Annotated in this window: 107 protein-coding genes, 1 tRNA gene, 3 pseudogenes and 1 riboswitch (1 of these 112 cut by a window edge); of the genes and pseudogenes, 52 read left to right on the forward strand and 59 right to left on the reverse strand. The window is 62.8% G+C overall.

Annotated features, from left to right (window positions below):
* Positions 1-26: 26 nt before the first annotated feature.
* Complete coding sequence (locus tag G7009_RS14815) at positions 27-764, reverse strand: DUF2076 domain-containing protein (protein ID WP_181130828.1); 738 nt, start codon at positions 762-764, stop codon at positions 27-29.
* Positions 765-928: 164 nt separating this feature from the next.
* Between G7009_RS14815 and G7009_RS14820 the strand changes: the two genes are divergently transcribed.
* The 3 genes from G7009_RS14820 (at position 929) to G7009_RS14830 (ending at position 3441) form a co-directional block, all read left to right on the forward strand.
* Entirely contained in the window at positions 929-1585 is a 657-nt protein-coding gene (locus G7009_RS14820) for a YciC family protein (protein WP_181130829.1), read from the forward strand.
* A 61-nt stretch (positions 1586-1646) separates the two neighbouring features.
* Complete coding sequence (locus G7009_RS14825) at positions 1647-2723, forward strand: endonuclease/exonuclease/phosphatase family protein (RefSeq protein WP_181130830.1); 1077 nt, start codon at positions 1647-1649, stop codon at positions 2721-2723.
* A gap of 217 nt (positions 2724-2940) precedes the next feature.
* Positions 2941-3441 (forward strand): hypothetical protein, encoded by a 501-nt coding sequence (locus tag G7009_RS14830; RefSeq protein ID WP_181130831.1) that lies wholly within the window; start codon positions 2941-2943, stop codon positions 3439-3441.
* Positions 3442-3465: 24 nt separating this feature from the next.
* Here the strand turns inward: G7009_RS14830 and hrpB are convergent, their stop codons facing one another.
* A complete protein-coding gene (hrpB, locus tag G7009_RS14835) occupies positions 3466-5994 on the reverse strand; it encodes an ATP-dependent helicase HrpB (RefSeq protein WP_181130832.1) in 2529 nt (842 codons plus the stop codon).
* A 117-nt stretch (positions 5995-6111) separates the two neighbouring features.
* On the opposite strand from hrpB, the gene G7009_RS14840 reads away from it, so the two are divergent.
* On the forward strand, positions 6112-6531 hold the full coding sequence (locus G7009_RS14840; RefSeq protein WP_181130833.1) for a polyribonucleotide nucleotidyltransferase: 420 nt from the start codon (positions 6112-6114) through the stop codon (positions 6529-6531).
* A 22-nt stretch (positions 6532-6553) separates the two neighbouring features.
* Complete coding sequence (locus G7009_RS14845) at positions 6554-7423, forward strand: cation diffusion facilitator family transporter (RefSeq protein WP_181130834.1); 870 nt, start codon at positions 6554-6556, stop codon at positions 7421-7423.
* A 69-nt stretch (positions 7424-7492) separates the two neighbouring features.
* On the opposite strand, the gene G7009_RS14850 is transcribed toward G7009_RS14845, so the two are convergent.
* The gene (locus G7009_RS14850) at positions 7493-8320 is read right to left on the reverse strand and encodes a DUF6515 family protein (protein WP_181130835.1); all 828 of its coding nucleotides are present in this window, start codon (positions 8318-8320) and stop codon (positions 7493-7495) included.
* Between the two features lie 393 nt (positions 8321-8713).
* Here G7009_RS14850 and G7009_RS14855 point away from each other — a divergent pair, with 393 nt between their 5' ends.
* Entirely contained in the window at positions 8714-9190 is a 477-nt protein-coding gene (locus tag G7009_RS14855) for an Lrp/AsnC family transcriptional regulator (RefSeq protein ID WP_029611921.1), read from the forward strand.
* A gap of 58 nt (positions 9191-9248) precedes the next feature.
* Positions 9249-9452 (forward strand): DUF2788 domain-containing protein, encoded by a 204-nt coding sequence (locus G7009_RS14860; RefSeq protein WP_181130836.1) that lies wholly within the window; start codon positions 9249-9251, stop codon positions 9450-9452.
* Here the strand turns inward: G7009_RS14860 and G7009_RS14865 are convergent.
* The 4 genes from G7009_RS14865 to G7009_RS14880 all read right to left on the reverse strand — a co-directional run bounded on the left by G7009_RS14865 (position 9449) and on the right by G7009_RS14880 (position 15363).
* On the reverse strand, positions 9449-10078 hold the full coding sequence (locus tag G7009_RS14865) for a pseudouridine synthase (RefSeq protein WP_258197948.1): 630 nt from the start codon (positions 10076-10078) through the stop codon (positions 9449-9451). The two genes, G7009_RS14860 and G7009_RS14865, sit on opposite strands and share 4 nt — an antisense overlap.
* A gap of 6 nt (positions 10079-10084) precedes the next feature.
* Positions 10085-11548, reverse strand: coding sequence for an AMP nucleosidase (gene amn, locus G7009_RS14870; protein ID WP_181130837.1), 1464 nt, complete (start codon positions 11546-11548; stop codon positions 10085-10087).
* Between the two features lie 67 nt (positions 11549-11615).
* Positions 11616-13268, reverse strand: coding sequence for an acyl-CoA dehydrogenase family protein (locus tag G7009_RS14875; RefSeq protein ID WP_181130838.1), 1653 nt, complete (start codon positions 13266-13268; stop codon positions 11616-11618).
* Between the two features lie 127 nt (positions 13269-13395).
* Positions 13396-15363, reverse strand: a complete 1968-nt coding sequence (locus tag G7009_RS14880) for a sensor histidine kinase (RefSeq protein ID WP_181130839.1) — start codon at positions 15361-15363, stop codon at positions 13396-13398.
* A gap of 267 nt (positions 15364-15630) precedes the next feature.
* On the opposite strand from G7009_RS14880, the gene G7009_RS14885 reads away from it, so the two are divergent.
* From G7009_RS14885 to G7009_RS14900, 4 genes are all read left to right on the forward strand, one after another.
* On the forward strand, positions 15631-16428 hold the full coding sequence (locus tag G7009_RS14885; RefSeq protein WP_181130840.1) for a hydroxymethylpyrimidine/phosphomethylpyrimidine kinase: 798 nt from the start codon (positions 15631-15633) through the stop codon (positions 16426-16428).
* Between the two features lie 21 nt (positions 16429-16449).
* Positions 16450-17070, forward strand: a complete 621-nt coding sequence (gene thiE, locus G7009_RS14890; protein ID WP_181130841.1) for a thiamine phosphate synthase — start codon at positions 16450-16452, stop codon at positions 17068-17070.
* A gap of 19 nt (positions 17071-17089) precedes the next feature.
* Positions 17090-18391 (forward strand): glutamate-1-semialdehyde 2,1-aminomutase, encoded by a 1302-nt coding sequence (gene hemL / locus G7009_RS14895; RefSeq protein WP_181130842.1) that lies wholly within the window; start codon positions 17090-17092, stop codon positions 18389-18391.
* Between the two features lie 612 nt (positions 18392-19003).
* On the forward strand, positions 19004-19555 hold the full coding sequence (locus G7009_RS14900) for a tetratricopeptide repeat protein (protein ID WP_181130843.1): 552 nt from the start codon (positions 19004-19006) through the stop codon (positions 19553-19555).
* Between the two features lie 161 nt (positions 19556-19716).
* On the opposite strand, the gene G7009_RS14905 is transcribed toward G7009_RS14900, so the two are convergent.
* Positions 19717-20043 (reverse strand): DUF1820 family protein, encoded by a 327-nt coding sequence (locus G7009_RS14905; RefSeq protein WP_181130957.1) that lies wholly within the window; start codon positions 20041-20043, stop codon positions 19717-19719.
* A gap of 241 nt (positions 20044-20284) precedes the next feature.
* Here G7009_RS14905 and G7009_RS14910 point away from each other — a divergent pair, with 241 nt between their 5' ends.
* Genes G7009_RS14910 through lnt form a run of 4 tightly spaced genes read left to right on the forward strand, consistent with a single transcriptional unit; the run spans position 20285 to position 24141 of the window.
* On the forward strand, positions 20285-21283 hold the full coding sequence (locus G7009_RS14910) for a PhoH family protein (RefSeq protein WP_181130844.1): 999 nt from the start codon (positions 20285-20287) through the stop codon (positions 21281-21283).
* Positions 21276-21770 (forward strand): rRNA maturation RNase YbeY, encoded by a 495-nt coding sequence (ybeY, locus tag G7009_RS14915; protein ID WP_181130845.1) that lies wholly within the window; start codon positions 21276-21278, stop codon positions 21768-21770. Before G7009_RS14910 ends, ybeY begins: the two co-directional genes overlap by 8 nt.
* 5 nt (positions 21771-21775) lie before the next feature.
* Positions 21776-22621, forward strand: a complete 846-nt coding sequence (locus G7009_RS14920; protein WP_181130846.1) for an HlyC/CorC family transporter — start codon at positions 21776-21778, stop codon at positions 22619-22621.
* Between the two features lie 2 nt (positions 22622-22623).
* Positions 22624-24141 carry an apolipoprotein N-acyltransferase gene (lnt, locus tag G7009_RS14925; protein WP_181130847.1) on the forward strand — a complete coding sequence of 506 codons (1518 nt, stop codon included), beginning with the start codon at positions 22624-22626 and terminating at the stop codon, positions 24139-24141.
* Positions 24142-24170: 29 nt separating this feature from the next.
* On the opposite strand, the gene G7009_RS14930 is transcribed toward lnt, so the two are convergent.
* Both G7009_RS14930 and G7009_RS14935 read right to left on the reverse strand, forming a co-directional pair.
* Complete coding sequence (locus tag G7009_RS14930) at positions 24171-24938, reverse strand: YdcF family protein (RefSeq protein WP_181130848.1); 768 nt, start codon at positions 24936-24938, stop codon at positions 24171-24173.
* A gap of 128 nt (positions 24939-25066) precedes the next feature.
* A complete protein-coding gene (locus G7009_RS14935; protein WP_181130849.1) occupies positions 25067-25384 on the reverse strand; it encodes a hypothetical protein in 318 nt (105 codons plus the stop codon).
* 236 nt (positions 25385-25620) lie between these two features.
* Here G7009_RS14935 and leuS point away from each other — a divergent pair, with 236 nt between their 5' ends.
* The 5 genes from leuS (at position 25621) to G7009_RS14960 (ending at position 31647) form a co-directional block, all read left to right on the forward strand.
* Positions 25621-28227, forward strand: coding sequence for a leucine--tRNA ligase (gene leuS / locus G7009_RS14940; protein WP_181130850.1), 2607 nt, complete (start codon positions 25621-25623; stop codon positions 28225-28227).
* 61 nt (positions 28228-28288) lie between these two features.
* The gene (locus tag G7009_RS14945) at positions 28289-28894 is read left to right on the forward strand and encodes an LPS-assembly lipoprotein LptE (protein WP_181130851.1); all 606 of its coding nucleotides are present in this window, start codon (positions 28289-28291) and stop codon (positions 28892-28894) included.
* Positions 28895-28929: 35 nt separating this feature from the next.
* On the forward strand, positions 28930-29967 hold the full coding sequence (holA, locus tag G7009_RS14950; protein ID WP_181130852.1) for a DNA polymerase III subunit delta: 1038 nt from the start codon (positions 28930-28932) through the stop codon (positions 29965-29967).
* A 128-nt stretch (positions 29968-30095) separates the two neighbouring features.
* Positions 30096-30260 (forward strand): alternative ribosome rescue factor ArfA, encoded by a 165-nt coding sequence (arfA, locus tag G7009_RS14955; protein WP_181130853.1) that lies wholly within the window; start codon positions 30096-30098, stop codon positions 30258-30260.
* A gap of 61 nt (positions 30261-30321) precedes the next feature.
* Positions 30322-31647 (forward strand): lytic murein transglycosylase, encoded by a 1326-nt coding sequence (locus tag G7009_RS14960; RefSeq protein ID WP_181130854.1) that lies wholly within the window; start codon positions 30322-30324, stop codon positions 31645-31647.
* 476 nt (positions 31648-32123) lie between these two features.
* On the opposite strand, the gene G7009_RS14965 is transcribed toward G7009_RS14960, so the two are convergent.
* The 13 genes from G7009_RS14965 to G7009_RS15025 all read right to left on the reverse strand — a co-directional run bounded on the left by G7009_RS14965 (position 32124) and on the right by G7009_RS15025 (position 44438).
* The gene (locus G7009_RS14965; RefSeq protein WP_181130855.1) at positions 32124-33065 is read right to left on the reverse strand and encodes a S66 peptidase family protein; all 942 of its coding nucleotides are present in this window, start codon (positions 33063-33065) and stop codon (positions 32124-32126) included.
* A gap of 111 nt (positions 33066-33176) precedes the next feature.
* Positions 33177-34196, reverse strand: a complete 1020-nt coding sequence (lipA, locus tag G7009_RS14970) for a lipoyl synthase (RefSeq protein WP_258197949.1) — start codon at positions 34194-34196, stop codon at positions 33177-33179.
* Positions 34197-34198: 2 nt separating this feature from the next.
* Complete coding sequence (gene lipB / locus G7009_RS14975) at positions 34199-34846, reverse strand: lipoyl(octanoyl) transferase LipB (protein WP_181130856.1); 648 nt, start codon at positions 34844-34846, stop codon at positions 34199-34201.
* Positions 34846-35121, reverse strand: a complete 276-nt coding sequence (locus G7009_RS14980; RefSeq protein ID WP_181130857.1) for a DUF493 domain-containing protein — start codon at positions 35119-35121, stop codon at positions 34846-34848. Before G7009_RS14980 ends, lipB begins: the two co-directional genes overlap by 1 nt.
* Before the next feature lie 70 nt (positions 35122-35191).
* On the reverse strand, positions 35192-36352 hold the full coding sequence (locus tag G7009_RS14985) for a D-alanyl-D-alanine carboxypeptidase family protein (RefSeq protein WP_181130858.1): 1161 nt from the start codon (positions 36350-36352) through the stop codon (positions 35192-35194).
* A 131-nt stretch (positions 36353-36483) separates the two neighbouring features.
* Complete coding sequence (locus G7009_RS14990) at positions 36484-37488, reverse strand: septal ring lytic transglycosylase RlpA family protein (RefSeq protein WP_181130859.1); 1005 nt, start codon at positions 37486-37488, stop codon at positions 36484-36486.
* The gene (gene mltB, locus G7009_RS14995; protein WP_181130860.1) at positions 37488-38498 is read right to left on the reverse strand and encodes a lytic murein transglycosylase B; all 1011 of its coding nucleotides are present in this window, start codon (positions 38496-38498) and stop codon (positions 37488-37490) included. The genes G7009_RS14990 and mltB overlap by 1 nt, the downstream gene beginning before the upstream one ends.
* Before the next feature lie 17 nt (positions 38499-38515).
* Entirely contained in the window at positions 38516-39619 is a 1104-nt protein-coding gene (rodA, locus tag G7009_RS15000; RefSeq protein ID WP_181130959.1) for a rod shape-determining protein RodA, read from the reverse strand.
* 38 nt (positions 39620-39657) lie between these two features.
* Positions 39658-41547: a penicillin-binding protein 2 gene (gene mrdA / locus G7009_RS15005; RefSeq protein WP_181130861.1), complete on the reverse strand. Its 1890-nt coding sequence runs from the start codon at positions 41545-41547 to the stop codon at positions 39658-39660.
* Between the two features lie 17 nt (positions 41548-41564).
* A complete protein-coding gene (rlmH, locus tag G7009_RS15010; protein ID WP_181130862.1) occupies positions 41565-42032 on the reverse strand; it encodes a 23S rRNA (pseudouridine(1915)-N(3))-methyltransferase RlmH in 468 nt (155 codons plus the stop codon).
* 9 nt (positions 42033-42041) lie between these two features.
* Entirely contained in the window at positions 42042-42461 is a 420-nt protein-coding gene (gene rsfS / locus G7009_RS15015; protein ID WP_181130863.1) for a ribosome silencing factor, read from the reverse strand.
* A gap of 44 nt (positions 42462-42505) precedes the next feature.
* Positions 42506-43198 carry a nicotinate-nucleotide adenylyltransferase gene (gene nadD, locus G7009_RS15020; RefSeq protein WP_181130864.1) on the reverse strand — a complete coding sequence of 231 codons (693 nt, stop codon included), beginning with the start codon at positions 43196-43198 and terminating at the stop codon, positions 42506-42508.
* The gene (locus G7009_RS15025; protein WP_181130865.1) at positions 43167-44438 is read right to left on the reverse strand and encodes a glutamate-5-semialdehyde dehydrogenase; all 1272 of its coding nucleotides are present in this window, start codon (positions 44436-44438) and stop codon (positions 43167-43169) included. The genes nadD and G7009_RS15025 overlap by 32 nt, the downstream gene beginning before the upstream one ends.
* Before the next feature lie 259 nt (positions 44439-44697).
* Here G7009_RS15025 and G7009_RS15030 point away from each other — a divergent pair, with 259 nt between their 5' ends.
* Together G7009_RS15030 and G7009_RS15035 are read left to right on the forward strand one after the other, a co-directional pair.
* A complete protein-coding gene (locus G7009_RS15030) occupies positions 44698-45390 on the forward strand; it encodes a DNA-3-methyladenine glycosylase (RefSeq protein WP_181130960.1) in 693 nt (230 codons plus the stop codon).
* Positions 45391-45394: 4 nt separating this feature from the next.
* On the forward strand, positions 45395-46711 hold the full coding sequence (locus G7009_RS15035) for a bifunctional DedA family/phosphatase PAP2 family protein (RefSeq protein ID WP_181130866.1): 1317 nt from the start codon (positions 45395-45397) through the stop codon (positions 46709-46711).
* Here the strand turns inward: G7009_RS15035 and G7009_RS15040 are convergent, their stop codons facing one another.
* The 3 genes from G7009_RS15040 to G7009_RS15050 are packed head-to-tail and all read right to left on the reverse strand — an operon-like array spanning position 46712 to position 48387.
* Positions 46712-47302, reverse strand: a complete 591-nt coding sequence (locus G7009_RS15040) for an LON peptidase substrate-binding domain-containing protein (RefSeq protein ID WP_181130867.1) — start codon at positions 47300-47302, stop codon at positions 46712-46714.
* Between the two features lie 9 nt (positions 47303-47311).
* On the reverse strand, positions 47312-48022 hold the full coding sequence (locus G7009_RS15045) for an LrgB family protein (RefSeq protein ID WP_181130961.1): 711 nt from the start codon (positions 48020-48022) through the stop codon (positions 47312-47314).
* Positions 48023-48024: 2 nt separating this feature from the next.
* Entirely contained in the window at positions 48025-48387 is a 363-nt protein-coding gene (locus G7009_RS15050) for a CidA/LrgA family protein (protein ID WP_181130868.1), read from the reverse strand.
* A gap of 147 nt (positions 48388-48534) precedes the next feature.
* Here G7009_RS15050 and G7009_RS15055 point away from each other — a divergent pair, with 147 nt between their 5' ends.
* Positions 48535-50262 carry a C13 family peptidase gene (locus G7009_RS15055; protein ID WP_181130869.1) on the forward strand — a complete coding sequence of 576 codons (1728 nt, stop codon included), beginning with the start codon at positions 48535-48537 and terminating at the stop codon, positions 50260-50262.
* Between the two features lie 33 nt (positions 50263-50295).
* On the forward strand, positions 50296-50937 hold the full coding sequence (locus G7009_RS15060) for an oxidoreductase (RefSeq protein ID WP_181130870.1): 642 nt from the start codon (positions 50296-50298) through the stop codon (positions 50935-50937).
* 370 nt (positions 50938-51307) lie between these two features.
* Here the strand turns inward: G7009_RS15060 and G7009_RS15065 are convergent, their stop codons facing one another.
* The 4 genes from G7009_RS15065 to G7009_RS15080 form a co-directional block, all read right to left on the reverse strand.
* On the reverse strand, positions 51308-51595 hold the full coding sequence (locus tag G7009_RS15065; RefSeq protein ID WP_181130871.1) for a YceK/YidQ family lipoprotein: 288 nt from the start codon (positions 51593-51595) through the stop codon (positions 51308-51310).
* Positions 51592-52221 carry a flavin prenyltransferase UbiX gene (gene ubiX / locus G7009_RS15070; protein WP_181130872.1) on the reverse strand — a complete coding sequence of 210 codons (630 nt, stop codon included), beginning with the start codon at positions 52219-52221 and terminating at the stop codon, positions 51592-51594. Before ubiX ends, G7009_RS15065 begins: the two co-directional genes overlap by 4 nt.
* Positions 52218-53567, reverse strand: a complete 1350-nt coding sequence (gene mpl, locus G7009_RS15075) for a UDP-N-acetylmuramate:L-alanyl-gamma-D-glutamyl-meso-diaminopimelate ligase (protein ID WP_181130873.1) — start codon at positions 53565-53567, stop codon at positions 52218-52220. Before mpl ends, ubiX begins: the two co-directional genes overlap by 4 nt.
* 66 nt (positions 53568-53633) lie before the next feature.
* On the reverse strand, positions 53634-55601 hold the full coding sequence (locus G7009_RS15080) for a sigma-54-dependent Fis family transcriptional regulator (RefSeq protein WP_181130874.1): 1968 nt from the start codon (positions 55599-55601) through the stop codon (positions 53634-53636).
* A gap of 265 nt (positions 55602-55866) precedes the next feature.
* Here G7009_RS15080 and exaC point away from each other — a divergent pair, with 265 nt between their 5' ends.
* From exaC to G7009_RS15125, 9 genes are all read left to right on the forward strand, one after another.
* A complete protein-coding gene (gene exaC, locus G7009_RS15085) occupies positions 55867-57387 on the forward strand; it encodes an acetaldehyde dehydrogenase ExaC (RefSeq protein WP_181130875.1) in 1521 nt (506 codons plus the stop codon).
* A 111-nt stretch (positions 57388-57498) separates the two neighbouring features.
* Positions 57499-58947: an ethanolamine permease gene (eat, locus tag G7009_RS15090; RefSeq protein ID WP_181130876.1), complete on the forward strand. Its 1449-nt coding sequence runs from the start codon at positions 57499-57501 to the stop codon at positions 58945-58947.
* 49 nt (positions 58948-58996) lie between these two features.
* Positions 58997-60391: an ethanolamine ammonia-lyase subunit EutB gene (locus tag G7009_RS15095; protein WP_181130877.1), complete on the forward strand. Its 1395-nt coding sequence runs from the start codon at positions 58997-58999 to the stop codon at positions 60389-60391.
* A gap of 9 nt (positions 60392-60400) precedes the next feature.
* Positions 60401-61219 (forward strand): ethanolamine ammonia-lyase subunit EutC, encoded by an 819-nt coding sequence (eutC, locus tag G7009_RS15100; RefSeq protein ID WP_181130878.1) that lies wholly within the window; start codon positions 60401-60403, stop codon positions 61217-61219.
* Positions 61220-61320: 101 nt separating this feature from the next.
* Positions 61321-61779, forward strand: a complete 459-nt coding sequence (locus G7009_RS15105; RefSeq protein ID WP_181130879.1) for a GNAT family N-acetyltransferase — start codon at positions 61321-61323, stop codon at positions 61777-61779.
* A gap of 253 nt (positions 61780-62032) precedes the next feature.
* Positions 62033-62680, forward strand: a complete 648-nt coding sequence (locus G7009_RS15110) for a DedA family protein (RefSeq protein WP_181130880.1) — start codon at positions 62033-62035, stop codon at positions 62678-62680.
* Positions 62681-62688: 8 nt separating this feature from the next.
* Entirely contained in the window at positions 62689-63516 is an 828-nt protein-coding gene (locus G7009_RS15115) for a M90 family metallopeptidase (protein WP_181130881.1), read from the forward strand.
* A 94-nt stretch (positions 63517-63610) separates the two neighbouring features.
* Positions 63611-64138 (forward strand): inorganic diphosphatase, encoded by a 528-nt coding sequence (gene ppa / locus G7009_RS15120; RefSeq protein ID WP_181130882.1) that lies wholly within the window; start codon positions 63611-63613, stop codon positions 64136-64138.
* A 1208-nt stretch (positions 64139-65346) separates the two neighbouring features.
* A complete protein-coding gene (locus tag G7009_RS15125) occupies positions 65347-66057 on the forward strand; it encodes a LexA family transcriptional regulator (protein WP_181130883.1) in 711 nt (236 codons plus the stop codon).
* 306 nt (positions 66058-66363) lie between these two features.
* Here the strand turns inward: G7009_RS15125 and G7009_RS15130 are convergent.
* Both G7009_RS15130 and G7009_RS15135 read right to left on the reverse strand, forming a co-directional pair.
* Positions 66364-66510, reverse strand: a pseudogene (locus G7009_RS15130) (PDDEXK nuclease domain-containing protein); the annotation flags it as partial.
* A 106-nt stretch (positions 66511-66616) separates the two neighbouring features.
* A complete protein-coding gene (locus G7009_RS15135; protein ID WP_181130885.1) occupies positions 66617-67822 on the reverse strand; it encodes an RtcB family protein in 1206 nt (401 codons plus the stop codon).
* Positions 67823-67928: 106 nt separating this feature from the next.
* Positions 67929-68072: riboswitch (FMN riboswitch) on the forward strand.
* 79 nt (positions 68073-68151) lie between these two features.
* Here G7009_RS15135 and ribB point away from each other — a divergent pair.
* From ribB to G7009_RS15160, 5 genes are all read left to right on the forward strand, one after another.
* On the forward strand, positions 68152-68802 hold the full coding sequence (gene ribB / locus G7009_RS15140; RefSeq protein ID WP_181130886.1) for a 3,4-dihydroxy-2-butanone-4-phosphate synthase: 651 nt from the start codon (positions 68152-68154) through the stop codon (positions 68800-68802).
* 194 nt (positions 68803-68996) lie between these two features.
* On the forward strand, positions 68997-69239 hold the full coding sequence (locus tag G7009_RS15145) for an exodeoxyribonuclease VII small subunit (RefSeq protein WP_181130887.1): 243 nt from the start codon (positions 68997-68999) through the stop codon (positions 69237-69239).
* Positions 69236-70123, forward strand: a complete 888-nt coding sequence (gene ispA / locus G7009_RS15150; protein ID WP_181130888.1) for a (2E,6E)-farnesyl diphosphate synthase — start codon at positions 69236-69238, stop codon at positions 70121-70123. Before G7009_RS15145 ends, ispA begins: the two co-directional genes overlap by 4 nt.
* A 241-nt stretch (positions 70124-70364) precedes the next feature.
* On the forward strand, positions 70365-72260 hold the full coding sequence (gene dxs / locus G7009_RS15155) for a 1-deoxy-D-xylulose-5-phosphate synthase (protein WP_181130889.1): 1896 nt from the start codon (positions 70365-70367) through the stop codon (positions 72258-72260).
* Between the two features lie 90 nt (positions 72261-72350).
* A complete protein-coding gene (locus G7009_RS15160) occupies positions 72351-74228 on the forward strand; it encodes a TonB-dependent receptor domain-containing protein (protein WP_181130890.1) in 1878 nt (625 codons plus the stop codon).
* On the opposite strand, the gene G7009_RS15165 is transcribed toward G7009_RS15160, so the two are convergent.
* The 12 genes from G7009_RS15165 to nrdR form a co-directional block, all read right to left on the reverse strand.
* On the reverse strand, positions 74206-75015 hold the full coding sequence (locus G7009_RS15165; RefSeq protein WP_181130891.1) for a cobalamin-binding protein: 810 nt from the start codon (positions 75013-75015) through the stop codon (positions 74206-74208). The two genes, G7009_RS15160 and G7009_RS15165, sit on opposite strands and share 23 nt — an antisense overlap.
* On the reverse strand, positions 75015-75434 hold the full coding sequence (locus tag G7009_RS15170; RefSeq protein ID WP_181130892.1) for an MFS transporter: 420 nt from the start codon (positions 75432-75434) through the stop codon (positions 75015-75017). Before G7009_RS15170 ends, G7009_RS15165 begins: the two co-directional genes overlap by 1 nt.
* Positions 75431-76048 carry a GTP cyclohydrolase II gene (gene ribA / locus G7009_RS15175; protein WP_181130893.1) on the reverse strand — a complete coding sequence of 206 codons (618 nt, stop codon included), beginning with the start codon at positions 76046-76048 and terminating at the stop codon, positions 75431-75433. The genes G7009_RS15170 and ribA overlap by 4 nt, the downstream gene beginning before the upstream one ends.
* Positions 76049-76240: 192 nt before the next feature.
* The gene (locus G7009_RS15180) at positions 76241-76984 is read right to left on the reverse strand and encodes a substrate-binding periplasmic protein (RefSeq protein WP_181130894.1); all 744 of its coding nucleotides are present in this window, start codon (positions 76982-76984) and stop codon (positions 76241-76243) included.
* Positions 76985-76998: 14 nt separating this feature from the next.
* Positions 76999-77502: a phosphatidylglycerophosphatase A family protein gene (locus G7009_RS15185; protein ID WP_181130895.1), complete on the reverse strand. Its 504-nt coding sequence runs from the start codon at positions 77500-77502 to the stop codon at positions 76999-77001.
* Complete coding sequence (gene thiL / locus G7009_RS15190; protein ID WP_181130896.1) at positions 77499-78464, reverse strand: thiamine-phosphate kinase; 966 nt, start codon at positions 78462-78464, stop codon at positions 77499-77501. Before thiL ends, G7009_RS15185 begins: the two co-directional genes overlap by 4 nt.
* Before the next feature lie 18 nt (positions 78465-78482).
* The gene (gene nusB / locus G7009_RS15195; protein WP_181130897.1) at positions 78483-78983 is read right to left on the reverse strand and encodes a transcription antitermination factor NusB; all 501 of its coding nucleotides are present in this window, start codon (positions 78981-78983) and stop codon (positions 78483-78485) included.
* Positions 78980-79456 (reverse strand): 6,7-dimethyl-8-ribityllumazine synthase, encoded by a 477-nt coding sequence (gene ribH / locus G7009_RS15200; protein WP_181130898.1) that lies wholly within the window; start codon positions 79454-79456, stop codon positions 78980-78982. The genes nusB and ribH overlap by 4 nt, the downstream gene beginning before the upstream one ends.
* Before the next feature lie 91 nt (positions 79457-79547).
* Entirely contained in the window at positions 79548-80639 is a 1092-nt protein-coding gene (gene ribBA, locus G7009_RS15205; RefSeq protein ID WP_181130899.1) for a bifunctional 3,4-dihydroxy-2-butanone-4-phosphate synthase/GTP cyclohydrolase II, read from the reverse strand.
* Positions 80640-80657: 18 nt separating this feature from the next.
* Positions 80658-81323, reverse strand: a complete 666-nt coding sequence (locus G7009_RS15210) for a riboflavin synthase (RefSeq protein ID WP_181130900.1) — start codon at positions 81321-81323, stop codon at positions 80658-80660.
* A gap of 42 nt (positions 81324-81365) precedes the next feature.
* Positions 81366-82496 (reverse strand): bifunctional diaminohydroxyphosphoribosylaminopyrimidine deaminase/5-amino-6-(5-phosphoribosylamino)uracil reductase RibD, encoded by a 1131-nt coding sequence (gene ribD / locus G7009_RS15215; protein WP_181130901.1) that lies wholly within the window; start codon positions 82494-82496, stop codon positions 81366-81368.
* A 2-nt stretch (positions 82497-82498) separates the two neighbouring features.
* Positions 82499-82963, reverse strand: coding sequence for a transcriptional regulator NrdR (nrdR, locus tag G7009_RS15220; protein ID WP_181130902.1), 465 nt, complete (start codon positions 82961-82963; stop codon positions 82499-82501).
* 105 nt (positions 82964-83068) lie between these two features.
* Here nrdR and G7009_RS15225 point away from each other — a divergent pair, with 105 nt between their 5' ends.
* From G7009_RS15225 to trxA, 3 genes are read left to right on the forward strand one after another with little or no spacing between them, the layout of a single operon-like run.
* Entirely contained in the window at positions 83069-83521 is a 453-nt protein-coding gene (locus G7009_RS15225; RefSeq protein ID WP_181130903.1) for a YbaY family lipoprotein, read from the forward strand.
* A complete protein-coding gene (locus G7009_RS15230; RefSeq protein WP_181130904.1) occupies positions 83522-84181 on the forward strand; it encodes a class I SAM-dependent methyltransferase in 660 nt (219 codons plus the stop codon).
* A gap of 32 nt (positions 84182-84213) precedes the next feature.
* Positions 84214-85101, forward strand: a complete 888-nt coding sequence (gene trxA / locus G7009_RS15235) for a thioredoxin (RefSeq protein WP_181130905.1) — start codon at positions 84214-84216, stop codon at positions 85099-85101.
* 37 nt (positions 85102-85138) lie between these two features.
* Here the strand turns inward: trxA and G7009_RS15240 are convergent, their stop codons facing one another.
* Positions 85139-85483: a hypothetical protein gene (locus G7009_RS15240; protein ID WP_181130906.1), complete on the reverse strand. Its 345-nt coding sequence runs from the start codon at positions 85481-85483 to the stop codon at positions 85139-85141.
* A gap of 130 nt (positions 85484-85613) precedes the next feature.
* On the opposite strand from G7009_RS15240, the gene G7009_RS15245 reads away from it, so the two are divergent.
* The 5 genes from G7009_RS15245 (at position 85614) to G7009_RS15265 (ending at position 89495) form a co-directional block, all read left to right on the forward strand.
* Complete coding sequence (locus G7009_RS15245) at positions 85614-86195, forward strand: DUF2796 domain-containing protein (RefSeq protein WP_181130907.1); 582 nt, start codon at positions 85614-85616, stop codon at positions 86193-86195.
* A gap of 1 nt (position 86196) precedes the next feature.
* The gene (locus tag G7009_RS15250; RefSeq protein ID WP_181130908.1) at positions 86197-86904 is read left to right on the forward strand and encodes an ABC transporter ATP-binding protein; all 708 of its coding nucleotides are present in this window, start codon (positions 86197-86199) and stop codon (positions 86902-86904) included.
* Positions 86904-88169 carry an ABC transporter permease gene (locus tag G7009_RS15255; protein WP_181130909.1) on the forward strand — a complete coding sequence of 422 codons (1266 nt, stop codon included), beginning with the start codon at positions 86904-86906 and terminating at the stop codon, positions 88167-88169. Before G7009_RS15250 ends, G7009_RS15255 begins: the two co-directional genes overlap by 1 nt.
* A 9-nt stretch (positions 88170-88178) precedes the next feature.
* Positions 88179-88703 carry a DUF3299 domain-containing protein gene (locus tag G7009_RS15260; protein ID WP_181130910.1) on the forward strand — a complete coding sequence of 175 codons (525 nt, stop codon included), beginning with the start codon at positions 88179-88181 and terminating at the stop codon, positions 88701-88703.
* Between the two features lie 108 nt (positions 88704-88811).
* Complete coding sequence (locus G7009_RS15265) at positions 88812-89495, forward strand: OmpW/AlkL family protein (protein WP_181130911.1); 684 nt, start codon at positions 88812-88814, stop codon at positions 89493-89495.
* Positions 89496-89563: 68 nt separating this feature from the next.
* Here the strand turns inward: G7009_RS15265 and G7009_RS15270 are convergent, their stop codons facing one another.
* Together G7009_RS15270 and G7009_RS15275 are read right to left on the reverse strand one after the other, a co-directional pair.
* Positions 89564-90499 (reverse strand): NAD-dependent epimerase/dehydratase family protein, encoded by a 936-nt coding sequence (locus tag G7009_RS15270; RefSeq protein ID WP_181130912.1) that lies wholly within the window; start codon positions 90497-90499, stop codon positions 89564-89566.
* Entirely contained in the window at positions 90492-91376 is an 885-nt protein-coding gene (locus tag G7009_RS15275) for a sugar nucleotide-binding protein (RefSeq protein ID WP_181130913.1), read from the reverse strand. The genes G7009_RS15270 and G7009_RS15275 overlap by 8 nt, the downstream gene beginning before the upstream one ends.
* Positions 91377-91864: 488 nt before the next feature.
* Here G7009_RS15275 and G7009_RS15280 point away from each other — a divergent pair.
* Both G7009_RS15280 and G7009_RS15285 read left to right on the forward strand, forming a co-directional pair.
* Positions 91865-92538, forward strand: a pseudogene (locus G7009_RS15280) (TSUP family transporter); the annotation flags it as partial.
* A 9-nt stretch (positions 92539-92547) separates the two neighbouring features.
* Positions 92548-93387, forward strand: a complete 840-nt coding sequence (locus G7009_RS15285) for an alpha/beta hydrolase (protein WP_181130914.1) — start codon at positions 92548-92550, stop codon at positions 93385-93387.
* 6 nt (positions 93388-93393) lie between these two features.
* Here the strand turns inward: G7009_RS15285 and G7009_RS15290 are convergent, their stop codons facing one another.
* Positions 93394-94206, reverse strand: a complete 813-nt coding sequence (locus G7009_RS15290; protein WP_181130915.1) for a helix-turn-helix domain-containing protein — start codon at positions 94204-94206, stop codon at positions 93394-93396.
* Positions 94207-94380: 174 nt separating this feature from the next.
* On the opposite strand from G7009_RS15290, the gene G7009_RS15295 reads away from it, so the two are divergent.
* Positions 94381-95823 (forward strand): alanine/glycine:cation symporter family protein, encoded by a 1443-nt coding sequence (locus tag G7009_RS15295; RefSeq protein WP_181130916.1) that lies wholly within the window; start codon positions 94381-94383, stop codon positions 95821-95823.
* A gap of 70 nt (positions 95824-95893) precedes the next feature.
* Positions 95894-96883, forward strand: coding sequence for an asparaginase (locus G7009_RS15300; protein WP_181130917.1), 990 nt, complete (start codon positions 95894-95896; stop codon positions 96881-96883).
* A gap of 98 nt (positions 96884-96981) precedes the next feature.
* Here G7009_RS15300 and G7009_RS15305 read toward each other — a convergent pair.
* The 7 genes from G7009_RS15305 to fdnG all read right to left on the reverse strand — a co-directional run bounded on the left by G7009_RS15305 (position 96982) and on the right by fdnG (position 106150).
* Positions 96982-97077, reverse strand: a tRNA-Sec gene (locus tag G7009_RS15305).
* Between the two features lie 6 nt (positions 97078-97083).
* Positions 97084-99003, reverse strand: coding sequence for a selenocysteine-specific translation elongation factor (selB, locus tag G7009_RS15310; RefSeq protein WP_181130962.1), 1920 nt, complete (start codon positions 99001-99003; stop codon positions 97084-97086).
* The gene (selA, locus tag G7009_RS15315; RefSeq protein WP_181130918.1) at positions 99000-100427 is read right to left on the reverse strand and encodes an L-seryl-tRNA(Sec) selenium transferase; all 1428 of its coding nucleotides are present in this window, start codon (positions 100425-100427) and stop codon (positions 99000-99002) included. Before selA ends, selB begins: the two co-directional genes overlap by 4 nt.
* Before the next feature lie 123 nt (positions 100428-100550).
* Positions 100551-101477, reverse strand: a complete 927-nt coding sequence (fdhE, locus tag G7009_RS15320; protein WP_181130919.1) for a formate dehydrogenase accessory protein FdhE — start codon at positions 101475-101477, stop codon at positions 100551-100553.
* Between the two features lie 4 nt (positions 101478-101481).
* Positions 101482-102138: a formate dehydrogenase subunit gamma gene (locus G7009_RS15325; protein ID WP_181130920.1), complete on the reverse strand. Its 657-nt coding sequence runs from the start codon at positions 102136-102138 to the stop codon at positions 101482-101484.
* Complete coding sequence (fdxH, locus tag G7009_RS15330; protein ID WP_181130921.1) at positions 102135-103085, reverse strand: formate dehydrogenase subunit beta; 951 nt, start codon at positions 103083-103085, stop codon at positions 102135-102137. Before fdxH ends, G7009_RS15325 begins: the two co-directional genes overlap by 4 nt.
* Complete coding sequence (gene fdnG, locus G7009_RS15335; RefSeq protein WP_181130922.1) at positions 103085-106150, reverse strand: formate dehydrogenase-N subunit alpha; 3066 nt, start codon at positions 106148-106150, stop codon at positions 103085-103087. The genes fdxH and fdnG overlap by 1 nt, the downstream gene beginning before the upstream one ends.
* Before the next feature lie 325 nt (positions 106151-106475).
* Here fdnG and G7009_RS15340 point away from each other — a divergent pair.
* Positions 106476-107693, forward strand: a pseudogene (locus tag G7009_RS15340) (MFS transporter).
* Positions 107694-107832: 139 nt separating this feature from the next.
* On the opposite strand, the gene G7009_RS15345 reads toward G7009_RS15340, so the two are convergent.
* Together G7009_RS15345 and G7009_RS15350 are read right to left on the reverse strand one after the other, a co-directional pair.
* A complete protein-coding gene (locus tag G7009_RS15345) occupies positions 107833-108393 on the reverse strand; it encodes a single-stranded DNA-binding protein (protein WP_181130923.1) in 561 nt (186 codons plus the stop codon).
* A 9-nt stretch (positions 108394-108402) separates the two neighbouring features.
* A complete protein-coding gene (locus G7009_RS15350) occupies positions 108403-109797 on the reverse strand; it encodes an MFS transporter (protein WP_181130924.1) in 1395 nt (464 codons plus the stop codon).
* Positions 109798-109926: 129 nt separating this feature from the next.
* Between G7009_RS15350 and uvrA the strand changes: the two genes are divergently transcribed.
* A complete protein-coding gene (uvrA, locus tag G7009_RS15355; protein WP_181130925.1) occupies positions 109927-112761 on the forward strand; it encodes an excinuclease ABC subunit UvrA in 2835 nt (944 codons plus the stop codon).
* A 61-nt stretch (positions 112762-112822) separates the two neighbouring features.
* On the opposite strand, the gene bfr is transcribed toward uvrA, so the two are convergent.
* Together bfr and G7009_RS15365 are read right to left on the reverse strand one after the other, a co-directional pair.
* Positions 112823-113287: a bacterioferritin gene (gene bfr / locus G7009_RS15360; RefSeq protein WP_181130926.1), complete on the reverse strand. Its 465-nt coding sequence runs from the start codon at positions 113285-113287 to the stop codon at positions 112823-112825.
* 154 nt (positions 113288-113441) lie between these two features.
* Positions 113442-114286, reverse strand: the 3' portion of a protein-coding gene (locus G7009_RS15365) for a catalase (RefSeq protein WP_181130927.1). The gene runs 598 nt beyond the window's last position; the window shows 845 of its 1443 coding nt (coding positions 599-1443); the start codon falls outside the window, past its right edge; the stop codon is at positions 113442-113444.

Genomic DNA, 114286 nt, shown 5'->3' on the forward strand with positions numbered 1-114286 from the left:
CCAGCCAGGGCGGTGGGTGGCACGTGTCAGACGAAGGTGTCGTCGTCCGAGAAGAAGCCGCCCTCATCGCTGTCGTAGTCGGTATCGGCGAAGCCGCCCTGGTCCTGTCCATGATCGGTGTTGTCGGCGACCTGGTGCTGGGCGCCATCGTCCTGCCAGCCACCCTGGTCGCTGGCTGCCGCCGGCTCTTCCTTGATGGCCTCGACCACTTCTTCGGGGCGATCATGGAACATGCTGCTGATACCTTGCGCCAGCAGCACGCCCCCGGCAACGCCGGCCGCCGTCTGCAAGGCACCACTCATGAACCCGCCGCCACCTGCGCGCGCGGCGGCCGGAGCCGCGTTGAAGCCCGATCGTTGCGGCTGGCCATAAGGACGGGCCGGTTCGCGCCAGCCACCGCCCGACGCGGGGGGCGGCGCAACCGAACGTTCGGGCTGCGGCGCTGGCGGACGGCTACCCGCACCGAACAGGCTCGACAGGAAGCCGCCACCGTTGCCCGGATTCGTTGCCGACGACGCAGCCTGAGCCTGGGCTCGCGCCTGCTTGAGTTCGGCCTCAAGCTGCTTGTTCTGTTCATCCATGCGCTTGAGGGCGGCCTCCTGCACGAGGATGGCCTGGGCCATGTAGTAAGGTGCCGCGGGCTGCTGCCGGACATGCTCCTCGATGCGCGACTGAGCCTGCGCGTCACGCGGCTGGCTCGGATCCTCAGCCTGCTTGATCCTGCCAAACAGGCCGTCGATCAGGGTTTGTTCTTCAGTGTTCATGGCTAACCTCATGCAAGAATCGACAAGCGGCGGTACATCGGATTGCTTCAAAGATGGGGACGCAGCGCTCTGATTCAATCACTGGGCATGTGAAACTTTCTTCAGCATGCCCCGCGTGTGGGCTAAAGTTACGCCCTGCTTTTTCTTCCATGCGATGTCGACCGATGAATCCGTTTAGCGTTCTGCGAGACTCTCTGTATTTCTTCCGCCGCCACCTGCTGGCAATCGCCCAGCTGTGCTTGCCCCTGGTGGTCCTCGAGGCCCTGTGCACGCAGTTGCTGTTGCGCCAGATGGGCGAGCAGGCACTGCCGACCTATGGCCTGCTCGTCAGCCTGTTGTTCTACCCCCTGTACAGCGCGGCGCTGATTCTTTACCTCGATACCCGCAGCAATGGCCAGCTCACGGCCAAACGTGACCTGTTCGCCCGCGCCGTGCAGTTATGGCCGGCCTTGGCGCTGCTGATCCTCGTGAGTTCCTTGCTGATCATGGCTGGCCTGGCGCTGTTCGTCCTGCCGGGGATCTGGGTGATGATCAACCTGGTATTCGCCGAATACCTGCTGGTGCTGCGCGGTTTGCCGATGCTGGAGTCGATGCGCGAAAGCGCGCGGATGACCACCGGCCACTTCATGCAGATCCTGGTTTGCGTGCTGGCGGTGCTGGCGCCGATCTGGCTGCTCGATGGGTTGTTCCTGTCGCTGTTCCCCGAACCACAACCGGCGCTGGAGCTGGCCCTCGACAGCCTAGGCAGTTTCCTGCAGCTGTTCAGCAGTGTCGTGCTCTACCGCCTGTTCACGCTGCTGGAGGCGCAGGCAGGGGCTTGAGCTGGCCTGTCGGTCGACGGCTCGGTTATGCTGCGCCGACCCGCACCGACAAGCCGAGCCGATGACCCGACTACTGCGCAACGTCCTGCTGTTTCTCCTGCTACTGTTCGCCCTGCTCTGGCTGCTCGCCAAGTACCTGGGCTGGCAGCCCGCCCCGCGCGAGCCCGTCACCGCCAGTTGTCGCAGCCAGGCTGCGGCGCTGGTACCGGGGCAGCCGCTCAAGGTGATGACCTGGAATATCCAGTACCTGGCCGGCAAGCGCTATGTCTTCTGGCACGACCAGGCTCGTGGCGCCGATACGCGTCCCAGCGCGCAAGACCTGGCCTTCAACCTCGACGAAGTGACGCGGGTGATTCGTGCCGAACAGCCGGATGTCGTGCTGCTACAGGAAGTGGACAAAGGCGCCAAAGCCACCGACCAGCAAGACCAACTGGCGCTGCTGCGCGAGCGTCTGGCCGATCTGTATCCCTGCGCCGCGCAGGCTTATGACTGGAAAGCCGACTTTGTTCCCGATCGGCATATCCTGGGCAGTGTCGGGCGCACCCTGGCCACTCTCAGTCGCTATCCCATCGGCAAGGCCGAGCGCCTGCAGTTGCCCAACGCCGCCGACAACACCTTCACCCGCTTGCTGGAAGGCCAACCAGCCCTGTTGGTCAGCTACCTGCCCATGGGCGATAGCGGGCGTCTCGCTGTGCTCAATACTCGATTGTCGGCCTACCGACCTGGCAGCGATCTGCAGCGTCGACAGGTCGAGCATGTGGCCAAGGTACTCGATCGCCTGGAGAGCCAAGGCACGCCGTGGATCATCGGCGGCGACTTCAATCTCCTGCCTCTGGGTCAGCATCGCCGCCTGCCTGCCGCGCAGCGCAATGCCTACTCCGCCGACAGCGACCTGCACCTGCTATGGGACAAGTACCCGATGATCCCCGATAACGCCGAGGCCAGCGGTGCCGAACGTAGCGCCTGGCTCACCCACTTCCCTAACGATCCCGGTATCGCTGCCCCTGATCGCACCCTGGACTACCTGCTGCACAGCCCACGGCTGCAGCGCCTGGACGCGAAGGTATTGCAGCAGGATGCCTTGCAGATCTCGGATCATCTGCCGGTCAGTGCACGGTTGGTGTTGCCGGCACGGTAGCCAAGGCCGCCTGAACGGCAATGGACGGACCACGGGGTGATAACGGAGATGCCCGCGGTCCACCAGTGCTCAAGTTCAATGGGCAAGCCCGCTCTCCTGCGCTTGCTTGGCAACGCGTGCATCAAGGAAACGCTTCTTTCTCCCACCCTGGTATCCAGAGACTTAGGGTGCGTGGCTTGTGTCGTCGACACATTCCCTAAGACGAAATGGAGTTCCTATGACTGACAAACCCGATGATGCCCAATGGGGAGACATCAATGATTCTTTCCTGGGGCAGATCTACCTGGTGCGAGATGAGCAGTGCATTCCGCTGCGCCTGAGCCGCGCCGATGACCGATTCACCTGGACCGGCGTGGAGAGCCATGACTGGTTGCAAGCCGGAGGCCAGGAAGCCTCCCCAGTCTTCAAGTTCGTTTTCCATTCGAGGACAGATGACCGCATTCATGTCCATGTACTGGGCACTGGCAGTCACAGCGGCAAGAAACTGGGTATCAGCCGTAATGGTTACCTGGGCCTCTACCGCGTCGCCGAGGTCGTCGATCACCTCAAGCTCGAGCCGCTGAATTGGGAGCAAGACCTGCTCCGCTGCCGGCTGAGAGATCATCTGGGACATCAGGTCAAGGCCGAGCCTGACCATGACAATCGTAAAGTAAGGGATGCCGTCTTTCTGACCACTGGCGAAGGCGCCGTGCATGACTATGTCATACGGCGGGTCTGAAAAGACGACTCACTGACGCCGGCCTCATCCTTTCCTCGGTTTGGCCCGCGCGGTGGCTTCCGCCACCAGCGGGTCATCCGGCCAATAGTGCTTGGGATACCGTCCCTTGAGATCTTTCTTCACCTCGGCGTAGGTCGTTCGCCAGAAATTGGCCAGGTCCTGTGTCACCTGCACCGGGCGACGAGCGGGTGACAACAAGTGTAATTTGACCTGCAACCGGCCCTGGGCGATGCGCGGTGTATCCGCCAAGCCGAAAAGCTCCTGCAGGCGCACGGCCAGGATGGGAGGCGTTTCGCTGTAGTCCAGGCGAATGTTCGAGCCGGAAGGCACGCCCAGGTGCACGGGCGCCTGCTCCTCCAGGCGTTGGGGAAGTGGCCAGGGCAGCAGATTGCGCAGCAGCGATGAGAGATCCAGTTGGGCGAAATGACTCAGGCGCGAAACCTTGCCCAGGTAAGGCTGCAACCAGTTTTCAAGCGAGACGAGCAAGGCGGTGTCGCTCAGATCGGGCCATTCGCTTTGACCGTTTCGTTCCAGGTCCAATTGACGCAACAGAGATACTCGCGCCTGCCATTGGCGCAGTTCCGGCGTCCAGGGCAGCAGCGCAAGTCCCTTGCGCCGCACCAGGCCCACCAATGCGCGCGCGCGGGCATCTTCGTCAAGGCCGGGCAATGGCTCGCGGCTGAGCACCAGTTCGCCAACCTTGCGCTGACGCTCGGCGCGAAGCACCTGTTCGCGGTCATCCCAATCAAGAATGTCCAAGGTCTCGACCTGTTCGGCCAATACCCCATCGAACAGGGTCGGATCGAAGTCGGCCGCGAGGTAGATACGTTCCTCGCGCTGCCCATGGCGACTGCCCAGGTCAGCGATCACCAACCAAGGGTGTTTCATCAAGGCATCGGCTACACCGAACAGCGCGGCGCGGCCATTGGCCAGGCGATATTCCGCGCCACCCTCACGTCGTTGCTGGGCGACACGATCAGGGTAGGCCAGAGCCAGCAAGGCCCCAAGCCAACGAGGATGATCCGGATCGGCGACCGGGGAGCCCGCCTTGCCACGCAGTTGGGCGCGGTACTGGCGTGCCAGTTGCCGCGCTCGCTGAACCCCGCCCTGACTGCCACGCGACGCCCGGATCTCGCCACCCAACAGCGCCAGGCGGCTGTGCAGGTCGGCGCCCTGCCCCCTGAGAATATCGCGCTCCCCCAGCAGCGCGGCGACATCGCAGGCCATTTCCGCCAAGCCCAGCGAATGGCCGCGTAGCAGCAAGTGCGCGATACGTGGGTGGGCAGGTAATTGCGCCATGGCTTGACCATGATCGTTCAAGCTGTCGCGAGTGCCTGGCTTGCAGGCGCCCAGCCGGACAAGCAGGTCCTGAGCCTGGGCATAAGCCGCTGCAGGTGGCTGGTCGAGCCAGCGCAACTGATCCGGCGCGACCCCCCAACGTGCCAGTTGCAAGGCCAGGCCGGCAAGATCGGCCTGAAGGATCTCGGCGCTGCCGTGTGCCGCCAGTTGTTCATGCTGGGCCTCGGACCAGAGGCGATAGCACACGCCCGGCTCCAATCGACCGGCCCGACCTGCTCGTTGGGTGGCGCTGGCTCGGGAGATACGCTGGGTGTCCAGGCGGGTCATGCCGCTGCCTGGGTCGAACCGCGGCACCCGCGCCAGCCCCGCGTCGATGACCACGCGCACGCCATCGATGGTCAGACTGGTTTCGGCGATGTTGGTGGCCAGCACGATCTTGCGCTGCCCCACGGGCGCGGGCTCGATGGCGGCGCGCTGGGCGTTCAGGTCAAGCTCGCCGTGAAGCGGGCAGAGCAGGATGTCCCCGCGTTCGCCCAGCACCTCTTGCAAGGACTGATGCACCCTGCGGATCTCGGCCTGCCCCGGCAGAAAGACCAGCAAGCTGCCGTCTTCATCGGTCACCGCCTGCACGACGGTGTCCACTACACGCGGCTCGATGAACTCGCCTGGCTGGAAGGGACGCCCCCAGTGTGTCTGCACTGGGTGCATGCGCCCTTGGCTGCTGACTATCGGTGCCTCGTCGAGCAGACGCGACAGCCGCTCGCCTTCCAGGGTCGCGGACATCAGCAGAATCTTCAGCGGCGGATCGTCGCGCAACAGTTCACGGCCGTTGAGACTCAGGGCCAGTGCCAGGTCAGCATCGAGACTCCGCTCGTGGAACTCGTCGAAAATGAGCAGTCCTACCCCGTCCAGCGCCGGGTCGGCCTGCAGACGACGGGTGAGAATGCCTTCGGTGACGACTTCGATGCGCGTATTCGGACCAATCTTGCTGTCCAGGCGAATGCGGTAGCCGACAGTCTCGCCTACCTTTTCGCCCAGTTCGCTCGCCAATCGTTCCGCTGCCGCGCGCGCGGCCAAGCGGCGGGGTTCGAGCATGATGATGCGCTGCCCGGCCAGCCAGGGCTCGTCGAGCAGGGCCAACGGCACGCGCGTGGTCTTGCCGGCACCGGGCGGCGCTTCGAGCACGGCTTCGTGGCGTTCTTTCAAGGCCTGGCGCAAGGCAGGCAATACGGCATCGATCGGTAGTGAAATCATGGTGGTCCTCGGGCAGGCCGACGAGTATAACGGCGAACCTGGCGTCTCTTGCCATGGTCCTAGTAGTGGATGCAGGCTCATGACCTGTACCGTTGCGCTTTCATTCCGGAGATTCACATGCGTATCCCTTCCCGTGTCATCGGTAGTGCTCTGGTCGCTACCCTGCTGACCCAGCTGACGGCCTGCGGCACCTTGTTCTACCCCGATCGCCGTGGGCAGATCGAAGGTCGGATCGACCCGGTGGTCGCCGCTCTCGATGCCATCGGCATCCTGTTCTATGTCATCCCTGGGTTGATCGCATTCGGCATAGACTTCGCCACTGGCGCGATCTACTACCCCGGTGGCGCCACCGCGCAGGTCGCGCCGGAAAAGCTCAAGCAAGCCATTACCGCCGACGGCCAGGTCGACAAGGCCAAGCTTCAGGCCATTCTGGAAAGCGAGCTGGGCCAACGCCTGCCGTTGAACGATCCACGCCTGATCCAGCATCGCGGCAGCGTCGAGCAACTGGCTGCCTACGGTCTGGCGCCAGCGGCCTGATCGCCATGAAGACAGTGGCAGCATGAACCCGACAGCCGAGCACCAACGGCTCCTGCGTCTGGCGACGCGGGCTTCGCTTGCCGTCGCCAGCATTCTGGTGGTGAGCAAGGCCATCGGCTGGTGGCTCAGTGGTTCGGTAAGCCTGCTGGCGGGGCTGACCGATTCGGCCCTGGACGCGGTCGCGTCATTGCTCAACCTGCTGGCGGTACATTACGCGCTACGTCCGGCTGACGACGATCACCGGTTTGGCCATGGCAAGGCCGAGGCAATGGCGGGAATGGCCCAAGCCCTGTTCATCGGGGCCAGCGCGGCATTGATCGGTGTGCAGGCGTTCGGGCGCCTGCAGTCGCCGCAACCACTGGGCGACACGGGCGTCGGTATTGCGGTGATGCTGCTGTCGCTGGGGCTGACCGTGGCCTTGCTGGCCTTCCAGCGCAAGGTCATCCGCGCAACCGGCTCCACGGCGGTACGCGCCGACTCCCTGCATTACCGCTCCGACCTGCTGCTCAACGGCAGCATTCTGCTCGCTCTGCTACTGGCACGCATGGGCTGGCCGCAGCTGGATGCCCTGTTTGGCCTGGGCATCGCGTTCTACATCCTCTGGAGCGCCTTGCAGATCGCCCGGGAAAGTACAGCGATCCTGATGGACCAGGAACTGCCGGTGGATATCGGCCAGCAGATGCTCGAGGTCGTCTGTGCGATCCCCGGGGTAAAGGGCGCGCATGACCTGCGTACCCGCGTATCGGGAAGCCATTGGTTCGTTCAGGTGCATCTGGAACTGCCGGGAGACCTGCCACTTCATGATGCCCACGCCTTGTGCGTGCAAGCGTCCGCCGCCATTCGCCAACGGTATCCGCGGGCGGATGTGATAGTGCATGCCGATCCGGTCTGAGCGGATCATGTCGATCTGCAGATCGCACGGCTGCAACCCTTTCGACCGCATGCTTGCGCTCGCCGAGGTTCAGTTCACGCTGTAGCCTCGCCCGCTCAGGCACGCGCCCAATGCTCGCCGGTAAGTGTCGGCGACATTGGGCGGTGGCGCGTGGGATGCCGCGGCAGGGTCGAATCCTGACTGATCTACGGCCCAGCGATGGCACTGGTAGCGATCTTCGTCCTGCTGCTGCGGGAGTTGTCCGTACAAGGGATAGGCGATCAGGTCGTAGCCGCCTGCTGCCTGAGATGCAGGAGCCGGCGCAAGGGTCGGGGGATTGACCACGACGTACTCGCCGGTATCCGACAGGTATTGGTAGTAGGTGTCCGCCGCCAGGAAGAACAGCGCGCCGCCCACCCAGACCTCCTGCGCATAACTGGGCAGGGAAGTGACGCGTACCCCATAGGGTGGGCGTATTACCACATAGCCGCTACTGTGGGGACGATACCAATAACCGTCCGAATAGAAGTATTCCTCGCCTCGATAGGGGACTTTCCAGTAGCGATCCGGGAAACGGTCGATGGTATGCCCAGGACGATACTGCGGTCCGCTCCCCCAGCCGCTGCCATGCCCATCGGGACGCCCGGCCCAATCGCCGCCCGGGCGCTGCCCCGCCCCCCCGGCCTGCCAGTGGCGACTGTCACCGGAGCGCCGCGGTATGTCCTGGTAATGCCCTTGGCGCGGTGCCTGGGTCTGGCGGACTTCGTCACGCGAGTTCAGCGGCGAGCTACCTGCGCCGTTGGGATCCCGTGGGGCATGCCGGTCATGGCCGTCACCGGGCCCCTGGGCCGCGGCAGCCAGACCGATTCCCATGCACAGTAAACCGATTCCCGCCAACCGCCAGACGCGCATACCCATGGTGCCCTCTCGACAAAACTGCCTCTATACGACTGGCAGTCTATCGCGAGCCTTGCCCGTACAGATGAAATCCAGGCATGAAAAAAGGGAGGCCTCAGGGCCTCCCTTCAAGAATTTGTTGTCCGTGCTCGACACTTGTGATGTCGGCTCACCTCACGCCATCTCGTGGATGGTGTGTAGCCCGGGGGCCTGCGGATCCTGTGGGATCGCTGGCCGCGACGGCCCGTATGGGGCGGTCGCCGTGGACTGATGTCCGGGCAGTGATTCTGTTGATAACGATAGAGGATCGCGTGCGGCAGGGGATTGCGAAGATTGCTCTGATAAATAGTACTTGCGCAATTTTTAACTCAAGATCGATAATTCGCCGCAATCCGAACAGAAAAGGCCTCCTTCATGAGCAAGCTTGACCGCTACGACCTGAGCATCCTTGCCGAATTGCAGCGCGATGCACGCATTTCCAACCAGGAATTGGCCGAACGCATCGGCCTGTCGCCTTCGCCGTGCTCGCGTCGGGTCAAGCAACTGGAAGACGATGGCTATATTTCCCGCCAGGTCGCGCTGCTCGATCGCAAGAAGCTCGGCCTGAGTCTCACGGCCTATGTATTGATCGGCATGGACCGACATACCCCGGAACGTTTCGAGACATTCGAAGCCGCCATCCGCAGCTTGCCGCAGGTACTCGAGTGCAGCCTGGTGACGGGAATGGATGCGGACTACCAGCTCAAGGTGGTGGTCCCGGACATGGACCACTACCAGAAATTGCTGCTGGGCAGCCTGACCCGCATCGAAGGCGTCACCAGCGTGCGCTCGAGTTTCGTGCTCAACCAGGTGCTGGCCAGCACCGAGATGCCGTTGACGCATCTGCGTTAACCGGCACCCGGCCCTACCTATCTATACTGTCGCGCTTGAACCTGCCTGGAGCATGTAGATGGATCCTGCCGTATTCGAAGAATGGATGATGATCATCCTGGTTACCGTGCTGATCGGATTCATGGGTTTCATCGTCTGGGACCTGGCGAAGAAGTCCAAGGCAGGCCGTTTCGGCACCCTGATCCTGTTCTTCGTCCTTGGCCTGGGCGTACTGGCCTTCATCATCAAGACCGTGGTCGTCGGAATGATCGAAGGCGTCTAGAGTCGTGCCGGCACCTCGCGCCAGGCACCTTGCTCCAGCCCCTCCAGCGTCCAGTCGCCGATGCGCACCCGCACCAGGCGCAGGGTGGGCAAACCGACCGCGGCGGTCATGCGCCGGACCTGACGGTTGCGTCCTTCGCGGATCACCAGTTCCAGCCAACTGGTCGGTACGCTCTTGCGAAACCGCACCGGGGGGTTACGCGGCCACAGGCTCGGCTCATCCAGCTGGCGCGCCTCGGCGGGTAACGTCGGGCCGTCATTGAGCTCGACGCCGTCACGCAGGCGTTGCAGCTGTTCAGCGCTGGGCTCGCCTTCGACCTGTACCCAATAGGTCTTGGGCAACTTGTGCCGAGGGTCGGCGATGCGCGCCTGCAGGCGCCCGTCATTGGTGAGCAAGAGCAGCCCTTCGCTGTCCCGATCCAGACGTCCGGCCGGGTAGATGCCAGGAATATCGAGGTAATCCTTCAAGGTCGCACGCCCTTCCCCATCACTGAACTGGGTCAGGACATCGAAAGGCTTGTTGAACAGGATCAGACGGGGCTCGGTCGGCGGCGCCTTGGGCGGGCGACGCGGACCGGCAGGCCGCACCGAGGGACGGCGCGGCTTGGAACGTGGGGGCAAGGGCATGCGACCTCAGCGGAACGGCGGCTCATCGAAGCTGCGCAGTTTACGCGAGTGCAGCGAATTGAGCTCGGTACGCAGCAGGTCGAGCGCGGCGATGCCGATCTTGAGGTGCTGGCTGACGGCGCGGTTGTAGAAGGCATTGGCCGAGCCGGGCAACTTGATCTCGCTGTGCAGTGGCTTGTCCGAGACGCAGAGCAAGGTGCCATAGGGCACTCGCAGACGATAGCCCTGGGCGGCGATGGTGCCGCTTTCCATGTCCACCGCCACCGCGCGGGAGAGGTTGATCAACGGCCGCTCCTGAGCCCAGCGCAGTTCCCAGTTACGATCGTCGTAGGTCAACACGGTGCCGGTGCGCAGACGCTTCTTGAGCTCGTCGCCACGTTCGCCGGTAACCTGGGCCGCCGCCTCCTGCAAGGCCATCTGCACTTCCGCCAGGGCCGGGATCGGAATGTTCGGCGGCACCACGCGGTCGAGGATACCGTCACGGCGCATATAGGCATGCGCCAGCACGTAGTCACCGATGGTCTGCGACTGCCGCAGCCCGCCACAGTGGCCGATCATCAGCCAGCAATGCGGACGCAGCACGGCAAGGTGGTCGGTGATGTTCTTGGCGTTGGACGGCCCGACGCCGATGTTGACCAGGGTGACTCCGTCACCATCGGCGGCGATCAGGTGATAGGCCGGCATCTGGTAGCGGTGCCAGATCACGCTGGCGACCAAGGCCTGGGCTTCCCCATCGTCCATGCCGTTTTCGATGATCACGTTGCCGGGCAGGATCATGCGCACGAACCGTGGGTCCTGGCGCAGCTGTTCCAGACCATGGGCGATGAACTGGTCGACATAGCGGTGGTAGTTGGTCAGCAGGATCCACGGTTGCACGTGGCGCCAGTCGCTGCCGGTGTAGTGCACCAGCCGGCGCAGGGAGAAATCCACGCGCGCCGCGTCGAACAGCGCCAGCGGCAAGGTTTCGGCGTTGCCCCAGTCGTACAGGCCATCGGCGATACCGTCGGTGGCCGCCGACAGGTCGGTGCTGGGGAACACGCGCGCCAGCGCGGCGGCGGTGATGCCGGTGCCCGCCAGTTCGTCACCTTGCTCGACCACGTAGGGGTAAGGGATGTTCTGGTCGCTGACACCGACTTCGACGGTAACGGTGAAGTCGTCCATCAGCGGGCGCAGCTGGTCCAGCAAGTAGCTGCGAAACGCCGCGGGCTGGGTCACGGTGACACTGTAGGTACCCGCCACCTGGACCTTGGCATAGGCACGGGTGATGGTTGGCGCTTCGCCATGGCAGTAGTAGGTCAGGCGCAGGGCCGGGTAGCGGAACATCGCACGCTCGTCGGCGTCCGGCTCGGTGCGATCAATGAGGTAGCGCTTGAGCGCCTGGCTGAGGGCCCCGGTAGCCTGTTCATGCAGGGCCGCCAGGCGGTCGACGGCCTGCTCGGGAGTATCAACAACTACAAAGGCTTGGCTCACACTGTACTTCCTGTCTGAACATGCATGCGTCCATCTTGCCTACATTCGTCGGTAAAGACATCCCCTGTCACATCGGCCAGACCGGCGTCGAGCGAGCGATCAGCGCTTGCACGTCGATACCGCGAGGCAGCGCGCCATAGGTGCGACCGCTGCCGCCCAGTCGGCTGGCGAGGAACGCATCGCTCACCACGCTATTGCCCGCTTCGAGCAGCAGCTTGGCTTGCACCGCCAAGGCGATGTCTTCGGTAATCTGCCGGGCGCGGTACTGGATGTCGGCGGTGTCGGCGAGGGCATCCTTGAGGTGGCCGATATGCGCGGCCAGGCGCGGATCGCCATGGCCATCGCCCAGTTCGCTGAACAAGGCGTCAAGCACGCCGGGCTCCTTGGACAACGCTCGCAACACGTCCAGGCACTGCACGTTTCCCGAGCCCTCCCAGGTCGAATTGACCGGTGCCTCGCGGTACAGGCGCGGCAAGATGCTGTCCTCCACGTACCCCGCACCGCCCAGGCACTCGGCGGCCTCGTTGATCATGGCCGGAGCACGCTTGCAGATCCAGTACTTGCCCACTGCCGTCACCAGCCGCGCGAACCGCGCTTGCTGGGGATCGGCCAACTGGTCCAGGGCCTGCCCCATGCGTAGGCTTAGCGCCAGCGCCGCCTCGCTTTCGAGCGCCAGATCGGCCAGCACGTTCTGCATCAGGGGTTGCTCCGCCAGCACGCGCCCGCCGACCTTGCGATGAGCACAATGGTGCGCGGCCTGGGTCAGCGCCTGGCGCATGAGCGCACTGGAACCCACCATGCAATCGAAGCGGGTCATGGCCACCATTTCGATGATGGTCGGCACGCCCCTGCCCTCCTCGCCGATCATCCAGGCCAAGGCACCACGGAACTCCACCTCGCTGGAGGCGTTGGAGCAATTGCCGAGCTTGTCTTTCAGGCGTTGGATGTAGAACGGATTGCGGCTGTCGTCCGGGCGATGCCGGGGTAGCAGGAAGCAACTGAGCCCGTGTTCGGTCTGGGCCAGTGTCAGGAAGGCATCGCACATGGGCGCGGAGCAGAACCACTTGTGACCGACCAGCTCGTAGGCCTGGCCGGGCCCCGGGCTGCCGACAGGGTAGGCGCGGGTGGTGTTGGCGCGCACATCGGTACCGCCCTGCTTTTCGGTCATTGCCATGCCCAGGGTGACCCCGGCCTTGTGCCGGTCACCGACATTGCGCGGGTCGTATTCACATGCGAGCACCTTGGGCAACCAGTAGCGCGCCAGCTCCGGTTGCAACCGCAGCGTCGGCACCGCCGCGAAGGTCATGGTCAAGGGGCAGCCACTGCCTGCCTCGGCCTGACTGTGCAGATAAGTCATGGAGGCACGCGCCACATGGGCACCAGGGCGCGGGTCGGTCCAGGGCAGCGAAGGCAGACCGTGCTCGATCGCCGTACGCATCAGCTCGTGGTAGGCGGGATGGAACTCCACCAGATCGACCCGATGCCCATAACGATCATGACTGCTGAACTGCGGCTTGTGCCGATTGGCGAGGAAACCGGCGGCCATCAAGGGGCCTCCGGCCAAGGCGCCGTAGGCATCGATACGCGCTTGGGCCCAGCCTGCGTCGAAGCGCCGCGACCACTCCTGCAGAGGCTGGTCGAGGCGGTACAGGTTGGCGCCGTCCAGCGATGGCGGCTGGTTGGTGACCTCGTGGGTTTCAGCGTATTGGTGCAGGTTCATCGAAGGCGAACTCCTGGATCCGGCCATGCCTGAAGATCCAGTGAAGCATCCCTGCCCTGCGACTCAAAGTGACAAAAATGCCTAAGAAGTGGCCTGTGTGGCCACTAGAAGCGTTTTGGTCCGCCCATCAGTGGTAGGACGGGACATGCGCCTGAGCAAGGGCCAGGGTCAGGCGCAGCTCGAAGCGGCTACCAAGGCCGCAGGTCGACTCATGCGACAACTTGGCGCCAATCAGCTCGCCCATCTGCCTGCAGATCGACAAGCCGATGCCCAGGCCACCATAGCGACGGGTCATGGAGCCATCGACCTGGAAGAAACGCTGATACAGGACGGCCTGGTCCAGGTCTTCGAAACCGATACCGCTGTCACTGACGGTGACGGTCAGGACCATGCTGTCAGGCCCGAGGCGTCGCCCGCGCACCTGCAGCAAGACGCCGCCCTGATGGGTGAACTTCAGGCCATTGTCCACCAGGCAGGCCAGACAGCGGGCGAGCTTTTGCGCATCGCCGACCAGGCCGTCAGGAAGCTCGGCCGGTATGTCCAGACTGAGGTAGAGACCTTTGCCCTGGGCCTGCCCGGCATAACCCGCGCGTACCTCCTGGAGCAATCGACGCAGGCTGAAGGGCACAGGATGGGCACGCACGCGGCCCGCCTGCAGCTCGGAAAGAATGAGGATGTCATCGACCATCGCCATCATGTCCTGTGCCGCACCGGTCGCGGTGCGGTGGTACTGGCCAAGTTCGGCGCCCATTGGCAAGGTCTGCATCAGCTCCAGCGAACCGAGCACGCCGCTCATCGGCGTGCGCAGTTCATGGGTGACAGTGGCAAGGAATTCATCCTTGAGACGATTGCTCTTGACCAACTGCTGGTTGAGTACTTCCAGGGTGCGGCCGTTTTCACGCAGGGTCCTGGCCTGTTCCTCGCGCATGCTCTTGATACGGTCTGCCAATGCCAGTGCGAGCAAGGCGACTTCCAGCGCCGAGCCGAGCTGGCTGGCGTACATGGTCAGGAAGACATTAGGCAGGTAACCCAGCACCATCAGGGTATTGACCAGTCCACCCAGGAGAAAGGCCGTCCAGGCAACGATGAAATAGCGCGCGACGCGCAGGCCTCGCGACCAGGCGTAGAGTCCGGCGGCGAAGATGCTGACGGTGAACAACAGCGCCAACACCGTGGCCATGCGCAACGCAACGCCATAGGGCATGCTCACGGCCAACAGCATCACCAGCACACCGCCTGCCATGAGCACCTGCAGAAGACAGTCGAAGCCTCGACCGAGGCGGGCCATCTGCAAGAAATGGCGGGCGAACTGACAGCCGAAGAACCCTGCGGCGCCGATGAACAACGGCGTGGCGGCATTTGCCCACCAGGGGCTGTCCGGCCAGAAGTAAGCCACGCCAGCGCCGTTGACCGATACCTGATAAAGGCCGAACGAGGCGATATAGAGGATGTAGTAGAGGTAACTGATGTCACGCACGCTGATATAGATGACCAGGTTGTACACCAGCATCACCAGCAACACCCCATAGATGATCCCCAGTACATACAGCCGCGTGGGCTGTTGCTCCAGGTAGGCCTCGGCCGACCACAGGGTCAGCGGGGCCTGGATCGATCCTTGACTGTGCAGGCGCAGGTACACCGTGGTGGACTGCCCCGGCCGCAGCGGCACTTCGAAAAGGTAGTTGTCCTGCCTTATCTGCCGGGAGGCATAGGGCAAGGCATCGCCCGTGCGCTGTACCAGGCGGTAGCCACCTTGCTGGTCGGGGAGAAAGAGTTCGAGGTGATCGAGCGGCGGATAAGCCAGCTCCAGTAGCCACTGGCGCGTTGGGGTGGCAAGGGTGGCGTTATAGGAAAGATCGACCTTCAGCCAGAACACCGACGTGGAATAACCAGCGTTGAGCACCGGTTGGTCGTGTGGGCGAAAGCGACTGGCAAACCTCGGCGCGCTGACCTGGCTGATACTTGCGGTACCGTCCGGATCTTCGTAGACCTGCATGACCTTGCCCAAGGGCAGGCTACGGGTGGCATCGTCGATCTCGACAGCCCCGACGAGCATGGGCAACCAGCCCAGCACAATCATCAGCAAATAGTGCATACAGCCCCAGCGTGGTCTGTCCGTTCGTGTCGTGTTGGTCTCCTCTCCCTTTGAGACAACGAAATCCGGCAGGACCCGTTCATTGAAATTGTCCAAGCACTCTAGCATAGCTTCCCCGCGCTGCCAGCAATGGCTACCCGCTTACGCCTAGACAGCTCTAGAACGAGGCTTTCAGCGGCATTTCGAGGCAGCTTCAGGCCTCTCTATCAACGCAAGCCCCACGTCGGACAACCCAGCGAAAAGTGTTTGATGGTAAGCTCGCGCACCATGAATACCTACAGCTCACGCCCCGTTGTCCTCTGTCTATCCGGCCACGACCCCAGTGGCGGCGCCGGCCTGCAGGCAGATATAGAAGCCCTGATCGCTCAAGGCTGTCACGCCGCGCCTGCCGTGACTGCCCTGACCGTCCAGGATACCGTCAATGTGTCCGATTTTCGGGTGCTCGACCGCGAGTGGGTGCTGGCGCAGGCCAATGCCGTCCTCACCGACTCCACCGTCGCGGCTGTCAAGCTGGGCATGCTGGGTTCGATCGAGATGGTCGATACCATCGCCGAGCTGCTGGCCGCGTACCCGCACCTGCCGGTGGTCTGCGATCCGGTCCTGCGCGCCGGTGGCGGCGGTCGGCTGGGCAAGGACGAAGTCGGCTACGCCCTGCGTGAGCGTCTGTTGCCGTTGGCGACCATCGCGACGCCGAACCTGCCCGAAGCGCGCATCCTGGCAGGGCTGCCCGAAGGTACCGCGGACCAGTGCGCCGAACAGCTCCTGCCATTCTGCCGGAACCTGCTGATCACCGGCGGCCATGGCGACGAGGAGGAAATCCACAATCGCCTGTACAGCCGTGACGGCCAGAGCCAGACCTGGATCTGCCAACGCCTGCCGGGTAGCTATCACGGATCGGGTTGCACCCTGGCCAGCGCACTGGCCGGACGACTGGCACTCGGCGAGCAGCTGCAGAGCGCGGTACGCAGCGCGCTGGACTATACCTGGCGAACGCTGCGCGACGCCGAACAACTGGGCAGGGGTCAGTTCGTCCCACGTCGCCTGCCCTTGGATTTCTGCTCCTGACTCCCCTACACGAGGCTTGAAATGAAGCTACGCGGCCTGTATGCCATTACCGACAGCCAACTGCTCGCCGGCCGTTTCCTGTCCTATGTCGAGGCGGCGCTGGAAGGCGGCGTCTGCCTTCTCCAGTACCGGGACAAGAGTGATGACCAGGCCCGCCGTCTGCGCGAGGCCGAGACCTTGATGAAATTGTGCGAGCGCTATGACACGCGGCTAATCATCAATGACGATGCCGAACTGGCCGCGCGCCTGGGCGTGGGCGTTCACCTGGGCCAGACCGATGGCCCGCTGACGCCGGCGCGTGCCTTGCTGGGCCGCGAGGCCATCATCGGCTCTACCTGCCATGCCCAGCTCGAACTGGCGGAGCAGGCCGCGCGTGAAGGTGCCAGCTACGTCGCTTTTGGTCGATTCTTCAACTCCGTCACCAAACCAGGCGCAATGGCTGCCGACCCTGGGCTGCTGAAAGAGGCCCGCGCTCGGATCAAACTGCCGATTGCGGTGATTGGCGGCATCACCCTCGACAATGCCGCCCCGCTGGTGGCCCATGGCGCCGACCTGCTGGCCGTGATCCATGGCCTGTTCGGCGCCGACAGCACGCATGAAGTCACCCGCCGCGCGCGCGCCTTCAACGCCTTGTTCGCTTAATGATTTGAGAGATAGCACCATGTCCAGTACCGAGACCCGTTCCGAATCCCTGTTCGCCAAGGCCCAGAAACACATCCCCGGTGGCGTGAACTCGCCCGTGCGTGCCTTCCGTAGCGTCGGCGGCACGCCGCTGTTCTTCAAGCATGCCGAAGGGGCTTATGTCGTCGACGAGGACGACAAGCGCTATGTCGACTATGTTGGCTCCTGGGGTCCGATGATCTTGGGTCACAGCCATCCCGAGGTGCTTGACTCGGTCCGCAAGCAGCTGGACCACGGCCTGTCCTACGGCGCCCCTACCGCCATGGAAACCGAAATGGCCGACCTGGTCTGCTCCCTGGTGCCCTCGATGGAGATGGTGCGCATGGTCAGCTCGGGCACCGAAGCGACCATGAGCGCCATTCGCCTGGCCCGTGGCTATACCGGTCGCGATGCCATCATCAAGTTCGAAGGCTGCTACCACGGTCACTCCGACAGCCTGCTGGTCAAGGCCGGCTCCGGTCTGCTGACCCAAGGCGTACCAAGCTCGGCGGGGGTACCGGCGGACTTCGCCAAACACACACTGACCCTGCCGTTCAACGACATCGCCGAGGTCGAGAAGACCCTCGCCGAAGTCGGCGATACCGTCGCCTGCATCATCGTCGAGCCCGTGGCCGGCAACATGAACTGTGTACCGCCTGCGCCAGGCTTCCTCGAGGGCCTGCGCGAGCAGTGCGACAAGCACGGCGTGGTGCTGATCTTCGATGAAGTGATGACGGGCTTTCGCGTCTCGCTGGGCGGTGCTCAGGCCTATTACGGCATCACCCCTGACTTGTCGACATTCGGCAAGATCGTCGGCGGCGGCATGCCTGTCGGCTGCTTCGGCGGCAAGCGCGAAATCATGGAGCGCATCGCGCCATTGGGCCCGGTCTACCAGGCGGGCACCCTGTCGGGCAACCCACTGGCCATGGCGGCCGGCTTGACTACGCTGCGATTGATCAGCCGTCCTGGCTTCCACGACGAATTGAGCGCATTCACCTCGCGTCTGCTCGACGGTCTGCAGCAACGCGCCGATGCAGCGGGCGTACCCTTCGTGACGACCCAGGCCGGCGCCATGTTTGGCCTGTACTTCAGCGGCGCCGACGATATCGTCACCTTCGACGATGTGATGGCCAGCGATGTGGAGCGGTTCAAGCGTTTCTTCCACTTGATGCTTGAGGGTGGCGTGTATCTGGCGCCGAGCGCCTTCGAGGCGGGCTTCACTTCCATCGCTCACGGGGATGAGGAATTGAAGATTACGCTGGATGCAGCCGAGCGGGCGTTTGCCGAACTGGCCAAGGTCTAGTTTCTGCGGGCGTCCCGAGATCGAAGCCGGGGTAAAGCGGGTGTCAGATCGGGCACTGGCTTTACCTGCAGGTAGGTGGGTGGGGCATGAATCGTGGCTCTTCCACCGGTGTACCCATCACCACCGCGCAGGCTTGGTAGGCCTTGTTGCCAGGCGAGTCCTTCGGCCTCGATCGCGGGACAAGCCCGCTCGCCACCGGGAGCCTGCCTAGGCCAGGCTTCCAGCGTTGGCCTGGGAAACAAGAGGCGGTGCAAATGGGTTGCACAGAGCCAGTGGCGAGCGGGCTTGTCCCGCGATCGAGGCCGAAGGATTCGCCTGGCAATGCACAGCGCCCAGCCAACTCCATAGATGCGGTAATGCGAAAGCCCAGCGCGGCGAGCTTTGCCATCTCCAAAGCCCCGCTCTCGATCCATTTTGCACTCATGCCCACCTACGCATGCCCCCTTTTCCCCGCCACGCGCCCTTCTGACGTCCCCTGCTCACGCCCTCTGCCCCTACCCCACTGTCACCAACAGAGAAATTCGCGTAAAACTTTGTAAGGTTGGCGCCGCTTATCCCATAATGTGCCACCAGAGACATTGGCCGCAGCTTTGCAGAGGTAAGTCGATCCCCATGAACCGCACCGGCCGCGCCCTGACCCTGGGCTGCCTGTTGCTTCTTCAGCCCCTGCTGGCCCTGGCGGAGGGTGGTAACTCGTTGCTGATTCCGGCGACGGGCCGCTGCACTCTCAATGTCCAGCCCGAGGACCTGGCCAAGGCCCTGGAGGCGTGCGAGCAGACGGCAGAAGCAGGGGATGCGCAAGCGCAATACGAGCTGGGCGAGTTCTACTACAGTGGCGACCAGGCGCCTCGTGACCTCGGCAAGGCGTTGAGCTACTTCGAGCAGGCCTCGCTGCTGGGCCATGCCGAAGCGCAATACCGACTTGGCAGCATGTTCTTCCAGGGTGAAGGGGTGCAGGCCAACAACGTCCAGGCCTATATCGTGCTGAAGATGGCCGCGGTCAATGGCGCCGAGGATGCGCTCGACCTGGCCGATGAGGTGTCGGCCAAGATGCCCCGCGAAGAACTGGAGCACGCCACCCAGGTTCTCGGCCAGATCTTCCGCAAGTACCTGCTGGAACTGCAGAATGCCGATGGGCGTACTCCATTCGCGCCGCTGCCCTAATGGCCTGTACGGTCAAGTTCGACTACCCGAATTAGAGTACCCTCACCTGCCAGGCAAGGCGCGGAGCACGGTCATGGCCCAGCCACGGCGAGCACTGGCAATGCGGCACGGCAAGCCTTGACAGCGAAGTCGAGCAGGAATCAGCTGCCCAGGCCACTCGCTTACTTCTCCGGCATCGGCATCGGGAACGGCATGACATTGCTGCCGCCCTTGGCTTCACTGATCTTCACTGCGCCCGCGCGCTCGACCTCGTCGATACGCACGATCGAGTGCATCGGCACGAAGCTGCGCAGGACGCCATCGAACTGCGCCTTGAGCTTCTCTTCGCTGGGGTCGACCACCATTTGCGTGCGCTCGCCGAAGACGAACTCTTCAATCTCCAGAAAACCCCAGAGGTCGCTCTGGTAGATCTGCTTCGCGTACATCTCGAAGACCTGTCCCTGGTTGAGGAAAATCACTTTATAGAGGGGTGCGTCGCGTTTGGTCATGGTCGAAGGGGGAACAGACTGAGGGAACAAGGTCGGCATCATAGCAAACCGCCCCGGGTTGCAAGGCGGTTATTCACCGTCAGAGCGTCGCGCCGGGACGCCCCGGACCGCCGCGAGCGAAACCCATGACAGGGCCTGGCGACAACTGGATGTCCCTTGATCGTTTCAGTGCTTTCGCCACTGCCATTCAAGGGTTATTCTTGGATCACATCCATTGCCCGTCGAGCGGCTAAAAACGACCTTGAACGCGCCCATAGAACCCCATCGTTTCATCCTCGAACCTTTCGAGGCCCATCGTTTCGCCAACCTGTGCGGACAGTTCGATGAGCACCTGCGTCTTATCGAGCAGCGCCTGGCCATCGAGATCCGCAATCGCGGCAATCAGTTCGAACTGATCGGCGAACCCCAGACCACCTCCTCCGCCGAGCGCCTGCTGCGCCGTCTCTATCGCGAGACCAAGGCGATCGAGCTGTCGCCGGAAACGGTCCACCTGTTCATCCAGGAGTCGGCCGTGGAGACGCTCGAAAACCCTGCGATCAACGAAGTCAGCGTGTCGTTGCGTACCCGCAAGGGCAACATTCGCCCGCGCGGCGTCAACCAGCAGCGCTACGTCAAGGAAATCCTGGCCAACGACATCAACTTCGGCATCGGTCCGGCCGGTACCGGCAAGACCTACCTGGCCGTTGCCTGCGCGGTCGATGCGCTGGAGCGCGAGCAGGTGCGTCGTATCCTGCTGGTCCGCCCGGCCGTCGAGGCCGGCGAGAAGCTTGGCTTCCTGCCCGGCGACCTTGCCCAGAAGATCGACCCGTACCTGCGTCCGCTCTATGATGCCCTGTACGAGATGCTCGGCTTCGAGCACGTGGCCAAGCTGATAGAGCGCCAGGTGATCGAGATCGCTCCGCTGGCCTACATGCGCGGACGCACCTTGAACAACAGCTTCATCATCCTCGACGAAAGCCAGAACACCACGGTCGAGCAGATGAAGATGTTCCTCACCCGTATCGGCTTCGGCTCGACCGCGGTGATCACCGGCGACATCACCCAGGTCGACCTGCCGCGCGGCACCAAGTCCGGTCTGGCTCACGTGATCGAAGTGCTCAAGGGCGTACCGGGTATCAGTTTCACGCATTTCCAGCCCAAGGACGTCGTTCGCCATCCGCTGGTGCAGCGTATCGTCGAAGCGTACGAGCGCTTCGAAGCCCGACCGGCCCAGCCCGAGGCACCCGCGCGCAATGCTTGAACTCGACCTGCAACGGGCGACGGATGCCGCCGCCCCCGATGACGCCGCGTTTCGCCGCTGGTGCGAACTGGGCCTGCGCCAGCGCTCGGCCGACTCGGAGATGACCATCCGCCTGGTCGACGAGGCCGAAGGCCGCGAGCTCAACCACACCTATCGGCACAAGGACTACGCTACCAACGTATTGTCCTTCCCCGCCGATGTGCCTGACGACCTGCTCGACATTCCGCTGCTCGGCGACCTGGTGATCTGCGTGCCCGTGGTCGAACGCGAAGCCGCCGAACAAGGCAAATCGCTTGAAGCGCACTGGGCGCATCTCGTCATTCACGGTTGTCTACATCTGCTCGGCTATGACCATATCGACGACGACGAGGCCGAAGAGATGGAAGCGCTGGAACGGGCACTGTTGGCCGAACTGGGCCATCCGGACCCTTACGCCGACGACGATTGCCATTCAACACACACTGATATCTGCAAGGAACACGAGTAACCGCCATGAGCGAAGATCGATCGAGCAACGGGCAGAAGTCCTGGCTGGGTAAACTGACCCAGGCTTTTGTCCATGAGCCGAAAAACCGCCAGGAGCTCCTCGAGCTGCTGCGCGAAGCCCATCAGAACAAGCTGCTCGACAGCGAAGCGCTGGCCATCGTCGAAGGCGCCATCCAGGTCGCCGACCTGCAGGTACGCGACATCATGGTCCCGCGCTCGCAGATGATCAGCATCAAGGCCAGCCAGACACCCCGCGAGTTCCTGCCGGCGGTGATCGACGCCGCGCATTCGCGCTACCCGGTGATCGGCGAGAGCCATGACGATGTGCTGGGGGTCCTGCTGGCCAAGGACCTGCTGCCGCTGATCCTCAAGGAGAACGGCGACAGCTTCAACATCAAGGACTTGCTGCGCCCGGCCACGTTCGTGCCGGAGTCCAAGCGCCTCAACGTGCTGCTGCGCGAGTTTCGCGCCAACCACAATCACATGGCCATCGTCATCGACGAGTACGGCGGCGTGGCTGGCCTGGTGACCATCGAGGACGTGCTCGAGCAGATCGTCGGCGACATTGAGGACGAGCACGACGTCGAGGAAGACAGCTACATAAAACCGCTACCCAGCGGCGACTTCCTCATCAAGGCGCTGACCCCGATCGAGAACTTCAATGAGTTCTTCGATGGGCAGTTCTCGGACGACGAGTTCGATACCGTCGGCGGTTTGGTCATGAAAGCCTTCGGCTATATGCCCAAGCGTAACGAGACCACCGAGATCGGTGCCTACCGGTTCCGCATTCTCAACGCCGACAGCCGGCGAATCCATTTGCTGCGCCTGACCCCGATCAACCGCCAAGGATAATCATGCACTGGATCACCCGCCCCGGCTGGCCCGGTAACCTGCTGGCCGTGGCGGCCGGTGCCGTTACCTCCCTGGCCCTGGCGCCCTTCGACGTCTGGCCGCTGGCGCTCGTCGCCATCGCTCTCTTCTACCTCGGTTTGCGCGAGCTCGGCCCGCGCCAGGCGCTGGGCCGCGGCTGGTGCTACGGCTTCGGGCTGTATGGCGCGGGGACCAGCTGGATCTACGTCAGCATCAATACTTACGGCGGCGCGTCACCGCTACTGGCGACCTTGCTGCTACTGGCGTTCTTCGCCGCCATCGCCTGGTTCCTTGCCCTGCCCGCCTGGCTCTGGGCGCGCTGGCTGCGCCGCAATGAAGCGCCCCTTGCCGATGCGTTGTGCTTCGCGGCCTTGTGGTTGGTCCAGGAATCGTTCCGCGGCTGGTTCCTCACCGGATTCCCGTGGCTGTACGCCGGCTACAGCCAGCTGGACGGCCCGCTGGCGGGCCTGGCTCCGTTGGGTGGCGTATGGCTGGTTTCCTTCGCCCTGGCGCTGAGCGCCGCCTTGCTGTGCAACCTGCACCGCCTGCGCGCTCGACCGTCATTCCTGGCCGCTGGCGTCTGCCTGTTGCTGGCGCCCTGGGTCATCGGCCTGGCCCTGAAGGATCATGCCTGGACCCGTCCGGCCGGCGAGCCGCTGACCGTTGCGGCTATCCAGGGCAATGTCGAGCAGGACCTGAAATGGGACCCGGCGCACATCGATGCACAGCTGGCGCTGTACCGGGACATGAGCTTCACCTCCAAGCCGGTCGATCTGCTGATCTGGCCGGAAACCGCCGTACCGATACTCAAGGACCAGGCCCAGGGCTACATCGACATGGTCGGCCGTTTCGCCGCGCAGCGACACTCGGCGCTGATCACCGGCGTGCCAGTGCGCGAGATGGTCGATGGACAGCGTCGCTATTACAACGGCATCACCGTGGCAGGCGAAGGCGACGGCACCTACTTCAAGCAGAAGCTGGTGCCCTTCGGCGAGTATGTGCCACTGCAGGACATGCTGCGTGGCGCTATCGAATTCTTCAACCTGCCGATGTCCGACTTTGCCCGCGGCCCGGCCGAGCAGCCGCTGCTGCAGGCCAAGGGGTACCGGATCGCTCCTTATATCTGCTACGAGGTCGTCTATCCCGAGTTCGCCGCAGGTCTGGCCAAACGCAGCGACCTGCTGCTGACTATCAGCAACGATACCTGGTTCGGCACTTCCATCGGCCCGCTGCAGCACTTGCAGATGGCACAGATGCGAGCACTGGAGGCGGGCCGCTGGATGATCCGCGCAACCAACAACGGTGTCACGGCGCTGATCGACCCATTCGGTCGTATCACCACGCAGATCCCGCAGTTCGAGCAGGCGATCCTCTACGGCGAAGTGGTGCCGATGCGGCAACTCACCCCCTATCTGCAGTGGCGCTCCTGGCCACTGGCAATCGTCTGCGCCCTGCTACTGGGCTGGGCTCTGTTGGCAGCGCGTATCGCCAAGACAGTCTGATGGCTTGCACGAATCAGCCACACAGGCCATTAGGGTCGATAGAACAGTCGATAACCGAGCAGGCCAGCCGCTTCATTTAGCAGCTGGCCGCTCTGCCAGATGGCCTTGCCTTCAGGAAGCAGCCCAGCGTAAGGCCGAGCATGATCCCCGCCAAGAAAGCCCACGGGCGCGGCGACCACGTCGAAACCGCTCTGCTCGAAGCTCCAGCGCGCACGCTGCATGTGCCACGCCTGGGTGACCACTACCACGCGACGGATGCCCTCGGGCTGCAACAGCGCCGCAGTCATCTGCGCATTTTCCCAAGTCGTGCGGCTGCTCTCTTCTTCCCAGCGTACGATGACGTCGAAATCCTCTTTCATGCGCTCACCCATCAGCCGGGCTTCGCTCGGTGGCGTGCCGTAGTGCAATCCGCCACTGGTCAGCACCGGCAGGCCCGAGGCCTTGGCCAACCGCGCGGCATAGCGCATGCGCTCGAGCGCGACGCCGCTGGGTTGATCCTGTCCGTCCCAGGCAGGGTCACCGCGCTCGCGACCAGCACCGAGAACCACGATAGCGTCGGCACGCGCCGACAGCCCTGTCCATTCGTCCATGGCCAGGGGCGGCTCGGTTTCCAGCTGACGCGCGGCATGTTCGACCGTCAACGGCAGACTCATCAGCCACAAGCCGCCCAGCCCCAGGGCAAAACACAGCGCGGCCAACCGCGGTCGGCGCGCGCGCAGCCACCAGGCCGCCAGCAGTAGCAGAAAGAGTATGCCCGGGGGCAGGAGCCATTGTTTGATGAAGTAGCGAACCGGCATGCAGGCACCTCCTTGCGAGGTGCGCAGCCTAGAAGGATCGGCGTCGAGTCACAAGCAGGTACTCGACGCCGACCCTTCCAAGACCTGACTATCCGCCGCGCGACAATACGCGCCGCGATCTTGGACAACTACCGCAAAGGCCGTGTCCTGGATTTCGCCGTGGTGGCGGAACGTCTCTTGTCCTTGAGCCATATCACCTTGGCCCCGGACCCCTGCTCAGGCTGCTGATGAAGACCCGCGCTCGCGAAACGGCTTTCCTCGTGGGTATCCAGGTAGGCCTTGATAACCTCGAACTCGGCTCGGCTGAGACCGCGCAGCTCGAGTTCGGCAGGCATTTCATCACGCAAACGCACCGAAGTCCTGGCCACTTCCAGCGCCAGCCCCAGTCGATCGATCAAGCGTTCATAGAGCTCAGGTTCTACTGCGATCAGTTGCGAATCTCCCATCCGTTCACCTCATTGAAGATAACATCACCTCCCCACACCTGAGCTTAGCGCGACTCGTCACGACAGCCTCCCGCCGCGACCAACGGCCCGTAGCAGGGGCCGCGACTCAATCAGGGTTTCCCACGATGCGCGACGCTCATGTATGCTACGGCGTTCACTCCATCGACGCCGGATTGCCGGATGCAGCGTGTTTCGCTGCCTGGACAGGGTCTTTCATCTCTCAGCGCAAAGTAGCCATGCACGAACAATATCAGCCCCGTGAAATCGAAGCCGCCGCCCAGAAGTCCTGGGACGAGCAACAGTCGTTCGCCGTCAGCGAACAGTCGGGCAAGGAGACGTTCTACTGCCTGTCCATGTTCCCGTACCCGAGCGGCAAGCTACACATGGGGCACGTGCGCAACTACACCATCGGCGACGTGATCGCCCGCTACCAGCGCATGCTCGGCAAGAACGTCCTGCAGCCAATGGGCTGGGACGCTTTCGGCATGCCGGCGGAAAACGCCGCGATGAAAAACAACGTCGCGCCCGCCAAGTGGACCTACGAGAACATCGATTACATGAAGACCCAGCTCAAGAGCCTGGGTCTGGCGATCGACTGGTCGCGTGAAGTCACCACCTGCAAGCCCGATTACTATCGCTGGGAGCAGTGGCTGTTCACCCGCCTGTTCGAGAAAGGCGTGATCTATCGCAAGAACGGCACCGTGAACTGGGACCCGGCCGATCAGACCGTACTGGCCAACGAACAGGTCATCGATGGCCGTGGCTGGCGTTCGGGCGCGCTGATCGAGAAGCGCGAGATCCCGATGTACTACTTCCGCATCACCGATTACGCCGAAGAGCTGCTGCAGGGCCTCGACGACCTGCCGGGCTGGCCCGAGCAGGTCAAGACCATGCAGCGCAACTGGATCGGCAAGTCGCGCGGCATGGAGGTGCAGTTCCCCTACGACCAGGCGAGCATTGGTCATACGGGTGTGCTGAAAGTCTTTACCACTCGCCCCGACACCCTGATGGGCGCCACCTACGTCGCCGTCGCCGCCGAACACCCGCTGGCGGCCCAGGCCGCCGAGGGCAACCCGCAGCTGCAGGCCTTCATCGACGAGTGCAAGGGCGGCAGTGTCGCCGAAGCCGACATGGCCACCCAGGAGAAGAAGGGCCTGCCGACTTCCCTGTTCGTCGAACACCCGCTGACTGGCGAGAAACTGCCGGTGTGGGTCGCCAACTATGTGCTGATGCACTATGGCGACGGCGCCGTGATGGCCGTTCCGGCCCACGACGAACGCGACTTCGAGTTCGCTCACAAGTACCAGTTGCCTATCAAGGCCGTGGTACGCACCAGCGCCGGCGACGATGTCGGCGATGAATGGCTGGCCGCCTACGGCGAGCACGGCCAACTGATCAATTCCGGCGAATTCGACGGCCTGGATTTCGAGGGCGCCTTCGATGCCATCGAAGCCGCGTTGATCCGCAAGGACCTTGGCAAGTCGCGCACCCAGTTCCGCCTGCGCGACTGGGGCATCAGCCGCCAGCGCTACTGGGGTTGCCCGATCCCGATCATCCACTGTCCTTCCTGCGGTGACGTACCGGTCCCGGAAGACCAACTGCCGGTCACCCTGCCGGAAAACGTCGTTCCGGACGGCGCCGGCTCGCCCTTGGCGCGCATGCCCGAGTTCTACGAGTGCACCTGCCCGAAATGCGGCACGCCGGCCAAGCGCGAAACCGACACCATGGACACCTTCGTGGAATCGTCCTGGTACTTCGCGCGCTACGCCTCGCCGAACTACGAAGGTGGGATGGTGGATCCGAAGGCCGCCAACCACTGGTTGCCGGTCGATCAGTACATCGGTGGTATCGAACACGCGATCCTGCACCTGTTGTACGCGCGCTTCTTCCACAAGCTGATGCGCGACGAAGGCCTGGTCACCTCGAACGAACCGTTCAAGAACCTGCTGACCCAGGGCATGGTGGTCGCCGAGACCTACTATCGCACCGCCAGCAACGGCGGCAAGGACTGGTTCAACCCGGCCGATGTCGAGATCGAGCGTGACGCCAAGGCCAAGATCATCGGCGCCCGCCTCAAGACCGACGGCCTGCCGGTGGAAATCGGCGGCACCGAGAAGATGTCCAAGTCGAAGAACAATGGTGTCGACCCGCAGGCCATGATCGATGCCTACGGTGCCGACACCTGCCGCCTGTTCATGATGTTCGCCTCGCCACCCGACATGAGCCTGGAATGGTCCGACTCCGGTGTCGAAGGCGCGAGCCGCTTTCTGCGTCGCGTCTGGCGTCTGGCCCAGGCCCATGTCAACCAGGGCCTGCCGGGCAAGCTCGACATCGCGGCGCTGGACGATGCACAGAAGGTCGTTCGCCGCGCCATCCACGCGGCCATCAAGCACGCGAGCACCGATGTCGGTCAGTACCACAAGTTCAACACCGCCATCGCGCAGGTGATGACCCTGATGAACGTGCTGGAAAAAGCCCCGCAGGCGACGGCACAGGACCGCGCGCTGCTGCACGAAGGCCTTGAAGCCGTCACCCTGCTGCTGGCGCCGATCACTCCGCACATCAGTCATGAACTGTGGAATGCGTTGGGCCACGAGCAGTCGGTGATCGACGCCGTCTGGCCGAGCGTCGACGAGGCTGCCCTGGTCCAGGACAGTATCGTCCTGGTGGTACAGGTCAACGGCAAGCTGCGCGGCCAGATCGAGATGCCCGCGACCGCCAGCCGCGAGGACGTCGAAGCTGCCGCGCGCGGCAACGAGAATGTCCTGCGCTTCATCGACGGCCTGACCATTCGCAAGGTTATCGTGGTACCAGGCAAGCTGGTCAACATCGTAGCCAATTGATGGCAACGCCTGCCCGCAGCCAGTGCGGGCAGGCGGAATCGGCTTACAAGGGAGCAACAACATGATCAAACGCAATCTGCTGGTAATGGGCCTGGCCGTGATGCTCAGCGCCTGTGGTTTCCAGCTGCGCGGTACCGGTACCAGCGAGCTGGCCTTGAAGGAACTGGACCTCAGCGCGCGCAATGCCTATGGCGAGACTGTCACCCAACTGCGTCGGGTACTGGAAAACAGCGGTGTCCAGGTTCACGCTGGCGCGCCTTACGAACTGGTCCTGACCAACGAGCAGGAGAGCCAGCGTTCGGCCACCTACTCAGGCGGCAGCCGTTCCTCCGAGTATGAGCTGACCACCGTGTTGAACTACTCCATCCTTGGACAGAACGACACCGAGCTGCTCAGCGACAAGCTGACCGTGCGCAAGATCTACGTGCATGACGGCAACAACATCACCGGTTCCGATCTGGAAGCGGAGCGGGTCCGCAAGGAACTGCGTGCAGACCTGGTCCAGGCCATGGTAGTACGCCTGCAGTTGCTGACGCCTACGCGCCTGGACGGCCTGCAGCAAGAAGCCGACGCCCGTACCAAGGCTCAAGCCGACGCCCTGGAGGCCGCACGCCGCGCCCAGGACGAAACCCCGCAGCAATCGCCGCTGCAGTTGCCTGCCCGCTAACTTGAACGGGGCACTTAGGTGCCCCGCCTTCCCCCATGAAGCTCTCCCCCGCCCAACTCAACAAACATCTGCAAGGCAGCCTCGCACCCGTGTACATCGTCAGCGGCGATGACCCGTTGCTGTGCCAGGAAGCAGCGGATGCGATCCGTGGCGCCGCCCGCAAGCAGGGTTTTGACGAGCGTCAGGTATTCAGCGCCGACGCCAACTTCGACTGGGGCAATCTGCTCCTGGCCGGAGCCAGCCTGTCATTGTTCGCTCAGCGTCGGCTGCTCGAACTGCGGCTCCCTTCCGGCAAGCCGGGTGACAAGGGGGCTGCGGCTTTGATCGAGTACTGTGCCAACCCCGCGGCGGACAACCTGCTGCTGATCAGCCTGCCCAGGCTCGACGCCAGCGCGCAGAAGACCAAGTGGGGCAAGGCGCTGATCGAGGGCACGCAATGCCAATTCATCCAGATCTGGCCGGTGGATGCTCACCAGTTGCCCCAGTGGATCAGTCAGCGCCTGGCCCAGGCAGGGCTGTCGGCTCAGCGTGATGCAGTCGATCTGATCGCCGCTCGCGTCGAGGGCAATCTCCTGGCGGCGGCTCAGGAAATCGAGAAGCTCAAGCTGTTGGCCGACGGCAACCAGGTCACTGTCGAAACCGTTCAGGCGGCAGTGGCGGACAGTGCCAGGTTCGATGTCTTCGGTCTGGTCGATGCGATTCTCAACGGCGAAGCCAGTCATGCTCTGCGCATGCTCGAGGGCCTGCGTGGCGAGGGTGTCGAACCGCCGGTCATTCTCTGGGCCCTGGCCCGGGAAGTGCGTCTGCTGGCGGGCCTGGCGCAGCAGTTCAGCCAAGGCGTACCGTTGGACAAGGCCTTCAGCCAGGCTCGTCCGCCGGTCTGGGACAAGCGTCGGCCGCTGGTCAGCAAGGCGCTGCACCGTCTTCCCGCGCAGCGCTGGGCCGAACTCTTGCAGGATGCCCAGCGCATAGACGCGCAGATCAAGGGCCAGGCACAGGGTTCGCCCTGGACCAGCCTGGCGCGGCTTTGCCTGTTGATGGCGGGGCAGCGGTTGGCATTGCCCGCGCAATAAGGTGAGCGTGATGGCCATTCGAGCCATACTCCATTCAACCCCCCAACGATACACACAATCAATTAGCCCTCCTCTCGACCAAGCCCTAAAGTGCGCTCCGCCATCCAAACCGCCCGAAGGAATCTGCCATGAGCAAGAAGCCGAACAAGCCCGGCCCGAACAAAGCCAAGTCCATCGTCGCCCAGCCGCTCTTCCGATCGCGCCAGGAGCGACCGAACAAAGGCAAGGGCAGCTACCGCCGCGAAGCCTTCCAATCGAGAGATTGGGAGGCTTCTTGCTTTTTGGCCGCATGAAGGCATGAATTTAACAGGCATGGTATGGTCTCAATCTGACCTGTAATCCCTGGATCTGTGCATGCCTTCTCGTCTTTCCCTGCGCTGGCAACCCCGCCAGCTGATCACGGCCACCAGCCTTGTCCTGCTCGTCGCCTGCGCGGAAAAGCCAACCGCGGCCGACGCTATCCCGCTGGCACCTGCCCAGCCCGCACAATCCGCTGTAACCACGCCTCTGCCAAGCGATAGCACTCCCGCCAATGATGATATCCAGCCGTCACAGACCTTCGCGCAATGGCAGGCAGCCTTCCGCGAGCAGGCCCTGCAGGCCGGGATCAGCGCCAGCACCTTCGACCGCGCCTTCCTCGACGTCACCCCGGACATGGATGTGATCAAGGCCGACCGCAGTCAACCCGAGTTCACCCGCCCGGTCTGGGAATACCTTGACGGGGCTCTGTCTCCGGTTCGTGTGCGCAAGGGCAAGGCATTGCTCGAACAACATGCCCAACTGTTGAGCCAACTGGAGCAGCGTTACGGCGTGGACCGCCAGATCCTGGTATCGGTATGGGGCATGGAAAGCAATTTTGGCCAGTTCCAGGGCAAGAAATCGGTCATTCGCTCGCTGGCAACCCTGGCCTACGAAGGCCGTCGCCCGCAGTTCGCCCATGACCAGTTGTTGGCCGCCCTGCAGATCCTGCAGAATGGTGACATCCAGGTCGATGCCATGCGCGGATCCTGGGCCGGCGCGATGGGCCAGACCCAGTTCATCCCGACCACGTACAACACCCATGCGGTGGATTTCGATGGCGATGGGCGACGCGATATCTGGAACAGCTCGGCCGACGCCCTGGCCTCGACTGCGCACTACTTGCAAAGCTCGGGCTGGAAACGCGGACAGCCTTGGGGCTTTGAAGTCCGATTGCCGTCGACTTTCGATTTCTGGCTGGCCGATGGCAGCCAGCGCAAGTCGGTCGCCGAATGGCTGGAACTAGGTGTCCAGTTGCCTGGCGGAACTCGCCTTCCAGAGAACAGCAACCAGCTGTCCGCTGCCCTGCTGCTGCCGGCGGGAGCCCGTGGCCCGGCCTTCCTGGTATTCGACAATTTCCGCGCCATCCTCAAGTACAACAACTCTTCGTCCTATGCCTTGGCAGTCAGCCTGCTTGGCGATCGGTTCTCGGGTTGGGGATACATCGCGGGGGGGTGGCCGAAGGATGATCTGCCACTGAGCCGCAACGAGCGTATCGAGCTACAGTCCCTGCTCAATGCCAGCGGTCATGAGGCTGGTAACGCGGACGGCATCATCGGCGCCAACACTCGCAAGGCTATTCGTAATGCCCAGCAGGCGCAGGGGTGGCCGGCTGATGGGTACCCTACCCAGAAGTTGCTGGAGAGTTTGCGGCAGCATTGAGAGCTGCATGGAACTGCCACCCTGCCTCTGGTACCCATCAATGGAGAAGGCATTGTATTTTCAATACAGGAGTTTAGCCTTCGGCTTCCGGAATCCTCTATGAGGCTGACGGCCCCATCGCGGGACAAGCCCGCTCGCCACCGGGTGCGCAATAGCTAGAAAGGCTGGATGTGCGGCCTTTGAATTAGCTGGATCCACACCCAAGGAATCGGTGGTTCTACACCGTCTAAGGCCAACCAAACCTTAGTGGCGAGCGGGCTTGCCCCGCGATGGGGCCATCAGCCTTACAGAAGATACCGAGCGCAGGCTAAGCTTGTGCATTGAAAGTCAAATGCTTTCTACTTCACCGATTGGCATCAACACTAGCCCTCTGAGCTTATGCGAGTCAAAGGACTAGCCTGACAACAAAGACCGTGAAGCTATCAAAGCGGCGAGAACCCTTGTTCATGTAACCAAGCCGCTGCCATCAGTCCTGACTATTTGAACAAATCCTGCTCAAGCATCAGCGTGCGCCCTTCACTGTCCAACCGAACCCGCGCGCCTAGCGGCAGACAGATGTTGGGGTCGCAATGGCCACTACGCCAGCCTGCCAGCACCGGGATCCCCAAGGGTTCGAACACATCGCGCAGCAATGGCGTCATCGCTTCCACGGTAATCCCGGCAAAATCTCCTACCAGCACTCCTCGCACCGTAGACAGCACCCCGGCGAGACGCAGCTGTGTCAGCAAACGATCCACGCGGTAGAGCGGCTCGTTCACGTCTTCGATGAAAAGAATGCTGTCGTCACCGCACAGCTGCGCAGGCGTGCCCAGGGTTGCGCCAAGCAGGGAGAGATTGCCACCCACCAGACGCCCGCTGGCCTGACCCGGCATTATGCAGCTCAAGGGATGGTCCGCTGGATGGCCGATCTCATCGCCCTCACGCAACGAGCCACTCAATTGCGCGAGCATCGAGCTGACAGTCGGCTCGAGCTTGCCCCCGAGCAGGTCGGCATTGAGCATGGCACCATGAAAAGTGACAAAGCCTGCATATCGGTCGATGGCAGTGTGCAAAGCGGTGATATCGCTATAGCCCACCAGCGGCTTGGGATGTCGACCGATCAACTGATGATCGAGCTGGTCGAGCAGGCGCATGCTGCCATACCCGCCACGCATGCACAGGATCGCATCGATGTCCGGGTCGGCGAAGGCGTCATGCAGATCCTCGAGACGACGCTGGTCATTCCCGGCCAGATAACCCTCGGCCTGGTTCACACCGGGATACAGACGGCATTGGTAACCACGATCGAAGAACCACTGGCATGCCTTGTCGGCATCCAGCCTGGCCGGCCCGGCCGGGGCGATGACCGCGAAGCGGGCGCCGGGCTTCAGCGGCGCTGGCAATCGCGAGTCGACGGGGTCGGGTCGGGCATGGGTCATCCAGGTATCTCCTTGCGGTCAGACTGAGCGGCACCTGCCGGGCGCAGCCTGCCGATACAAAAATGCCGATGCGGCCTGACGGCGCACATCGGCATGTTCGAGCATCCACGATCAGAGTTTGATCTTGGCCTCGTGCGCCTGCTGGTCGGCATGGTAGGACGAACGCACCAGTGGCCCGGACGCGACGTTCTTGAAGCCCAGGCGGTGCCCCTCCTCGGCGAACCAGGCGAAGGTGTCCGGATGAACGAAGCGTTGCACTGGCAGGTGGCTGCGCGAGGGTTGCAGGTACTGACCCAGGGTAAGCATGTCGATGTTGTGCTCGCGCATGCGCTGCATCACCTCGATGACCTCCTCATCGGTCTCGCCCAGGCCCAGCATCAGGCCGGACTTGGTCGGGACATGCGGGACCAGCTGCTTGAACTTCTGCAGCAGATCCAACGACCAGTCATAGTCGGAACCCGGACGCGCAGCCTTGTACAGGCGCGGAACGGTTTCGAGGTTGTGGTTGAACACATCCGGCGGCTCCTGGGCAGTGATGGCCAGCGCCACGTCCATGCGTCCGCGATAGTCAGGCACCAGCGTCTCGAGCTGGACTCCCGGCGACAGCGCGCGAATCTCGCGCAGGCAGTCGGCGAAATGCTGTGCGCCACCATCGCGCAGGTCGTCGCGGTCCACCGAGGTGATCACCACGTACTTCAGGCGCAGGTCGGCGATGGCGACGGCGAGGTTCTTCGGTTCGTCGACATCGAGCGGCTTCGGTCGGCCATGGCCGACGTCGCAGAACGGGCAGCGACGGGTGCAGATGTCACCCATGATCATGAAGGTCGCAGTACCGCCGGAGAAGCACTCGCCCAGGTTCGGGCAGGAGGCTTCCTCGCACACGCTGTGCAGTTTGTGCTTGCGCAGCAGTTGCTTGATACGGTCGACTTCCGGCGATACCGGGATTCTCACACGGATCCAGTCAGGTTTCTTCGGCAGTTCTTCGGTGGGGATGATCTTCACCGGAATGCGCGCTACCTTCTCCGCGCCTCGCAGTTTGACGCCCGCTTCCACTTTTGGGCGGGGAGCCGGACGCGGGGTCACATCCTGCGTGGCTATCAGGTTCGGCACGGCTTCTTGCACAGTTGTCATATTCAGTCGATTCCGCCCGTAAGGGTCGTCTGCTCAGCGTAGTCGAGGTGCTTGACCAGCTGTCCGCGCAGCCTTGTCCTGACCTCGGTGAGTTCGATCGGGCCTGCCTGATCGCGCAGCTGGGTCATGGCCAGCCCCGCATACCCGCAGGGGTTGATTCGGCGGAATGGCGCCAGGTCCATATCCACATTCAGGGCAAGGCCATGAAACGAACGGCCGTTGCGAATCCGCAGGCCGAGAGAGGCGATCTTCGCCCCATCGACGTAGACGCCAGGCGCATCGGGCTTGGCGGCAGCCTGGACATCGTAATCGGCGAGCAGGTCGATAAGACTGCGCTCGATACGACTGACCAGATCCCGCACGCCGAAACCCAGGCGGCGCACATCGAGCAGCAGGTAGGCGACCAACTGCCCGGGACCGTGATAGGTCACCTGGCCACCCCGGTCGCTCTGCACCACCGGGATGTCGCCGGGTACGAGCAGGTGCTCGGCCTTGCCGGCCTGACCCTGGGTGAACACCGCGGGGTGCTCCACCAGCCAGACCTCGTCGACACTCGCCGCATCCCGCTGGTCGGTGAAACGCCGCATGGCGGCCAGCACCGGTTCATAGGGTTGCAGACCCAGGTCGCGAAAGCCGAGGCTGCCTGGCATCAGAGCACCATGTGCACGATGCCGGTCGCGCGCAAGGCGCTGTTGATATCGCGCAGTTGATCGTCGCTGGTGGCGACGATATGCAACTGCACGGTGGTGTACTTGCCATTGCTGCTCTGGCGCTCGGCCAGGGTAGCCAGGTCGACCGCAGCGTACTTGCTGAGGATCTCGATGACCGTATCCTTGAAATTGACCACGGTGTTGCCGATCACTTTGATCGGATAATCGGAGCAGGGAAATTCGATCTTTGGCGACTTGACGTCTTGTACGCTCATGGCTAAACGGCCTCACAAGCCGTGGCAACAACGATGCCCCCGCGGGTCGCGGAGGCATGCAGGTCACGTATCAGTTGAACAACCCGTAGAAGAATAGACGAATGCTATCCCACATACGGCGCAAGAAACCACCTTCCTCTACCGCGTCCAGGGCGATGAGGTCGGCGCTGTGGACCACTTTTTCGTCCAGTTTGACTTCCACCTTGCCGATCACGTCACCTTTGGCGATGGGCGCGGTCAGCTGCGGGTTCAGGGACATGCTGGCAACCAGTCGCTTCAACTGGCCCTTGGGCATGGTCATGGTCAGGTCGTCGGCCAGACCTGCCTTGACCTGGCTGGTCGAACCTTTCCATACCGGCGACTGGGTCAGCTCGGTGCCCTTCTGGTAGAAGGTCTGGGTCTCGAAGAAGCGGAAGCCGTAGGTCAGCAGCTTCTGGGTCTCGGCAGCACGGGACTGCTCGCTATTGGTACCGAAGACCACGGCGATCAGGCGCATGCCGTCACGGACCGCCGACGAGACCATGCAATAGCCGGCTTCCTCGGTGTGGCCGGTCTTCAGGCCATCGACGGTCTTGTCGCGCCACAGCAGCAGGTTGCGGTTGGGCTGCTTGATGTTGTTCCAGTAGAACTCTTTCTGCGAGTAGATCGCATAGTGCGCCGGGTCTTCACCGATGATCGCGCGAGCCAGCACGGCCATGTCGTGGGCCGAGGAGTAGTGCTCGGGGTGTGGCAGGCCGGTCGGGTTCATGAAGTGGCTGTTGGACATGCCCAGGTCGGCGGCAGTCTTGTTCATCATGTCGGCAAAGGCGTCTTCGCTGCCGGCGATGTGCTCGGCAAGAGCGACGCTGGCGTCGTTACCGGACTGGATGATGATGCCGTGCAACAGGTCGCTGACACTGACCTGGCTGCCCACCTTGATGAACATCCGCGAACCACCGGTGCGCCAGGCATTTTCGCTGACGGTGACAGGATCGTTCTCGCCGATCTGCCCGCGACGGATGTCGAGGGTCGCGATATAGGCGGTCATCAGCTTGGTCAGGCTGGCAGGCGGCAGGCGCTCGTCACCATTGTTCTCGACCAGCACGTTGCCGCTGGACGCTTCCATCAGGACATAGGACTTGGCAGCCAGTTGCGGTGGCGACGGCATCATCTGCTCCGCCGCGAAGGCCGCGGGGGTGATCATCAGCAGTACAGGCAGGCAAAGGCGTTTGGCGAAGGTGGTGATGTTCATCCGTCTCTCGAAATGGCTAATGGACTCATGCCCCGAGGGCAACATGTAGAGTGGCCGGCGGCCTGGCGGGCAAACGGCCATTGTACATGGCCGCGCGCCCCGATTCATGACAAAACCGACAAGGATGCCCGTCAGTCTGCCGTGACCAGCTTGGCCGGGCCCAGATTGGCCAGGCGAACGCTGTTCTGGGTCTGTTGCAGTTCGCCCTGACTGCTCATCGGCCCCAGGCGAACCCGGTGCAGGGTCTGCTGGTTACGCACGATGGAGCTGATGAAAACGGGCGCGCTGACCATGGAGCTGAGCTTGGAGCGCAGCAGTTCGGCGGCATCGGGGTTGGCGAACGCGCCGACCTGCAGGTACATGCCACCACTGCCGTTGGGCACGCTGTTACCCGCGACCTGTACCGGCACCACGGCTGCGGCGTGCTGCTGAGGTGGTGGTGTCCACTGCTCGACCTTGCCAGTGGAAGCCGGCAGCGAAGGCGCCTGGGCCACTTGCGGCTGCTTGAGCACCATGGGCGCGCTCTGACCGCGCTCCGCCCACCACTGCTGCGGGTCGATACCCTCGACGCGCACGCGCGCGGTACCGGTCTCGGCGTAACCGAGCTTCTTGGCCGCGGCGTAGGACAGGTCGATGATACGGTCCGAGTAGAACGGACCGCGGTCATTGACCCTTAGTACCACGCTGCGACGGTTGTCCAGATTGGTCACTCGCACGTAGGCCGGCAGCGGCAGGGTCTTGTGCGCCGCGCTCATGCCGTACAGGTCATAGACCTCGCCGTTGGCGGTGTTCTGTCCATGGAACTTGGTGCCATACCAGGAGGCCGTGCCTTCGGCGCGATAGTTGCGCGATTCCTGGATGGGGTAGTAGGTCTTGCCCAGCACCGTATAAGGGTTGGCCTTGTAGTTGCCGGTATGGAGCGTCGGGGTGGCGTCGGGAATCTTGTTGATATCGACATCCCACCACGGCGCACCGTCCTTGTGGGCGCGGTTGATGTCCAGGCCAGGCTGAGACCGCACTACATTGCCGCTTTGCGCGGTGCTGGCGGGACGGCTGGAGGAGCAGCTGGCCAGCACGAGGCCGGCGGCCACGCAAGCCATGAGCTTGAGCGAATTGGCAGAAAAGAGTACGCGCATTACTTGACGCCCCGTGCTTGAAGCAACTGGTCCGAGAGCTGATGTACCGCCATCGCGTACATCACGCTGCGGTTATAGCGAGTGATCGCGTAGAAATTCTTCAGGCCAAGCCAGTACTCTGGACCGCTCTCACCTTCCAGCCGGAAAGCGGTAACCATCAGGTCATCCGGCAGCGGATCCTGAGTGGTCCAGCCCAGCGCCCTGAGCTCTGCCACCGACCTGGCCGGTTCGATACCCGGCGTCAGGCCTTCGTCGACCCGTTCTCCGACGACCACGGCGCGACTGACCACCGGCTCGCCGGCGACCCAGCCATGTCGCTTGAAGTAGCTGGCCACGCTGCCGATCGCATCGTCCGGGTTGGTCCAGATATTGATATGGCCATCGCCGTCGAAATCCACGGCATAGGCACGAAAGCTGCTCGGCATGAACTGCGGCAGCCCCATCGCTCCGGCGTAGGAACCCTTGAGGGTGAGCGGATCGAGCTGCTCCTCGCGCGACAGCAAGAGGAACTCGCGTAGCTCCTTGCGGAAGAATTCGGCGCGGGGTGGGTAGTCGAAGCCCAACGTGGAAAGCGCATCGATGACCCGGAAATTGCCCGTATTGCGTCCGAAGAAGGTCTCGACGCCGATGATCGCCACGATCACCTGGGCCGGCACGCCATACTCCTGCTCGGCCCGAGCCAGGGTCGCCTCGTGCTGACGCCAGAAGTCGACACCCCGGGCGATGCGCGCGTCGGTGATGAACATGGGACGATATTCCTTCCACGGCTTGACCCGCTCGGCCGGACGCGAAATCGCATCGAGGATCGACTGCTTGCGCTGCACCTCGCGGAAGACACCCATCAGCTGTTCGCCGGCGAATCCGTAGTCGCGGGTCATTTCACCGACGAACTCGGCCACTTGGGGCGAACCATCATAGTCGCCGGCATTGGCCTGTTGGACAGCGCCGAACAGACCCAGCGCACCGATCCACGGTACACAACGGGCAGTCCAGCCACGCACTGCTTGCATGAAATTCTTCACCTTATTCAAACTTGTGCGATCCATTTGCGGTGGGTATGGATCGACATCAGAACGCCAAACGCTGACAGCAGCGTCACCAACGAAGTTCCGCCATAGCTGATGAAGGGCAGCGGCACGCCCACGACAGGCAACAGGCCGCTGACCATACCGATATTGACGAACACGTATACAAAGAAGGTCATGGTCAGACTGCCCGCGAGCAGCTTGCCAAACAAGGTCTGTGCCTGGGCTGTGATCACCAGGCCCCGACCGATCAGTAACAAGTAGATGAGCAACAAAGCGCAGATGCCGACCAGGCCGAACTCCTCGCCCAACACCGCGATGATGAAGTCTGTGTGGCTCTCTGGAAGGAAGTCCAGGTGCGACTGGGTGCCCAGCAGCCAACCCTTGCCGAAGACCCCGCCCGAGCCGATCGCGGCCTTGGACTGGATGATGTTCCAGCCAGTGCCCAGCGGATCGCTTTCCGGGTCGAGGAAGGTCAGCACGCGCTGTTTCTGATAATCGTGCATGACGAAGAACCACATGGCTACCGCCACTGGAACCGCCGCCGCCAGCACGCTGATGATCCACCGCCAGCGCAGCCCGCCCATGAACAATACGAACGCACCGGAAGCCAGGATCAGCAGCGATGTTCCCAGGTCCGGCTGGCGGACGATAAGGATGAAGGGCACGCCGATCAACGCCAGGCTGATCATCACGTGCTTGAGGTGCGGTGGAAGCGTGCGCTTGGACAGGTACCAGGCGATGGTCGCCGGCATGATGATCTTCATGAATTCCGAGGGCTGGAAGCGGATGACCCCGGGTATGTTGATCCAGCGGGTGGCGCCCATGGCGTTGTGGCCCATGACGTCCACCACGACCAGCAGCAGCACCCCGCACAGGTAGGCCAGGGGTACCCAGCGTGCCATGAAGCGCGGTTCGAGCTGAGCGATGACGAACATCGACACCAGACCGATGCCGAACGAGGTCGCCTGCTTTAGCAGCAGATCCCAGTTCTTGCCGCTTGCCGAATACAGCACGAACAGGCTGCCGGCCGCCAAGGTCAGCAGGATGACCAGCAGGGGCCCGTCGATGTGGATGCGCTGCAGGAAGCTGGCGCGTCGACGCATCACGTCCTCGCTGGAGAGCATGCGATCGAAATTACTCTTCACTGTGACGTTTCCTGGGCGACGGAGGGCGGAGCAAACTCCTGTTTGAGGGTACCGTTCTCGTCGAGCAGCCAGGCGTCCATGACCTGGCGCAGCACAGGCGCTGCCACCCCGGAACCGGACTCGCCGTTTTCGACCATGACCGAAATCACGATCTTCGGCGCCTCGGCCGGGCCGAAGCCGACGAACAGCGCATGGTCGCGGTGACGCTCCTGCAGTTTGTTACGGTCGTACTTCTCGCCTTGCTTGATCGCCACCACCTGGGCGGTGCCGCTCTTGCCGGCGATGCGGTACTGCGCGCCGGCAGCCGCCTTGCGCGCGGTGCCCCGGGCGTTGTGCATCACCTGCTCCATGCCGTGGGTAACCTTGGCCCAGTCGGACTTGTCGCGCAGGACGATGTCGGGCATGGGGTTGTCGTCCACCGGTGGCTGGCCTTCGATGGTCTTGGCCAGATGGGGCCGATTCCACTTGCCCTTGTTGGCGATCAACGCGATGGCCTGGGCCAGCTGCAGCGGCGTGGCCTGCATGTAGCCCTGGCCGATGCCGAGAATCAGGGTTTCTCCGGGGAACCAGGCCTGGCGGCGGTTGGCGCGTTTCCATTCGCGCGACGGCATCAGACCGGACGACTCCTCGAACATGTCCAGGGACACTTTCTGCCCGATGCCGAACCGGTTCATGTAGGTCGAAAGGCGATCAATGCCCATCTTGTGCGCGAGGTCGTAGAAGTAGGTGTCATTGGACCGCATGATCGCCGTGTCCAGGTCGACCCAGCCGTCCCCGCTGCGGTTCCAGTTGCGGTACTTGTGGTCATAGTTGGGCAGCTGGTAGTAACCCGGGTCGAAGACCCGACTGCTGGCGGTAATCACGCCACTGTCCAGGCCGGCCACCGCCACCGCTGGCTTGATCGTCGACCCTGGAGGATAGAGACCGCGCAGGACGCGGTTGAACAGCGGTCGGTCGATCGAATCGCGCAGCTCGGCATAGGCCTTGAAGCTGATGCCAGTGACGAACAGGTTGGGATCGAAGCTTGGCTGGCTGACCATCGCCAGCACTTCGCCGGTGCGTGGGTCGAGCGCCACGACGGCGCCACGACGCCCACCCAGCGCCGCTTCAGCGGCCTCCTGCAGCTTGATGTCCAGGCTCAGGACGATATCCTTGCCGGGAATCGGGTCAGTGCGCTTGAGCACACGCAGCACACGTCCGCGCGCGTTGGTCTCGACTTCCTCGTACCCGACCTGGCCGTGCAGCTGAGCCTCGTAGAAACGCTCGATCCCGGTCTTGCCGATATGGTGAGTACCGCTGTAGTTGACCGGGTCGAGGGTCTTCAGCTCTTTCTCGTTGATCCGTCCCACGTAGCCCACCGAATGCGCGAAGTGCGCCCCTTGCGGGTAATGCCGCACCAGTTGCGCGACCACTTCAACACCCGGCAGACGGAACTGGTTCACGGCCACGCGCGCGATCTGCTCTTCGTTCAGCTCGAACAGGATCGGCACCGGCTCGAACGGCCGTCGCCCCTGGCGCATGCGCTTCTCGAACAAGGCTCGATCATCGGGCGTCAGCTCCAACACCTCGATGATCGCGTCCAGTACTTCCTCCCATTTGCCGGCGCGCTCGCGGGTCATGGTCAGGCTGAAGCTGGGACGGTTGTCCGCGATGATCACCCCATTGCGGTCGAAGATCAGCCCACGGGTGGGCGGAATCGGCTGCACGTGCACCCGATTGTTCTCCGACAGCGTGGAGTGATAGTCGTACTGGATCACCTGGAGGAAATACAGCCGGGCGATGAGCACGCAGATCAGCAGCATGATCGCTACCGCGCCGACCACGACACGATTGCGCACCAGGCGGGCGTCCTTCTCGTGGTCTTTGAGACGTATCGGTTGCGACATCGGGAAGGCTTACAGGCTCATTTGTGGTAGGGATGCCCGGACAGCACGGTCCAGGCACGGTACAGCTGTTCGCCGATCAGTATCCGCACCAGAGGATGCGGCAACGTCAGCGGCGACAACGACCAGCGTTGTTCGCTGCGCGCACAGACTTCCGGAGCCAGCCCTTCCGGGCCTCCCACCATGAAATTGACCGTACGCGAATCCAGCCGCCAGCGATCGAGCTCTACCGCCAACTGCTCGGTGCTCCAGGGCTTGCCATGGACCTCGAGAGTGACGATGCGTTCACCGGGCTGGACCTTGCTCAGCATGGCCTCGCCCTCCTGACGAATCAGACGAGCGACATCGGCATTCTTGCCCCGGGTATTGAGCGCGATTTCCACCAGCTCCAACGACAGCTCGGGAGGCAGGCGCTTGGCATATTCATGCCAACCGTCCTCCACCCAGCGAGGCATGCGCGAGCCCACCGCAATCAGACGTAGACGCACAGCGCTTGCTCAGCCCCGATCCTTGAGGTTTTCGGCGTAGCTGTGGGTGTTCTCCGGATTGTGGTGCTTGCCATCGGCGGCACGACTCTGCTCGGCGCCTGCCCACAGACGCTCCAGGTCATAGAACTGACGGGCGGCAGCGGTCATCATGTGCACGATGACATCGTTCAGGTCCAGGAGTACCCAATCGCTGTCGCCCTTGCCTTCTTCGCTCAGCGGCTGCACGCCCTTGGCCTTCACCGCTTCACGTACCTTTTCCAGCATCGCGTTGATCTGGCGGTTGGAGGTACCGGTGGCAATGATCATGTAGTCGGTCAGGCTGTGCTTCTCGCGCACGTCGATGACCTGGATATCCTGGGCCTTGACGTCTTCCAGCGCCGCCGTGGTCAGTTGGACCAGTTCTTCGCCATAGATTTTCTGCTTTGTCATATAAAACTCGTTCAACTCATTAAATGAGGCGCCCTGCGGCACCTTCAGTTCGGCGCACGGTAAAGGTCGTGCGCATCGATATAGGCCAGTACTGCGTCCGGCACCAGAAACCGCACCGACTTGCCACTGGCCAGCAGCTGTCGGATCTGGGTGGCCGACACCGCGAGCGGGGTCTGCCAGACGAATGATATGTGCCCCCCGGGCCCAGCCAGGTCCGTGGGGTCGCTTTGCGAACGCGCCGCCAGGAGGTTGCGCAGCGCGTCGGGAGGTTCTACATCGGCATCAGGCCGCTGCAGCACCAGGATATGGCAATGCTGCAACAGCTCTTCCCAGCGATGCCAGCCAGGCAGACCGCAGAATGCGTCCCAGCCCAGCACCAGGAACAGCTGGTCGTGCGCCGCCAGCTCGCCGCGGATCGACTCCAGGGTGTCGATGGTATACGACGGCTTGTCCCGCGCCAGCTCGCGATCATCCACGCTCAGCCAATCGACGCCCTCAACCGCCCGGGTCACCATCGCCAGGCGATTCTCGGGAGTCACTTGCGGGGTATCGCGGTGCGGCGGCCGGGCGTTGGGTAGCAGACGCAGTTCGTCCAGGCTCATGAACTCGGCCACTTCCAGCGCCCCGCGCAGATGGCCGATATGCACCGGATCGAAGGTGCCGCCGAGAATCCCGACGCGACGCACAACCGGCCCCTGGCTCAACTCAGCAGGATTCCTGGCCGCGCAGCTGACCATCGCCGATGACCACGTACTTCTCGCAGGTCAGGCCTTCGAGGCCGACCGGCCCGCGAGCATGCAGCTTGTCGGTGGAAATGCCGATCTCGGCGCCCAGGCCGTACTCGAAACCATCGGCAAAGCAGGTTGGGGTATTGAGCATGACCGAGGCCGAATCGACCTCGGCCATGAAGCGACGGGCCAGGCCCTGGTGCTCGGTGACGATCGAATCGGTATGGTGCGAGCCGTAGCGATTGATGTGTTCGATGGCCGCATCCAGGCCATCGACCACGCGGATCGACAGAATGGCAGCCAGGTACTCGGTATGCCAGTCCTCTTCGCCGGCAGGCAGTGCCTCGATCAGGTCACGGGTGCCTGCGCAGCCGCGCAGCTCGACGCCTTTCTCCTGGAAGCGGCGGGCCATTTCCGGCAGGAAGGCCGCGGCCACGCGCTGATCGACCAACAGGGTCTCCATGGCGCCGCAGATGCCGTACCGGTAGGTCTTGGCATTGAAAGCGATGGCCCAGGCCTTTTCCAGGTCGGCGTGCTCGGCCACATAGACATGGCAGATGCCGTCCAGGTGCTTGATCACCGGCACGCGCGCATCGCGGCTGATGCGCTCGATCAGGCCACGGCCACCGCGCGGGACGATCACATCGACGTATTCAGGCATGCCGATCAGCGCGCCTACCGCTTCCCGGTCAGTGGTCTCGACCACCTGCACGACCGCCGCCGGCAGGCCTGCCTCGGCCAGGCCGCGCTGGATGCACGCGGCGATGGCGCGGTTGGAGTGAATGGCTTCGGAGCCGCCTCGCAGGATGGTGGCGTTACCGGACTTCAGGCACAGGCTGGCCGCGTCGATGGTCACATTGGGGCGTGACTCGTAGATGATGCCGATGACACCCAGCGGCACGCGCATCTTGCCCACCTGGATGCCCGAAGGTCGGTAGCTCATGTCTCGCACGGCGCCGACGGGGTCCGGCAGATTGGCGACCTGGCGCAAACCGAGGATCATGCCGTCGATGCGCGCCGGCGTCAGCGCCAGGCGGTCCAGCAATGCGGCTTCGAGGCCATTGGCGCGGCCGGCGGCCAAGTCCTGTTCGTTGGCTGCAGCCAGCTCGTCGCGGGCAGCGTCCAGCGCCTGGGCAGCGGCCTGCAAGGCACGGTTCTTCTGTGCGGTGCTGGCTCGCGCGATCACGCGGGAAGCTTCACGGGCGGCGCGACCCAGGCGGGTCATGTAGTCAAGAACGGACTCGGTCATGGGCTCAGTGTCTTGCCGAAGGGGAAATCGGCTGATTATAACTGCCGCATCGGTGTACGCCCAGCGGTGGGTGGCGGATGGTAGGGTATGTATGTGTTGATCGTGTAGGAAAGATGTATCTTGTGGTGACGAAATTTCCCATTGCCGCCTGCCTCGGCCTGTCATGGGCCTACTGCTCACACGCGAGGCAATACGCGGTTCAGCTTTGTCAGAGATGGAACTTGCCATGATCTTCCCCCCATCGCCCGACGCTGGCGACATGCCCGCTCCCTCACCCTGCCCGGCTCGCGCCTTGCCCGACGGTTTTTTCGATCGCGATGCCCAGACGCTTGCCAAGGCGCTGCTCGGCAAGGTTATCCGTCATCGCCAGGGTGATCTGTGGCTGGCGGCTCGAATCATCGAGACCGAGGCCTACTACCTGACCGACAAGGGCAGCCACGCGTCCCTCGGTTTCACGGAAAAGCGCAAGGCGCTGTTTCTCGATGGAGGACACATCTACATGTACTACGCCCGCGGCGGCGACTCGTTGAACTTCAGCGCCCAAGACCCGGGCAATGCAGTGCTGATCAAGTCGGCCTATCCCTGGGTCGACGCCCTCTCCGATGACAACAGCCTGGCGCAGATGCAGCTGAACAACCCTGACGCCAGTGGCCAGGTGCGCCCGCCCGAACGTCTCTGTGCCGGCCAGACCCTGCTCTGCCGCGCCCTCGGGCTGAAGGTGCCGCAGTGGGATGCCCAGCGCTTCGACCCGGATCGGCTGTATGTCGAAGATTGCGGTAGCGTTGTGAAACACATTATTCAGACCACGCGGCTTGGGATTCCCCATGGCCGCGACGAACATCTGCTCTACCGTTTCGTCGATGCCGACTATGCTCGCTTTTGCACGCGCAACCCGCTGCGTCGGGGGCAAGTCGAAGGGCGGGACTTTTTCATTCTGGAACAAGGAAGCTGAAAACATGGGCCAATGGCTCGACAGTCTAACCGGCTGGCTTAGCGCCAATCCGCAGTGGCTTGGCGTTGCGATTTTCGTAGTGGCCTGCGTGGAGTGCCTGGCCATCGCCGGCGTCATCGTACCAGGCACCGTGCTGCTGTTCGCCGTGGCCGTGCTGGCCGGCAGCGGCGCGCTGTCATTGAGCGAAACGCTGCTGCTGGGCTATCTCGGCGGTCTATTGGGTGATGCCCTTTCCTATACGCTGGGCAAGCGCTTTCATCAGAACATTCGACGCCTGCCGTTGCTGCGCCATCACCCGGAATGGATCGGCGGCGCTGAAACTTATTTCCACCGGTACGGCATCGCCAGCCTGCTGGTCGGACGCTTCATCGGCCCGTTGCGCCCGATGCTGCCGATGGTCGCCGGCATGTTCGACATGCCCTTGCCGCGTTTCATCGGTGTCAGCATGGTGGCAGGAGCCGGCTGGTCGGTGGCCTACCTGCTGCCGGGCTGGGCGACCGGCGCAGCGATGCGCTTGCCCTTGCCCGAAGGCTTCTGGCTGGATGCCGGCCTGATCATGGGCACCTTGGCCGTGCTGGTCGGCCTGAGCATCAACAGCAGCCTGCGCAGTCAGCGCCACGGAACGCGATTGATCGCGGGGGTCAGCTTGCTGGCCCTGGCGGGCGTGTTTTTCGGCTGGCCGTTCCTGCATCAATTCGATCAGGGCGTGATGACGCTGATCCAGGAGCATCGCCAGAAAGCCCTGGACAGCGGCGTGATCGTGATCACCCGGCTGGGCGACTTCAAGACCCAACTGATCCTCGGCGCCCTTCTCACCATCCTGTTGATGGTCGCGCGCCAGTGGCGCCATGCGCTGTTCGCCTGCGGCGCCCTGCTCGGCACGGCGGTGGCCAACGGCACCTTGAAGTGGCTGTTCGCGCGGGCACGCCCGGAGGTCCTGAGCGACCCGTTGACCACCTACAGCATGCCCAGCGGGCACAGCTCGGCGTCTTTCGCCTTCTTCCTGACCCTTGCCGTACTGGCCGGCCGTGGCCAGCCACCGCGCATGCGCCTGACCTGGGTCACCCTGGCCTGCCTGCCCGCCCTGGCGATCGCGCTGTCGCGGGTGTACTTGGGTGTCCACTGGCCAACGGACGTTCTGGCCGGCGCACTGCTTGCCTCTTGCCTCTGCGCCCTGAGCCTGACCCTGGTGCAGCACCGGCAACCGCTCAATGCACTGGCACCGCGGGTGTGGTGGCTGATCCTGCCGGCCTGTATTGCCTTGCTGTCCTTCTTCGCGCTGTACGCCCTGCCCCATGCGATCGAGCGCTACCACTACTGATCAGGCGAAGAGTTCGCCCTGGATGCGTTCGAGCAGCGACTGGATAGCCTCCAGGCGCTGCCCGGGCGAATCGATCGCCAGCAGGTCGAGCTTGTCCTCTTCCATGAACGGCAACAGATAGGCCAACTGGTTGGCCAGTGATTGCCGGGTCTCGACGGCTAGCGACATGTCCAACGCTGCGACCATGGGGTGCTCGCCCAATGCCCTGAGCAAGGCAAGCAGGTCGTCGTCCTGTTCCAGCAGCGGGCTGTCCTCCATTTCGGCCAGCCATTGCACTTCACCGACCAGCAGCTGGTCTTTCTCGATCTCGGTCTGCTCTACGCGAAAACGCCGCACGCCTTCCACGCGAATGCCAAGCAAGCCGTTGTCCTGTTGCTGGAAATCGCGAATCAGCGCTTCGCAGCCGAGGGAGGCAACTCCCACCGGCGCCTTGCCCACCTGCTCGCCCTCGAGGATGCAGACCACACCAAAGCCGCCCCCCTGTTTCATGCAGCGGCCGATCATGTCCAGATAGCGTGCCTCGAAGATCTGAAGGTCGAGCTTGCAGCCTGGAAACAGCACGGTATTGAGTGGAAACAACGGTAACGTCATCACGATTCCTCAAGCCACCAGGCTGACCACCAACGGCAGGAACACTGCTGTTGCCACGCCCATCAGGCTCATCGCCAACGCGGCGAAAGCGCCGCATTCATCACTTTCCTGCAAGGCCACCGAAGTGCCTACCGCATGAGCGGTAATGCCCAGCGACATGCCGCGCGCCTCGGGGCTCAGCACCCCGCAACGGGTCAGCAACGCCGGACCGAAGATCGCGCCGATCACCCCGGTGATCAATACGAACACGGCGGCCAGCGCGGCCACGCCACCGATCTGCTCGGCCACCAGCATGGCGATCGGCGAAGTGACGGATTTCGGCGCCATCGTCATCAGGATCATGTGTTCGGCCCCGAACCAATCTCCCAGCAGTACACATGCCAGAGTAGCGAACACGCCACCGATTACCAGCGTAGTAAATATCGGCCAGAACAGCTGGCGGATACGCCGCAGATTGAGGTAGAGCGGCACTGCCAGGGCTACCGTGGCCGGGCCAAGCAGGATGTTGAGAATCTCCGTGCTCTTGCGATATTCGCTGTAGCCGATACCGCAGGTGACGAGCACGCCGATCACCACCAGCATCGAGACCAGCACGGGCTGCAGGAAGATCCAGCGGGTTTTTTCGTACGCGGCCAGCACCAACTGGTACGCGCCCAGAGTGATCCCGATACCGAACAAAGGGTGATGGATGACCGCGTCGATCGCGCCATGCCAGTCGATGATCATGGCTGTTCCTTGCGTTTGCCCTGGCGGTGGATGAGCTTCTGCATCAACACGCCCACGAAGGCCAAGGTAAGCAGGCAGGAAATCACCAGCGCGCCGACGATGGCCCAGAAGTCGGCGGCGATGTCCTGGGCGTAGACCATGACGCCCACCGCGGGCGGCACCAGGAGCAACGGCAGGTAGCGCAACAGGCTGCCGGAGGCTTCGTTCAACGGCTTGCCGACTTCGCCGCGCAGCATCAGGAACAGCAACAGCAGCAAGAGACCGATGATCGGTCCTGGCAACACCGGCACCGCAAGATGATTGATCGCCGTACCCAGCAGTTGAAACAGCACCAGCCAGGTCAAACCACGCAACAACATAAGGACCTCCTTCGGTTCGCCGGACATTATAAGCATGCCCCTGCTGGCTGTTAGCCGCTATTTGCCGAAAAATACCGAGCCAGTTGCGACTGTCTCAGCTGGCGCATTGTGCGGCATACTCGGCGCATCTTTCGCCCGGAATCCGTCATGCGCCCTCTGTTTCCACTTGCCTTGTTTTTGATGCTCGCTGCATGCGGCGACGGTGAGTCCCTGTCGCCGCCGGACGCCCGCCTGCCCGATGGCGGCCGCTATCGGGGGGACGTGGTAAACGGCCTGTTACAAGGCGAGGGACGAATCGATTACCCCAATGGCAGTTGGTATGCCGGCACTTTCCTCGATGGCCAATGGCATGGTCAGGGCGAGTGGCATGGCAGCAACGGCGAGGTCTATCGAGGACAGTTCGCGGGCGGACTGTTCCAGGGCCTCGGTACCCTGAGCACGCCAGGCAGCCATTACAGCGGTACCTTCGAGCATGGTCGACGCGAGGGTGACGGCACGCTGAAGGAGCACGATCAGGAATACCGCGGCCAGTTCAAGCAGGACCAGTACGATGGCGCGGGCCAGCTCGACCTGGCGGACGGCAGCCGTTACCAAGGCTTGTTCGCCCGTGGCAAGCCCAACGGCGCGGGGGTACGCAGCGATGCCAGCGGCAACCAGTTCAGTGGCCAGTTCGTCGACGGCCTTTTGCAAGGTAGCGGCACCTACAACAGCGTCGAAGGCGAACAGTACATCGGGGAGTTCAAGGACAACCGCCTGGAAGGCCGGGGACGCTACGAGAACACCGATGGCGACGTGTGGATAGGCGAGTTCAAGGATGGCTCGCTCGTTGGCGAAGGCGAACTGCTGGGCAGCGATGGCAGCCGGTACAAGGGGCAATTCCGCGATTGGCGGTTCAGCGGCAATGGTCACCTGCAGATGGCCGACGATAGCCAGTACATTGGCGGCTTCGATAACGATGCCTATCAGGGTCATGGACGCCTGATCCATGCCAACGGTCGTATCGAAGGCGGCTATTGGGTCAAGGGCGTTCGCGTCCGCGATGAACAAGGTACGCTGCTGCCGGACCCGCTGGACCTGGCCTTGCTCAACCAGGGCCGCTTGCTCGAACAGACGCTGGAGCGGTTACCCCACTCCAGCCCGCCGATCCAGTTGTACAGCCTGGTGTTGGCGGGCGACGGCCAGCAGAGCGTTTTTCTGCGCGAGACCGACTACGTCAGCAATCTGCTCAAGGTGCGTTTCGGTGCCGTGGGCCAGGTGACCCTGGTCAATCATCGTGACCACCTCGCCGATCGTCCCATGGCGACCCGTGAAAACCTGACCCGCGCCGCTCGTGCGTTGGCCGAACGCAGCGGTCCGGAGGATCTGCTGTTCATCTACCTGACAAGCCACGGCAGTCATGATCACCAGTTGGTGCTCGACCAACCGCGCCTGCAATTGGCCGACCTGTCCGCCGACGAACTGGCCAGCGCGCTGGCGCCTTTGAAGGGTCGCGACAAGGTGGTGGTCGTCTCGGCCTGCTATTCGGGCGGCTATATCGCACCGCTCAAGGATGCCCGGACCCTGGTCATGACAGCGGCGCGATCTGACCGTGTATCCTTCGGTTGCTCCGAGGAGGCCGATTTCACATATTTTGGGGATGCTTTGTTCGCTCAGGCGCTGAACCAGACCGACGACCTCAAACAGGCGTTTGAACTGGCGCGCGACAGTGTTGCCGAACGTGAACGACGAGAAGGTTTCGAGGCCTCTGAACCGCAGATATGGGCTCCGCCTACCGTACTGGCTCATTGGCAGCGGCTGCGTCGACAGCAGGCTCAGGAAGCCCTGCGCAGCGGAGCCAAGCCGCAACCGGCGGCCTCAGGAAAAATGGCCAGGTAGCCACTAAGCTGACTGTAAAAAAGGAGAGACATCATGTATTTGACTCCTCAGCATGTCTTGATTGCCGGCGCTACAGGCCTGACAGGCGAGCATCTGCTTGATCGGCTACTCAGCGAACCCACCATCAGTCGCGTCCTCGCGCCAACCCGGCGCCCGCTGGCCAAGCACCCGCATCTGGAAAACCCGGTGGGCGATCCAGCGATGTTCCTGCCCCAGTTGGAGGGGCGCGTGGACATCGCCTTTTGTTGCCTGGGCACCACGATCAAGCAGGCCGGCTCCGAAACGGCTTTTCGCGCGGTCGACCTGGATATGGTGGTAGCGTTCAGCCGAAGAGCACGCGAGATGGGTGCCAGGCATTTGCTGGTGATCAGCGCCATCGGCGCCGATCCCAAGTCATCGATTTTCTACAACCGGGTCAAAGGCGAGATGGAGGAAGCCCTCAAGGCACAGGACTGGCCACAGCTAACCATCGTCCGGCCATCGATGCTGCTGGGCGAGCGGATCGAACCGCGGTGGAGCGAAAAGGTGGCGGGGCCTCTTTCGCGACTGATTCCCGGCAAATATCGCGGTATCGAAGCCTGTGCACTGGCCCGCGCGCTGTGGCGGCTGGCGCTCGAAGAGGAAGATGGAGTACGGGTGGTGGAGTCGGATGAATTGCGCAAGTTGGGGAAGTGATGGGGCGGTGATGTCGACCAGATAGAGCAACGGGAGCGAATTCTGAATTGATATAGCCTGGGTGCGCTACGCACCCACAGCTACTGCCTTGTTGGAACATTTGCATTACCAGGCAGGCGAGTCCTTCGGCCTCGATCGCGGGGCAAGCCCGCTCGCCACTGGTCCTGTGCCACTCATTAGAGCTTGAACCGCCTCTTGTGCCCCCGGCCAACGCTGGAGGCCTGGCCTAGGAACACTGACGGCCTGGCCTAAGCAGGCTCCCGGTGGCGAGTGGGCTTGTCCCGCGATCGAGGCCGCAGGACTCGCCTGGTAATAAAGCTCGTTAAACCAACACGCCAGCGGCGGATGCGTAAAGTCGACAACCGACCGATTACAACCCGCCGCTAGCCTGAAACCCGACCCCAAGCACCGTCAACACCGACAACGGCAGCACCAAGGTATCGAGCAACACACTGCCCACCAGATCGACCCCCGGATAGCTCGGCGCCGCTGCCCCGAATCGATCCTCGGCGCAACACCCGCCCTGAAGGGCATACCAGTCCAGACGCGTCCCGGAGTAAACGATCGGCGCCCCCGGCTTGGCCGCGTCCAGCGTCCTCACCGTGGCGCATCCCTCCAGCAGGGCCACCACCAGCAGCCCCGCCGACAGGCGTTTCACTCGTCCGCCCCAAGATGATGCTCGCCCCAGCGCGGCAACATGTCCTGCGGGATGTCCATGAGATTGAGGATCCTCGCCACGACGAAATCGATAAGGTCATCGAGCGTCTGCGGCTGATGATAGAAGCCTGGCGCCGCGGGCAGGATGACGGCGCCCATCCGTGACAGCTTGAGCATGTTCTCCAGGTGAATGGTCGACAGGGGCGCCTCGCGCGGCACCAGGATCAACTGACGACGCTCCTTGAGCGTCACATCGGCGGCACGCTCGATGAGGTTGTTGCAGGCGCCCGTGGCGATGGCCGACAAGGTGCCCGTGGAACAGGGCACCACCACCATCGCCGCCGGAGCGCCGGACCCGGAAGCCACGGGCGACATCCAGTCCTCCTTGCCGTATACCCGGATCTGCCCGGCCGCCGCGCCGGTGTATTCGGTCAGAAAGGCCTGCATCGCCTGGGGCTTGGGCGGCAATATCACGTCGGTTTCGGTGGACATCACCAACTGCGCGGCCTTGGAGATGAGGAAATGCACCTCGCGGTCTTCCCGTACCAGGCAGTCGAGCAGTCGCAGCCCATATTGCGCTCCGGAGGCCCCGGTCATCGCCAGGGTAATACGCTCGGGCCCGCTCACTTCAGGGCCTCGGCCAGCTTGCCGTGCAGGCCGCCAAAGCCGCCGTTGCTCATGATCACCACCTGGGTACCGGGCCGAGCCTGGCCCTTGATGCGCTCGATGATGGCTTCGAGGCTGTCAGCCACGACTGCGGGCACCTTGCACTGGGCTGCCGTGCCCGCCAGATCCCAACCCAGGTTAGGCGGGGCATACCAGATCACCTGGTCGGCAGCGCCGACGCTCTCCGGCAGGCCATCACGGTGAGCGCCCAGCTTCATGGAGTTGGAGCGTGGCTCGATCACGGCGATGACCGGTGCCTCGCCCACTCGCTTGCGCAGGCCGTCGAGGGTAGTGGCGATCGCGGTCGGATGGTGGGCAAAGTCGTCGTAGATGGTCACGCCCTGTACTTCGGCGACCTTCTCCATCCTGCGCTTGACGCTCTTGAAGGCGCTGAGCGCCGCGATGCCCATGGACGGCACCACGCCCACATGACGCGCGGCAGCCAGAGTCGCCAGGGCATTGGCCACATTATGCTGGCCGGTCAGTTCCCACTCGACCTTACCCTGTACCTGACCCTCGAAGCTGACTTCGAAACGCGAGCCGTCGGCGCTCAACAAACGAACCTGCCACTGGCCGCCTTCTCCGGTGGTCTGCACTGGAGTCCAGCAGCCCATTCCAATCACCCGTTCCAAGGCCTGTTCAGTGGTGGGATGAATCACCAGGCCTTCGCTGGGAATCGTCCGCACCAAGTGATGGAACTGCCGCTCGATGGCCGCCAGGTCAGGGAAGATGTCCGCATGGTCGAACTCAAGGTTGTTGAGGATCGCGGTACGCGGGCGGTAGTGGACGAACTTGGAGCGCTTGTCGAAGAACGCGCTGTCGTATTCGTCGGCCTCGACCACGAAGAACGGCGTCCCGCCCAAGCGGGCCGAGACCGCAAAGTTCTGCGGCACGCCGCCGATCAGGAAGCCCGGACTCATGCCGGCTTGCTCCAGAACCCAGGCCAGCATGCTGCTCGTGGTGGTCTTGCCGTGCGTGCCGGCCACGGCCAGGACCCAGCGCCCCTGCAAGACATGATCGGCCAGCCACTGAGGACCGGAGACATAAGGCAGACCCTGGTTGAGCACATGCTCGACGGCCGGATTACCCCGAGACAAGGCATTGCCAATCACCACCAGATCCGGCGCGGGATCGAGTTGTGCCGCGTCGTAGCCCTGGGTCAGTTCGATGCCCTGAGCCTCGAGTTGAGTGCTCATCGGCGGGTAGACATTGGCATCGGAACCGGTGACCCGATGGCCCAGCTCTTTGGCCAGTACCGCCAGCGAACCCATGAAAGTGCCGCAAATACCGAGAATGTGAATGTGCATGATCGACCTCGCAAAACGTCGAGGCAGGGTAGCCCAGGGCGAGGGAAATCGCACCCGCTGTTTCGCTCAGCGGGCGCGACCGATACCGTGCTTGCGCAGTTTTCGATACAAGGTATTGCGGCTGATCCCCAAGTGGCTGGCGACGTGGGTCATGTGCCAGCATTTCTCTTCGAGCACAGCGAGCAAGGCGCTACGTTCGGCGCTGTCCAAAGGTCGCCGCTGCGAACGGACCGAGGGCATCACCCACGTCGGCGGAGCTGCGGTACTCATCGCTGCAGCGGTGTCGCGCGATGCGGTCTCTGCGCCACCTTCACGCCTTATCATCGCTGGCAGATCGCGCATTTCTATACGACCGCTGTCGCACAGCGCCACCAGCGTGCGCAGGACATTGCGCAGCTGGCGCACGTTGCCGGGCCAGGCAAATGCCAGCAGTCGGACGCGCGCCGAGGTCTCGATCTTCACGACCTGCCCCTGCGCTGCCTCATGCAACAGGTGATCGAGCAGTTGCGACCTGTCACTGCGCTCGCGCACCGCGGGCAAGGCGACCTCCAGGCCATTGAGCCGGTAATAGAGGTCCTCGCGGAAGCTGCCCTGCTCGACGCGCTCCAGCAGATCGCGGTGCGTGGCACTGATGATGCGCACATCCACCCTCTGCGGTTCGCCTCCGATGGGTACTACCTGACGCTCTTCCAGCACCCGTAGCAACCGAGTCTGCAACACCAGTGGCATGTCCCCGATCTCATCGAGCAACAAGGTGCCGCCATCGGCCTGGAGCAGCTTGCCGCGCATGCCTTCCTTGCGGGCGCCCGTGAAGCTGCCGCCGCGATAGCCGAACAGTTCGCTTTCGATGAGGCTTTCAGGGATCGACGCACAGTTGATCGCCACGAACGGTTTATGTCGGCGCAGGCTTGCCTGGTGCACGGCCAGGGCGAATGCCTCCTTGCCACAACCGGTCTCGCCCCTGAGCAACAGTGGCACGTCGCGCTCGAAGACCCGCACGGCGCGACGGAAGTCATCCTGTAATGCAGGATCGAGCATGCACAGGCCGGGTGTCGTCTCCACCCGCTGGTCACGCAGAGTCGCGGGTCCTGGCCATACCCGCTGACGCGCCTGGCCTCGCAGGCTGGCGAAGACCTGACGGCCATCCCGGATACGCAACGGCCAGACCGCGCTACCTTGAGGCGTCGCGCGACCGAACAGTTCGTCATGGCCGCAGTTGAAGAACATGTCCATCGGCTTGCCAAGCAAGCCCTCGCGGATAACCCCCAGCAGGTTGAGCGCGCTCTGGTTGACCGCGCTGATCCGACCTTCGCCATCGAACGCCAGCAGACCCTCGCTGAACAGGCCCACGGACTCGGCCTGCAAGTGGAAGCGCAGCAACCACTGATGTTCGAAATGGCGGAGGAAATAACAGCTCTCGATCATCTTTGCCGAGAGGTTGACCAGCGCCATGGTGTGGAATTGGCTTTGGCGCGAGACATCTACCCGCGCCGATGACACGTCGAGAACGGCCAGGAGCTCGCCCTGAGGGTCGAACACCGGGCTGGCCGAGCAGGTCAGGCCGGTGTGGCGGCCACGAAAATGCTCATCCTGATGAATCGTGAGGGCCTGGCGCTCGACCAGGCAAGTGCCGATGCCATTGGTCCCTTCGCGGGCCTCGCTCCAGTCCGCTCCCAGCCACAGGCCGGCGCGCTCGAAGGTGCGACGCTCGGTGGGTGCCGTCAAACAATCGAGGATCACCCCGCGGGCATCGGTCAGCAATACCGCATGGCCCGCGCCGCTCAACTGTTGGTGCAGGCTGTGCATTTCAGGGCCGGCGATCTGCAAGACCTGCCGCAGCCGCTCACGGCTTTCCAGCAAGCGCCCGTGTTCGAGGACTACCGGCGCGTCGCCATGCAAGGGATCGAGGTGATGATCCTCCAGGCAACGCAACCAGGAGCGGGCGATGGACGGGTCGCAGCCTGGCCCGTCGGCCTGACCTTGGGTAACGGTAAAGACCTGCCGGGCATGGCGGCGGAGGTGATTGTTCTGCATTTCTTGTTGTGCTCCGCAGACGAGAGTACGTCCAGCATCCCCCACCCTTGGCGGCTTTGCAATGAATCGCAACGTCCAAGCCAAGCTGTGTGTCGGAAAAGGCACAAAGTGTCATCGGGGCTGTGCCACGGTTGTCACAAGCGCTTGCCGCCGTACCCGCGCAGGCCATGCAAGTCATTGATTCGCCTAGACCCCAAAGCAGTGGCCCGAGGATTGCTCTACGCTTTTATCCTCCCCGATAAACATAACAGCCAGGAGACACATCATGCGTTACGCACATCCCGGTACCGAAGGCGCGAAGGTTTCCTTCAAGACCCGTTACGGCAACTATATCGGTGGTGAGTTCGTGCCTCCGGTGAAGGAACAGTATTTCACCAACACCTCGCCAGTGGATGGCCAACCCATCGCCGAATTCCCCCGCTCCACCGCCGAAGACATCGACAAGGCCCTCGACGCCGCCCATGCCGCGGCCGATGCCTGGGGCCGTACCTCGGTACAAGATCGCTCCAACGTTCTGCTGAGAATCGCCGACCGCATCGAGCAGAATCTCGAAGTCCTGGCCATCACCGAGACCTGGGACAACGGCAAGCCGATTCGCGAGACCCTCAACGCCGACATTCCCCTCGCCGTCGATCATTTCCGCTACTTCGCCGGTTGCATCCGCGCCCAGGAAGGCGGCGCCGCCGAGATCAACGAAACCACCGTGGCCTACCACATCCACGAGCCGCTGGGCGTGGTCGGCCAGATCATTCCGTGGAACTTCCCTCTGCTGATGGCCGCCTGGAAACTGGCTCCGGCACTGGCGGCGGGCAACTGCGTGGTACTCAAGCCAGCCGAGCAGACGCCGCTGGGCATCAGCGTCCTGATGGAGCTGATCGGCGACCTGCTGCCGCCTGGCGTGCTCAACGTGGTGCAAGGCTACGGCCGCGAGGCCGGCGAGGCGCTGGCCACCAGCAAGCGCATCGCCAAGATCGCCTTTACCGGCTCGACGCCGGTCGGCTCGCACATCATGAAATGCGCCGCCGAGAACATCATCCCCTCCACCGTCGAACTGGGCGGCAAGTCGCCGAACATCTACTTCGAAGACATCATGCAGGCCGAACCGACCTTCATCGAAAAAGCCGCCGAGGGCCTGGTGCTGGCGTTCTTCAACCAGGGCGAAGTCTGCACCTGCCCATCGCGGGCGCTGGTGCAGGAGTCCATCTACCCGCAATTCATGGAAGCGGTGATGAAGAAGGTCGAGCAGATCAAGCGCGGCGACCCGCTGGACACCGACACCATGGTCGGCGCGCAGGCCTCGCAGCAGCAGTTCGACAAGATCCTCTCCTACCTGGACATCGCCAAGCAAGAAGGCGCCGAAGTACTGCACGGCGGCGAGGTGCAGAAACTCGAAGGCAGCCTGGCCACGGGTTACTACATCCAGCCGACCCTGCTCAAGGGCAACAACAAGATGCGGGTCTTCCAGGAAGAAATCTTCGGCCCGGTGGTCAGCGTCACCACGTTCAAGGACGAAGCCGAAGCCCTGGCCATCGCCAACGACACCGAGTTCGGCCTCGGCGCCGGTGTCTGGACCCGCGACATCAACCGCGCTTACCGCATGGGCCGCGGCATCAAGGCTGGCCGTGTCTGGACCAACTGCTACCACCTGTATCCGGCCCACGCCGCGTTCGGTGGCTACAAGAAGTCCGGCGTCGGCCGCGAAACCCACAAGATGATGCTTGACCATTACCAGCAGACCAAGAACCTGCTGGTGAGCTACGACATCAACCCGCTGGGCTTCTTCTAAGCCGTGGAGCAGAGCGGTTCGGTCCCACGAACCGCTCTGGCTCGCTTTCTGCAAGACGATCACCACAGGCCGGTGTCCTCGCCGGTGAAAACGAAAAGAACAGGTGAACCTATGCCAAGCGATCATCCCGGCAACGCGCCGGCAGGCTCTTCCGTAGATTTCGAAAAGGTCGGCTCGGAGTACTTCCAACAACGCGAACTGAAAAAAGGCGCAGCAGGGTGGGTACTGCTGGTCGGTCTGGGCGTGGCCTACGTGATTTCCGGCGATTACGCCGGCTGGAACTTCGGCCTGGCGCAAGGCGGCTGGGGCGGGATGTTCCTGGCTACCCTGCTGATGGCCACCATGTACCTGTGCATGTGCTTCTCACTGGCCGAGCTGTCCTCGATGATCCCCACCGCGGGCGGTGGCTATGGCTTTGCCCGTAGCGCGTTCGGGCCTTGGGGCGGTTTCCTCACCGGTACCGCAATCCTCATCGAGTACGCCATCGCGCCCGCGGCCATCGCCGTGTTCATCGGTGCCTATTGCGAGTCGCTGTTCGGCATCGGCGGTTGGGTGATCTACCTGGCGTTCTACATCGTGTTCATCGGCATTCACATCTTCGGCGTCGGCGAAGCGCTCAAGCTGATGTTCATCATCACCGCCGTGGCGGCCATTGCCCTAGGTGTGTTTCTGGTAGCCATGGTGCCCCATTTTGATGCTAACAACCTCTTCGACATCGCCCAGACCGATGCCGCAGGCGCCAGCCGTTTCCTGCCGTTCGGTTATGTCGGCGTATGGGCGGCGATTCCCTATGCCATCTGGTTCTTCCTCGCCGTCGAAGGTGTGCCGCTGGCTGCCGAAGAAACCAAGAACCCGCGTCGCGACCTGCCGCGCGGCCTGATCGGTGCCATGCTGGTGCTGCTCAGCTTCGCCCTGCTGATCCTGGTGATCGGCCCGGGCGGCGCGGGCTCCGAAGCCCTCAAGGCGTCCGGCAATCCCCTGGTCGAGGCCTTGGCCAAGGCCTACGGTGGCTCGACCTGGATGGGCAGCTTCGTCAACCTGGTGGGTCTGGCGGGGCTGATCGCCAGCTTCTTCTCGATCATCTACGCCTACTCTCGGCAGATCTTCGCCTTGTCGCGCGCGGGCTACCTGCCGCGCAAGCTGTCCGAGACCAACAAGAGCAAGGCGCCGGTGCTGGCCCTGATCATCCCGGGCGTGATCGGCTTCGTCCTGTCGCTGACCGGCCAGGGCGACCTGCTGATCCTTGTCGCGGTATTCGGAGCTACCCTGTCCTATGTACTGATGATGGCCGCGCACATCACCCTGCGCATCCGCCGTCCGAAGATGGAACGCCCTTACCGTACGCCAGGCGGCATCCTCACCTCCGGCATCGCCTTGGTGCTCGCGTGCATCGCGGTGGTCGCAGGCTTCCTGGTCGATCCACGAGTGGTGATCGGTGCGGCCGTGATCTATGCGGTATTCGTTGCCTACTTTGCGTTCTACAGTCGGCACCATCTGGTCGCGGGGACACCTGAAGAGGAGTTCGCCGCGATCCAGAAGGCCGAAGAAGCGCTGCATTGATCGCTGACCTGCGCCGCGGATCACACCCGCGGCGCTCTGGAGAATCCGTATGGCAAGTTTCGTACACACGGTAGGCAATCAGGTCTACCGCTTCGACAGCCTCAAGGAGGTCATGGCCAAGGCCAGCCCGGCGCGTTCCGGGGACTTCCTCGCCGGCGTGGCGGCCAGCAGCGACGGCGAGCGGGTCGCCGCGCAGATGGCCCTGGCCGACATCCCGCTCAGCCACTTTCTCAGTGAAGCCTTGATTCCGTACGAGGAAGACGAGGTGACTCGGCTGATCATCGACAGCCATGATGCCCAGGCCTTCGCGCCAGTCGGCCACCTGACGGTCGGCGGCTTGCGCGACTGGCTTCTGGGCGACGAAGCCGACGAACACAGCCTGCGCGCCCTGGCACCGGGGCTCACACCGGAGATGGCGGCGGCCGTCTCGAAGATCATGCGTGTCCAGGACCTGGTCCTGGTGGCGCAGAAGATCCGCGTGATCACGCGCTTTCGCGGCACCATGGGCCTGCGCGGTCGCCTGTCGACCCGCCTGCAGCCCAACCATCCCACCGACGAGCCCGCGGGGATCGCCGCCAGCATTCTCGACGGCCTGCTGCTCGGCAACGGCGATGCCATGATCGGCATCAACCCGGCCACCGACAGCACCTCGTCGATCTGCGAGCTGTTGAAGATGCTCGACGCGATCATCCAGCGCTACGAGATCCCCACCCAGGCTTGCGTGCTGACCCACGTCACCACCTCCATCGAGGCGATCAACCGAGGCGTGCCGCTGGACCTGGTGTTCCAGTCGATCGCCGGGACCGAGGCGGCCAACGCGGGGTTCGGCATCAACCTCGAGGTGCTGCGCGAAGGCTACGAAGCCGGCCTGAGCCTCAACCGTGGCACTCTGGGGCAGAATCTGATGTATTTCGAGACCGGTCAGGGCAGCGCGCTGTCCGCCGATGCCCACCACGGCGTCGACCAGCAGACCTGCGAAAGCCGCGCCTATGCCGTGGCCCGCCATTTCAAGCCGTTCCTGGTCAACACCGTGGTCGGCTTCATCGGCCCCGAATACCTCTACAACGGCAAGCAGATCATCCGTGCCGGGCTTGAGGACCATTTCTGCGGCAAGCTGCTCGGTGTCCCCATGGGCTGCGATATCTGCTACACCAACCACGCGGAGGCCGATCAGGACGACATGGACACTCTGTTGACCCTGCTGGGCGTGGCCGGCATCAACTTCATCATGGGCATCCCCGGCTCGGACGACATCATGCTCAACTACCAGACCACGTCGTTCCATGATGCGCTGTATGCGCGCCAGACCCTTGGCCTCAAGCCTGGGCCCGAGTTCGAGGCCTGGCTGGCGCGCACCGGGATCTTCACCCAGGCGGATGGTCGCGTACGCTTCGGTGACAACCTGCCGCCGGCATTTCGTCAGGCCTTGGCGCAACTGGCGTAGGAGAATTCCATGGACAATCGCACCCCGAGCACGGACAGCCCTTGGCTGGCCCTGCGCACCCTCACCCCGGCACGCATCGCCTTGGGGCGGGCCGGCACCAGCCTGCCGACCGGCGCGCAACTGGATTTCCAGTTCGCCCACGCCCAGGCTCGCGATGCCGTGCACCTGCCTTTCGACCATGCCGCCTTGAGCAGCGAACTGGCCGAGCGCAAGCGTGACAGCCTGCTGTTACGCAGCGCCGCCAGTGACCGCGACCAGTACCTGCAACGCCCCGACCTAGGCCGGCGGCTGCACGAAGAGTCTGCCCAGGCATTACGTGACCACGCCCAAGCCAATCCGGGTGGGATGGACGTGGCAATCGTCATCGCCGATGGGTTATCGGCACTCGCCGTTCATCGTCACGCGCTGCCATTCCTCGCTCGCCTTGAAGAGCAGTCGGCCAGCGATGGCTGGCGCTTCGCGCCTGTCGCGCTGGTGGAGCAGGGTCGGGTTGCCGTGGCCGACGAGATCGGTCAATTGCTCGGCGCACGCATGACGGTAATGCTGATCGGCGAACGTCCCGGGTTGAGCTCACCCGACAGCCTGGGGGTCTATTTCACCTATGGGCCTCGAGTCGGGCTTACCGATGCCTATCGCAACTGTATTTCCAACGTGCGCCTGGAAGGCTTGAGCTACGGCATGGCTGCCCATCGCTTGCTTTACCTGATGCGCGAGGCCTGTCGGCGGCAGCTGTCGGGGGTCAAGCTGAAGGATGAAGCTGGGATCCAGACACTCGAGGAGGAGGATTCGAACGGTAGAGGTGGGAACTTCCTACTTGGAGAGCGGTAAAATCTGTAGTCATCGGCGGATCGCCTGTCCAGCCTGCACGGCAGCCTTCGGACGAAGCTGCTGGCGATCCGCTGCTTCCCCATGGACCCTGAGGGCCGCTCATGCGCATTATCAAGGCAACCCTGGAACACCTCGACCTGCTGACCCCGCTGTTCGTCAAATACCGCGAATTCTATGGGCAACTGCCCTACCCCGACACCTCGCGCAGCTTTCTGGAGAAACGCCTCAAGCGAGACGAGTCGGTGATCTACCTGGCACTTCCCGACGATGACAACGGCAAGTTGCTGGGCTTCTGCCAGCTCTACCCGAGTTTCTCTTCGCTGTCACTCAAGCGGGTCTGGATCCTCAACGACATCTACGTCGCCGAAGACTCGCGCCGCATGCTGGTGGCCGACAACCTGATGCGCCAGGCCAAGAAGATGGCCAAGCAAACCAATGCCGTGCGCTTGCGGGTGTCCACCAGCAGCAACAACGAGGTGGCCATGAAGACCTACGAATCCATGGGTTTCAAGGAAGATACCGAATTCAGGAACTACATCTTGCCGATCAATGGGGATTAAGTAATACCGTCATTGAGGGGCTTTCCCTGCGCTCTGAATCACCCGCTTCATCCCTGACTGGCCCGTTCAGGGCCTTGCCCTGCCCCTTGGAAATCCGCCGCTACAATCTCCGCGGGCACAATCCTGTCTTCGCCGTATAATGCCCCTCTGCCATGTGTGATTTTTTACCCAACTGCGGTAATCATGCCTACGCCCTTGGCATCGTCCGTCATCGCGTGCCCGTTGCTGCGGGACAAGAACTCAGGTGCTGTACATGGATTTCAACCCGCTGGATCTCATCCTGCATCTCGATGCCTACCTCGACCTGCTGGTCAACAACTACGGCCCCTGGATCTACGCCATTCTCTTTACCGTGATCTTCTGTGAGACCGGCCTTGTGGTCATGCCCTTCCTGCCGGGTGATTCGTTGCTGTTCATCGCTGGCGCCGTGGCAGCCGGGGGTGGCATGGACCCAGTACTGCTCGGTGGCTTGCTGATGGCCGCGGCCATCCTTGGCGACAGCACCAACTATGTCATCGGCAGGACCGCGGGAGAGCGCCTGTTCAGCAATCCCAACTCGAAGATATTCCGCCGCGACTACTTGAAGCAGACGCACGATTTCTACGAAAAGCATGGTGGCAAGACCGTCACGCTGGCGCGTTTCCTGCCGATCCTGCGGACCTTCGCGCCCTTCGTCGCCGGGATCGCGCACATGCATTACCCGCGCTTCCTGGGTTTCAGCGTGGCCGGTTCGGTGCTCTGGGTCGGTAGCCTGGTCACCTTGGGCTACTTCTTCGGCAATGTGCCCTTTATCAAGCAGCATCTGTCGCTGATGATCGTCGCGATCATCCTGATCTCGCTGGTGCCGATGATCATCGGCCTGGTTCGCGGTCGCATGGGCGGTCCGGCCAAGGCGCACTGATCGCCGCCATGTGGTCCCTGCGCGCCTGGCGGCGCCAGCGCACGCTGGCGAAGTACACCATCGATCCACGGCAATGGCAGGCGGTTCGTGAACGCCTGCCGATCCTCGATGGCCTGGACGAAGACGAAGACCGCTGGTTGCGCGAGGCCAGTGTGCTGTTCCTGCATGACAAGCACCTGACCACCCTCCCCGGCGTCGAGCTGGACGACGAACAACGACTGTTCCTCGCTGCCCAGGCGCAACTGCCGCTGCTGCACCTGGGCGACCTCAACTGGTACCAGGGTTTTCACGAGCTGATCCTTTATCCCGACGACTTCGTCAGCCCCCAGCGCTACCGCGACGGCAGCGGCATCGAACATACGTGGGACGGCGAGCACAGCGGCGAGGCCTGGCTACAGGGGCCGGTCATCCTCGCCTGGCCGGGCGTGCAGTCCGGCGGAGGCTGGGAAGCCTACAACCTGGTCATCCATGAACTGGCGCACAAGCTCGACATGCTCAACGGCGACGCCAACGGCCTGCCGCCCTTGCATCACGACATGCACGTCGGCGATTGGGCCGCGGCCATGCAAGAGGCCTTCGACGACCTCAATCGACAACTGGACGCCGCACTCGAGCAAGGCGTCGAAGCCGATACCGCCATCGATCCTTACGCCGCCGAGCACCCCGCGGAATTCTTCGCCGTCACCAGCGAGTATTTCTTCAGCGGGCCGGACCTGCTGCATGCCGCCTATCCCGCGGTCTATCGGCAATTGAGCCTGTTCTATCGCCAGGACCCGCTGGCGCGCCTGACCCGCTTGCAGGCAGAACACCCGGGCTATTGCCAATCCCAGGCATGACGCGGCCAGGCCTGTGCCCAGGCGTGGCAAGCCTTGCAGGAATATGCCTATAATCGCGACCAATTTTTCTGGTCAAACATGGGGGCAATGCCCAATGAGCTACAGCAAGATTCCGGCTGGCAAAGACCTGCCGAACGACATCTACGTCGCCATCGAGATCCCGGCCAACCACGCCCCGATCAAATACGAAATCGACAAGGACAGCGACACGCTGTTCGTTGACCGTTTCATGGCTACCCCAATGTTCTACCCAGCCAACTACGGCTTCATCCCCAACACCCTGGCCGACGACGGTGATCCGCTCGACGTGCTGGTCGTGACCCCGTATCCGGTCGCCCCAGGTTCGGTCATCCGCGCCCGTCCAGTCGGCGTGCTCAACATGACCGACGATGGCGGCGGCGATGCCAAGATCCTGGCCGTGCCGCACGACAAGCTGAGCCAGCTGTACGTCGACGTCAAGGAATACACCGACCTGCCACCGTTGCTGCTGGAGCAGATCAAGCACTTCTTCGAGAACTACAAGGACCTCGAGAAAGGCAAGTGGGTCAAGATCGAAGGCTGGGAAGGCGCAGACGCCGCCCGTGCCGCGATCACCAAGTCGGTCGCTGCCTACAAGGGCTGAGATTGAGTTGATGCGAAAAGCCCTGCCTTGGCAGGGCTTTTTTGTGGGTGTAATGCCGTCGATGGGCTATGGGCTAATGCTGGTCAGTCAAGGAAAAGTCATCAAATTTCGTTGGCTGGCATTCTGTTTAACTTCCGAGCTCTTCGGTGACACTGCTGGCCTATCGCGGGACAAGCCCGCTCGCCACAGGGAACACCACACACCGGTGGCGAGCGGGCTTGTCCCGCGATAGGCCAGCAGTGTCACTGGAAACTCCAGACGCCGAAGGCTAAGCGACAGCATTTGAACCGACTGCTTTCCCTCCACTGACTGGCATCAGGCTATGGCCTTGCTAAACCAGCCTGCTCAGAGAAGATCAAGCTCGAACACAGCTTCAGATTTTCCTTATTCCTTGTAGTCCATTCCCCAAACATACTTTTGCGGCTTTCGAGCCATTGCAGTGCTGTCGATACGGACCTAGTCTCGCCGGGCCGTTGCTGTCTGGACGACCGGGCGTGCAAGCCCGTTTGCATACAGTACGCAGTGCCCTGGCTTCCCGCTTATCATCGGAAAGCCGTTTCAGGGTGGCTGTGCGTAGGAGACCTTCGGGTCTGCCGGGTCCTGTATCCTCGGTCTTGCACACCTGCGCACAGCTGTCACCACTTCGTGTGCAAGCGGAGGCTGGTAGCGCTTTCTAGCGATACAGGAGCTTTCGATCATGCTGAAAATTGTCCCTGATTCACCTCTTTCCCTTTCAGATACATCTTCTTTCCCCAACCTCCCCATACCCCTATGAAGCAGCTGAAAACCAGCGGAGTCGGCTATTTTGGTCAAGGCGTCGGCGAAGGCATGGAAGACCCGTTATTCGGAGTCCTCCCAGGACACGATGCAGCGTACGCATTGGAGCAGGCGGCAATGCTCATGAGGTGCGTATGCAAGCTAACCCGGAATGCCGAAATCGAACATGACGCAACGCTCATCCTGGGGCGCACTACCTGAGCGGGGTGGCCAAGGCGCTGGTCGACTGTCGCACGGCCTGCTGACGGGGCCTGTGCGCTAGAGCCATCGCAGCACGCCGATATCGTTAGGAGGCAAAGGCAGATGAAATAGCCTGCCTCCAAACTCTCCTATCGCGTCCTAGGAAATTTCCGCCATAACTCATAAATTCCTACAAAAAGCCAAACCACGCGTTCATTTTCAGCGTTTCTCCGAGTCGCTAGACTGGATTCATGAAAACCTCTGGTGACCGCCTCAAGCTACTCCTCCAGGAGTGCAACCTGACCGCCTCCGACTTTGCCGCCCAGCAGCAGGTCACTCCTCAGCACGTCAACAACTGGTTCAGGCGCGGCGTACCGCTGGCCCGTCTCGACGAGATCGCCGGTCTTCTGAGCGTACCTCCTCGCTGGTTGCGCAGCGGCGAAGGCCCCAAGCACTATCCTCCGGTCCGTCGCCATGCTCCACGCACATTGCGCCTGAACCCGGAGACCAGCGGCCCGAGTGACCTGGCCGCCGATTATGGCGACATGACGCGACTGCCATTTTGCAAAGTCAGGGGCGGACATCTACGCACGGTACGCGACCGATACCTGCAATTGCCCCAGCGTGCCCTGGATGCGCTCGGCGTCGCAACAAACGATGCCCTGTGCGTCGGCATGCCCGGCTTCAACATGGCTCCCCTTCTCCCCTATGGCACTACCTTGGCCATCGACCGCAGCATGACCCGCGTCGTCGAAGGCGAGGCCTATGCCCTGCTGCACAACGGCGCTTTGCGAATTCATTACCTCAGCCACGGCGCTGGCGGTACGCTGTGCCTGCATAGCCACGATGCACAGGGGCACCCGGACGAAAGCTACAGCCGGGCGGCCTGCAAGGCGGAGCGATTGCATGTCATTGGATGGGTGTTCTGGTGGTCGCATTTGCGACCGACGAGGCCGGACTGAGCCATTGGCAGGGAATTTTTGCTGGGCAAGACGAGCATCGCCTTGTATCCTGGCGCCCACATTTCGCCCCTACCGGCTCAGCCGTGTTACAGCGGGCTGGCGACGGCCGATTGGGCTGTACGCCATCTTTGGCCTCCTTGGCCGATCAACGATTGCAGGCGGTTGCGGTTTACCAAAAATTAACCAAGACCGTCCACGAGAAGCCGGCCACAAGCCGGCTTTTTAATGCCTGGCTCTCTACTGAACCACCTGACTCACCTTGAGGACCCGGTATGCATCGTGGTGATGGATACCGATGCCGCCCAGTCCAATCTGCCAGTAGAGCAACACTAGCTCACGATTCACCGCCAGCGCGGCGCGCTGCTGAGCGTCATGGATGCGACCTTTGAGGTCGGCCAGCCAATCACCATAGCCCTGTAATGGCAAGCTCAGGCTGACAGGGGTGTCGCTCATACCTTTTCCCTCGTGGCATCTTCGGCGCGGTCTTCGCTGCTTTTGCAGCCATCTTGGTGAAGCTGGATCAACAATCAGATACAGCTTTCGGCAAGCGTATTGCTATTCACCCCTTCACACAAACCACCTGCCGCAACGTATGCACCACCTCCACCAACTCCCGCTGCGCCTGCATCACCGCGTCGATGTCCTTGTACGCCATGGGAATCTCGTCGATCACATCCTTGTCCTTGCGACATTCCACATGCGCGGTCGCACGCCGCTGATCTTCCACCGTGAAGCGGCTCTTGGCCTTGGTCCGGCTCATGGTGCGTCCAGCCCCATGACTGCATGAGCAGAACGCTTCTTCGTTCCCTAACCCCCGAACGATAAAGCTCTTGGCCCCCATCGAGCCTGGAATGATGCCCAGCTCCCCCTTCTGCGCCGACACCGCCCCTTTGCGGGTCACCAGCACTTCACGGCCAAAATGCTGCTCTCGCTGCACATAGTTGTGATGACAGTTGACCGCCTCGAGACTCGCCTCGAACCGGGTCCCCAGCACCGTACGTGCCGCCGCGACCACCGCGTGCATCATCAGCTCGCGATTGTGCCGGGCGAAATCCTGGGCCCATTCGACGGCTTCGACGTAGTCGTCAAAGTGTCGGCTGCCTTCCTTGAAATACGCCAGGTCCTTGTCCGGCAGGTTGGCCAGGTGCTGGCGCATGTCGGCCTGGGCGAGCTCGATGAACAGGTTGCCGATGGCATTGCCCACGCCGCGCGAGCCGCTGTGGAGCATGAACCAGACGCGGTCGGCTTCGTCCAGGCAGACTTCGATGAAGTGGTTGCCGCCGCCAAGCGTGCCGAGGTGGTGGCGGTTGTTGGTCTTCTCCAGCCGGGGATACTTGTCGGTGATGGCCTTGAAGCGGCTGGACAGGGCGCGCCAGGCATGGTCGGCGTGGCCAGGGACGCGGTCCCAGGCGCCTTGGTCGCGCTTGCCGAAGGTCTTGCCGTGGGGCACGGCCTGTTCGATGGCGTGGCGCAGGCCATGGAGGTTGTCGGGCAGGTCGCGGGCGTGCAGTGAGGTACGGGCAGCGATCATGCCGCAACCGATGTCGACGCCGACTGCGGCCGGGATGATCGCGCCGACGGTGGGGATCACGCTGCCGATGGTCGAGCCCTTGCCCAAGTGCACGTCGGGCATGACGGCCAGGTGCTTGAAGATGAAGGGCATCCTGGCGGTGTTCATCAACTGCTGGCGAGCCTCGGCTTCGACGGGTACGCCGTCGGTCCAGGCCTTGATCGGCTTGCCGCCGACGACTTCGAGAATGTTCATGGTGGTGCCCCCGCTGCTTGCTTGAAGACCATCATACTCCGCCGGACTACGCCGAAGGTCTGGGTCGGACGGCTTGCCATCGGGGTGGCGCCGTGCGGTATGCTTGCCCGGTCTTCAGGGCGGGGTGAAAGTCCCCACCGGCGGTAAATCGAAAGATGAGCCCGCGAGCGCCTTGGCTTTTGGCCGGGGGTCAGCAGATCTGGTGAGATTCCAGGGCCGACGGTCATAGTCCGGATGAAAGAAGGCGTCAGGCAGGGGCCATTCGGTGCCTCTGCGCGCGCGTTTTGTTCGCCCCGAGACGTTCATCGATCATTCACGAGGAGCGTTTCATGTCCCCTTCGCATTACCAGCGGTTCCCCCGTATCGCGGCAGCCATCGCCGCATTCCAGGCCGGCAAGCCGGTGTTGTTGCTCGACGATGACGATCGCGAGGACGAAGCCGATATCATCGCCGCCGCCGAGAACCTTTCCCTTCAGACCATGGCCATGATGATCCGCGACTGCAGCGGCATCGTTTGCCTGTGCCTGGACGAAGCCACGGTCGATGCCTTGCAGCTGGCGCCGATGGTGAAGGACAACCAGGCGCGTCACGGCACCGGCTTCACGGTCACGATCGAGGCCGCCGAGGGTGTCAGTACCGGTGTCTCGGCGCAGGACCGCATCACCACGATCGAGGCCGCCTTGCGCTCCACTGCCGAGCAACGGCATATCGTCAGCCCTGGACACGTCTTCCCATTGCGCGCACGCGATGGTGGCGTGCTGACGCGTCGCGGCCACACCGAAGGGTCGGTGGACCTGGCGCGCCTGGCGGGCTTGCGTCCGGCCGCAGTGCTCTGCGAGCTGATGAACCCCGATGGCAGCATGGCCCGCGGCGAGCAGGTGGCGGTGTATGCCCGCGAGTACAATCTGCCGATGCTGACCATCGATGAGCTGGCCCGTTACCGGACAGCCGTTCTGGAAGAACGGGCGATGCCGGCCTGAGGATGGACGCGGGGGATCGGTGCGACGCTGTCAACCCCCGCGGTCACTCGATTGCAGAGCGCTTGAAAGGCTCACAGCGGTATTCATTCGAGTGGATTTCAAGCCATGCGACGAATGAATACCGCTGGCAATTTGATCCCCCCGTCCCGCTCTGCTAGTGTCGCGCGGTTAATACCGCCACCGAGACAGCTGCCATGGCCCGTAAAAAAGCGTCGATCGATTTCGAGCAATCCCTCGCTGACCTGCAAGTCCTGGTCGAGCGCCTGGAGAACGGCGAGCTGTCGCTGGAAGACTCGCTGGCCGCCTTCGAACAAGGCATCAGCCTGACCCGTGACTGCCAGGGCGCGCTGGCCCAGGCCGAGCAGAAAGTGCAGATCCTGCTGGAGCGCGATGGCGAGCTGGCCGCCGAGCCCTTCGACGCGGATCCGGCGGCATGATCGCGACCTACCAGGCCGACTGCCAGGCGCGCGTCGATGCGGCGCTCGAAGCCTTGTTCGTGGCACCGTCCACGGAACTGCAACGCCTCTATGCGGCCATGCGCTACAGCGTGATGAACGGCGGCAAGCGTGTTCGTCCACTGTTGGCCTATGCCGCCTGCCAAGCTCTGGGCGCGCCTGCAGAACAAGCGAACGGCGCGGCCTGCGCGGTCGAACTGATCCATGCCTATTCGCTGGTCCACGACGACCTGCCGGCCATGGATGACGACGACCTGCGTCGTGGCCAGCCGACCACGCACAAGGCATTCGACGAGGCCAGTGCCATCCTGGCCGGCGACGGTTTGCAGAGCCTGGCTTTCAGCGCCCTGCTCGACCCCGGCTTGAGCCCCTTGGCGGATACCATCCGTCTGGACATGGTACGGACCCTGGCACAAGCGGCGGGCCCGGCGGGGATGGTCGGTGGCCAGGCCATCGACCTGGGCTCGGTCGGCATGCAGCTTGACCAGCAGGCGCTGGAATACATGCACCGGCACAAGACCGGCGCCCTGATCGAAGCCAGCGTGCGCCTGGGCGCCCTGGCCAGCGCGCGCGCGGACCTGAACAAGCTCGACGCCCTGCAGACCTACGCCCAAGCCATCGGCCTCGCGTTCCAGGTACAGGACGATATTCTCGATATCGAAAGCGACACGGCCACACTCGGCAAGCGCCAGGGCGCCGACATCGCCCGTGACAAGCCGACCTATCCTGCCCTGCTCGGCCTGCAAGCCGCCAAGGCCTATGCCTTGGAACTGCGCGACCAGGCGCTGGTCGCACTGGAAGGCTTTGGTGAAAATGCCGAGCCCTTGCGGGCACTGGCACGCTACATCGTCGAGCGGCGGCACTGAGCGGGTAATCGACTCTTCGCTCGCTCGCGTCAAGCCCGCTTGTTGAAGGTCGATACTGTTCTGGGTGAAGTCATCAAGGGTGTTTTAGCGTAGATCGGCCGATGTTTCGGCCGGACATGAAGGGGCCCGAACAGCCGCACCGCCACCCTTGATGCAACGTGTAATCCTTACCGGCCAAATGGGCAGTCTCCTACACAATGGGGTAAACTGCCGCGTCCCTAAACCTATAACGACTCGCCTGATGCCCACGACGTTTCAAGAGATCCCCCGCGAACGCCCGGTCACGCCGCTGCTGGACCGCGCCGATACGCCCGCCGGCTTGCGCCGGTTGGCCGAAGCCGACCTGGAGACCCTGGCCGACGAGTTGCGCCAGGAGCTGCTGTATACCGTTGGCCAGAGTGGCGGGCATTTCGGTGCCGGCCTGGGCGTCATCGAGCTGACGATTGCATTGCATTACGTCTTCGACACACCGGATGACCGCCTGGTGTGGGACGTCGGCCATCAGGCGTATCCGCACAAGATCCTCACCGGTCGCCGCCAGCGCATGCACACCTTGCGGCAAAAGGACGGCGTGGCCGCCTTCCCGCGTCGTAGCGAAAGCGAATTCGACACCTTTGGCGTAGGTCACTCCAGCACTTCGATCAGCGCCGCGCTGGGCATGGCCATTGCCGCCCGCTTGCAGCACAACGCGCGCAAGTCGATCGCGGTCATCGGCGACGGCGCGCTGACGGCAGGCATGGCCTTCGAGGCGTTGAATCACGCCCAGGAAGTCAACGCCGACATGCTGGTGATCCTCAACGACAACGACATGTCGATCTCGCGCAACGTCGGTGGCCTGTCCAACTACCTGGCCAAGATCCTCTCCAGCCGTACCTACGCCAGCATGCGCGAAGGCAGCAAGAAGGTGCTGTCGCGTCTGCCCGGCGCGTGGGAAATCGCTCGGCGCACCGAGGAATACGCCAAGGGCATGCTCGTGCCTGGCACGCTGTTCGAGGAATTGGGCTGGAACTACATAGGCCCGATCGACGGCCATGACCTGCCGACACTGATTGCCACCCTGCGCAACATGCGTGACCTCAAGGGGCCGCAGTTCCTGCACGTGGTGACCAAGAAGGGCAAGGGTTTCGCGCCTGCAGAACTCGACCCGATCGGCTATCACGCCATCACCAAGCTCGAGCCGGCGGACAAGCCCGCGGCGCCCAAGCAAGCGAGCGGCCCGAAGTATTCCGCCGTGTTCGGTAAATGGCTCTGCGACATGGCTGCCGCCGACCAGCGCCTGGTGGGCATCACCCCGGCGATGAAGGAAGGCTCGGACCTGGTCGAGTTCAGCGAGCGCTACCCCGCGCGCTATTTCGACGTCGCCATCGCCGAGCAGCACGCCGTGACCTTCGCCGCCGGCATGGCCTGTGAAGGCGCCAAACCGGTGGTCGCGATCTATTCCACCTTCCTGCAGCGCGCTTACGATCAGTTGATCCATGACGTCGCGGTGCAGAATCTCGATGTACTGTTCGCCATCGACCGTGCGGGCCTTGTCGGCGAGGACGGACCGACCCATGCGGGCAGCTTCGATCTGTCGTATCTGCGCTGCATCCCCGGCATGCTGGTGATGACGCCGAGCGACGAGAACGAGCTGCGCAAGATGCTCAGCACGGGGCACCTGTACAACGGCCCTGCGGCGGTCCGTTATCCGCGCGGCAACGGTCCGAACGCTCTGATCGATGCCGATCTCGAGCCCTTGGAGATCGGCAAGGGCGTGATACGCCGCCAGGGCAGCAAGATCGCCCTGCTGGTATTCGGCGTGCAGTTGGCAGAAGCGATGCAGGTAGCCGAGCGACTGGATGCGACCGTGGTCGACATGCGTTTCGTCAAACCGTTGGACGAGGCCTTGGTGCTGGGACTGGCGGCCGACCACGAGCTGCTGGTGACCATCGAGGAAAACGCCATCATGGGTGGCGCAGGCGCCGCGGTGGGCGAATACCTGTCGCGCCAGGCCGTGGTCAAGCCGCTGCTGCACCTGGGTCTGCCGGATATCTATGTCGAGCACGCCAAGCCTGCCCAAATGCTGGCCGAATGCGGCCTGGATGCCGCGGGAATCGAGGCGGCGGTAAGCGCCCGGATGCAATTGCTCGGCCTCTGATATCCATACGCTGTCGAATTGATGGGCCGCTATGCGGCCCATTGCGTTTGCCTCACGCCCGGCTTGCTCTGAAAGCAACGGAAACGCCCCATGAAGTTCTTGCCTTTCGCCACTGCCCTGCTCTGCCTGCCCGGTACGCTCCTGGCGGCACCCGCCGAACGTGAAGACGCTCTCAAGCTGCCCGACGTACTGATCAGTGCCAGCCGCCAGGTCGAATCACGTGGCACGACCAGCACCGCCAATACCGTCTTCACCCGCGACGATATCGATCGCCTTCAGCCGAGCAGCCTCACCGACCTGCTGACCCGCGTGCCTGGGGTACAAGTGGCACCCACCGGCGGCCGAATCAGCCTGCCGGGTATCTTCATCCGCGGAACCAAGGCAGCCCAAAGCCTGGTCCTGGTCGATGGCGTGCGCATCGCCAATGCCACATCCGGTGACAGTGGTCTGCAATTCCTGAATGTCGACCAGATCGAGCGGGTCGAAGTGCTGCGCGGCTCGCGCTCCGCGCTCTATGGTAGCGACGCGATCGGCGGGGTCATTCAGATTTTCACTCGCCGCAGCACGGGCGATGGCCTGCAGCCGCGGCTACGCCTGGCCATGGGCAGCCAGCAGACCTGGCAGCGCAGCCTGGGTTTGTCAGGGGATGATGGCCAGACACGCTTCAATCTCGGCGCCAGCCTGGATGAAACCGCTGGCATCGACTCGACCGGGCCATCTTTCGCCAGCGACGGTGATCACGATGCGTACCGCAACAAGTCCTTCAATCTCAGCGTGAGTCATCGGTTCGATCGCTTCGAAGCGGGCATCAACCTGCTCGACAGTCGCGGGCGCAGTGAATACGACAATCCCTTCGGCCGTTTCGACCCGATCACCTTCGACAGCTTCGGGCAGGAACCCTATACCGATTTCACCGTAAGCAGCCTGGGCACTTTCCTTGATGCACAGCTCAGCGATTCATGGCATTCACGCCTGGAGCTGAGCCACGGCGAGAATCGTGACCGCAAGCGCGACAAGCTCAGCGACGACGGCAGCGTATTCAATACCTACCGTGACCAGCTCACCTGGCAGAACGACCTCGCACTGTCCGAGCGCCATAGTCTCCTGGTCGGCGCGGACGCTTACCAGGACCGCGTGCACGGCAGCACCGACTTCGACGAGGACAGTCGCTGGAACCGCGCCGCGTTCATTCAGCACCGTTTCGTCGGTGAACGCTTCTCGACGGAGCTTGGCGTGCGCCGCGATCAGAATCAGCAGTTCGGTGGCCAGACTACCTGGAGCGGCAGCCTGACCGTGCCGGTGAACGCCAATAACGACGTGCTGTTGTCCTACAGCGAAGGTTTTCGCGCCCCGACGTTCAATGACCTGTATTACCCACTCTTCAGCAACCCGGACCTGGACCCGGAGCGCTCGAAAAGCTACGAGGTGCAGTGGCGTAGCCAGTTGGCGCAGAACAGTCGGCTCGAGGCCTCTGTCTACCGCACCGATTTGCGAGACGCGATCATCTTCGGCGAAGGCTCCATCCCTCGTAATGTGGCCTCGGCGCGTATCGAAGGCTTCGAGCTGGCGCTGCATCAGGAACTGTTCGGGTGGCAGGGGCAAGTGGGACTTGCGCTGATCGATCCTCGTGACAGAGACAGCGGCCACACCCTTGCTCGGCGCGCCAGACGCACGTTCAGCATGGATCTGGACCGTCAGTTCGAGCAGTTCAGCCTAGGTGGCAGCTGGCAAGCGGTGAGTAGCAGCTATGACGATGAGACCAATCGCAACCGCCTTGGCGGCTATGGGCTTCTGGGCCTGCGCGGCGCGTGGGCCGCTACCCCGCAACTCAGACTGGAGCTGAAGCTGGATAACCTGCTGGACAAGGATTACAGCCGCGCCTTGTACAGTTACGCAGGTGACAGCCAACGCTATCAGGAAGAAGGCCGGATCTGGCTGCTCGCGCTTACCTGGACGCCGGAACTCTAGCGTCAAGCAGCTCGCACAAGCGCGCAGTCGCTTCGATCATTTGCCCACTGGGCCGCTCCAGCCCCTTGTCAGGTACTACCAGCAAATGTCCGTTGGCGACGGCGTCGAGCTGCGGCCATGTTTTCCAGCTCTCGAGTTGAGCTTGATCGCTGGCCAGAATGACCTGCGGATTCCGTAGCAGCACCGTTTCCAGGCTCACTTGTGGTGCTGGCTGTTCGAGGTCGTCGAATACGTTCCTGGCACCGCAGACACGTAGGGCATCACTCACGAACTGACGACCGCCGAGGGTATACAGAGGCTTGTCCCACACCTGATAAAACACCTGCAATGGCTGTTCGCGGTGATAACGGTGGCGCAGCTCGTTCAAGCGCTCACGCAAGGCCTGGGCATACTCGAGCGCCTGCTGTTCGCGATCCAGACGTCTACCTATGGCTGCTATCTGCTCGATCAACTGGTCCAGGTCACGGGGCTCGGCGCTGTAGATAGGGATGCCAAGGCGCTTGAGCTGATTTCGTTGCGCCGGAGCCACACTACCTGGCCAAAGCAACAGCAGGTCCGGACGCAGGCTGAGCAGGTATTCGATGTTCAGTTGGCCATGCTGCCCTACCGACGGTAATGCGCGTATCTGCGACGGCCGCTCGCCACCATCGAGTACACCGACCAGCAAGTCGCCTGCCTGCAGCTCCAGCACGATCTCGGTCATCGACGGTGCCAGGCTGATGACCCGTGGCGCGGCGCCGACGACGGCGCTGCAGAGCATGGCGAGCAACAGGAGCAGAGGACGCATCAGCCTAGCTGGCGGGGTATTCGATAGAGGTAAAGCAGCACCACGGTGGAAATGGCGAGCAGGATCTGCGCGACCGCCTCCAGACCGACCAGTACGGCGAGCGCCGCGGTCCAGGCGGGAAAACACGCGAACAGCAGGGCCATGCGTCGGACACGGGCCAGCTCGATCCAGGCCGCAGGCTCTTGCGACGTATCGATTGCCTTGGAAGTGGCGATCAACGCGCGCTTGTAAGCGCCAAAACGCGGCAGGCTGAGAAACATGGTCGATACCCCGCCGATGAACAGCGGTATGGCCAACACGGGGATCAACGATTGACGGCCACCGAATGCCCAAGCCATCACTGGCAAAGGTACCAGCCCTACCGCCAGGTATTGCCACCAGGCCAGCGACAGACGTCGCTTCACCTCGCCGCGGGTCACGCCTGTGGCACCTCGCCCTGGTGCTCGCTGCCCATCATGTGGCCAAGCTTGCCGGCCTTGGTCGCCAGGTAATGGCTATTGTGCGGGTTATGCCCGGTGTGCAACGGCACGCGCTCGGCCACTGCGATCCCCATGCCGGTCAGCGCCTTGACCTTGCGCGGGTTGTTGGTCATCAGGCGAAGGGCCTTGACGCCCAGGTGATCGAGCATCGGCTGGCACATGCCGTATTCACGCTGGTCAGCGGCAAAGCCCAGGCGCTCGTTGGCCTCGACGGTGTCGGCACCACCATCTTGCAGCTCGTAGGCCCGAATCTTGTTCAGCAGGCCGATACCGCGGCCTTCCTGACGCAAGTACAGCAGCACGCCCCGGCCCTCTCGAGCGATGGCCTGCAAGGCGGCTTCAAGCTGAGAGCCGCAGTCACAGCGCTGGCTGAACAAGGCATCGCCGGTCAGGCATTCCGAGTGCAGGCGCCCGAGCACCGGCTCACCATTGCCGACATCACCCAGGCTGAGCACAACGTGCTCGCGGCCGGTGGCTTCGTCGAGGAAGCCATGCATGGTGAAGGTCGCAAAGGGAGTAGGCAGTTTCGAGGCGGCGACAAAGACGACGGGCACGTTGTGCTCCTAGGTAACTTAAAATTTTACGTGGGCCGATTGTATCAGCAGGTCGACAAGCGTGCGCAGGATGAATGTCGTGCGCGGATGTCGAAAAGTTCGATATTCAGGCATCAAAGCAGGCTGAATCGGATGAAGCCGCGCGCAAGTACTTGCTACCAGCCTCGGCAGGATGAGCCAGGCAGGTGCCCTTCATTGTGGCTGACTTGTCACGCTAAACGGATAGGGTTGCTTCCAACGGTCGAAAATCGGCTTGAGTTCGCCGCTGCGGACCAGTGTCGCCATGCGCTGGTCAAACAGATCACGTAGCGCCTGACTACCTGTGCCACGACCGAAGGCAAGGTACAGCGGCAGCTCGACAACGTGGGTCATGCGAAAACGTTGGGGATCCGTCGCCTGTTCGAAGACGTAGTCGACTTCTGTCTGCGCGTCGATATAGAAATCCACGCGATTATGCTCGAGCATGGACAGGATACCTTCGCGTCTCTGGATTTCTCGGTAATGCTGGACGTTTGGCAGGTAGCTCTTGAACTCATAGCCACGCACCCAGGCGAGCCGGTACTGCCCGACCGTGGAGAAAGTAGGCAAAGGCTTGTCGGCCAGGCCCAGTGCGTAGATGTGGTCCATGTCGAAATGCCAGCAGGGGTAGAGATTGCTGGAGTTCTCTTCCTTGTAGGAACCGACCCAGGCATCCGCTTCCCCACGCTTGACCAGGCCGATGGCGCGGATATAAGGCGCGCTCTGGGTCCGCATGACAACACCGGCGGGCTCGAACACCTTGCGCAGTACGTCCCAGGCGAGCCCGGTGCCGTCAGCGTTGGTGTAGTCGATCCATTCCTCACTGACCAGGCGGATCTGGCTGGGCGTGGTTTCGGCAGCTGTAACACTCCCTGCGAACAGCAGCAACACCGCCAGCAACACATTCCTTGTGGCCATCCACCCGCTCCTCGTTAGGCAATCATCCACACCAGCACTTGCATGGCCAGCCAGGCAAACACCCCGGCCAGGACATCGTCAAGCATGATCCCGACACCCCCGTGCACGTGGCGATCGATCCAGCGGATTGGCCAGGGCTTGAGAATGTCGAAGAAGCGGAACATCAGGAAGCCGGCGACCAGCCAGAGCCAACCTTCCGGTACCAACCACAGGGTTATCCACATCCCGACCATTTCGTCCCAGACGATGCCTTCATGGTCATGAACGCGCAAGTCGGTAGCGACCTTGCCGCACAGCCAGAAGCCGAACAGCATGGTCAGGCCCAGCATCAGCCAATAGCCCCAATCCGGCAGCATCTGCCAGAGCGGGACAAACGGCAGTGCCACCAACGAACCCCAAGTGCCAGGAGCCTTGGGAAGGGTGCCAGAGCCGAAGCCGAAGGCAATGAAGTGCCAGGGATTGCGCCAGACCGACGGAGGAACGAACTCCGCAGGCACCTGGTTGGGGTGGTCGGTCACGGTAACTCCCTAAAATGTTGATAGCCCCGCTGGTCCGGGGTGATGTCCTGGCCCTGCTGGTCGAAGAGCCTGACTCCGGCGCCTTCAAGCACACGTCCGACGACGTGGATCGGCCAACCCGCCGTCGTCAGGGACGAGAGGTATGCGGGCGGCAAGGTGAACGCCAGTACGTAATCATCACCGCCGCTCAAGGCTGCATGCCGAGCCTCATCGAGGCCCAGGAAGCCTTTCAGGGCAAGAGACAGGGGCAGTTGTTCGAGGTTCACCTGGAGCGCCACGCGGGAAGCCTTGGCGATATGGCCACAGTCGGCCAGCAGACCATCGGAGATGTCCAATGCTGCCGTGGCCTTGCCGCGCAATGCCTGCCCCAGCGCCAGCTGCGGCGAAGGGGACCAGTAATGTGCAAGCAGCGGCTCGGCCAGCTCGGCATCGGCCTGACGTTGACCCAGCACCAGGGGCAAGGCCCCGGCTGCGTTGCCCAGATCACCGCCCACGCACAGCAGGTCACCGGCTCGCGCGCCACTGCGCACCAGGGCCTGACCAGCCGGAACCCGGCCGAACACGGTCATGGTGATGCTCAGGGGTCCGCGGGTGGTATCGCCTCCCACAAGGCTCAACCCGCAATGGCGGGCCATCTGGTTCAAGCCTTCGGCATAGGCTTGCAGCCAATGGGCGCTGACGTCGGGCAGGGTAAGTGCGAGGGTGAAGGCGATGGGTATGGCACCCATCGCTGCCAGGTCGCTGGCGGCCACTGCAAGGGAACGTTGGCCTAGCAGCCGGGGATCGGGGTCCGCCGGGAAATGTATTCCGGCAACCAAGGTATCGGTGGACACTGCCAGCTGTTCGCCAGCCGGCAGGTCCAGCAGGGCGCAGTCATCGCCGATGCCCAGGCCCACGCCTTCGCCCCCCTGCGCACAGGGCGCGGCAGCGAAGTAGTGGCTGATCAGCTCGAACTCACCCATGGTCAAGGGGCGCCCGGATCAGCGCCGTCCCGCCTTGACTTCGGCTTCGCGCAGGCGTGGCGCGAGCTTGTCGAGCACACCGTTGACGAACTTGTGGCCATCGGTGGCGCCGAAGACCTTGGCCAGCTCCACGCCTTCGTTGATCACGACGCGATAAGGCACATCGACGCGCTTGATGAGCTCCCAGGTGGACAAGCGCAACACGGCGAGTTCGACCGGGTCGAGCTCTTCCAACGCCAGGTCTAGGCAAGGCGCCAGCGCGCTATCGATTTCGCCCTTGATCGTGGGAACACCGTGAATGATCTCGCGGAAGTAGGCACCGTCGACATCGGTAAAATCGTTATCGACCCGGAACTGCGCTTCGATTTCGTTCAGCGAATGCTTGGCCATGTGCCACTGGTAGAGAGCCTGGGTCGCGAGCTTGCGGGCCTCGCGACGCTTGACGCTCTTGGAGGGCTTGCCAGCATCCGCAGGTTTGGGATCGCGCGGGTTGAAACGATCGCTTTCGTCGCTAATCACTTGGCCTCCAACTGCGCCAGCAGACTGACCATTTCCAGAGCGGACAGGGCAGCTTCGGCACCTTTGTTACCGGCCTTGGTGCCGGAACGTTCGATGGCTTGCTCGATGGAGTCGACGGTCAGAACGCCAAAGGCCACTGGAACACCGAACTCCATGGACACCTGGGCCAGGCCCTTGGTGCACTCGCCCGCTACGTATTCGAAGTGCGGAGTACCGCCACGGATCACGGCGCCCAGGGCGATGATCGCGGCGTACTCGCCTTGTTGGGCGACTTTCTGTGCTACCAGCGGGATCTCGAAGGCGCCAGGCGCACGGATGATGGTGATTTCGCTTTCGTTGACGCCATGGCGAACCAGGGCATCGACGGCACCGCTCACCAGGCTTTCGACGACGAAGCTGTTGAAGCGGCCAACCACCAAAGCATAGCGACCTTTGGGGGCGATGAAGGTACCTTCGATGGTCTTCAGGGTCATTCCGGTGTTCTCATTTTAAAGAGCGAGGCCGCGCCGGGGCGACCTGCAGGAGGGTTTGGACACGAGCGGCAGTACGCCAGGGGCGGTCATATCACTCGGAAGGCACGTATTCTACAACTTCCAGATCGAATCCGGATATCGCATTGAACTTCATTGGCGAGCTCATCAGGCGCATCTTGCGCACGCCGAGGTCACGCAGGATCTGCGAACCCGCGCCAACGGTGCTATAGGTGGTCGGCACCTTGGTCTGGGCATCGCCCGCGCTTTCGCGGATATGCGCCAGCAGGACATCGCCGTCGAGTGGATGGCCGAGCAGCAGGACCACACCACGACCGGCCTCGGCGACGGCGGTCATGGCCGCGCGCAGGCTCCAGCGACCAGGCTGCTTGACCATCAGCAGGTCGCGCAGCGGGTCCATGTTGTGCACCCGGACCAGGGTCGGCTCGTCGCCGCAGATCGTGCCCAGGGTCAGGGCCATGTGCACGTCGCCTTCCACGGAGTCGCGGTAGGTCACCAGGTTGAACGGCGCCAGCTCGCTGTCCAGCGGTTGCTCGGACACCCGTTGCACAGTGCGCTCGTGGATCATGCGGTAATGGATCAGGTCGGCGATGGTGCCGATCTTGATGCCGTGCTGGGCAGCGAAGGCTTCCAGTTCGGGACGGCGCGACATGGTGCCATCGTCGTTCATCACCTCGCAGATCACCCCGCTCGGCTCGAAACCGGCCATGCGCGCCAGGTCGCAGGCGGCTTCGGTGTGTCCGGCGCGAGCCAGGGTACCGCCTGGCTGGGCCATCAACGGGAAGATATGTCCTGGGCTGACGATGTCTTCGGCCTTGGCATCACGGGCGGCGGCGGCCTGCACGGTGCGCGCGCGGTCGGCCGCGGAGATGCCGGTGGTCACCCCTTCGGCGGCCTCGATCGAAACGGTGAACTTGGTGCCGAAACCCGAGCCGTTGCGCGGCGCCATCAGCGGCAGCTTCAGGGTCTCGCAACGCTCACGGGTCATCGGCATGCAGATCAGGCCGCGGGCATGCTTGGCCATGAAGTTGATGTGTTCGGCCTTGCAGCACTCGGCGGCCATGATGATGTCGCCTTCGTTCTCGCGATCCTCATCGTCCATGAGGATGACCATCTTGCCTTGGCGGATGTCTTCCACCAATTCTTCAATACTGTTGAGCGCCACGCGGCACCCCCTTCTCGATCAGGATTTCAGGTAGCCGTTGGCGGCCAGGAAACTTTCGGTGATGCCACTGCCCTTGCTCGGCTCCGCGGCCTTGTCACCCAGCAGCAGGCGCTCCAGGTAGCGGGCCAGAAGGTCGACCTCAAGGTTCACCCGACGACCCGGGCGGTAATCGGCCATGATGGTTTCGGACAGGGTGTGCGGGACGATAGTGAGCTCGAACTCGGCGCCATCGACCAGGTTGACCGTCAGGCTGGTGCCGTCGACGGTGATCGAGCCCTTGTGAGCGATATACTTGGCCAGGTCCTTGGGAGCACGAACGCGGAATTGGATGGCGCGCGCATTATCGCTGCGCGAGACGATCTCGCCGACGCCGTCGACATGGCCGCTGACCAGGTGACCGCCCAGGCGCGTGGTAGGCGTCAGGGCTTTCTCCAGGTTGACTCGACTGCCGCTCTTGAGGTCGACGAAGGCAGTGCAATCGAGCGTTTCGCGGCTGACGTCGGCCCAGAAGCCGTTGCCTGGCAGCTCGACCGCGGTCAGGCAGACACCGTTGACGGCGATGCTGTCACCGAGCTTGACGTCGCTCAGGTCGAGCTTGCCGGTTTCGACATGGACGCGTACGTCACCGCCCTTGGGCGTGATGCTGCGGATGCTGCCGATGGATTCGATGATGCCTGTGAACATGAGTCCTCCTCGAGAACAGGGCTGTGCGTCTCAAGCCCGCGATTATACGCCGCAGGCCGGCAAAGGGATGGCCGTGATTCGCCAATCATCGCCGACTGCGCGCATTCCGGTGATTTTGAGCCGCGGTGCTTCGCTCATCTTCGCCAAAGGCCAATCGAGCAGCGGGCGGGCGTCGGATCCCAGGAAGGTACCAGCGACGAACAACTGGTATTCGTCGATCAGTCCTAGACGAGCAAATGCGCCGACCAGGCCGGCTCCGGCCTCGAGCAGGACTTCGTTCACTCCGCGCGCCGCCAGGGCCCGCATGAGTGCCTGCAGGTCGACGTATCCATTGATGCCAGGCAGCGACAGCAATTCGTGGCCAGCCTCGGCGTAACGTGGCTCATGCGCGGCGGCGGTGACTACCAAAGCAGGGCCTGCCTGGAAGAAGGGTGCGTCCAGCGGCAGGCGCAGACGCCCGTCGATCAGCACGCGCAAGGGGGGTCGTGACAACGCCAGGGCCGTAGTCTCCGCGTCCAGGGCGAGTTCGGCCGCGCGCACGGTCATGCGCGCCTTGTCGGCAAGGACACTCTCGGCGCTGGTCAGGACCACGCTGGAACGGGCGCGCAGGCGCTGCACCGCGGAACGCGCGGCGGGCCCGGTGATCCACTGGCTTTCGCCGCTGGCCATCGCCGTACGGCCGTCCAGGCTCATGGCCAGTTTCGCCCGTACATACGGCAGGCCATGCTCCATGCGCTTGAGGAAGCCTGGGTTGAGCGCACGCGCCTCGGCCTCGAGAAGGCCGCTGCCGACCACGATACCGGCTTCGGCCAGGCGCCCGAGGCCTTGCCCGGCTACCTGCGGATTGGGATCCTGCATGGCTGCGACCACGCGAGCCACGCCAGCCTTGACCAGCGCTTCGGCGCAGGGGGGCGTGCGCCCATGATGACTGCAGGGTTCCAGCGTCACATAGGCACAGGCGCCCCGGGCGCGCTCCCCGGCCTGGCGCAGGGCATGGACCTCGGCATGCGGCTCGCCTGCGCGAACGTGCCAGCCTTCGCCCACGACCTCGCCATCGCGCACGATCACGCAACCGACGCGGGGATTGGGATGGGTGCTGTACAGGCCCTTGCGGGCCAGCTCCAGCGCCCGCGCCATGTAGTGGGCATCGAGGATGGCGGTCTGGCTGGGCATCTCTACTCTTTAGCTGGCTCGCGGGCCAAGCGGTCGATTTCTTCGCGGAACTCTTCCAGGTCGCGGAAGCTTCGGTAGACAGAGGCAAAGCGGATATAGGCAACCTCGTCGAGCTTGCGCAGCTCGGCCATCACCAGTTCGCCGACGACCAGCGACTTGACTTCCCGTTCGCCGGTGGCTCGCAGCTTGTGCTTGATGTGGGCCAGTGCCGCTTCCAGGCGCTCGACGCTGACCGGACGCTTCTCCAGCGCCCGCTGCATGCCGGCACGCAGCTTCTCTTCATCGAAGGGCTGCCGAGTGCCGTCCTGCTTGATCAGGCGAGGCAAGACCAGCTCGGCGGTCTCGAAGGTGGTGAAGCGTTCGCCACAGGCGACGCATTCACGCCGACGGCGCACCTGTTCGCCCTCGGCGACCAGACGCGAATCGATGACCTTGGTGTCGTTGGCACCGCAAAAGGGACAGTGCATGGTGGCAGGCAACAAAAAAAGGGAGGGCCATGGTAGCGCATCCCACTCGCAAGACAAGTCAAAGGGGTTACCATCGAGTGAAAACTGCCCCTGAAGGACTTCATCATGCACCATCGAGCGCTCGTCGTGCTTTGCCTTGCCAGTTTCCTGGTAGCCTGCGGCAGCGACAGACCGAAGACCGAACAAGCCCCACCGACGCCGGCGCCAAAGGCCGTCAAGCAACACCAGCCCCCCGGCCCTCTTCCCGCCTACCAGCGCGAACTCAGCGGCACCCTCCTGGAAGTACCCGCCGGCGCGGAGGTGGAACTGGCACTGCTAGTGATAGACGAGCGCGGACGCCCGCAGCGCCTGCTGGCCAGTGACAACCTGCTGGGTACGGGGCAGCCCTTGCCCTATCAGCTGCGCTTCAACCCGGAAGCTTTTCCGGCCGGGGCCCGCGTCGAACTGCGCGGTCGTGCCAGCCGCTCGGGGCAACTGATCCTTCACCTGCCGGCCTTGCCCATCACCCAGGCCCAGACCCAGGCCACCGGCACGCTGCGCTTCGAAAAGGCGCCGTAGATGGCGCCGTTGCAGTTGCAGCAGGCCCTCGGCGAGTTGATCGGCGAGGCACGCCTGACCGTCAGCGAACTGCCAGACTGCGCGTTGAAGCTGTGGCTGATCGACGCGCAGAACATGGACCGTGCGTTCAATCCGGACGAAACCCGGCGCATCCTGGAAGACCCTCCCTACTGGAGCTTCTGCTGGGCCAGTGGCCTGGCCATGGCGCGTTATCTTGCCGAACACCCGTACTGGGTGCAGGGCAAGCGTGTGCTGGATTTTGGCGCGGGTTCAGGTATCGCCGGAATTGCCGCGGCCCGCGCGGGCGCCCTGGAGGTAGTCGCTTGCGATCTCGATCCATTGGCCCTGGCCGCGTGCCGGGTCAATGCGGCGCTCAATGAGGTGGAGCTGGGCTACAGCGAGGATTTTTTCGCTGAAGAAGACCGCTTCGACCTGATCCTGGTCGCGGACGTTCTGTATGACCGCGCCAACCTGCCGCTGCTCGACGCGTTTCTCAGCCGGGGCCAGCAAGCACTGGTCGCCGACTCGAGGGTTCGCGACTTCAGTCACCCGCTCTATCGGCCGCTCGGCGTACTGCAGGCGCTGACGCTGCCGGACCTGGCCGAACCGCACGAATTCCGCCGGGTCAGCCTGTACCACGCCAGTCGCCAGCCTTTATAGTGGTATCCATCCCAGAGTTTGCGAGAATCGCGATGAGCCAAGCCTCCAATAACACAGCCCTGCCGTACATCTTCGATGCCAGCGATGCCAGCTTCCAGCAACTGGTCATCGACAACTCTTTTCACAAGCCGGTCCTGGTGGACTTCTGGGCCGAGTGGTGCGCGCCCTGCAAGGCGCTGATGCCCCTGCTGGCCAAGATCACCGAGGAGTACCAGGGCGAGTTGCTGCTGGCAAAGGTCAACTGCGACGTCGAGCAGCAGATCGTCGCCCAGTTCGGTATTCGCAGCCTGCCGACGGTGGTGCTGTTCAAGGACGGTCAACCCGTCGATGGTTTCGCTGGCGCACAGCCTGAATCGGCGATTCGGGCAATGCTCGAACCTCACGTGCAGATGCCCGCCCCGCCAGCCGCTTCCCCTTTGGAGCAAGCCAAGGCGCTGTTCGCCGAGAGCCGTTTCAGTGAAGCCGAAACCCTGCTCCAGGCACTTTTGAGCGAAGACAACAGCAACGCCGAAGCGCTGATCCTCTACGCCCGCTGCCTGGCCGAGCGTGGCGCGCTGAGCGAGGCGCAGGCGGTGCTGGACGCGGTCAAGACCGACGAGCACAAGGCCGCGCTGGCCGGCGCCAAGGCGCAGCTGACCTTCCTTGCCCAGGCAGCCAGCCTGCCGGAAGCCGCCGAGCTCAAGAGTCGCCTGGCGCAGAACCCGCAGGATGACGAAGCCGCTTACCAATTGAGCATTCAGCAACTGGCACGCCAGCAATATGAAGCGGCGCTCGACGGCCTGCTCAAGCTGTTCCTGCGTAACCGCACCTATGAGAACGGTTTGCCGCACAAGACATTGCTGCAGGTGTTCGAGCTACTGGGCAACGATCATCCACTGGTGGGTGTGTACCGGCGCAAGCTGTTTGCGGCACTGTACTGAGCGGGGAATGAACGCCGTGCCTTGCCAGCGCACGGGGTCATCCCAGCCAGTGATACAGTGGCGAATCCGCCCGACTTTCCACCCTCACCTCCGCGCTGTGCCGCAGGCGGACCAGCAGCCGCTTGCCGGCCGCGGCACTTCCGGTCAGTGCGGACAGTTGGTCCAGCAATTGTGGGCCATCCATCTGGCCGGCCTGACGTAGCAGATCGCAGGCTGTCTGCCAGAGCCCATCGTCCTGGCGTGACGGGGTGACAGCCGCGCTCGTGGCCGGGGCCTGACTGCCCCAGGGCTCTGCTTGCCTTCCCAGCCGAGCCCATTCCTGCGCATCGAGCTCGATGGTCAGGTCTACAGGCCAATCGCCTATCTGTCCGCGAATTCTCATGTGACTGCCCTTGCACAAATTGAAGGCGTCCATGCTCCCATGCGATAGCGGCATCGCCAAGCGACATGCTGGTGCTTACGGCAAAATTTGTTATAACATTACGAAATCTTCTTGTCGCCCGGGGTCATCCATGCGCCGCCTGTTGCTCGTCCTGCCCTTCGCTCTGCTGCCTCTGGTTGCCGCTCACGCTCATGACGAACATGATCACGCCCATGGAAGCCTTGACCCTCACGAACATGGCGTGGCCAGTATCAATGCAGTCCTCGAGGGTAATGCCCTGGAATTGGAACTGGACAGCCCGGCAATGAACCTCGTCGGTTTTGAACATGCTGCCAGCAGTGACGCCGACAAGGCCAAGGTCGAGTCTGTACGCCAGCAACTGGAACAACCACTGACGCTGTTCGGCCTGGACAAGGATGCCGGGTGCCGCGAAAGTGCCAATGAGCTAAAAAGTCCCTTGTTCGGCAAGGCTCCAACGGCCAAGGCCGAGAGCCATGGCCATGATGGCAGCCATGAACATGAACACCAGCACAGCGACATCACCGCTCACTACAAACTGACTTGCTCCTCGCCTGAAAAGCTTGCCCAGATCGACCTGGCTCCTTTGTTCAAGGCCTTCCCGACGACCCATAAGATCAACGTGCAGCTGATCGGCCCCAATGGCCAGAAGGGAATGGAAGCGAACGCCTCCCAGGCAGCGGTCGCCTTCTGAAATGAATCCGCTGATCGATCTGCATGACGTTGTCTTCGCCTGGCCTGGGCAACCCGCGCTGCTGGATATTCCGGAGTTCCGCCTGGAGGCCGGCGAGGCAGTGTTCCTCAAAGGCCCAAGCGGCAGCGGCAAGACTACGCTGCTGGGGCTGCTTGGCGGCGTGAGTCGCCCTGGCCAAGGCAGCATCCGCTTGCTCGGGCAGGATCTGGGTGCTTTGAGCCAGGGGGCTCGCGACCGTTTTCGCGTCGATCACACCGGCTATATCTTCCAGCAGTTCAACCTGTTGCCGTTTCTCTCCGTGCGGGAAAACGTCGAACTGCCTTGCCGCTTCTCGCGTAACCGGGCCGAGCGTGCCGTGCAACGCCATGGCAGTGTCGACCAGGCTGCCGCGCAACTGCTGGCCCATCTCGGCCTGAATGACCCAACGCTGCTTGCCCGCCGCGCCGACACCTTGTCGATCGGTCAGCAGCAACGCGTGGCCGCCGCTCGTGCCCTGATCGGCCAGCCCGAGCTGGTGATCGCCGACGAACCGACCTCGGCACTCGATGCCGACACCCGCGAAGCCTTCATCCGCCTGCTGTTCGACGAGTGCCGTAGCGCCGGCTCCAGCCTGCTCTTCGTCAGCCATGACCAGAGCCTTGCGCCGCTGTTCGACCGTCATCTGTCCCTGGCCGAGCTCAATCGCGCGGCCAAGCCCCGGGAGGCCTGATGTACCTGCTTCGCCTTGCCCTGGCCAGCCTGGCCAACCGCCGCTTTACCGCTTTCCTCACGGCGTTCGCGATCGCCCTTTCGGTGTGCCTGCTGCTGGCCGTCGAACGTGTGCGCACAGAGGCGCGCGCCAGTTTCGCCAGTACCATCAGCGGTACCGACCTGATCGTCGGCGCCCGCTCTGGATCGGTGAACCTGCTGCTCTATTCGGTATTCCGTATCGGCAATGCCACCAACAACATTCGCTGGGACAGCTACCAGCACTACGCCCAGGACCCGAGGGTGAAATGGGCCATCCCCATTTCACTGGGCGACTCTCACCGCGGTTATCGGGTCATGGGTACCACGGAGGACTATTTCGCGCACTATCGATACGCCCGCAAGCAGCACCTGCAGCTCAGCCAGGGGCGCGCCTTCGCGGACAATCCTTTCGAGGTGGTGCTGGGCGCGGAGGTCGCCGATGCCCTGCACTACAAGCTCGGTGACAGGCTCGTGCTGGCCCATGGCGTCGCCGCGATCAGCCTGGTCAAGCACGATGACAAGCCGTTCACCGTCGTCGGCGTGCTAGCGCGGACCGGCACGCCGGTGGACCGTACCCTGCACATCAGCCTGGGCGGGCTGGAAGCCATCCACATCGATTGGCACAACGGTGTCCCGGCCCGCGGCGCCGGGCGGATCAGCGCCGAGCAGGCACGCGCCATGGACCTGCAACCAATCGCCATCACCGCGTTCATGCTTGGCCTCAACAACAAGATCGCCACGTTCAGCCTGCAGAGGGAGATCAACGAATTGCGCAACGAGCCGCTGCTGGCGATTTTGCCTGGCGTAGCGTTGCAGGAACTCTGGAGCCTGATGGGCACTGCCGAACAGGCGCTCTTCGTGGTCTCGCTGTTCGTGGTCCTGACTGGCCTGATCGGCATGCTCACGGCCATCCTCACCAGCCTCAACGAACGTCGCCGGGAGATGGCCATCTTGCGCTCGGTCGGGGCCCGCCCCTGGCACATCGCTGGCCTGCTGGTACTGGAAGCCCTGGCCCTGGCGCTATCGGGGATTGCTGCCGGACTGGGCCTGCTCTACCTTGGGATCGCGATAGCTCAAGGCTACGTCCAGGCCAACTATGGCTTGTACCTGCCCCTCGCCTGGCCCAGCTCGCACGAGTGGACCTTGCTGACCATCATCCTCGGCGCTGCGTTGCTGATGGGCAGTGTGCCGGCGTGGCGTGCCTATCGACAGTCATTGGCCGATGGTTTGTCCATCCATCTTTGAGAGTCCGGTATGCCCCGCTTCCTGCTGCTGTTTCTGCTGCTCGTCGCGTCTTCGTCGTGGGCCGGCGAGTCGCGGACCCTGGATTGGCCACAACTGATTCCGGAAGGCGCGCCGATCATCGAGCCGCAGATGACGCCACTGCATGACATGTCCCGGTTGTCGCAACTGGGCGACGCACTGGCCGCCGAGTCAGCGCCGGCAGCGGTCCAGCCGGCACCCGATGCGCCGGTGGTCGAGGCACTGGACGGCCAACAGGTCAAGCTGCCCGGTTATATCGTGCCCTTGGAGGTCAATGAGCAGGGGCGCACCACGGAGTTCCTCCTGGTGCCTTACTACGGCGCCTGCATCCATGTCCCGCCGCCTCCGTCCAACCAGATCGTGCACATCTTCAGCGAAATGGGCGTGCGTGTCGAAGACCTCTATCAGCCCTATTGGATCGAAGGGCGAATGCAGGTCAAGGCCGCCCGCAGCGAACTGGCCGACGCCGGTTATCAGATGCAAGCCGGGAAAATCTACGCCTTTGGGCTGCAATGAGAACTGTGTCCGCTCTAGGCCGTATCTTTCATTGAGCTAAGTCAATTTTTGCCCGTTCACAGCTCCGTACCATTGGGCCACAATTTTTTATGTCCTTTGGGAGCTTCCATGAACAAGTCATTGCTCGGCGTCTCGCTCGTCGCCCTGGCGCTTGCGGCGCCTGTTGCTCAAGCCCACCAGGCCGGCGACTTCATCCTGCGTGCCGGTGCCATCACCACCGCACCGAATGAAGACAGCGGCGAGATCAAGCTCGATGGCGCCAAGGCCTCCGGCACCAAGGCCACCCTGGACAGCGATACCCAACTGGGCCTGGCGTTCGCCTACATGCTCACCGACCACGTCGGCCTCGAACTGCTTGCCGCAACGCCCTTCCAGCACACCGTAGGCGTGAAAGGCCTGGGTGCCGGCCTCGATGGCAAGCTGGCCGATATCAAGCAACTGCCGCCAACATTGTCGCTGCAGTACTACCCGATGGAAGCCTCTTCGCGTTTCCAGCCGTATGCCGGTATCGGGATCAACTACACGCTGTTCTTCGACGAAGACCTGAGCAGTGCACGCAAGGACCAAGGCTTCAGCAATATCAAGCTGCAGGACTCGGTCGGCCTGGCCGGCCAACTCGGTATGGACTACATGCTGACGGACAATCTGCTGTTGAACGCCGCGGTCTGGTATGTCGACATCAATACCAAGGCGACCATCGATGGACCGACGGCATTGGGCGTGGGCAAGACCAAGGTCGATGTGGAAGTGGACCCGTGGGTCTATATGGTCGGTATCGGCTACAAGTTCTGATGTGATCGGGAGCGGCCTGCAATGGGCCGCTCCCGGTCGTTCGATCGCTTCTAGCCCGCCGCCCTAGACTAGCGGGTATTGCCGAGCAGCTTAGCCAGGCCATCGACCATCGAGGTCGAGCCGGATACGTCGAAGCGCGCCAGCAGGCGTCCATTGTCGGCACGCGAATGACGAATGTCGCCCGAGCGCGCAGGTCCATAGGTGATGTCCGGCAAGCTGCCGACCACCTGCTTCAATGCCTCGAGCAGCTGGTTCAGCGAAGTCGCCTGGTTCAGGCCGATATTCACGGCCCCTTCTTCCACCGTCTCGAGCGCCAGCGCTTGCACCATTACCCGCACCAGATCGCCGACGTACAGGAAATCACGCGTCTGCTCGCCATCGCCGAATACCGTGATGGGTACGCCTCGCGTCGTCCGCTCGGCGAAGATGCTGATCACACCTGAATACGGCGAGGATGGATCCTGGCGCGGCCCGAAGATGTTGAAGAAACGGAACACCACTGGCTCCAGCCCATGCTGACGACGGTAGAAATCCAGGTAGTGCTCGCTGGCCAGCTTGTCTGCGGCGTAAGGCGTCAGCGGTGACTTGGGCGTGTCTTCGTTGATCGCCTGGCCTTCGCCATTGTTGCCGTAGATGGCCGCGCTGGAAGCGAAGAGCACGCGGCGAATGCCATTCACGCGCATCGCCTCGCAGATATTGAGGGTGCCGATGAAGTTGCTTTGGTGGGTCTTGACCGGATCTTCGACCGAAGCCTGTACCGAGGCCACGGCCGCCAGATGGACCACCGCGGCGCACCCGTCGGCGGCGCGCGTAACGAGCGCGGCATCCGCGACATCCCCCTCGATCAGCTCGAGGCGTGGATGGTGTAATTGCAGGTTGCTGCGCTTGCCGGTGGAGAGGTCGTCGAGAATGCGTACGGCGTGGCCTTTCTCCAGCAGGGCATCGCACAAATGCGAGCCGATGAAGCCGGCGCCGCCGGTAATCAGGATGGGAGCATCAGCCATGTCGATAGAACCGGTCCAGTAAGGGTGGCAAACCCGCGCGCCAGGCACGGGGCTTGATACCGAAAGTGTGAAGGATTTTCTTGCAGGCGAGCACCGCGTGCTGCGGCTCCTCGCTGGCATCCGGCCGAGCGGCATGGGCCTGCGGCGTAGGTGCCTGCACGACCAGCTTGCGCCACTGGGCTGCCTCACTGAGGATAGCCTGCCCTAGCGCAAGTGGCGTGGTCGCTTCATTGCCGGCGTAATGGTAGGTCCCCCACAGAGGCGCTGCGCAATCGAGCTGCTTGAGCACCGAGAGGATGACCCGCGCGGCGTCATCGACAGGGGTAGGATTACCACGCCTGTCGTCCGCCAGCATCAGTTCATGGGGTTGTTCGGCGCGGGTCAGGAAACGCCCGAGCACGCCGTCGAGACTTTCATCCAGGACCCAGCCGAAACGCAGCATTACGTGCTGTGGACAGGTCGCACGCACGCTCTGCTCGACTCGCCAGAGGGCCTGGCCGCGCAGCCCGAGCGGAGCCGGCTCGTCCTTCTCGCTGTAGGCGGTGGCTCGCGAGCCGTCGAACACGCGGTAGCTCGAAGGTTGTACCAGGGTAATCTCGTGGTGCTGGCACAATTCCGCCAGCCGCTCGACCGCGCGCTCTTGCTGGGCCAGGCGCTGTTCGCTGACCGACTCGGCCTGGAACCAGTCGAAGTAATAGGCCAGGTTGACCAGCGCATCCGGTCGATTGTCATCCAGCAACTGCGTCAGGCTGGCCGCATCCCAGCCACCTTCCGGCGGACGCGGCGCCAGGAAACCGATGCCTTCCTCCGCCCCGAGACGAATCAGCGCTTGCCCGAGGGCATTTCCACCACCCAACAGCATCAGGCGCATTCGCATAGAGTCAGCAGATCCGAACAGATTGATTGAAGGAAGCGAACATTTTGCGGTTTCCAGCTAGGGAAGTCCAACACGGCTAGGACATGCCTAAATTCTGCGTTGAATACAAGGTATGTCCCCCGCCGCTTAAGCACATTAGGAAATGCCCTATAGACCACCCGGAATGCGCTGACTATCGGGTTTGTGGAATGCCGAGCCCACTAATCGACTCATTCCTTTTCAGGCAGGCGGGCACTTCGCCTGAATACCTGCCACGGGGAATGCCTGAACAGCATCAATGGCAAGGAATGTTCCCCGATGCAGGATTCAGAAGTTGCGTATCTGAGTTTCGACCACGAGCAAGCTCAAGCGCTGGCCAGAGCCAGCCAGAACACACCCCCTGCCCCCTCCGCGCTGATACTCACTGCGAGGTGGAACCCGGCCAATGAGTCCACGCAAATAAACCTACTGCGTGGATTAATCGAACAGCTGGGTAGCCTGCACGCACTGGCATCGATCCGCTCGCAACCATTGCCACCAACAAGGTCCAGGCGGCATCGGTCACGGTTTCGGCCACCTTCGCCTTTGCTCGCAAGGGCATGATCGATTGGCAAATCGGTTCGCCCATGGCGCTCATGTCATTCGGCGGCGGCGTAATGAGGCTCTTTCCGTGAGCCTGATCCCTACGGCCTTCCTGCAAGCGAGCGTACCCACGCTACTGATTCTGGTGGCTGGCTATTTCGCCTTCAGTCCCAAGCCTGACGAACACGAGCGCAAGGCAAAGATCTCGACCAGTCTGTTCTGCATGACCTTGGCGCCGCTGTTCGGGTTCTACGACGGGCTGTTCGGTCCGGGGGTCGGCTCTTTCTTCATGCTTGCCTGCGTGCTTCTCCTTGGCCAACGACTGCTGCGCGCGGCCCGTAACAGCAAGCTGCTGAACGCCGCCTGCAACCTCGGCGCACTATCGGTGCTCACAGTGAGTGGTGCTATCGTCTGGCCATTGGCCCTGGCGATGGCAGGCGCGGCGATCGTCGGCGCGCAGCTGGGCGCTCGATGCGCTGTGCGTTTTGGCCCGCGATTGATCAAGCCGCTGCTAGTCTTCGTCTGTTGTCTGATGGCAATCAAACTGCTGCTGAGCGCAGACAGTCCTCTCGGCGCATGGCTGCAACACTGGGCTACCTAGGAGACATGGATGGACCACAAGGTCACCGTAGCTCAGCGTACACGCTGGCATTACGACGAGCCTGCGCCGGGCGCAGAGCGATTCATCGACGAGACTTTCGACGGTTACCGACAGCAGGCACGCCTGCTGCTCCCCGATATCCAACGCGCCCCCGCGACCTTCGTCGTCGGCGGAGCACGGTCGGACTTCACCCGTCTCAATCCTTTGCTCTATCGTTTGCAACAGCAGGGCATCGGCTCGCTGACCGGCAATCTGTCCGGCCACAGTCTGGCCAGCGAGCCGGGTGCCGTGGCACCTTCGCTGGCTACCAACCTGCATGAGGCGCTGCGCTTTCATCGACATATTGCCGCGAGCTGCCAGGCACTCATCGGCCACAGCCTTGGCGCGGCCATCGCGTTGAAAATGGCGGCGCAGTTGCCGGCAGTGCGCAAACTGGTGCTGGTCTGCCCTGCAGTCTACCCTGACGCCGCCCACCAGGCGCCGTTCGGTCCGGCATTCACGGCGGCGATCCGAAAACCCTATGCCTTCCTGGAGTGCGATAGCTACGCGTTCCTGCGACAGTTTCAGGGCAAGGTGCTGCTGGTGATCGGTGAATACGACGGGCTCAACTCCCAGGTTTTCGGCCAAGGCCCGGGCACTTCGGCAGGCGTCCGAACGTTGGCAGGCGTGCAGCGCTACAGCCCTATCCCCGAAGAAGTCACCCATACCCTGCTGCGCTCGGTGCCTGCCCCAGACGTGCAATGCTTGCTGCTGACCGACTGCGACCATGGCATCGCCGCGCATCTGCGAGACGCGCCACAGGTGGCTGATCAGGTCGCCGACGTGGTGGCGGCGTTCATCCTCGATTGATCGCAGTCACTCGATCTCGAACAGACCATTGCTCAGCGGGCCGACGCTCAAGCGCTCGCGTACGTCGTCATCGATGCGTGGATCGTCCGGGCGATAAAGCCTGACCTGACGGTAGGCGTTGATGCGGTTGATCTCTTCGCCCAGAAACTCCCAGACCACCCGGGTGCAGGCCGGGGTACGCCGGTCGCCGCTGGATACGCCGGTCTTGAGGCCGTTGAGGCGGGTGATGCGGCTTTTGAAGCTCGGGATGAGAATGGTCTGGCTCATCTCGTTGAGGGTCAGCGACTCGTAGTCGATCAGAAACACCCGATCCTGCAACTGGAACGCCGCCCCCAGATAGCGACAGCGCACTTCGGCGTGCAGGTCGGTGGCGCTGCTGCGCTCTTGGCGTTCCTGGCGCTCGAACAGGAAGCTGCCACGCTCTTCACGCAGGTGCACAAGCGAAACCAGGATCGAACCTGGCACCGACATGCAGTTGGAGTATTCGAAATAGTAGCCGCAATAGCGCGAGAGATTGCCAGCCTGCGCGTGCAGCGGCTTGAACAGCTCGCTGATCGGGTCGCTGGTCTGCCCCGGCTGTTCCGACGCGATGCGCGCGCCGATCAGCCGGGCGAACTGTTCGGGCGGCTGGCTCAGCTCGTAGTCCTCGACCCCGAAGAAATCGCCGATGCGCTTGAGGTTGTAAGCCGTCGGACGGCTCTGCCCGCTCAGGTACTTGTTGAACTGCGCGCGATTGATCGTCAGCTGGCGGCAAACCTCTGAGATAGAGCGGTAGTGGCTACAGGCCAGTTTAAGGTTGGTAGCGAAATGATCGCTCATGGATCCCGTCCAAGTGATGCTATCGGCGCCAGTTTAGCATCAAGTCGCATCAATTAAGACTAAGGCGCGAAATTGTAACGATAGTTGTCATGGCCAACCATGCGCCCCCGCAACCGACGCAGCGACGTCGGCCTACCGTCTTTCATGCAAAAAATAAGAATCGAGGTCGTTTCAATGCTCGAAGTGCTCAATGATTTCCTCTCGGGGAAACTCCTCATCGTCCTGATCGTCGGACTGGGCAGTTACTTCACCATCCGCTCGCGGTTTGTCCAATTCCGTCACTTCGGCCACATGTTTGGCGTGTTCAAGGAATCCTTGCGCGGCCAGGCCGGCCAGTTGAGCTCTTTCCAGGCACTGATGCTGAGCCTGGCCGGCCGCGTCGGCGCAGGCAACATCGCAGGCGTCGGTATCGCCGTGACCCTGGGTGGTCCAGGTGCCGTGTTCTGGATGTGGGTGACCGCGCTGGTGGGCATGTCGTCCAGCTTCTTCGAGTGCACCCTGGCGCAGGTCTACAAGCGCGCCGACGGTGATGGCCTGTACCGTGGCGGCCCTGCCTACTACATCCAGCATGGCTTGAAGCTCAAGACCATGGCGGTGGTGTTTGCCCTGCTGCTGCTGGTGACCTACGGCTTCGCCTTCAACGGCCTGCAGTCGTACACCGTCACCCACTCGCTGCAAAATGCCTTCGGCTTCGATCCCAAGCACACCGGCATTACCCTGGCCGTACTGCTGGCCATCGTATTTCTGGGTGGCATCAAGCGCATCGCCGCGGTTTCCGATCTCCTGGTACCGGTCAAGACCCTGGCCTACATCGGCGTGACGCTGTACGTCATCGGCAGCCAGATCGAACATGTCCCGGCCATGCTGGAAACCATCTTCAAGAGCGCATTCGGCCTTGACCCAGCCTTCGGCGGCCTGTTGGGCAGCGCCATCGTCATGGGCGTGAAACGCGGCGTGTTCGCCAACGAAGCGGGTCTTGGCAGTGCGCCGAACGTCGCCGCCGTCGCCGCTGTTCGCCATCCCGGCGCGCAAGGCGTGGTACAGGCATTCAGCGTCTTCCTCGACACCTTCGTGATCTGCACCTGCACCGCGCTGCTGATCCTGCTGTCGGGCTTCTACACGCCGGGTTTCGAAGGTGACGGCATCGTCCTGACCCAGAACTCCCTGGCAGCCGTGGTGGGTGACTGGGGTCGTCTGTTCGTCAGCGTCGCACTGTCGCTGTTCGTCTTCACCTGCATTCTCTACAACTACTACCTGGGCGAAAACAGTCTGCTGTTCCTCACCCGCAATCGCGTCGTTCTGATGGGCTACCGTGGGCTGGTACTGGCGCTGATCGTCTGGGGTTCGGTACAGAACCTGACGACCGTGTTCGCCTTTGCCGACATCACCATGACCTGTCTGGCGTTCGTCAACCTGATCGCCCTGGCCATGCTGTTCAAGGTCGGTCTGCGGGTCATGCGCGACTACGATGACCAGCGTCGCGCCGGCATCAAGCAGCCGGTCTTCGACTCTTCCAAGTTCCCTGAGCTGGATCTGGACCGCGCCGCATGGCCAGCCAATCCACAAGTTGAAACGGTTGCCGACAAGGCTGTGGGCCAGGCCCGCACCCAAGGCTGATACTCTCCCCTGCCAGCCGCCCCGTCAGTGGGCGGCTGCCTTTTCCCGCTCATCGCTACGGAATGCTCCCATGCGTGCAGTCAAGAATCTCCTCGTCCTTTACACCGGTGGCACCATTGGCATGCTGCAGAGCCCCGAGGGCCTGGCGCCAGCCGGAGGCTTCGAAGCGCGGATGCGCGAATACCTGACGCGGTTGCCGAATGCCCCTTCGCTGCAGTGGTCCTTGCGCGAACTGAATCCGCTCATCGACAGCGCCAACATGCAACAGTCCAACTGGCTGGCCATGCGCGACGCTATCGTCGAGGCGGTGGAACGTGACGGGCACGATGGTGTGCTGGTGCTGCACGGCACCGACACCCTGGCCTATAGCGCCGCGGCGCTGTCGTTCCTGTTGCTCGGCCTGCCAGTACCGGTGCTGCTGACCGGCTCGATGCTGCCGGCGGGGGCGCCGGACAGCGATGCCTGGGATAACCTGCTCGGTGCCCTGCGCCTGTTCGAAAGTGGTCTGGAAGATGGCGTGCAGCTGTACTTCCACGATCAACTGCTGCATGGCTGCCGAGCCTCGAAACTGCGCAGCGAAGCCTTCGACGCTTTCGCCGCGCTGCCCCGTCATCGCGACGGCGAACGGGCCGCGGCCATTCCTTCGGTGCTGGACTATCGCCAGCCGCGCCAACCGGTGAAGCTGGCAGTGTTGCCGGTGTTCCCCGGCTTGCAGGCCGAACACCTGCGCGGTCTGCTCGACAGCGGCGTGCATGGCATGGTGCTGGAATGCTATGGCAGCGGGACTGGCCCATCCGATGATCAGGCGCTGCTCGATGCGCTGCACGATGCCCGCCAGGGCGGTGTGGTAATCGTTGCGATCAGCCAGTGCCCGGTGGGATCAGTGGTGTTCGATACCTACGCGGCGGGCAGCCGCTTGCGCGATACCGGGCTGGTCAGCGGTGGCGGCATGACCCGCGAGGCGGCGCTGGGCAAGTTGTTCGGGCTGCTGGGGGCCGGCCTGGATGTGCAGGCGGCGGAGCACTGGTTTGCTCTAGACCTGTGTGGGGAGCGGGCCTGAAGGCCGCTCTTTCAGGGTCAACGTACTTCTGGGGGAGCGGCGGTCCGCCGATGCGATTTACCCGCGAAGAAGTCGACTTCGGCCTACTGTAGGAAAGATGGCGGAAGGCAGCGGGAGTCGAACCTGCCCGGGAACGGATGCCGTCCCCAACCGGGTTTGAAGCCCGGCCGCGCCACCGGGCGCGATTGCCTTCCTTGGACTCAGCGCCAGACCTGCCTGGCCAGGTCGCTGTCGACACGGATGTAACGCTGGTCGGCGACCCTGCGGGTCAGCCCGATACGGTCGAAATACTCGAGAATCTGCACACTGCGCTTGCGACCGATGCCCAACATATCGCGAAATGCCGCAACCTGCACCACCGGATTGCCGTCTGCATGTTCCAGCAGCATGCCCGCCATGCGTTGCAGCGTCGTCTCGGGGTAGAACAAGTCGCGCACTACTTGATGAACCACGCCCAACCGAGCCAGCTTGCGCAACAGCAGACGTACCTCGCCTTCTTCATGATGTTCGGCAACGGCCAGGGTCCTCACCCAGGGCGGATCGAAAGCGCCTTCCAACAGCCTGGGCTGAAGATGGGCCCACAAGGCGGTATCGGCCTCGCTCAGTCGAGCCTGGTGAGTCGGCAAGTGCAGCCAGGGACCGCTGCTGGCGATCTCACCGCTGCCCAGCAGCTCATCGACCAGACTGACGAATGCCGGCCGCTCCAAGGGCAAGGCCGCGAATCGGCGCAAACGGTCCCGATCCGGCCCCAGTTGATCGGGCTCCTGCTCGTGAAACGACGCCAACTGTTCCAAGACCTGCCGCTTCACCGCTTGCCAATGCCGGCTGGAAAACAGCAGGTGCCCCTGCCGAGTGGCGACGAGCTCGAGCCCGCCCGGCAACACCCAGCTGTCGCGCGGACGGTTGAACTGCCGCGCCAGACGTTGCGGATCAAGGCCGCCAGGCGCCGCTTCCAGCAATCCGGGCAGCGCCTGTTCGAGATCCACGACACTGGCCAGTACCTGCAATTGGTTCAGCCGCCCTTCGCTGCGGCGTTGTCGACTCGGCGCAAAGGGGTCCAGTACCCGCCCACCGCCCAGGGTCCGCTGGGCTCGCTGATCTCGCAATACAAGACGGTCACCATGCACCGCCTGCATCGGTGAGTTGAGCAGAAGCTGGGCGAAGGCTCGCTGACCCGGAAGCAGAGTTTCGCCCTGCAGCAACGCGACTCGGGCCGTGACATCCTGCGTCCCCAGGTGCACATGGACAGCGCTGAAGTGCTTGAACGCGCGCGCTTCGCCCGGCAGCAGGCTCAGCTCGATATCGATGCGTGTCGTGGTCGCGTGGAGCCATTCAGTCACCAGCCAGTCGCCCCGGTGGATATGCTCGAGCGCCAGACGTTCGGCACTGATGTTCAGCGCCACGCGCTGTCCTGCCTCGGCGATCGGCGCGGGCTCGTTTTGCGCATGCAGGCCACGTACTCGGACCGGCTTGCCGGCTTTGCCCAGCACCAGCGTATCGCCTGCGCCGACCCGTCCGGCCAGCGCGGTGCCGGTGACCACGATACCTGCCCCCGAGACTGCGAAGGCGCGGTCTATCGCCAGGCGGAATGCACCTTCCGCACTACGCTGGCGGACCGTTTCCTGGGCCGTGAGCAGCGCGCGGCGCAAAGGGTCGATGCCCTCTCCAGTCTGGCTTGATAACGCAAATCGTGGCGCGTGCGCGTAGGGGCCGCTCGATAGCAACTCGATCACCTGTGCATGCACTTCGTCGACACGTTGCGGTCCGACCCGATCGCATTTGCTGATCACCACCAGCGCCTGAGGGATGCCCAGCAGCTCGATGATCGACAGATGCTCACGCGTCTGCGGCATGACCCCATCGTCGGCCGCTACCACCAGCAGCACCAGATCGATGCCGTGGGCGCCTGCCAGCATGTTGTGGATGAACCGCTCATGGCCCGGCACATCGATGAAGCCGGTCAGCGGAGCGCCCTCGGCCAAGGCGGCATAGCGATAACCCAGATCGATGGTCATGCCCCGGGCACGCTCCTCCTGGCGCTGGTCGCCCGTTTGACCGGTCAGGGCCTGCAGCAAGGCGGTCTTGCCATGGTCGATATGCCCCGCGGTCCCTACGATCACTGCACGGGCCCCAATTGCAGCGCGGGCAGTTGCGCGAGCCATTGCGCCTCATCATCCAACTGACGCAGGTCGAGCCACAGCGCGTCCGCATCTATGCGACCGAGCACGGGCACCGGCAATGCGCGCAAGGCGCGCTCGAGCACGTGCAGGCTGCGGCTACGCAGGCGCTTGGGTACCTGCGGGCGCAGGCACAGGGCCGCGCTCGGCAGCCGTGCGACAGGCTGGCTGCCGCTGCCGATCATGCCCAGTACAGGCTCGACGCTCACCGTCCATTGTTCGCCCAACGCAGAAGCCAAGGACGCGGCCAGGCGTTCACCCTGGGAGGCGATCTCGGCCTGGGGACGTGTCAACAGACGCAAGCTGGGCAGGCGTTCGGCCAGGCGATCGGGGTCGCGATACAGCGCGAGTACAGCCTCGAGGGCAGCAAGGGTGAGCTTGTCGACGCGCAAGGCGCGTTTCAGCGGATTCTTCTTGATCCTGGCAATCAGGTCCTTGCGTCCGACGATGATCCCGGCCTGAGGTCCGCCCAACAGCTTGTCGCCGCTGAACGTGACGATATCGGCACCATCGGCCAGCGCCTGACGTACGGTCGGCTCGGCCGGCAGCCCCCAACGCGTGAGGTCGAGCAAGCTTCCGCTACCCAGGTCTTCCAGCAGCGGCAGGTCGTGCTGATGGGCTATCTGCGCCAGTTGCGCGGTAGGCACCTGAGTAGTGAAGCCCTGGATGCTGTAGTTGCTGCAGTGCACGCGCATCAGCAAACCGGTACGCGGCCCGATGGCGGCTTCGTAATCGCGGGCGTGGGTGCGATTGGTCGTGCCCACCTCGTGCAAGCGGACGCCAGCGCGGGCCATGATGTCTGGAATCCGGAAAGCACCGCCGATCTCGATCAGTTCGCCTCGCGAAATGACCCCTTCCTTGCGTGCCCCCAGGCTATTGAGCGCCAGCAGGACAGCAGCGGCGTTGTTGTTGACCACGGTGACGGCTTCGGCGCCTGTCAGATCGCGAATGAGGCCTTCGATCAGATCATCGCGATCACCGCGCTTGCCAGTAGCCAGGTCGAATTCCAGGTTGAGCGGATAGCGGGCAGCCAGTTGCACCGCTTCCACCGCCTCTTCGGGCAGCAAGGCACGGCCAAGGTTGGTATGCAGCACCGTGCCGGTGAGGTTGAACACTCGCCGGATACGACTCTGCTGCTGGCTGGCCAGGCGCTCGCCAACACGTCCCAGCAGGACGTCGGCTGTCAGCTCCGGGGCGCTCAGTTCTCCAAGCCTGGTGGGCTCGCGCAGATCCTCCATCAAGCCGCGCAGGATCGCCAGGGTGGCATCGCGGCCGTGGCGCGTGATCAGCGGTTGGCAGGTGGGATGGCGCAGCAAGGTATCGATCGAGGGCAGGCGCAAGGGCCTGTCAGGGAGACTCGAGGGCATATGGCGTTGAGACCTTTTGCTGATTCATTGTCTGGACAAGTGCTGTGGCATGACCAATCCATCAGGTCGCCGCTGCGATGGGCGCGGCGGCGTGGCGGTAGCGTCGAAACCCAGTCTAGACCTTCAGCCGCCGCCCGGCGCCAGCATCAGGTTGGGGGCAAGCCGCTGGAAGCCTTCTTCGCCCAGGCGCAGGTCAAGCGCCAGGCTGGCCAGGTCGTCGGCCAAGGGCTCTGCGGCGGCGTCATTCTCCAGATAGCATTGCTTGAGGTAGACCTGGCAACCCGGACAGCATTCGGCATGCAGCGCAGCCTTGCCTGCGCGGTGTCGGTCATCCGCGAGACTGGTATAGCGCAGGTCCTTGCTCGACTCGCAATACACGCACTTGACCCGCACCACGTGCCACTCGCAGGCGCACAACGAGCAGGCAAGATACCTCAGGCCGTTGTGACGACCACGGTTACGCACGAGCCCGGCCATGGCGGGCGAGCCGCAGCAGGGACATTGGCCAAGGCTGCCGACCGCCTTCAGCTCCTGATTGGGCAACGCCAACAGCCAACTGCTCCATGCTGCCTGCAATGCCGCGCCAATGAAGGGTACCAATGCGGCCGGCAAGGCGTCGTAATGACCGCCCAGCAAGGCGATGGCCCAGACCGTGCGCTGCTGCTCGCTACTGTCACGCAGTTGCCGGACAGCTTCGGACACCGCGCTGTTGCCAGAAGGTGGCAGGTGTTCGAGCAACGCCTGCAGCCAAGGCTGCCATGCACCTTCACGCACCAAGCTGTCGGCGGCCAGCGGCGGCAGGCCATGACTGAGGCACAGACGCTGACGTTCGGCTGCCACGGGCAGGTCCGTCGGTGGATTCTCCAGCAGTTGCTGCTGGGTACGACAGAGGTCGGCGATCAGTCGCAGGTAGTCTGCAAAAGCGTGTCCTTCAGCCAGGTGTTCGAGACGCGCGGCGCGATGCTCGAAGAGGTTGGCGGACGGCAGGTGCAGAAAGGGTGGCGCGGTAGCGGCCGCCTCGATCTGCCCAGGTTCGAGAATCGTGCTCAAGCTGTCATCCTTCTTTTTGGCCGGGGCGCCGGGCTGGTTTGTCACCGGTCACTTCCCGATACCATAACTCATGATGCTTGCGGGCCCAGGCACGGCTGACCCAACCATGCAGCATCGCGCCCATGGATCCCTTGATCCAGATACCGGCGTAGATGTGCACGATGATGCTCAGCACCAGCACGAATGCCGCGAACGCGTGCAGCAAGCTGGCCAGACGAAGGCTACCGATACCGAAATAGGCGCTGAACCAGGCACGCCATATCACGATACCGCTGACCAGCAGTACCAGCATGCATACCAGCAAGGTCCAGAACAGCAGCTTCTGACCCGCGTTGTATTTGCCGATCGCCGGCACGCCCTCTTCCTTGTTGAGCATTACCCGATCAATGCGGCGTAACCAGAGCCGGTCATTGGCATCGATGAAGTTGGCGCGCCAGAAGCGTATGACCAGCCCGACGAAAAACACGAACATTGCCACTCCGAGGTACGGGTGCAGGACCCGCGTCCAAGGCCCGCCACCGAAGAGGTGGCTGAGCCAGAACAGCGCCGGATGGAACAGCGCCAGCCCCGACAGCCCGGCAGTGACGAACAGGATCGCCACGATCCAGTGGTTGGTGCGCTGATTGGCGGTGTAGCGAAGGATCGGTTCACGATCGTTCATGGCCGTTGCTCCTCTTGCCCGCCGGGCTTGCCTGGATCGTAGACATGGACCGCCGGATCTACCTGCCGCACGCCGTTATCCACAGGTTCGGAGTGCTCGTCATCTTCGACCCTCTGGGGGCCGACCCGAACATAATGGAAGAACCCGGCCACCACCGCGGCGCCCATGGCAAATAGCGCCAGCGGCTTGGTGATGCCCTTCCACAAGCCGACCAGTGGGCTGATCACCGGCTGGTCCGGCAAGCCCGCGTAGATACGCGGTGTATCGGCATGGTGCAGTACGTACATCACATGGGTTCCGCCGACCCCATCGGGATCGTACAAACCGGCATTGTCGAAGCCCCGGGACTTGAGGTCGACGATGCGCTCGGCCGCATGCTCCTTCATATCATCCTTGGTGCCGAAGACGATCGCACCGGTAGGACAGGTCTTTACGCAAGCCGGCTCCAGTCCGACAGCCACACGGTCGGAACACAGGCTGCATTTGTAGGCCTTGTGATCCTTCTGCGAAATCCGCGGGATGTTGAACGGGCAGCCGGTAATGCAATAGCCGCAACCGATGCAGTGGTCCTGGTTGAAGTCGACGATGCCGTTGGCCAGCTTGATGATGGCACCCGGGCTCGGGCAGGCCTTCAGGCAACCTGGCTCGGCGCAGTGCATGCAGCCGTCCTTGCGAATCAGCCATTCCAGGTTGCCGTCATCCCGTTCGTGCTCGGTGAAGCGCATCAGGGTCCAGCTCTGGGCGGTCAGGTCCTGGGGATTGTCGTAGGTGCCATGACTGTGACCGACTTCGTCTCGCAGCTCGTTCCATTCCGAGCACGCCACCTGGCAGGCCTTGCAGCCAATGCACTTGGTGGTATCGATCAGCTTGGCCACCTCCTGCTGGTGACGCGCCGAAGGCGGCACGGTCGTGGTGGCCGAACGGGCGATGATATCTTGGCTGGCCATCAGACTTTCTCCACATTGACCAGGAACGACTTGGATTCCGGGGTCTGCGTATTGCCATCACCCAGGAACGGCACCAAGGTGTTGGTCAGGTAGCCATGCCGCGTCTGACCGGTGAAGCCCCAGTGCAGGGGAATACCGACCTGATGCACGGTCTGGTTGTTGACCTGCAGCGGCCGAATCCGCTTGGTCACCACCGCCACTGCCTCGATGTGTCCGCGCTTGGAAGACACTCGCACGCGGTCTCCGGCGGCAATCCCTTTTTCCTTGGCCAGCACCTCCCCGATCTCGATGAACTGCTCGGGCTGGGTAATGGCGTTCAGGCGGCAATGCTTGCTCCAGAAATGGAAGTGCTCGGTCAGCCGGTAGGTGGTCGCTGCGTAGGGGAAGTCCTTGGCCTGGCCGAGGGTTTCCCACACCGAGTCGAAAATGCGCCCGGCCGGATTGCTGATCGCCTTCTTGTTGTTCGGGTGCAGTGGGTTGATCCCGATCGGCGTCTCGAAGGGTTCGTAGTGTTCCGGGAACGGGCCTTCGGCCATCTTGTCGATGGCAAAGAGCCGCGCCACGCCCTCAGGGTTCATGATGAACGGGTTCATACCCGCCTCCGGCGGTACATCGACCTTGAAATCGGGAACATCGGTACCGCCCCATGACTTGCCGTTCCACCACACCAGGCGCTTCTTCGGATCCCACGGCTTGCCCTGTGGATCGGACGACGCACGGTTGTAGAGGATTCGTCTGTTCGCCGGCCAGGCCCAGGCCCAATTGGCGTTCTGCATCATGCCGAACGGGTCGCTGTTGTCCCGACGGGCCATCTGGTTGCCCTGCTCGGTCCAGCTACCGGCGAAGATCCAGCAACCGGAGGCAGTGCTGCCATCGTCCTTGAGCTGCCCGAACCCGGACAATTGCTGTCCCGCCTTGAGCATGACGCCCGCTGGATCGGTCTGGTCAGTCACGGCAATACCGTTGAGTTCCTTGGCCAGCTCTTCGGGCGAGGGCTCGCCCGCGACCTTGTACGGCCAGCTGATATTGAGCAGTGGCTCGGGATTGGCGCCACCTTCGGTCCGATAACGCTCGCGCAGGCGCAGGAACAGCTCGCTCATGATGCGCGCGTCGGTGCGTGTCTCACCCGGGCCGTCGGCACCTTTCCAGTGCCATTGCAGCCATCGGCTGCTGTTGACCAGCGAACCGTCCTCCTCGGCGAAGCAGGTCGTGGGCAGACGGATGACTTCGGTCTGGATATCGGCACTGCTCACATCGTTGTAGGGACCGACATTGCGCCAGAACTCGGAGGTCTCGGTGGCCAGGGGATCCATGATGACCAGCCACTTCAGCTTGGCCAACGCGGCGCTGACACGGTTCTTGTCCGGGAGCGCGGCAATGGGGTTGAACCCTTGGCACATGTAGCCGTTGACCTGGCCCTTGCCCATCATGTCGAACATCTTCAACACGTCGTAGGCAGGAATGTCGAGCTTGGGCAGCCAGTCGAAGCCCCAACGGTTTTCCGCCGTGGCGTTGGCCCCGAACCAGGACTTCATCAGGCTGACATGGAACTTGCCGTAGTTCTGCCAGTACGACAGCTGGCCGGGCCGCAGCGGCTTGGGCGCGCGCTTGGCGATGAAGGCGTCGTAGTCCTGTTCGGCATCGCCCGCCAGGGTCAGGTAGCCGGGCAGCGAGTTGGACAGCAGGCCGAGATCGGTCAGGCCCTGGATGTTGGAATGGCCGCGCAGCGCATTGACCCCGCCGCCGGGCATGCCGACGTTACCCAGGAGCAACTGCACCATCGCCGCGCTACGGATGATCTGGGCGCCGATGGAGTGCTGCGTCCAGCCCAGCGCATAGAGGATCGTCATGGTCTTGCCCGGCTGCGAGCAGGTGGCGATCTCCTCCCAGATCTTCAGCATGCTGTCCTGCGGCATGCCGCAGGTCATACTGGCGAGCTCCGGGGTATAGCGGCTGTAGTGCTGTTTCATCAGCTGATAGACGCAGCGCGGATCCTGCAGGGTCGAGTCGACCTTGGCAAAGCCGTCTTCGCCGATCTCGTAGCCCCAGCCGGACTTGTCGGTGTAGGTACGCTTGGACGCGTCATAGCCACTGAACAGGCCATCCTCGAAGCCAAAGTCCGCGTTGACGATGAACGACACGTCGGTGTAGTTGCGCACGTACTCGTGCTGAATCTTGTCGTTGCTCAGCAGGTAGTTGATCAGCCCGCCCATGAAGGCGATATCGCTACCAGTACGAATCGGCGCATAGAAATCCGCCACGGATGCGGTACGGGTAAACCTGGGGTCGACCACGATCAGCCGCGCCTTGTTGTGCGCCTTGGCTTCGGTCACCCACTTGAAGCCGCACGGATGCGCCTCAGCGGCATTGCCACCCATCACCAGGATCAGATTCGCGTTAGCGATATCGGTCCAGTGGTTGGTCATGGCTCCACGGCCGTACGTCGGGGCAAGACTTGCCACCGTCGGGCCATGTCAGACACGTGCTTGGTTGTCGAACCCCAGCATGCCTAACGAGCGGATGACCTTGTGGGTCAGGTAGCCTGCCTCGCTGGAAGCAGCGGATGCGGCGAGAAAACCGGTCGTGAGCCAGCGGTTGACTGTCTGCCCCTGGGCATTCTTCTCGATGAAGTTGGCATCGCGGTCCGCTTTCATCAGCTCGGCGACCCGGTCCAGCGCTTCTTCCCAGCCGATACGCGTCCACTCACTGCTGCCAGGCTTGCGCACCTGTGGATAAAGCAGGCGGTCGGGGCTGTGGATAAAGTCGAGCAACCCGGCGCCTTTCGGGCACAGCGTGCCGCGATTGACAGGGTGGTCGGCATCGCCCTCGATATGAATGATGTTCTGCGAAACGTTCTTGCCCGCGTCGCCCTGGCTGTACATGATCAAGCCGCAGCCGACCGAACAGTAGGGGCAGGTATTTCGCGTTTCTTTGGTGTGCGCCAGCTTGAAGTGACGCACCTGTTCGGCAAAGGCAGGTGTCGGGGCCATCCCCAACGCCGCCAGGCTCGAACCTCCAAGGCCGACTGCGGCAACCTTGAAGAACTGCCGACGGTTGAGATCCATCGTGCACTCCTGATCAGGTGGTGGACGCTCGGGACGTTGCCGGCGTCTCTTGAACTCACGGTTGGCGACCGATTCGGGGTCACCAAGTACAACTCTAGTCAGGATTTCGGAATTTGCGTTGATTTGGGTCAATGCGGGGATGGGGCGGGACTGGTGGGCTGATGGAAGGCGTTCGGCGATACGTTGGATCGGTACGGAGGTTGCGCTTGCTGGAGACTCAATCCAGGGAGGTGGCGTGTTCGCTCCGCGGGTATGCCTGAACGATCCGTTTGGCCTCGGCTAGCAAGGCCGACTTCCATGGCACCAAGCCCAACCGGAAACCATCATGCGCAAGGATTACCTGGTCTTCTTCATTTCACTATTCCTTTCGGCCAGGGGATCAGATCCTCTTGTTCATCGTCCCCTTGATAGTGTTCCAGCGCACAGGCAGCGCGGCTTGGGCGGGATTGGCATTTTTCGTCGAAGCACTTCCGCGCTTCCTCACCTTCCCCGTGTGCGGCGCCTTGTGCGACCGTGTTTCGCCCGTGCGCCTGCTGCACATCAGTCAGGCTTGGCGGGCGCTGGCGTGCCTTGTCGCGGTCGGCTTGCAACTATCGTTCGATAGCATTGCCTGGCTGGTAGCGCTTTCGGCCTTTGCGGGGTGTTGACCACTCAAGGCATCATGACCCGGGAAGTACTGATGCCGACCATCTTCCCCCAGTACAGCTACACCCGCACCCTCTCCTACTCGCAGATTGCCGACCAGACCGGCATGGTGCTCGGCCCGGTGCTGGCGGCCTTGCTGTTGGAAACCTGGGCCTGGCAGTGGATGGTACTGACCAGCGCGGGCATATTCCTGCTGGCGGATGTGGCAATGGTCGCCTGGCAGCGCTGGAGCGGGATCAAGACAGGGAGCGTTCGACAGCACGTTGGGCTGACGCAATCGGTGGGTATTGCATTGGGACATATTCGTGCCCAAGCGCAACTGAAGAAGATCATCACCTTGGCCGTTGGAGTGAACCTGATCATTGGCGTCCCCCTTGCGACCTCCGCCGCGCTGGTGATCGGTGAACATGCTGCCGGCAAGGACGCCTATGCCACGCTACAGGTGGCGGGCGCCCTGGTCACTATCGCTATCCTGTTCTTCCTGGCCAGGGTGATTCTGCCGATCTGGCTAATGGGATGCGTTGCCTACCTGACGATCGCGGCAGGCGCACTCCTCAGCACCTGGAGCTCCGATCTTGTCGTGTATGTAGCGGGTTTCCTGCTCATCGTCGGCTTCGACAAGATGTTCAATGTGTACATGCGCAGTGTTCGCCAACGGGTGATCCCAGTGGCGGACTTTGGCAAGGCCGTAGGAGTGATCACTCTGCTCAACAATCTTTCATAACCCTTGGCGGGCATCCTGGTAGCGCTACTTGCCACGCCGCTGGGGGTGCGTGGGGTGATCCTGCTGTTGGCAGTGTTGACGCTGTTACTGGGAGGTATCGCGATGTGTTGTTCCCGGCGCGCAGAGAGCCATGCGAGTTGTCTTCGGTCGAGCGGCGATAGAGGCATCTTGTGACGGGCCATGCCAGCTGAAAATCAGTCGGCCATTGGTTCTGGGAGACGATCAGTCGGATTTCTGCAGTACCCAGAAAAAGAGAACCCCCGCAGGGCGGGGGGCTCTGGCACGAACTTGAACTTAAAGCTCAAGCTACCGCTTAGAACGGAATATCGTCATCGAAGCTGTCGAAGTCAGCCGCCGGTTGCTGCTGGGCAGGCTGCTGCTGCGGTGCCTGGCGCTGAGGCGCCTGCTGTGGCCGTGGGGCTTGCTGGCGTGGAGCCGGGTTGCCCTGGTTGGCTTGGCCACCCTGGTAGTTGTTGCCACCACCCTGGTTGCCGCCTTGGTTGTACTGGTTGCCACCGTCCTGGTTCTGCGGACGGCCGCCGAGCAGCTGCATGGTGCCCTGCATGTCGACGATGATCTCAGTGGTATAACGCTTGATGCCGTCCTTTTCCCACTCGCGCGTTTGCAGCTTGCCTTCGATGTAGACCTGCGAACCCTTGCGCAGGTACTCGCCAGCGATCTCGGCCACCTTGCCGAACATCGAGACACGGTGCCACTCGGTGCGCTCGACCTTCTGGCCGGTCTGCTTGTCGGTCCACTGCTCGCTGGTGGCCAGGCTCAAGTTGGTCACGGCGTTACCGTTGGGCAGGTAGCGGACTTCGGGATCCTGACCGCAGGTACCGACCAGAATGACTTTGTTAACCCCACGGGCCATAACGTTCTCCTAGGCTTCGCACGCCGATGAGGTCGGATTCACCAGACGCTCAAGGGTCGCACGGTCCAAAATTTTCGTATCCAGTTTGATATAGATGGCGGCTTCTTCTGCCACCACCACGGCGTCGGTCACTCCAGGCACGGCCATGAGACGTTCGGTCAGCCCGGCTTCCCGGGACGCTTCCGGCGACAGCGGCATGCGCAGGCTGGTCACGTAGGGCGGCTCGTTCATACGCAGCGCAACGACCAACCAGATGGCACACAACAGCGCACAACCGAGAAACACCATGCTCAGGCCACCGTGCTGGAACAACCAGCCACCGATGATTCCTCCCAGGGCGGCACCAAGGAACTGGCTGGTGGAATAAACCCCCATTGCCGTCCCCTTGCCGCCGGCGGGCGACACCTTGCTGACCAGCGAAGGCAAGGATGCCTCCAGCAGGTTGAAGGCAGTAAAGAATATCACGGTGCCGGTCACCAGTCCGTGCAAGTTGTCAGCCCATTGCCAGAAGTACACCTCGGTGAGCGCCAGCACGGCGACCGCGCCGAACAACACACGCTTCATCTTGCGCTTTTTTTCGCCATAGATGATGAACGGGATCATTGCAAAAAATGAGATCAGCAAGGCCGTCAGGTAGACCCACCAGTGCTCTTCCTTGGGCAACCCTCCTCGCTCGACCAGCGCCAGGGGAAGCGCGACGAAGCTGGCCATCAGGATGGCATGAAGGATGAAGATCCCGGCATCCAGCCGCAGCAGGTCAGGGTGACGCAAGGTCGCGCCAAGCGCCTGGCGTGCCACGCCGGACTCGCGATGCTGCAAGACACTGTGACCGCTGGGCACGACGAAGGCGACCAGGGCGATACCGACCATCGCCAGGCCGGCAGTGGCCAGGAACAGCCCGGACAGCCCGAAGGCGCGAGTCAGCAATGGTCCGACGACCATGGCCACGGCGAACGACAGACCGATGCTCATGCCGATCATGGCCATGGCCTTGGTCCGATGTTGCTCGCGGGTCAGGTCCGAGAGCAGTGCCATGACCGCCGCCGAGATAGCGCCCGCGCCCTGCAGGATTCTTCCGGCGATCACGCCCCAGATCGTATCGGCCTGGGACGCCAGTACACTGCCGAGCGCAAAGATCACCAGCCCGAGGTAGATCACCGGCCGACGTCCGATACGATCGGAGATCACTCCGAACGGAATTTGCAGGACGGCCTGGGTCAGGCCATAGGCGCCGATCGCCAGGCCGATCAATGCGGGCGTGGCGCCAGCCAGGTCCATGCCATAGGTGGCGAGCACCGGCAGGACCATGAACATGCCAAGCATGCGAAAGGCAAAGACCATGGCCAGGCCGCCTGCGGCACGGGTTTCGCTGCCGCTCATGCGCTCATGGTGGGTGTCGTGCATGGATTAACCTCATGTGAACCGGCGTGGATTCTATCAGTCCGACAGCTTGACGGCATCTGCGCGACGCTTTGCCGCGTGATATCAGAGCGCCGTATACTTTGTTGTTTATGCCCGCCAAGCGAGGCCGCAGTGGACAAGATCCTGATTCGTGGGGCACGTACCCACAACCTGAAGAACATCGACCTGACTCTGCCCCGGGACAAACTGATCGTGATCACCGGCCTGTCCGGCTCCGGCAAGTCCTCCCTGGCATTCGACACCCTGTATGCCGAAGGTCAGCGCCGCTATGTGGAATCGCTGTCGGCCTACGCTCGACAGTTCCTGTCGATGATGGAAAAGCCCGACGTCGATACCATCGAAGGTCTCTCGCCGGCAATTTCCATCGAGCAGAAATCGACCTCTCACAACCCTCGCTCGACAGTCGGCACGATTACCGAGATCTACGACTACCTGCGTCTGCTTTACGCCCGCGTCGGTACGCCGCGGTGCCCGGACCATGATATTCCTCTGGAGGCACAGACCGTCAGCCAGATGGTCGACCTGGTCCTGGAACAACCCGAGGGCAAGCGACTCATGCTGCTGGCTCCGGTGATACGCGAGCGTAAAGGCGAGCATCTGGCGGTGTTCGATGAACTGCGCGCTCAAGGTTTTGTCCGGGCACGGGTCAACGGCAAGTTATACGAGATGGACGAGCTGCCCAAGCTCGACAAGCAGAAGAAGCACAGCATCGACGTGGTGGTGGATCGTTTCAAGGTCCGCGCCGATCTGCAGCAACGTCTGGCCGAGTCCTTCGAGACGGCTTTGAAGCTGGCTGATGGTATTGCCCTGGTCGTCCCAATGGACGACGAACCTGGCGAAGAGACGATCTTCTCCGCGCGCTTCGCCTGCCCCATCTGCGGTCATGCCATCAGCGAGCTCGAACCGAAGCTGTTTTCCTTCAACAACCCGGCTGGCGCCTGTCCCACCTGCGATGGCCTTGGCGTCAAGCAGTACTTCGACACCAAGCGTCTGGTGAATGCCGAGCTGACCCTGGCTGAAGGGGCGATCCGCGGCTGGGATCGACGAAACGTCTACTACTTCCAGATGCTTGGCTCCTTGGCGAACCACTATGGTTTCAACCTGGACAAGCCTTTCGTGCAATTGCCCGCCGATCAGCAGAAAGTGATCCTGCAAGGCAGCGGCAAGCAGAACGTGGACTTCAAGTACCTCAACGACCGTGGCGATATCGTCAAGCGCTCGCACCCCTTCGAAGGGATCATTCCCAACCTTGAGCGGCGTTACCGCGAGACCGAGTCGGCCACAGTGCGCGAAGAATTGGCCAAGTTCCTCGGGACCCAGCCTTGCCCAGATTGCCGTGGCACGCGGCTGCGCCGGGAAGCACGCCATGTATGGGTAGGCGAGAAGACTCTCCCGGCGGTTACCAACCTGCCGATCGGTGATGCCAGCAACTACTTCAGCGATCTGACACTGACCGGTCGCCGTGGCGAAATCGCTGCGAAGATTCTCAAGGAGATCTGCGAGCGCCTGCAGTTCCTGGTCAACGTCGGCCTCGACTACCTGACCCTCGACCGCAGCGCTGAAACGCTCTCCGGCGGGGAAGCCCAGCGCATTCGCTTGGCCAGCCAGATCGGCGCGGGCCTTGTGGGGGTGATGTACATCCTCGATGAACCGTCCATCGGCCTTCACCAGCGTGATAACGATCGTCTGCTGGGGACGCTGAATCATCTTCGCGATCTGGGCAATACGGTGATCGTGGTAGAGCACGACGAGGATGCTATCCGCCTGGCGGACTACGTGGTCGATATCGGTCCTGGTGCCGGTGTGCACGGGGGGCAGATCGTCGCGGAAGGTACGCCACAGGAGGTCATGGATCACCCTGACTCGCTGACCGGACAATACCTGTCGGGCCGCAAGAAGATCGTCGTGCCGGCCGAGCGGACACCACGCGACAAGAAGCTGTCGCTCAAACTCAAGGGGGCTCGCGGCAACAATCTGCAGAATGTCGACCTGGAAATTCCGATCGGCCTGCTGACCTGTGTGACCGGCGTATCTGGATCGGGCAAGTCGACGCTGATCAACAACACCCTCTACCCGCTGGCGGCAACGGCGCTCAATGGCGCCACCAGCCTGGAGGCAGCCGCGCATGCCAGCATGGATGGCCTGCAGCACCTGGACAAGGTGGTCGATATCGACCAGAGCCCCATCGGACGAACGCCGCGCTCCAACCCCGCGACCTATACGGGGATCTTCACGCCTATCCGCGAACTTTTCGCGGGGGTACCGGAATCACGCTCGCGCGGCTATGGGCCAGGGCGCTTCTCGTTCAACGTCAAGGGCGGACGCTGCGAGGCTTGCCAGGGTGACGGCCTGATCAAGGTCGAAATGCACTTCCTGCCCGATATCTACGTGCCGTGCGACGTTTGCAAGAGCAAGCGCTACAACCGCGAGACGCTGGAGATCAAGTACAAGGGCAAGAACATCCACGAAGTGCTGGAAATGACCATCGAGGATGCGCGAGGGTTCTTCGACGCGGTGCCCGCCTTGGCGCGCAAGCTGCAGACCCTGATGGATGTGGGCCTGTCCTACATCAAGCTCGGGCAGTCGGCTACCACGCTGTCGGGCGGCGAGGCGCAGCGGGTCAAGTTGTCGCGCGAGCTGTCCAAGCGCGATACCGGGAAGACTCTCTACATACTCGATGAGCCCACTACAGGGCTTCACTTCGCCGACATTCAGCAACTGCTCGATGTACTGCACCGCCTACGCGACCATGGCAACACCGTGGTGGTGATCGAGCACAACCTGGACGTGATCAAGACCGCCGACTGGCTGGTCGACCTGGGGCCTGAAGGCGGCTCCAAGGGCGGACAGATCATTGCTTGCGGCACGCCAGAGCAACTGGCGAAAATGAAGCAGTCCTATACCGGCTATTACCTCAAGCCGTTGCTGGAACGAGACCGAGCCTGAGCGTAATGAAAAGCCCCCGGTCACGCTGGTGACCGGGGGCTTTTTCATGGACCAGGATGCCTTACATCTGCGATTGCAGGTAATTCCCCAAGCCGATCGAGTCGATCAGGCCCTGCTGCTTTTCAAGCCAGTAGGTGTGATCTTCCTCGGTATCCGCCAACTGTGCACGCAGGATGTCGCGGCTGATGAAATCCTTGTGCAGCTCGCACAACTCGATTCCCTTGCACAGCGCCGCGCGCACCTTGTACTCCAGGCGCAGGTCGGAAGCAATCATCTCAGGGACCGTGGTACCCACGTCCAAGTCGTCGGGACGCATGCGTGGCGTGCCTTCGAGCATGAGGATACGACGCATCAGGGCATCGGCGTGTTGCGCCTCCTCTTCCATCTCGTGATTGATACGCTCATAGAGTTTGGACAGGCCCCAGTCTTCGTACATACGCGAATGGATGAAGTACTGGTCGCGCGCCGCCAGTTCGCCCGTGAGCAACGTGTTGAGGTAGTCGATGACGTCCGGGTGACCTTGCATTGCCCTGCTTCTCCCTAGGTGAAAGCCATAGTGTGAACCAGGATGGTCGCGAGGTCACGGCAAACTGCGCAATAAATGACAAAAAACGCTGCAAACGGTAGTGATATTCATTGAAAACCGCCCGGATGCGGGCGGTTCTCCTTATCACTTCGACTCAGGTCAGGGGAACGCCCAGCGCATCGGCTATACCTTGTGCATACGCAGGGTCTGCCTTGAAGAAATGCTGTAACTGACGCTGTACAACATCCTCAGTAACACCCGACATGGCGCTGGCAATATTACTGATCAGCAGACGCTGTTGATCGGTGGTCATGAGGCGGAACAACGCACCGGCGTGACTGTAGTAATCATTATCCTCCCGATGATCATGACGATCAGCGGAGCCATTCAAGGCCAACGCTGGCTCCGCGTGACGGGGCGATTGCTTGGGCGCGTCACCGTAGCTGTTGGGCTCGTAGTTGGGCGCCGCACCACCGTTGCTGCCGAATGCCATTGCCCCATCGCGCTGATAGGTATTGAACGGGCTTTTGGGCGCATTGACCGGCAATTGCTGATGATTGGTACCCACCCTGTATCGATGAGCGTCAGCGTAGGCGAAGACGCGCCCTTGCAGCATGCGATCAGGTGAAAGGCCGACACCTGGAACCATATTACTCGGCCCGAAAGTCGCCTGTTCAACCTCAGCGAAGTAATTCCGGGGGTTGCGATTCAGCTCAAGCTCACCAATCTCGATAAGCGGATAGTTCTTTTGCGACCACGTTTTGGTAACGTCGAAAGGATTCTCCTTGCGAGAGGCAGCCTCGGCTTCGCTCATGAGCTGGATGCAGACCGTCCACTTCGGAAAGTCGCCACGTTCGATGGCGTCGAACAGATCGCGCTGGGCATAATCGGGAGCGGTGCCCGCCAAGCGTGCCGCGTCGGCAGGCGCCAGGTTCTTGATTCCCTGCTGGGTCTTGAAATGCCATTTGACCCAGGTGCGCTGGCCCTCGGCGTTGATCA

The sequence above is a fragment of the Pseudomonas capeferrum genome (genome assembly GCF_013523055.1).
Taxonomy (GTDB): domain Bacteria; phylum Pseudomonadota; class Gammaproteobacteria; order Pseudomonadales; family Pseudomonadaceae; genus Aquipseudomonas; species Aquipseudomonas capeferrum_A.

Coding starts and splice junctions, on each gene's coding strand:
- G7009_RS14815 (WP_181130828.1), bottom strand. CDS start 764: ATGAACACTGAAGAACAAACCCTGATCGACGGCCTGTTTGGCAGGATC.
- G7009_RS14820 (WP_181130829.1), top strand. CDS start 929: ATGAATCCGTTTAGCGTTCTGCGAGACTCTCTGTATTTCTTCCGCCGC.
- G7009_RS14825 (WP_181130830.1), top strand. CDS start 1,647: ATGACCCGACTACTGCGCAACGTCCTGCTGTTTCTCCTGCTACTGTTC.
- G7009_RS14830 (WP_181130831.1), top strand. CDS start 2,941: ATGACTGACAAACCCGATGATGCCCAATGGGGAGACATCAATGATTCT.
- hrpB (WP_181130832.1), bottom strand. CDS start 5,994: ATGATTTCACTACCGATCGATGCCGTATTGCCTGCCTTGCGCCAGGCC.
- G7009_RS14840 (WP_181130833.1), top strand. CDS start 6,112: ATGCGTATCCCTTCCCGTGTCATCGGTAGTGCTCTGGTCGCTACCCTG.
- G7009_RS14845 (WP_181130834.1), top strand. CDS start 6,554: ATGAACCCGACAGCCGAGCACCAACGGCTCCTGCGTCTGGCGACGCGG.
- G7009_RS14850 (WP_181130835.1), bottom strand. CDS start 8,320: ATGGGTATGCGCGTCTGGCGGTTGGCGGGAATCGGTTTACTGTGCATG.
- G7009_RS14855 (WP_029611921.1), top strand. CDS start 8,714: ATGAGCAAGCTTGACCGCTACGACCTGAGCATCCTTGCCGAATTGCAG.
- G7009_RS14860 (WP_181130836.1), top strand. CDS start 9,249: ATGGATCCTGCCGTATTCGAAGAATGGATGATGATCATCCTGGTTACC.
- G7009_RS14865 (WP_258197948.1), bottom strand. CDS start 10,078: ATGCCCTTGCCCCCACGTTCCAAGCCGCGCCGTCCCTCGGTGCGGCCT.
- G7009_RS14875 (WP_181130838.1), bottom strand. CDS start 13,268: ATGAACCTGCACCAATACGCTGAAACCCACGAGGTCACCAACCAGCCG.
- G7009_RS14880 (WP_181130839.1), bottom strand. CDS start 15,363: ATGCACTATTTGCTGATGATTGTGCTGGGCTGGTTGCCCATGCTCGTC.
- G7009_RS14885 (WP_181130840.1), top strand. CDS start 15,631: ATGAATACCTACAGCTCACGCCCCGTTGTCCTCTGTCTATCCGGCCAC.
- thiE (WP_181130841.1), top strand. CDS start 16,450: ATGAAGCTACGCGGCCTGTATGCCATTACCGACAGCCAACTGCTCGCC.
- hemL (WP_181130842.1), top strand. CDS start 17,090: ATGTCCAGTACCGAGACCCGTTCCGAATCCCTGTTCGCCAAGGCCCAG.
- G7009_RS14900 (WP_181130843.1), top strand. CDS start 19,004: ATGAACCGCACCGGCCGCGCCCTGACCCTGGGCTGCCTGTTGCTTCTT.
- G7009_RS14905 (WP_181130957.1), bottom strand. CDS start 20,043: ATGACCAAACGCGACGCACCCCTCTATAAAGTGATTTTCCTCAACCAG.
- ybeY (WP_181130845.1), top strand. CDS start 21,276: ATGCTTGAACTCGACCTGCAACGGGCGACGGATGCCGCCGCCCCCGAT.
- G7009_RS14920 (WP_181130846.1), top strand. CDS start 21,776: ATGAGCGAAGATCGATCGAGCAACGGGCAGAAGTCCTGGCTGGGTAAA.
- lnt (WP_181130847.1), top strand. CDS start 22,624: ATGCACTGGATCACCCGCCCCGGCTGGCCCGGTAACCTGCTGGCCGTG.
- G7009_RS14930 (WP_181130848.1), bottom strand. CDS start 24,938: ATGCCGGTTCGCTACTTCATCAAACAATGGCTCCTGCCCCCGGGCATA.
- G7009_RS14935 (WP_181130849.1), bottom strand. CDS start 25,384: ATGGGAGATTCGCAACTGATCGCAGTAGAACCTGAGCTCTATGAACGC.
- leuS (WP_181130850.1), top strand. CDS start 25,621: ATGCACGAACAATATCAGCCCCGTGAAATCGAAGCCGCCGCCCAGAAG.
- G7009_RS14945 (WP_181130851.1), top strand. CDS start 28,289: ATGATCAAACGCAATCTGCTGGTAATGGGCCTGGCCGTGATGCTCAGC.
- holA (WP_181130852.1), top strand. CDS start 28,930: ATGAAGCTCTCCCCCGCCCAACTCAACAAACATCTGCAAGGCAGCCTC.
- arfA (WP_181130853.1), top strand. CDS start 30,096: ATGAGCAAGAAGCCGAACAAGCCCGGCCCGAACAAAGCCAAGTCCATC.
- G7009_RS14960 (WP_181130854.1), top strand. CDS start 30,322: ATGCCTTCTCGTCTTTCCCTGCGCTGGCAACCCCGCCAGCTGATCACG.
- G7009_RS14965 (WP_181130855.1), bottom strand. CDS start 33,065: ATGACCCATGCCCGACCCGACCCCGTCGACTCGCGATTGCCAGCGCCG.
- lipA (WP_258197949.1), bottom strand. CDS start 34,196: ATGACAACTGTGCAAGAAGCCGTGCCGAACCTGATAGCCACGCAGGAT.
- lipB (WP_181130856.1), bottom strand. CDS start 34,846: ATGCCAGGCAGCCTCGGCTTTCGCGACCTGGGTCTGCAACCCTATGAA.
- G7009_RS14980 (WP_181130857.1), bottom strand. CDS start 35,121: ATGAGCGTACAAGACGTCAAGTCGCCAAAGATCGAATTTCCCTGCTCC.
- G7009_RS14985 (WP_181130858.1), bottom strand. CDS start 36,352: ATGAACATCACCACCTTCGCCAAACGCCTTTGCCTGCCTGTACTGCTG.
- G7009_RS14990 (WP_181130859.1), bottom strand. CDS start 37,488: ATGCGCGTACTCTTTTCTGCCAATTCGCTCAAGCTCATGGCTTGCGTG.
- mltB (WP_181130860.1), bottom strand. CDS start 38,498: ATGCAAGCAGTGCGTGGCTGGACTGCCCGTTGTGTACCGTGGATCGGT.
- rodA (WP_181130959.1), bottom strand. CDS start 39,619: ATGCGTCGACGCGCCAGCTTCCTGCAGCGCATCCACATCGACGGGCCC.
- mrdA (WP_181130861.1), bottom strand. CDS start 41,547: ATGTCGCAACCGATACGTCTCAAAGACCACGAGAAGGACGCCCGCCTG.
- rsfS (WP_181130863.1), bottom strand. CDS start 42,461: ATGACAAAGCAGAAAATCTATGGCGAAGAACTGGTCCAACTGACCACG.
- nadD (WP_181130864.1), bottom strand. CDS start 43,198: ATGGTCAGCTGCGCGGCCAGGAATCCTGCTGAGTTGAGCCAGGGGCCG.
- G7009_RS15025 (WP_181130865.1), bottom strand. CDS start 44,438: ATGACCGAGTCCGTTCTTGACTACATGACCCGCCTGGGTCGCGCCGCC.
- G7009_RS15030 (WP_181130960.1), top strand. CDS start 44,698: ATGCCCGCTCCCTCACCCTGCCCGGCTCGCGCCTTGCCCGACGGTTTT.
- G7009_RS15035 (WP_181130866.1), top strand. CDS start 45,395: ATGGGCCAATGGCTCGACAGTCTAACCGGCTGGCTTAGCGCCAATCCG.
- G7009_RS15040 (WP_181130867.1), bottom strand. CDS start 47,302: ATGACGTTACCGTTGTTTCCACTCAATACCGTGCTGTTTCCAGGCTGC.
- G7009_RS15050 (WP_181130868.1), bottom strand. CDS start 48,387: ATGTTGTTGCGTGGTTTGACCTGGCTGGTGCTGTTTCAACTGCTGGGT.
- G7009_RS15055 (WP_181130869.1), top strand. CDS start 48,535: ATGCGCCCTCTGTTTCCACTTGCCTTGTTTTTGATGCTCGCTGCATGC.
- G7009_RS15060 (WP_181130870.1), top strand. CDS start 50,296: ATGTATTTGACTCCTCAGCATGTCTTGATTGCCGGCGCTACAGGCCTG.
- mpl (WP_181130873.1), bottom strand. CDS start 53,567: ATGCACATTCACATTCTCGGTATTTGCGGCACTTTCATGGGTTCGCTG.
- G7009_RS15080 (WP_181130874.1), bottom strand. CDS start 55,601: ATGCAGAACAATCACCTCCGCCGCCATGCCCGGCAGGTCTTTACCGTT.
- exaC (WP_181130875.1), top strand. CDS start 55,867: ATGCGTTACGCACATCCCGGTACCGAAGGCGCGAAGGTTTCCTTCAAG.
- eat (WP_181130876.1), top strand. CDS start 57,499: ATGCCAAGCGATCATCCCGGCAACGCGCCGGCAGGCTCTTCCGTAGAT.
- G7009_RS15095 (WP_181130877.1), top strand. CDS start 58,997: ATGGCAAGTTTCGTACACACGGTAGGCAATCAGGTCTACCGCTTCGAC.
- eutC (WP_181130878.1), top strand. CDS start 60,401: ATGGACAATCGCACCCCGAGCACGGACAGCCCTTGGCTGGCCCTGCGC.
- G7009_RS15105 (WP_181130879.1), top strand. CDS start 61,321: ATGCGCATTATCAAGGCAACCCTGGAACACCTCGACCTGCTGACCCCG.
- G7009_RS15110 (WP_181130880.1), top strand. CDS start 62,033: ATGGATTTCAACCCGCTGGATCTCATCCTGCATCTCGATGCCTACCTC.
- G7009_RS15115 (WP_181130881.1), top strand. CDS start 62,689: ATGTGGTCCCTGCGCGCCTGGCGGCGCCAGCGCACGCTGGCGAAGTAC.
- ppa (WP_181130882.1), top strand. CDS start 63,611: ATGAGCTACAGCAAGATTCCGGCTGGCAAAGACCTGCCGAACGACATC.
- G7009_RS15125 (WP_181130883.1), top strand. CDS start 65,347: ATGAAAACCTCTGGTGACCGCCTCAAGCTACTCCTCCAGGAGTGCAAC.
- G7009_RS15135 (WP_181130885.1), bottom strand. CDS start 67,822: ATGAACATTCTCGAAGTCGTCGGCGGCAAGCCGATCAAGGCCTGGACC.
- ribB (WP_181130886.1), top strand. CDS start 68,152: ATGTCCCCTTCGCATTACCAGCGGTTCCCCCGTATCGCGGCAGCCATC.
- G7009_RS15145 (WP_181130887.1), top strand. CDS start 68,997: ATGGCCCGTAAAAAAGCGTCGATCGATTTCGAGCAATCCCTCGCTGAC.
- ispA (WP_181130888.1), top strand. CDS start 69,236: ATGATCGCGACCTACCAGGCCGACTGCCAGGCGCGCGTCGATGCGGCG.
- dxs (WP_181130889.1), top strand. CDS start 70,365: ATGCCCACGACGTTTCAAGAGATCCCCCGCGAACGCCCGGTCACGCCG.
- G7009_RS15160 (WP_181130890.1), top strand. CDS start 72,351: ATGAAGTTCTTGCCTTTCGCCACTGCCCTGCTCTGCCTGCCCGGTACG.
- G7009_RS15165 (WP_181130891.1), bottom strand. CDS start 75,015: ATGCGTCCTCTGCTCCTGTTGCTCGCCATGCTCTGCAGCGCCGTCGTC.
- G7009_RS15180 (WP_181130894.1), bottom strand. CDS start 76,984: ATGGCCACAAGGAATGTGTTGCTGGCGGTGTTGCTGCTGTTCGCAGGG.
- thiL (WP_181130896.1), bottom strand. CDS start 78,464: ATGGGTGAGTTCGAGCTGATCAGCCACTACTTCGCTGCCGCGCCCTGT.
- ribH (WP_181130898.1), bottom strand. CDS start 79,456: ATGACCCTGAAGACCATCGAAGGTACCTTCATCGCCCCCAAAGGTCGC.
- G7009_RS15210 (WP_181130900.1), bottom strand. CDS start 81,323: ATGTTCACAGGCATCATCGAATCCATCGGCAGCATCCGCAGCATCACG.
- ribD (WP_181130901.1), bottom strand. CDS start 82,496: ATGCCCAGCCAGACCGCCATCCTCGATGCCCACTACATGGCGCGGGCG.
- nrdR (WP_181130902.1), bottom strand. CDS start 82,963: ATGCACTGTCCCTTTTGCGGTGCCAACGACACCAAGGTCATCGATTCG.
- G7009_RS15225 (WP_181130903.1), top strand. CDS start 83,069: ATGCACCATCGAGCGCTCGTCGTGCTTTGCCTTGCCAGTTTCCTGGTA.
- G7009_RS15230 (WP_181130904.1), top strand. CDS start 83,522: ATGGCGCCGTTGCAGTTGCAGCAGGCCCTCGGCGAGTTGATCGGCGAG.
- trxA (WP_181130905.1), top strand. CDS start 84,214: ATGAGCCAAGCCTCCAATAACACAGCCCTGCCGTACATCTTCGATGCC.
- G7009_RS15240 (WP_181130906.1), bottom strand. CDS start 85,483: ATGAGAATTCGCGGACAGATAGGCGATTGGCCTGTAGACCTGACCATC.
- G7009_RS15245 (WP_181130907.1), top strand. CDS start 85,614: ATGCGCCGCCTGTTGCTCGTCCTGCCCTTCGCTCTGCTGCCTCTGGTT.
- G7009_RS15250 (WP_181130908.1), top strand. CDS start 86,197: ATGAATCCGCTGATCGATCTGCATGACGTTGTCTTCGCCTGGCCTGGG.
- G7009_RS15255 (WP_181130909.1), top strand. CDS start 86,904: ATGTACCTGCTTCGCCTTGCCCTGGCCAGCCTGGCCAACCGCCGCTTT.
- G7009_RS15260 (WP_181130910.1), top strand. CDS start 88,179: ATGCCCCGCTTCCTGCTGCTGTTTCTGCTGCTCGTCGCGTCTTCGTCG.
- G7009_RS15265 (WP_181130911.1), top strand. CDS start 88,812: ATGAACAAGTCATTGCTCGGCGTCTCGCTCGTCGCCCTGGCGCTTGCG.
- G7009_RS15270 (WP_181130912.1), bottom strand. CDS start 90,499: ATGGCTGATGCTCCCATCCTGATTACCGGCGGCGCCGGCTTCATCGGC.
- G7009_RS15275 (WP_181130913.1), bottom strand. CDS start 91,376: ATGCGAATGCGCCTGATGCTGTTGGGTGGTGGAAATGCCCTCGGGCAA.
- G7009_RS15285 (WP_181130914.1), top strand. CDS start 92,548: ATGGACCACAAGGTCACCGTAGCTCAGCGTACACGCTGGCATTACGAC.
- G7009_RS15290 (WP_181130915.1), bottom strand. CDS start 94,206: ATGAGCGATCATTTCGCTACCAACCTTAAACTGGCCTGTAGCCACTAC.
- G7009_RS15295 (WP_181130916.1), top strand. CDS start 94,381: ATGCTCGAAGTGCTCAATGATTTCCTCTCGGGGAAACTCCTCATCGTC.
- G7009_RS15300 (WP_181130917.1), top strand. CDS start 95,894: ATGCGTGCAGTCAAGAATCTCCTCGTCCTTTACACCGGTGGCACCATT.
- selA (WP_181130918.1), bottom strand. CDS start 100,427: ATGCCCTCGAGTCTCCCTGACAGGCCCTTGCGCCTGCCCTCGATCGAT.
- G7009_RS15325 (WP_181130920.1), bottom strand. CDS start 102,138: ATGAACGATCGTGAACCGATCCTTCGCTACACCGCCAATCAGCGCACC.
- fdxH (WP_181130921.1), bottom strand. CDS start 103,085: ATGGCCAGCCAAGATATCATCGCCCGTTCGGCCACCACGACCGTGCCG.
- G7009_RS15345 (WP_181130923.1), bottom strand. CDS start 108,393: ATGGCCCGTGGGGTTAACAAAGTCATTCTGGTCGGTACCTGCGGTCAG.
- G7009_RS15350 (WP_181130924.1), bottom strand. CDS start 109,797: ATGCACGACACCCACCATGAGCGCATGAGCGGCAGCGAAACCCGTGCC.
- bfr (WP_181130926.1), bottom strand. CDS start 113,287: ATGCAAGGTCACCCGGACGTCATCGACTACCTCAACACGTTGCTCACG.